The organism is Brevibacillus sp. (assembly GCF_003521185.1).
GTDB classification, from domain to species: Bacteria; Bacillota; Bacilli; order Brevibacillales; family Brevibacillaceae; genus Brevibacillus; species Brevibacillus parabrevis.
This window is the reverse complement of the sequence record NZ_DOTK01000044.1, coordinates 1-90,636: the sequence shown is the minus strand read 5'-3', so window position 1 is coordinate 90,636 and position 90,636 is coordinate 1. Positions and strand designations below refer to the sequence as shown.

The 90,636-nt window shown below is 52.3% G+C and carries 87 protein-coding genes, 6 pseudogenes and 1 CRISPR repeat array; of the genes and pseudogenes, 22 read left to right on the top strand and 71 right to left on the bottom strand.

The window, feature by feature from the left end:
- Nucleotides 1-667: 667 nt before the first annotated feature.
- Nucleotides 668-1,681, bottom strand: a complete 1,014-nt coding sequence (gene adhP, locus DEP07_RS13235) for an alcohol dehydrogenase AdhP (protein ID WP_063229972.1) — start codon at nucleotides 1,679-1,681, stop codon at nucleotides 668-670.
- Between the two features lie 267 nt (nucleotides 1,682-1,948).
- Between adhP and DEP07_RS13230 the strand changes: the two genes are divergently transcribed.
- The 4 genes from DEP07_RS13230 to DEP07_RS13215 are packed head-to-tail and all read left to right on the top strand — an operon-like array spanning nucleotide 1,949 to nucleotide 7,135.
- On the top strand, nucleotides 1,949-3,097 hold the full coding sequence (locus DEP07_RS13230; protein WP_122964648.1) for an iron-containing alcohol dehydrogenase: 1,149 nt from the start codon (nucleotides 1,949-1,951) through the stop codon (nucleotides 3,095-3,097).
- Between the two features lie 9 nt (nucleotides 3,098-3,106).
- Entirely contained in the window at nucleotides 3,107-4,426 is a 1,320-nt protein-coding gene (locus DEP07_RS13225) for a sensor histidine kinase (protein ID WP_287102594.1), read from the top strand.
- A complete protein-coding gene (locus DEP07_RS13220) occupies nucleotides 4,395-5,843 on the top strand; it encodes a sigma-54-dependent transcriptional regulator (RefSeq protein WP_287102593.1) in 1,449 nt (482 codons plus the stop codon). Before DEP07_RS13225 ends, DEP07_RS13220 begins: the two co-directional genes overlap by 32 nt.
- A gap of 44 nt (nucleotides 5,844-5,887) precedes the next feature.
- On the top strand, nucleotides 5,888-7,135 hold the full coding sequence (locus DEP07_RS13215) for a benzoate/H(+) symporter BenE family transporter (RefSeq protein ID WP_122964645.1): 1,248 nt from the start codon (nucleotides 5,888-5,890) through the stop codon (nucleotides 7,133-7,135).
- Nucleotides 7,136-7,272: 137 nt separating this feature from the next.
- On the opposite strand, the pseudogene DEP07_RS13210 reads toward DEP07_RS13215, so the two are convergent.
- Nucleotides 7,273-7,491, bottom strand: a pseudogene (locus DEP07_RS13210) (short-chain dehydrogenase); the annotation flags it as partial.
- 205 nt (nucleotides 7,492-7,696) lie between these two features.
- On the opposite strand from DEP07_RS13210, the gene DEP07_RS13205 reads away from it, so the two are divergent.
- Nucleotides 7,697-8,677 (top strand): helix-turn-helix transcriptional regulator, encoded by a 981-nt coding sequence (locus DEP07_RS13205; protein WP_287102592.1) that lies wholly within the window; start codon nucleotides 7,697-7,699, stop codon nucleotides 8,675-8,677.
- Nucleotides 8,678-8,685: 8 nt separating this feature from the next.
- On the opposite strand, the gene DEP07_RS13200 is transcribed toward DEP07_RS13205, so the two are convergent.
- Nucleotides 8,686-9,867 carry an MFS transporter gene (locus DEP07_RS13200; RefSeq protein ID WP_122964643.1) on the bottom strand — a complete coding sequence of 394 codons (1,182 nt, stop codon included), beginning with the start codon at nucleotides 9,865-9,867 and terminating at the stop codon, nucleotides 8,686-8,688.
- Between the two features lie 267 nt (nucleotides 9,868-10,134).
- Nucleotides 10,135-10,938, bottom strand: coding sequence for a hypothetical protein (locus tag DEP07_RS13195; protein WP_280648529.1), 804 nt, complete (start codon nucleotides 10,936-10,938; stop codon nucleotides 10,135-10,137).
- A 204-nt stretch (nucleotides 10,939-11,142) separates the two neighbouring features.
- On the opposite strand from DEP07_RS13195, the gene DEP07_RS13190 reads away from it, so the two are divergent.
- Nucleotides 11,143-11,493 carry a hypothetical protein gene (locus tag DEP07_RS13190; RefSeq protein WP_173597561.1) on the top strand — a complete coding sequence of 117 codons (351 nt, stop codon included), beginning with the start codon at nucleotides 11,143-11,145 and terminating at the stop codon, nucleotides 11,491-11,493.
- Nucleotides 11,494-11,540: 47 nt separating this feature from the next.
- Here the strand turns inward: DEP07_RS13190 and DEP07_RS13185 are convergent, their stop codons facing one another.
- The 3 genes from DEP07_RS13185 to DEP07_RS13175 form a co-directional block, all read right to left on the bottom strand.
- On the bottom strand, nucleotides 11,541-12,962 hold the full coding sequence (locus DEP07_RS13185) for an MDR family MFS transporter (protein WP_429827474.1): 1,422 nt from the start codon (nucleotides 12,960-12,962) through the stop codon (nucleotides 11,541-11,543).
- A gap of 189 nt (nucleotides 12,963-13,151) precedes the next feature.
- On the bottom strand, nucleotides 13,152-13,931 hold the full coding sequence (locus DEP07_RS13180; protein WP_173597629.1) for a helix-turn-helix domain-containing protein: 780 nt from the start codon (nucleotides 13,929-13,931) through the stop codon (nucleotides 13,152-13,154).
- 151 nt (nucleotides 13,932-14,082) lie between these two features.
- Nucleotides 14,083-14,937 carry a LysR family transcriptional regulator gene (locus DEP07_RS13175; RefSeq protein WP_173597559.1) on the bottom strand — a complete coding sequence of 285 codons (855 nt, stop codon included), beginning with the start codon at nucleotides 14,935-14,937 and terminating at the stop codon, nucleotides 14,083-14,085.
- A 135-nt stretch (nucleotides 14,938-15,072) separates the two neighbouring features.
- Between DEP07_RS13175 and DEP07_RS13170 the strand changes: the two genes are divergently transcribed.
- The gene (locus DEP07_RS13170) at nucleotides 15,073-16,044 is read left to right on the top strand and encodes a DMT family transporter (RefSeq protein ID WP_173599237.1); all 972 of its coding nucleotides are present in this window, start codon (nucleotides 15,073-15,075) and stop codon (nucleotides 16,042-16,044) included.
- Nucleotides 16,045-16,162: 118 nt separating this feature from the next.
- Here DEP07_RS13170 and DEP07_RS13165 read toward each other — a convergent pair whose 3' ends face one another.
- The 7 genes from DEP07_RS13165 to DEP07_RS13135 form a co-directional block, all read right to left on the bottom strand.
- A complete protein-coding gene (locus DEP07_RS13165; RefSeq protein ID WP_287102591.1) occupies nucleotides 16,163-17,509 on the bottom strand; it encodes a penicillin-binding transpeptidase domain-containing protein in 1,347 nt (448 codons plus the stop codon).
- Complete coding sequence (locus DEP07_RS13160) at nucleotides 17,493-18,023, bottom strand: RNA polymerase sigma factor (RefSeq protein WP_122964638.1); 531 nt, start codon at nucleotides 18,021-18,023, stop codon at nucleotides 17,493-17,495. The genes DEP07_RS13165 and DEP07_RS13160 overlap by 17 nt, the downstream gene beginning before the upstream one ends.
- Before the next feature lie 133 nt (nucleotides 18,024-18,156).
- Nucleotides 18,157-18,672 (bottom strand): SRPBCC domain-containing protein, encoded by a 516-nt coding sequence (locus tag DEP07_RS13155; RefSeq protein ID WP_122964637.1) that lies wholly within the window; start codon nucleotides 18,670-18,672, stop codon nucleotides 18,157-18,159.
- Nucleotides 18,673-18,674: 2 nt separating this feature from the next.
- Nucleotides 18,675-19,046: an ArsR/SmtB family transcription factor gene (locus DEP07_RS13150; protein WP_122964636.1), complete on the bottom strand. Its 372-nt coding sequence runs from the start codon at nucleotides 19,044-19,046 to the stop codon at nucleotides 18,675-18,677.
- 223 nt (nucleotides 19,047-19,269) lie between these two features.
- The gene (locus DEP07_RS13145) at nucleotides 19,270-20,217 is read right to left on the bottom strand and encodes an ABC transporter substrate-binding protein (protein WP_122964635.1); all 948 of its coding nucleotides are present in this window, start codon (nucleotides 20,215-20,217) and stop codon (nucleotides 19,270-19,272) included.
- Nucleotides 20,218-20,532: 315 nt separating this feature from the next.
- On the bottom strand, nucleotides 20,533-21,405 hold the full coding sequence (locus DEP07_RS13140) for an aminoglycoside 6-adenylyltransferase (RefSeq protein ID WP_122964752.1): 873 nt from the start codon (nucleotides 21,403-21,405) through the stop codon (nucleotides 20,533-20,535).
- A gap of 180 nt (nucleotides 21,406-21,585) precedes the next feature.
- On the bottom strand, nucleotides 21,586-22,578 hold the full coding sequence (locus DEP07_RS13135; RefSeq protein ID WP_122964634.1) for a lipoate--protein ligase: 993 nt from the start codon (nucleotides 22,576-22,578) through the stop codon (nucleotides 21,586-21,588).
- A gap of 330 nt (nucleotides 22,579-22,908) precedes the next feature.
- Between DEP07_RS13135 and DEP07_RS13130 the strand changes: the two genes are divergently transcribed.
- On the top strand, nucleotides 22,909-24,666 hold the full coding sequence (locus DEP07_RS13130) for a methyl-accepting chemotaxis protein (protein ID WP_287102590.1): 1,758 nt from the start codon (nucleotides 22,909-22,911) through the stop codon (nucleotides 24,664-24,666).
- Between the two features lie 14 nt (nucleotides 24,667-24,680).
- Here DEP07_RS13130 and DEP07_RS13125 read toward each other — a convergent pair whose 3' ends face one another.
- Complete coding sequence (locus DEP07_RS13125) at nucleotides 24,681-26,465, bottom strand: sensor histidine kinase (protein WP_287102589.1); 1,785 nt, start codon at nucleotides 26,463-26,465, stop codon at nucleotides 24,681-24,683.
- Entirely contained in the window at nucleotides 26,455-27,177 is a 723-nt protein-coding gene (locus tag DEP07_RS13120) for a response regulator transcription factor (RefSeq protein WP_242774557.1), read from the bottom strand. The genes DEP07_RS13125 and DEP07_RS13120 overlap by 11 nt, the downstream gene beginning before the upstream one ends.
- A gap of 195 nt (nucleotides 27,178-27,372) precedes the next feature.
- Between DEP07_RS13120 and DEP07_RS13115 the strand changes: the two genes are divergently transcribed.
- Nucleotides 27,373-28,371 (top strand): M23 family metallopeptidase, encoded by a 999-nt coding sequence (locus DEP07_RS13115; RefSeq protein ID WP_287102588.1) that lies wholly within the window; start codon nucleotides 27,373-27,375, stop codon nucleotides 28,369-28,371.
- A 135-nt stretch (nucleotides 28,372-28,506) separates the two neighbouring features.
- Nucleotides 28,507-29,214, top strand: coding sequence for an ArsR/SmtB family transcription factor (locus DEP07_RS13110; RefSeq protein WP_122964629.1), 708 nt, complete (start codon nucleotides 28,507-28,509; stop codon nucleotides 29,212-29,214).
- Here DEP07_RS13110 and DEP07_RS13105 read toward each other — a convergent pair.
- The 11 genes and pseudogenes from DEP07_RS13105 to DEP07_RS13055 all read right to left on the bottom strand — a co-directional run bounded on the left by DEP07_RS13105 (nucleotide 29,211) and on the right by DEP07_RS13055 (nucleotide 40,551).
- A pseudogene (locus tag DEP07_RS13105) lies at nucleotides 29,211-30,094 on the bottom strand (DMT family transporter). The gene DEP07_RS13110 and the pseudogene DEP07_RS13105 overlap by 4 nt on opposite strands.
- A 91-nt stretch (nucleotides 30,095-30,185) precedes the next feature.
- Entirely contained in the window at nucleotides 30,186-31,346 is a 1,161-nt protein-coding gene (locus DEP07_RS13100) for a GNAT family N-acetyltransferase (protein ID WP_274874281.1), read from the bottom strand.
- Nucleotides 31,324-32,670 (bottom strand): F390 synthetase-related protein, encoded by a 1,347-nt coding sequence (locus DEP07_RS13095; RefSeq protein ID WP_287102587.1) that lies wholly within the window; start codon nucleotides 32,668-32,670, stop codon nucleotides 31,324-31,326. Before DEP07_RS13095 ends, DEP07_RS13100 begins: the two co-directional genes overlap by 23 nt.
- Nucleotides 32,658-33,518, bottom strand: a complete 861-nt coding sequence (locus DEP07_RS13090) for an MBL fold metallo-hydrolase (RefSeq protein WP_122964626.1) — start codon at nucleotides 33,516-33,518, stop codon at nucleotides 32,658-32,660. The genes DEP07_RS13095 and DEP07_RS13090 overlap by 13 nt, the downstream gene beginning before the upstream one ends.
- Nucleotides 33,508-34,509 (bottom strand): NAD-dependent epimerase/dehydratase family protein, encoded by a 1,002-nt coding sequence (locus DEP07_RS13085; protein WP_122964625.1) that lies wholly within the window; start codon nucleotides 34,507-34,509, stop codon nucleotides 33,508-33,510. Before DEP07_RS13085 ends, DEP07_RS13090 begins: the two co-directional genes overlap by 11 nt.
- A gap of 33 nt (nucleotides 34,510-34,542) precedes the next feature.
- Nucleotides 34,543-35,715 (bottom strand): ATP-grasp domain-containing protein, encoded by a 1,173-nt coding sequence (locus tag DEP07_RS13080; RefSeq protein ID WP_173597548.1) that lies wholly within the window; start codon nucleotides 35,713-35,715, stop codon nucleotides 34,543-34,545.
- On the bottom strand, nucleotides 35,705-36,823 hold the full coding sequence (locus DEP07_RS13075; RefSeq protein WP_287102586.1) for a beta-ketoacyl-ACP synthase III: 1,119 nt from the start codon (nucleotides 36,821-36,823) through the stop codon (nucleotides 35,705-35,707). The genes DEP07_RS13080 and DEP07_RS13075 overlap by 11 nt, the downstream gene beginning before the upstream one ends.
- A gap of 30 nt (nucleotides 36,824-36,853) precedes the next feature.
- A complete protein-coding gene (locus DEP07_RS13070) occupies nucleotides 36,854-37,354 on the bottom strand; it encodes a hypothetical protein (protein ID WP_173599242.1) in 501 nt (166 codons plus the stop codon).
- 51 nt (nucleotides 37,355-37,405) lie between these two features.
- Complete coding sequence (locus DEP07_RS13065; RefSeq protein WP_287102585.1) at nucleotides 37,406-38,107, bottom strand: response regulator transcription factor; 702 nt, start codon at nucleotides 38,105-38,107, stop codon at nucleotides 37,406-37,408.
- Nucleotides 38,085-39,575: a sensor histidine kinase gene (locus DEP07_RS13060; RefSeq protein WP_287102584.1), complete on the bottom strand. Its 1,491-nt coding sequence runs from the start codon at nucleotides 39,573-39,575 to the stop codon at nucleotides 38,085-38,087. Before DEP07_RS13060 ends, DEP07_RS13065 begins: the two co-directional genes overlap by 23 nt.
- Nucleotides 39,576-39,648: 73 nt before the next feature.
- Complete coding sequence (locus DEP07_RS13055) at nucleotides 39,649-40,551, bottom strand: hypothetical protein (RefSeq protein ID WP_287102583.1); 903 nt, start codon at nucleotides 40,549-40,551, stop codon at nucleotides 39,649-39,651.
- A 216-nt stretch (nucleotides 40,552-40,767) separates the two neighbouring features.
- Here DEP07_RS13055 and DEP07_RS13050 point away from each other — a divergent pair, with 216 nt between their 5' ends.
- Nucleotides 40,768-41,646 carry a proline iminopeptidase-family hydrolase gene (locus DEP07_RS13050; RefSeq protein WP_122964619.1) on the top strand — a complete coding sequence of 293 codons (879 nt, stop codon included), beginning with the start codon at nucleotides 40,768-40,770 and terminating at the stop codon, nucleotides 41,644-41,646.
- A 77-nt stretch (nucleotides 41,647-41,723) separates the two neighbouring features.
- Here DEP07_RS13050 and DEP07_RS13045 read toward each other — a convergent pair.
- From DEP07_RS13045 to DEP07_RS12970, 16 genes and pseudogenes are all read right to left on the bottom strand, one after another.
- A pseudogene (locus DEP07_RS13045) lies at nucleotides 41,724-41,993 on the bottom strand (iron chelate uptake ABC transporter family permease subunit); the annotation flags it as partial.
- A complete protein-coding gene (locus tag DEP07_RS13040) occupies nucleotides 41,879-42,274 on the bottom strand; it encodes a hypothetical protein (RefSeq protein WP_287102582.1) in 396 nt (131 codons plus the stop codon). The gene DEP07_RS13040 and the pseudogene DEP07_RS13045, both read right to left, overlap by 115 nt.
- Complete coding sequence (locus DEP07_RS13035; protein WP_287102581.1) at nucleotides 42,271-42,531, bottom strand: hypothetical protein; 261 nt, start codon at nucleotides 42,529-42,531, stop codon at nucleotides 42,271-42,273. The genes DEP07_RS13040 and DEP07_RS13035 overlap by 4 nt, the downstream gene beginning before the upstream one ends.
- 538 nt (nucleotides 42,532-43,069) lie before the next feature.
- Nucleotides 43,070-43,567 (bottom strand): hypothetical protein, encoded by a 498-nt coding sequence (locus DEP07_RS13030; protein ID WP_122964617.1) that lies wholly within the window; start codon nucleotides 43,565-43,567, stop codon nucleotides 43,070-43,072.
- 23 nt (nucleotides 43,568-43,590) lie between these two features.
- Nucleotides 43,591-43,992, bottom strand: a complete 402-nt coding sequence (locus tag DEP07_RS13025) for a hypothetical protein (protein WP_122964616.1) — start codon at nucleotides 43,990-43,992, stop codon at nucleotides 43,591-43,593.
- 27 nt (nucleotides 43,993-44,019) lie between these two features.
- Entirely contained in the window at nucleotides 44,020-44,451 is a 432-nt protein-coding gene (locus tag DEP07_RS13020) for a hypothetical protein (protein WP_063229941.1), read from the bottom strand.
- Between the two features lie 452 nt (nucleotides 44,452-44,903).
- Nucleotides 44,904-45,532: a CRISPR direct-repeat array (repeat unit 37 nt; unit sequence GTTTCAGTCCCCTAACTTCTCGGGTCTCCAATGTAAC).
- A 450-nt stretch (nucleotides 45,533-45,982) separates the two neighbouring features.
- Entirely contained in the window at nucleotides 45,983-46,168 is a 186-nt protein-coding gene (locus DEP07_RS13015) for a hypothetical protein (protein WP_242774539.1), read from the bottom strand.
- A 125-nt stretch (nucleotides 46,169-46,293) separates the two neighbouring features.
- Entirely contained in the window at nucleotides 46,294-48,354 is a 2,061-nt protein-coding gene (locus DEP07_RS13010; RefSeq protein ID WP_242774537.1) for a penicillin-binding transpeptidase domain-containing protein, read from the bottom strand.
- Between the two features lie 167 nt (nucleotides 48,355-48,521).
- The gene (locus DEP07_RS13005) at nucleotides 48,522-49,214 is read right to left on the bottom strand and encodes an FHA domain-containing protein (RefSeq protein WP_122964613.1); all 693 of its coding nucleotides are present in this window, start codon (nucleotides 49,212-49,214) and stop codon (nucleotides 48,522-48,524) included.
- A 164-nt stretch (nucleotides 49,215-49,378) separates the two neighbouring features.
- On the bottom strand, nucleotides 49,379-49,708 hold the full coding sequence (locus DEP07_RS13000) for a cupin domain-containing protein (RefSeq protein WP_122964612.1): 330 nt from the start codon (nucleotides 49,706-49,708) through the stop codon (nucleotides 49,379-49,381).
- A 116-nt stretch (nucleotides 49,709-49,824) separates the two neighbouring features.
- On the bottom strand, nucleotides 49,825-50,124 hold the full coding sequence (locus tag DEP07_RS12995) for a DUF2277 domain-containing protein (protein WP_173597541.1): 300 nt from the start codon (nucleotides 50,122-50,124) through the stop codon (nucleotides 49,825-49,827).
- A gap of 127 nt (nucleotides 50,125-50,251) precedes the next feature.
- Nucleotides 50,252-51,238 (bottom strand): ABC transporter substrate-binding protein, encoded by a 987-nt coding sequence (locus DEP07_RS12990; RefSeq protein ID WP_287102580.1) that lies wholly within the window; start codon nucleotides 51,236-51,238, stop codon nucleotides 50,252-50,254.
- Between the two features lie 154 nt (nucleotides 51,239-51,392).
- Nucleotides 51,393-52,382 carry a helix-turn-helix transcriptional regulator gene (locus DEP07_RS12985; RefSeq protein ID WP_173599254.1) on the bottom strand — a complete coding sequence of 330 codons (990 nt, stop codon included), beginning with the start codon at nucleotides 52,380-52,382 and terminating at the stop codon, nucleotides 51,393-51,395.
- A 115-nt stretch (nucleotides 52,383-52,497) separates the two neighbouring features.
- The gene (locus DEP07_RS12980; RefSeq protein ID WP_122964609.1) at nucleotides 52,498-53,391 is read right to left on the bottom strand and encodes an AEC family transporter; all 894 of its coding nucleotides are present in this window, start codon (nucleotides 53,389-53,391) and stop codon (nucleotides 52,498-52,500) included.
- A 112-nt stretch (nucleotides 53,392-53,503) separates the two neighbouring features.
- A complete protein-coding gene (locus DEP07_RS12975) occupies nucleotides 53,504-54,469 on the bottom strand; it encodes a carbohydrate kinase family protein (protein ID WP_287102579.1) in 966 nt (321 codons plus the stop codon).
- 51 nt (nucleotides 54,470-54,520) lie between these two features.
- Nucleotides 54,521-55,528 carry a D-cysteine desulfhydrase gene (locus DEP07_RS12970; protein WP_287102578.1) on the bottom strand — a complete coding sequence of 336 codons (1,008 nt, stop codon included), beginning with the start codon at nucleotides 55,526-55,528 and terminating at the stop codon, nucleotides 54,521-54,523.
- A 299-nt stretch (nucleotides 55,529-55,827) separates the two neighbouring features.
- Here DEP07_RS12970 and DEP07_RS12965 point away from each other — a divergent pair, with 299 nt between their 5' ends.
- The 3 genes from DEP07_RS12965 (at nucleotide 55,828) to DEP07_RS12955 (ending at nucleotide 58,275) form a co-directional block, all read left to right on the top strand.
- Complete coding sequence (locus tag DEP07_RS12965; RefSeq protein ID WP_287102577.1) at nucleotides 55,828-56,055, top strand: hypothetical protein; 228 nt, start codon at nucleotides 55,828-55,830, stop codon at nucleotides 56,053-56,055.
- A 96-nt stretch (nucleotides 56,056-56,151) separates the two neighbouring features.
- Entirely contained in the window at nucleotides 56,152-56,517 is a 366-nt protein-coding gene (locus DEP07_RS12960) for an HsmA family protein (protein WP_122964604.1), read from the top strand.
- Nucleotides 56,518-56,700: 183 nt separating this feature from the next.
- On the top strand, nucleotides 56,701-58,275 hold the full coding sequence (locus tag DEP07_RS12955) for a sensor domain-containing diguanylate cyclase (RefSeq protein WP_274874294.1): 1,575 nt from the start codon (nucleotides 56,701-56,703) through the stop codon (nucleotides 58,273-58,275).
- Nucleotides 58,276-58,382: 107 nt separating this feature from the next.
- On the opposite strand, the gene DEP07_RS12950 is transcribed toward DEP07_RS12955, so the two are convergent.
- The 8 genes from DEP07_RS12950 to DEP07_RS12915 all read right to left on the bottom strand — a co-directional run bounded on the left by DEP07_RS12950 (nucleotide 58,383) and on the right by DEP07_RS12915 (nucleotide 67,059).
- Nucleotides 58,383-59,162: an IclR family transcriptional regulator gene (locus DEP07_RS12950; protein WP_122964601.1), complete on the bottom strand. Its 780-nt coding sequence runs from the start codon at nucleotides 59,160-59,162 to the stop codon at nucleotides 58,383-58,385.
- Nucleotides 59,163-59,200: 38 nt separating this feature from the next.
- Entirely contained in the window at nucleotides 59,201-60,469 is a 1,269-nt protein-coding gene (locus tag DEP07_RS12945) for a M20 family metallopeptidase (RefSeq protein ID WP_287102576.1), read from the bottom strand.
- The gene (locus tag DEP07_RS12940) at nucleotides 60,466-61,413 is read right to left on the bottom strand and encodes a DUF1177 domain-containing protein (protein ID WP_217022263.1); all 948 of its coding nucleotides are present in this window, start codon (nucleotides 61,411-61,413) and stop codon (nucleotides 60,466-60,468) included. Before DEP07_RS12940 ends, DEP07_RS12945 begins: the two co-directional genes overlap by 4 nt.
- Nucleotides 61,414-61,432: 19 nt before the next feature.
- On the bottom strand, nucleotides 61,433-62,413 hold the full coding sequence (locus tag DEP07_RS12935; RefSeq protein ID WP_242774525.1) for an ABC transporter ATP-binding protein: 981 nt from the start codon (nucleotides 62,411-62,413) through the stop codon (nucleotides 61,433-61,435).
- Nucleotides 62,410-63,417 (bottom strand): ABC transporter ATP-binding protein, encoded by a 1,008-nt coding sequence (locus DEP07_RS12930; RefSeq protein ID WP_167470306.1) that lies wholly within the window; start codon nucleotides 63,415-63,417, stop codon nucleotides 62,410-62,412. Before DEP07_RS12930 ends, DEP07_RS12935 begins: the two co-directional genes overlap by 4 nt.
- A 37-nt stretch (nucleotides 63,418-63,454) precedes the next feature.
- Nucleotides 63,455-64,363 (bottom strand): ABC transporter permease, encoded by a 909-nt coding sequence (locus DEP07_RS12925; protein ID WP_173597533.1) that lies wholly within the window; start codon nucleotides 64,361-64,363, stop codon nucleotides 63,455-63,457.
- Between the two features lie 6 nt (nucleotides 64,364-64,369).
- Complete coding sequence (locus DEP07_RS12920) at nucleotides 64,370-65,329, bottom strand: ABC transporter permease (RefSeq protein WP_122964595.1); 960 nt, start codon at nucleotides 65,327-65,329, stop codon at nucleotides 64,370-64,372.
- A 113-nt stretch (nucleotides 65,330-65,442) separates the two neighbouring features.
- Complete coding sequence (locus tag DEP07_RS12915) at nucleotides 65,443-67,059, bottom strand: ABC transporter substrate-binding protein (RefSeq protein WP_173597532.1); 1,617 nt, start codon at nucleotides 67,057-67,059, stop codon at nucleotides 65,443-65,445.
- Between the two features lie 199 nt (nucleotides 67,060-67,258).
- Here DEP07_RS12915 and DEP07_RS12910 point away from each other — a divergent pair, with 199 nt between their 5' ends.
- Nucleotides 67,259-68,212 (top strand): aminopeptidase, encoded by a 954-nt coding sequence (locus DEP07_RS12910; protein ID WP_287102575.1) that lies wholly within the window; start codon nucleotides 67,259-67,261, stop codon nucleotides 68,210-68,212.
- A gap of 151 nt (nucleotides 68,213-68,363) precedes the next feature.
- Here DEP07_RS12910 and DEP07_RS12905 read toward each other — a convergent pair whose 3' ends face one another.
- The 9 genes from DEP07_RS12905 to DEP07_RS12865 form a co-directional block, all read right to left on the bottom strand.
- Entirely contained in the window at nucleotides 68,364-68,963 is a 600-nt protein-coding gene (locus DEP07_RS12905) for a hypothetical protein (RefSeq protein WP_122964592.1), read from the bottom strand.
- 153 nt (nucleotides 68,964-69,116) lie between these two features.
- A complete protein-coding gene (locus DEP07_RS12900; RefSeq protein WP_229049740.1) occupies nucleotides 69,117-69,371 on the bottom strand; it encodes a DUF1450 domain-containing protein in 255 nt (84 codons plus the stop codon).
- Between the two features lie 227 nt (nucleotides 69,372-69,598).
- On the bottom strand, nucleotides 69,599-70,534 hold the full coding sequence (locus tag DEP07_RS12895; RefSeq protein WP_122964591.1) for a cation diffusion facilitator family transporter: 936 nt from the start codon (nucleotides 70,532-70,534) through the stop codon (nucleotides 69,599-69,601).
- A 230-nt stretch (nucleotides 70,535-70,764) separates the two neighbouring features.
- Nucleotides 70,765-71,676 (bottom strand): N-acetylmuramic acid 6-phosphate etherase, encoded by a 912-nt coding sequence (murQ, locus tag DEP07_RS12890; protein ID WP_122964590.1) that lies wholly within the window; start codon nucleotides 71,674-71,676, stop codon nucleotides 70,765-70,767.
- Nucleotides 71,677-71,740: 64 nt separating this feature from the next.
- Nucleotides 71,741-73,324: a glycoside hydrolase family 3 protein gene (locus tag DEP07_RS12885; protein ID WP_173599262.1), complete on the bottom strand. Its 1,584-nt coding sequence runs from the start codon at nucleotides 73,322-73,324 to the stop codon at nucleotides 71,741-71,743.
- A 14-nt stretch (nucleotides 73,325-73,338) separates the two neighbouring features.
- The gene (locus DEP07_RS12880) at nucleotides 73,339-74,301 is read right to left on the bottom strand and encodes a GNAT family N-acetyltransferase (protein WP_280648546.1); all 963 of its coding nucleotides are present in this window, start codon (nucleotides 74,299-74,301) and stop codon (nucleotides 73,339-73,341) included.
- Nucleotides 74,302-74,329: 28 nt separating this feature from the next.
- Nucleotides 74,330-75,157 (bottom strand): carbohydrate ABC transporter permease, encoded by an 828-nt coding sequence (locus DEP07_RS12875; protein ID WP_122964587.1) that lies wholly within the window; start codon nucleotides 75,155-75,157, stop codon nucleotides 74,330-74,332.
- Between the two features lie 35 nt (nucleotides 75,158-75,192).
- The gene (locus tag DEP07_RS12870) at nucleotides 75,193-76,143 is read right to left on the bottom strand and encodes a carbohydrate ABC transporter permease (protein WP_122964586.1); all 951 of its coding nucleotides are present in this window, start codon (nucleotides 76,141-76,143) and stop codon (nucleotides 75,193-75,195) included.
- Nucleotides 76,144-76,174: 31 nt separating this feature from the next.
- The gene (locus tag DEP07_RS12865; protein ID WP_122964585.1) at nucleotides 76,175-77,503 is read right to left on the bottom strand and encodes an ABC transporter substrate-binding protein; all 1,329 of its coding nucleotides are present in this window, start codon (nucleotides 77,501-77,503) and stop codon (nucleotides 76,175-76,177) included.
- 395 nt (nucleotides 77,504-77,898) lie between these two features.
- Between DEP07_RS12865 and DEP07_RS12860 the strand changes: the two genes are divergently transcribed.
- Nucleotides 77,899-78,498, top strand: a complete 600-nt coding sequence (locus DEP07_RS12860) for an undecaprenyl-diphosphatase (protein ID WP_122964584.1) — start codon at nucleotides 77,899-77,901, stop codon at nucleotides 78,496-78,498.
- Nucleotides 78,499-78,569: 71 nt separating this feature from the next.
- On the opposite strand, the gene DEP07_RS12855 is transcribed toward DEP07_RS12860, so the two are convergent.
- Nucleotides 78,570-79,076 carry a DUF1648 domain-containing protein gene (locus tag DEP07_RS12855; RefSeq protein WP_122964583.1) on the bottom strand — a complete coding sequence of 169 codons (507 nt, stop codon included), beginning with the start codon at nucleotides 79,074-79,076 and terminating at the stop codon, nucleotides 78,570-78,572.
- 130 nt (nucleotides 79,077-79,206) lie between these two features.
- On the opposite strand from DEP07_RS12855, the gene DEP07_RS12850 reads away from it, so the two are divergent.
- A complete protein-coding gene (locus DEP07_RS12850; RefSeq protein ID WP_287102574.1) occupies nucleotides 79,207-80,541 on the top strand; it encodes an MFS transporter in 1,335 nt (444 codons plus the stop codon).
- Between the two features lie 289 nt (nucleotides 80,542-80,830).
- Here the strand turns inward: DEP07_RS12850 and DEP07_RS12845 are convergent, their stop codons facing one another.
- A complete protein-coding gene (locus DEP07_RS12845; protein WP_122964581.1) occupies nucleotides 80,831-81,292 on the bottom strand; it encodes an OsmC family protein in 462 nt (153 codons plus the stop codon).
- Nucleotides 81,293-81,599: 307 nt separating this feature from the next.
- Here DEP07_RS12845 and DEP07_RS12840 point away from each other — a divergent pair, with 307 nt between their 5' ends.
- Both DEP07_RS12840 and DEP07_RS12835 read left to right on the top strand, forming a co-directional pair.
- Nucleotides 81,600-82,736 (top strand): TolB family protein, encoded by a 1,137-nt coding sequence (locus DEP07_RS12840; protein ID WP_122964580.1) that lies wholly within the window; start codon nucleotides 81,600-81,602, stop codon nucleotides 82,734-82,736.
- A complete protein-coding gene (locus DEP07_RS12835; RefSeq protein WP_141254196.1) occupies nucleotides 82,715-82,933 on the top strand; it encodes a hypothetical protein in 219 nt (72 codons plus the stop codon). The genes DEP07_RS12840 and DEP07_RS12835 overlap by 22 nt, the downstream gene beginning before the upstream one ends.
- Before the next feature lie 76 nt (nucleotides 82,934-83,009).
- On the opposite strand, the gene DEP07_RS12830 is transcribed toward DEP07_RS12835, so the two are convergent.
- Nucleotides 83,010-83,204: an IS3 family transposase gene (locus DEP07_RS12830; protein WP_425592745.1), complete on the bottom strand. Its 195-nt coding sequence runs from the start codon at nucleotides 83,202-83,204 to the stop codon at nucleotides 83,010-83,012.
- 16 nt (nucleotides 83,205-83,220) lie between these two features.
- Between DEP07_RS12830 and DEP07_RS12825 the strand changes: the two are divergent.
- Nucleotides 83,221-84,155 (top strand): annotated as a pseudogene (locus DEP07_RS12825) (IS3 family transposase); the annotation flags it as partial.
- A gap of 343 nt (nucleotides 84,156-84,498) precedes the next feature.
- Here the strand turns inward: DEP07_RS12825 and DEP07_RS12820 are convergent.
- The 7 genes and pseudogenes from DEP07_RS12820 to DEP07_RS12790 all read right to left on the bottom strand — a co-directional run bounded on the left by DEP07_RS12820 (nucleotide 84,499) and on the right by DEP07_RS12790 (nucleotide 88,775).
- Nucleotides 84,499-84,663, bottom strand: coding sequence for a hypothetical protein (locus DEP07_RS12820; RefSeq protein WP_167470303.1), 165 nt, complete (start codon nucleotides 84,661-84,663; stop codon nucleotides 84,499-84,501).
- Nucleotides 84,664-84,683: 20 nt separating this feature from the next.
- A complete protein-coding gene (locus DEP07_RS12815; protein ID WP_167470302.1) occupies nucleotides 84,684-84,839 on the bottom strand; it encodes a hypothetical protein in 156 nt (51 codons plus the stop codon).
- A gap of 107 nt (nucleotides 84,840-84,946) precedes the next feature.
- The gene (locus DEP07_RS12810) at nucleotides 84,947-85,459 is read right to left on the bottom strand and encodes a hypothetical protein (RefSeq protein WP_122964576.1); all 513 of its coding nucleotides are present in this window, start codon (nucleotides 85,457-85,459) and stop codon (nucleotides 84,947-84,949) included.
- Between the two features lie 192 nt (nucleotides 85,460-85,651).
- Nucleotides 85,652-86,116: an SMI1/KNR4 family protein gene (locus DEP07_RS12805; RefSeq protein WP_122964575.1), complete on the bottom strand. Its 465-nt coding sequence runs from the start codon at nucleotides 86,114-86,116 to the stop codon at nucleotides 85,652-85,654.
- 12 nt (nucleotides 86,117-86,128) lie between these two features.
- Entirely contained in the window at nucleotides 86,129-86,329 is a 201-nt protein-coding gene (locus DEP07_RS12800) for a deaminase domain-containing protein (protein WP_255679264.1), read from the bottom strand.
- Nucleotides 86,330-86,639: 310 nt separating this feature from the next.
- A complete protein-coding gene (locus tag DEP07_RS12795) occupies nucleotides 86,640-87,878 on the bottom strand; it encodes an IS110 family transposase (RefSeq protein ID WP_287102573.1) in 1,239 nt (412 codons plus the stop codon).
- 121 nt (nucleotides 87,879-87,999) lie between these two features.
- Nucleotides 88,000-88,775: pseudogene (locus tag DEP07_RS12790) on the bottom strand (recombinase family protein).
- A gap of 159 nt (nucleotides 88,776-88,934) precedes the next feature.
- On the opposite strand from DEP07_RS12790, the gene DEP07_RS12785 reads away from it, so the two are divergent.
- Nucleotides 88,935-89,141: a helix-turn-helix domain-containing protein gene (locus tag DEP07_RS12785; protein WP_122964573.1), complete on the top strand. Its 207-nt coding sequence runs from the start codon at nucleotides 88,935-88,937 to the stop codon at nucleotides 89,139-89,141.
- Here DEP07_RS12785 and DEP07_RS12780 read toward each other — a convergent pair.
- Nucleotides 89,104-89,961 carry a replication initiation factor family protein gene (locus tag DEP07_RS12780; RefSeq protein ID WP_287102572.1) on the bottom strand — a complete coding sequence of 286 codons (858 nt, stop codon included), beginning with the start codon at nucleotides 89,959-89,961 and terminating at the stop codon, nucleotides 89,104-89,106. The two genes, DEP07_RS12785 and DEP07_RS12780, sit on opposite strands and share 38 nt — an antisense overlap.
- Before the next feature lie 448 nt (nucleotides 89,962-90,409).
- On the opposite strand from DEP07_RS12780, the pseudogene DEP07_RS12775 reads away from it, so the two are divergent.
- Nucleotides 90,410-90,636, top strand: a pseudogene (locus DEP07_RS12775) (IS21 family transposase); the annotation flags it as partial.

The window sequence follows — 90,636 nt, the reverse complement described above, 5'->3', positions numbered from 1 at the left end:
GTTGTGGTCGGCGCGAGTTTCAAAGAAAATGCCAATGCCAAAAAGCTTGTTTGAGCTGACGCTTTGTAGTCTGCGTCATCGGTACTTTAGCGGTGGTGATCGGGGTTTCAAAAAAACGCAGAAACATGAGCAAGAGTCTTCTTGAAGACGGTCACTTCATGCAACCCGTTCATGAAAAAACTTACTCAATTTCTGCTCTGGATTTTCCGCCCTTGAGCAACCTCCAAAAAACAATCTCCGACCAATGCTTACCGTTGGCCGAGGAAACAGGAGAAACAAGCGAAAGGGCTTTGGGACTCCTTCCGAGGCGGAGGTGAAAAAGGAAAACACGCCTTTAAGCGGCAACGTGCGTCCGCTTCTTCGATCTCGCTGCTTTTGACGCGGTTTTCCTTTTTCGCCGGAGACGGGCAGTCCACCCTTCCCCGCTAGAGGCCCACGTCCCTACAGCGGTTTCTCCTGTTTCCTCCCTCCCCTACAGCCGCGATCAACAGCCGCACTTGAATTTTTCATCCTTGATCAACTCTCAAAAAATCACGATCCGACCAATGCTTACCGTTGGCCGAGAAAACAGTGACCCCCGCCCATTTCCTCCCCATTCAAAAAAACTGCCACCCAGCAGTCTCCAAGCGACCACCAGGCAGCAGTTGTCTTTTCCCTAAAACGATCATTACTCCATCGTCAACACGACGCGGCCGTTAATTTGGCCTTTTTCCATCCGTTCCAGCACCTCGTTGATTTTATCCAGCGGCTGTGTCTCGATGATCGCGCGAACCTTGCCGCGAGCCGCGAAGTCGAGTGCTTCCTGCATGTCTTTGCGCGTTCCTACGATCGAGCCTTTGACCGTTACACCGTTGAGCACCGTATCGAAAATCGGGATAGGCAGCTCGGCATTCGGCAAGCCAACCACCACGAGCGAGCCGCCGCGGCGAACCGATTTGTACGCCTGCTCAAACGCTTTTTTCGTTACAGCCACACTAATCGCTCCGTGCACGCCACCGACCTGCTCGGTAATCGCCTCCACAGGATCGACCTCGCTGCTGTTGACCGTCACGTCAGCCCCCAATTCTTTTGCCAGTTCGAGCTTCTCGTTGTGAATGTCTACCGCGACGACGTTGTACCCCATTGCTTTCGCATATTGCAGGGCTACGTGGCCCAGTCCGCCGATCCCGAAAATTGCCACCCAGTCGCCCGGCTTCACATTGGCGACCTTCAGCGCTTTGTAAGTAGTCACGCCCGCGCACAAGATCGGAGCAGCCTCCACGTCTCCCAGTTCATCCGGGATACGCGCCACATAAGCCGCTGGCGCCACGCAATACTCCGCGTAAGCTCCGTCTGCGGAATAACCGCCATTCAATTGCTTCTGGCACAAAGTCTCCCAACCCGTGAGGCAATAGTCGCACTCGCCGCACGCGGAGAACAGCCACGGGATGCCTACCCGGTCGCCCAGCTTCAAGGAAGTGACGCCTTCGCCCAGCTTTTCCACGACCCCTACCCCTTCATGGCCCGGAATCAAAGGCAGCTTCGGCTTGACCGGCCAGTCTCCATGCGCTGCATGCAAATCCGTATGGCAAACGCCGCACGTCTTGATTTTGACCAACACTTCCCCGTAACCCACCTCTGGAACCGCTACTTCCTTTACCTCCAGCTTTTGATGGAACTCGTTGACCACTGCTGCTTTCATCTCGACCTTCCTCCTCTTTTCCCCCACGGGCACCTGTTCGTGTGCCGAATGAGCGGTTATGTATTTTCGCTCCTATATATTTGCAAGCAGCATGCCAAATTGTAAGCGCTTTATCTTTCGCGCTTTTTCGCCTTGTCTCACCTTCGGACTGGCCGATTTTTCGGCCTATCAGCCAAAAAAACGGCCCGCGAGCCAAGCTTTTGGCCAAAAAAGGGATTCGACCCTGTCTGCGGTATTAACTACATAGGGAAAAAGGGGGTAAGCAGCATGCAAATATCCAAATTTATGACACCGGAGATCATCTTCGGCAACCAATCCATCGGCCAAGTCGGGGAAAGCCTTCGCCGTCTGGGAGCATCCCGCGTTTTTCTCGTCAGCGATCCCGGTGTCGTAAGCGCAGGCTGGGCCGAGCGAATCATCCACTACTTGCAGCAGCAAAAGCTCGACTATCATTTGTGGACCAACGTGACGGCCAATCCGAAAGATTACGAGATTCACGCCGGAATCGCGGCGTACCGTGCTGCCGAGTGCAACGCGATTCTCGGAGTCGGCGGTGGCAGCGCGATCGACGCAGCCAAAGCCATCGCCCTGCTCGCCACCAACGAAGGAAGCATTGTGCAGTATGAAGGAGTCGATCAGATTCAGCATCCGCTCCCGCCGATGGTCATGGTGCCGACTACGGCTGGCTCCGGCTCCGAAGTCTCGCAGTTTTCGATTATCGTAGACAGCGCGCGCAAAGTAAAAATGGCGATCATCTCCAAATCGCTCATCCCGGATATCGCCATCATCGATCCGCAAACCTTGATGACCAAAGACCGACAACTCACTGCCAATACAGGCATGGATGTCCTGACCCATGCCATCGAGTCGTATATTTCGCTCGCTGCGACGCCGCTTACCGAGGTTCACTCCTTGCAAGCCATGCGCCTGATCGCCGAACATCTGCGTCCATCCGCCGCCAGCCAGTACAACGCCTCCGCCAAGCAAGCGATGGCAATGGCGAGCTTGCAGGCCGGAATCGCTTTTTCCAACGCCATACTCGGAGCCGTCCACGCCATGTCCCATCAACTGGGCGGCTTCCTCGACGCCCCGCACGGGGAAGTAAACGCCATCCTGCTGCCGCACGTTCTCGAATACAACTATATCGCCGCTCCCGAAAAATACAGGCAAATCGCCGAATGTCTGGGCGAAAACACCTCGGGTCTGAGCACGCACGACGCCTCTCGTCTCGCCATGAAAGCCGTGACGAATCTGGCAAAAGACCTGGACGTGCCGCAATCGCTGTCTGCCATCGGGCTGCACCCTGACCAGATCGAACTGCTCAGCTCACTCGCCTTGCTCGATGTGTGCATGACAACCAATCCGCGCGACATGAGCGTCCAAGACGTCGCTTCTCTCTTTCGCCAAGCTCTATAGGAGGCCGCCATGCAAAGCAAACAGGAGATACTCGAAAAGCTCACCGGAATATCTTCCTCGCGAAAAAGCTACTACAGCGAGCTTGTCTATCTCGTCGAAGAAATGAAAAAGAAAAACCGCCAGCTCGCGGTCATCAACCAGCTGACGCACATCCAGATCGACGCAACCTGGCAGCAAACGAGCAGCTACATAGCCCAGCAGCTATCGCAAATTCTCGCCTTCGAGCACTTTACGTTGACGATTGTCAAAGGAGGCACGCCGACGTCGTACTTGTGCATGCGGACAGACACGGACTGGCACTGCCACACGTTGACTCATCCGCACTGCCCTGACACGGCAAACTTTCCCGAGCAGCTTCACCACAAGCTGGCGCAAACGTTGCCGCAGCACTATGCGACTTCGGTGTCGCTGCGCAATCCATTGAACCAGACTTTCGGCTACTTGACGCTTTTGCGAGAGGAACAGCGCCCAGCCGATCCCGAAGAAGCCGAGTTGATCCAGCTCGTTGCCCGGCACGTAGGCGTCATCGTGGAAAACAGCCTGCTGTTTCAGGACGTGAACGAAAAAATCAAGATCGAGGCCCAACTGATCCAGTCGGCAAAAATGGCTGCCATCGGGGAAATGGCCGCTGGAATCGCCCACGAGCTGAACAGTCCGCTGACCGCGATTCTCGGCAATTCGCAACTGCTTTTGCGCGAAACAGCCGATGCTCCGACCGCGCCGCTCATGCGCGACATTTATCAGTGCGGCGTCCGCTGCAAAAAAATTATTCAAAACCTGCTGACCTTCTCCCGGCAAGAAGAGTATTTGTTTGAGACTGTCTCCATTGACGAAGTCGTGGAGGATGTGCTCGGGCTGATCGGCTATCAGCTGTCTGTCTGCGGCCTGACCATAACCCGGGAAATGAACGAGCCGAGCCTGTTGTTTCACGGCAGCCGCCATCAGATCGAGCAAGTCGTCATCAACTTGCTCTTGAACGCCAGGGATGCCTTGTCCGAGCAGGAAGCGCCGCGGATTCTCATCCGTTCCTTTCCCGTCGAAGAAGACGGCGTTCGCTACGCAGGCTTGTCCGTTTACGACAACGGGACGGGCATTCCAGCCGAACAGCTCTCACAAATTTTCCAGCCTTTTTTCTCGACCAAAGAACGGACAAAAGGGACAGGGCTGGGCTTGTCCGTCAGCCTTGGCATCGCCGAAGCGCACGGCGGCAAGCTGTATGCGCAAAGCGAAGAAAATCGCTACAGCGAATTTACGCTGCTTTTGCCACTGCTGATCAAAGAGGAGGAACATCAACATCATGGAGCAGAAACGGATATTGATTGTGGATGATGAGACGGAGGTCACTACGTTTTTCACCTATTTTCTCCGGCGCAAAAATTGCGAGGTAGTCGTCGCCAACACGGGCAAGGACGTCCAATGGCTTTTGCAAAACGATCCCCGCGGCTTTCAGGCTGCTCTCGTCGATCTCAAGCTGCCTGACGCGGACGGGCTGGAGCTGCTGCGCAAGATCAAAGCCGTTTTTCCCGCGTGCGAAGTGTTGATCATGACTGGCTACAGCACCATCAAGTCGGCCGTCACAGCGATGCAGTGGGGGGCCAAAGACTATTTGGAAAAGCCGTTCGACAATCTGGACAGTCTGGAACACATCATTGATTCTGTCCTCTCTGCTTCGGCGAACCAAAAAGATGACCTATCCCAAGAAGCCGCGCAATATGGTATCGTGTATTCAGCAGAAAGCCCGATGAGCAAAATGATCGCCATTGCCAAAAAATTAGCAAAAAAGGCGATCCACATCTTGATAGAAGGAGAGACCGGAACAGGCAAGGAGCTGATGGCCCGTTTTCTCCACGGAGCGAGCAACCGCGCCCAGCAGCCTTTCGTCGCGTTCAACTGCGGTGCCGTCCCGGAATCGTTGCTGGAAAGCGAACTGTTCGGGTACGAAAAAGGCGCGTTTACCGGAGCGATCAAATCGCGAAAAGGGTTGTTTGAGCTTGCTCACAACGGCACGCTGTTTCTCGACGAGATTGGCGAAGCCCCGCTGTCGATCCAGGTCAAGCTGCTGCGCACGCTGGAAACGGGAGAATTTATGCGGGTCGGAGGCGAACAGGTCGGTCAGAGCAATATTCGCTTCATCTCCGCCACGAACCGCAACCTGGAGCACGAGGTCGAGATGAACCGTTTCCGCAGCGACCTGCTGTATCGTCTCGAAGGAATCAAGCTGGCAATTCCTCCCCTGCGGGAGCGTGCTGGCGACATCCCGGCGATTGCGCATTCCTACTTGCAAAAGCGCAGCGGCGCTCCGTGCGAGATCGAGCCTGATGCCATGGAGCTTTTGCAACGCTATGACTGGCCTGGCAATGTCAGACAGCTCCTGAATGTCCTGAATCAAACGATCGCCCTGCACGAATGCGAAAAACTGCGCGCCGAGCACCTGCCTGCCCAGTTGCGGCAAAAGACGCTGCAAACGAAGCTGCCTGGTCAATCCCACCCCGAACCGAGCAGCGTCGAGCAAGCGATTGAGCGGGAGTGCGAGCGGTTTGTAGAATCGCTCACCCGCGTGCTCCCTTCCATCGAAGGCGTCGATTTCGATTACTTGCAAAAAAGAATCAAGCTGTTGGAAGGGGAAGTCGGACGGGCGATCATCGAAAAAGGATTGAGCGAAACAAAGGGAGACAGGCAGCTTCTGAGCAAGAAGCTGAACATCACCAAGCGGACGATCCGCTACATTCTCAACGAAAAGGGGTAATGCCTCGCCTGCGCTGCGCTAATCCCCTGTAGGAGGCAATGATTGTGGTACCCCAAAAACAACAGCACTGGTCGATTTCGCATCTCAAAAGCATTCCTGGCGATTTTTCCATCTCGGCCGTCGTCGTCGGCCTGATCGCCACCATCGTGTCTTATGCCGGCCCGCTCCTGATCGTCTTTCAGGCCGCACAGAGCGCGGGACTCAGCGAAGCAGAGCTTTCCTCCTGGATTTGGGCGATCTCCATCGGCAGCGGCTTGACGGCGATTATTTTAAGCATCTGGTTCAAGACGCCAGTCATTACCGCCTGGTCGACGCCAGGTGCCGTCCTCTTGGTATCCAGCCTGACCACCTATCCTTACAGCGACGCGATTGGCGCGTATCTGTTTTCCGCAGCCGTCATCACGCTGCTCGGCGTCTCCGGCCTGTTTTCCATCCTGATGAAATACGTGCCGCAGTCGATCACGACCGCGATGCTCGCCGGGATTTTGTTGGCTTTTGGCGTCGAAGTGTTCGTCTCGATGCAGCATTTGCCTGCGCTTGCCTTGCCGATGATCTTCTGCTACCTGTTCGCCAAACGGTTGTTTCCGCGCTACGCCGTCGTGCTGACGCTTTTGGTCGGACTTGCCATCGCTTTTGGCATGGGGCGCTTGCAGCTTGATTCTGTGCAAATGACATTGGTGAACCCTGTGTTTACGATGCCAAACTTTTCGCTCGATGCGATTGTCGGGCTGGGGATTCCCCTGTGCATCGTCACGATGGCTTCGCAAAACGCGCCGGGAATCGGCGTGCTGAAAGCAGACGGCTACGACACGCCTGCCAGTCCGCTCGTCGCGACGACCGGGATTGCCTCGCTGCTCCTGGCTCCGTTCGGCTCGCACGGAATTAACCTGGCGGCGATTACCGCAGCCATCTGCACCGGAAAAGAAGCGCACCAGGATCGTTCCAAGCGCTATATCGCCGGAATCGCCTGCGGTGCCTTCTATCTCGTGTTCGGCATGTTTGGCGCCACGATTACGTCTGTCTTTTTCGGCTTGCCCAAGGAACTGATCGCCGTCATCGCTGGCCTGGCCCTGTTCGCTTCGCTTAGCTCCAGCCTCGCCCAAGCGATGAGCGATATGAAGGAACGGGAAGCCGCTCTGGTCACCTTCCTCGTGACGATTTCCGGCATTTCGATCGGCGGAATCGGTGCCGCGTTCTGGGGGCTGATCGCAGGCGTCGTCACCAATCTGATTTTGAACGGAAACGTCCGCAACTGGTTGACTCGCAAAAAAAATACACAGCCGCTCGCTTAGGGAAATCGCTATACGAGATGCAAAAGGGGCTGTCTCCAAAGTCGGTGTTTCGACTCGGAGACGCCCCTTTTTCCTTTCAAAAACGTTGATCAATCAATGCTTTCCGTTGTTGTTTGGCGTCAGCTAAATTGCCCTGTTTGGACAGCAATCCCGACTCCGCCACTTGCCGTTACCAGCTCGGCTGTCTCCTCGATTGTTTCTGGACGAACCATGTCGGATGGCTGTCCGCGCACGCTTCGGCCTGTCACGTAGACGGTCGCCCCGGCTTCCCCAAGCCCGATGGCGATTCCTCGCCCCGCCCCTCTCGTTCCTCCCGCCACGACTGCTACTTTTCCCTGCAATGCTTTCCCTGTCATACATGCGCCTCCTTTTTGTGCGAACCAGCCATTCACGCTGTGCGCTGCGTCAAAAGAGCTAGATCGCTTGCCGTCAGCCAAACGGACATGACTGTTTGGTTTTGGTTGATAGGAACAGTGTAACCTCACCAATATGACACCATCTGTCATATTGGATAAGATAAAATGAAGCTACTACGAAGTCGTTTTTCAGGAGGGATTTTCTATGCGTGCTGATCGGTTGCTCTCGATCTTGCTGCATCTGCAAAACTGCAGGCGGATGACCACCAGACAATTAGCCGAGAAGCTGGAGGTGTCTGAACGGACGATTCATCGGGACATGGAAGCTTTGAGCGCGTCTGGAGTGCCCGTCTACGCGGAACGCGGCTCGGCTGGCGGCTGGGTTCTCGCGGAAGGCTATCGCACCAGTCTGACCGGATTGAAAATCGATGAGCTGCAATCGCTCATGCTTTCCTCACCTTCCCGCGTGCTGAACGACCTCGGTCTGGCCGAAGGGTACGAGCGTGCTTTTTGGAAGCTGCTGTCCGCCTTGCCGCAACCTGTTCAGCAGGATGCCTGGCAAGTACGTGAGCGCCTGCATATCGATGGAGCGGGCTGGCATGAATCAGATGAAACGTTCCCTTTGCTCGCCACCATTCAGGACGCCGTCTGGCTCAGCCGCAAGCTTTGGGTTCGCTACCAGCGCGAAGATGCGCTTGTCGAGCGGACGCTGCTTCCGCTTGGACTTGTCGCCAAAAGGAGCACCTGGTATTTGGTCGCGCAGATCGATGCGGACTTGCGCACATACCGCATCTCCCGGTTCACGGAAGCTCGCGTGCTGGAAGAAGCTTTTGTCCGGCCGGAAAACTTTGACCTCGCCAGCTATTGGGAGGAGTCGACGACACAGTTCAAGGCGAGCCTTCCCCGCTATCCGGCAGTCATCCGCTTTCGCGAAGAGGCGTGGCCCCGGCTCAAACAGGAGCGCTACATGAAAATAGCCTCCACCCATGCCGCCAAAAGCGGTTGGATCGAGGCCGAGGTTGAATTTCATACGCTGGATTCCGCCTGTGCGCTAGTGCTCGGCTACGCCTCGCTCATCGAGGTGCGGGAACCTGCGGAGCTGCGAGCGGAAGTCATCTCCCGCGCTCGCAGTATCCTGCACCTGTACGAAAACGCAACTCGCAGCACACCGGATACAGCCCAGTGAAGCTGTCATCAATTGGCGCGCGCCGCACTTGCTACTCTTGTTTCTTTGCCATAAATCAGCAAAATCGCCGTACCAATGAACAAGACGATTGTAAAAATGCTAAAAATAAACGTGTAGCTGTAATGCAAGGATGAATAATAGCCGACGAGATACGGGGCAATGATGCTGCCGATTCGTCCGATGCCGGAAGCAACGCCTGCGCCTGTGGCGCGAAGCGGCGTCGGGTAGTTTTCCGGGGTGTACGCGTACAGCGCCCCCCACGCTCCCAGGTTGAAGAAGGACAAAAGGGCACCCGTTACCAGCAATTCCGTCGTCCCGCTGCTTTGTCCGAAAGCGAACGCCATGATCGCTGTCATGAACAAAAAGCTGGCCAGCGTCTTTTTGCGGCCCCAATTTTCCACGAGATAGGCGGCGGCAAAATAGCCGGGCAGTTGCGCCAAAGTCATGATCAGGACGTACTGGAAGCTTTTGATCATGGTGAAGCCTTTGTCTACCAGCACAGACGGCATCCACAGGAACATGCCGTAATACGAGAAGGCAATGGCAAACCAGACAGCCCACAAAGCGATCGTCTCCCGCTGATGCGAGGTCAGCAGCTTTTGCACAGGTACTTGCTCCGAGCGTTGCTGGAACTGGGGCGATTCAGGGATCGTGCGTCTCGCGTACCAGGCGTACACGATTGGCAGTGCCCCGATGATGACCGCGACTCTCCAGCCGTAATCCGGGATGATGAAATACGATATGACCGCCGCCGCAATCCAGCCGACCGCCCAAAAGCTTTCCAGCAAAACAACGGTGCTCCCCCGTTTTTCCGCAGGGGCAAACTCGTTGACCAGCGTGGAAGCAACAGGCAGCTCGGCGCCAAGTCCGAGTCCCATCAGGAAGCGGAACAGCAGCATGGTGAAAAAGCCTGTGGCAAACGCACTGGCGAAGCTCGCTGCCCCAAACAGAAGCAGTGTGAGCAGGAAGACGGGCTTTCGTCCGATCCGGTCTGCCATATATCCGCCCACGATCGCTCCGATCGCCATTCCTACCAGATTGCCGGTCCCGAGAAGGCCCGCTTCTTGTGCAGTCAGTCCCCACTCTTGCCTGAGCGCCACCATAATGAATGATAAAAGGGCAACATCCATCGCGTCGAACATCCAGCCAAAGCCGGCTGCCCAAAACACTTTTTTGTAAGGTGCTGACATGTGTGATTCCCTGCTTTCTTGTCATCTGCGTGTAGCACGCCTTGTAATCATTTCGCGTCTCGTCGCATTTTCCTGCCCGGAAATAAAAGTTCGACGATTTGCAGCTAGTTTTTCCTATGGGGAGGAAAGTCATTAGTTTTGTTGTAAAGGGAAGGTTTCTCAAGGATTGAGAAAATTGTCGAGTTTTTTACGAATCTGTTTCTAATTGGAGCACCAAAATAAAAAGACCGTCATAATTTTGGGGAATTAAGACGATCTTCTACTAATTTAATAACTAGTAGTAATTGTGTAATTCAGCAATGAACTGGACTCTCCAGACTCATCCGTTTTATAGGAATAATCAAAGCAACCTGCACATCCAACATCTTTTTGCAACGCTGTCATTTTTATCGAGTGTGAAACGTACGTTCTCCACTCATCATCTCCAAAATCATCATTATAGTAATCAGCCCATCCTGTGTAAGTGATTTCTGAACTATCAGTATTTGCATCTGGTGTGGAATCATCGTAATCATCTACAAACCAATGTGTATCGAATTTACTTGGGTTTGCAGCCCAGGGAGAGATACTATGGCTTGTATCTTCTAACGTCCCATCTTCATACTCTTTCCACTTTAGAGTAAGCTTGGTTGCATTGACCGGAACTCTAACTGGATCAAGTGTTGTTATCTTAAACCAACCAGTATAATAATTAGCAGCAAGAGCTTTTATTCCACCGTTCAAGCTATCAATATCCTTGTTACTCACATTTTGGGATTTTTCATCTACTCGTTTCAATTCATCATCTAATTCTTGTTTGCTTAACTTCTCTGTTTTATACGTTCTTTTAGCTCGATCAATTAATAATCGGTAACCAATCGCTCCATTTCCCGCCTTTGCTTTACCTTTAATCCAAATACTAGAGGCTGAATTCTTTTCATCAACTGTTAGTTCTACATTTTCCAAAATGACATCACTACTTAATTCTGGAGATAAATGATAGGTTTTTTTATCAATTTTTCCTCCAGCAAAAACTACAGAAGTCGATAAGCACAGAAGTAATATCGTAGAAGTAGTTAATATTTTTTTCATAGTGAAATAACCCCTTCACATAGATCTTTACATCCATTTCTTCGTTAAAAATTACAAAGTGCGTATGGTGCTTGTGATATTTGTAATATTTGTAAAATATGGTATTATAATCAATAAATTATCACACCGAAAAAGCAATCTCAATAAATTTATTTGATAAATCTAGACAAGAATTTACAAAGCTCTTTCCAAGGAGGGAAAACTATGAAGACGATTTACAAAAATTTTTATTTGTGGAGTGGCTGCTTGTTAGGGGCTTTAAGCTCTATTCTCAGCATTTACTTGTGGTATGTAGCAACGATCCGTGATGGTTCCATTAAAGGAATGCCGTATATGATGATTTTTTTCATCTTGCTCCCTGCTTGTTTTGCTCTCATCTCCTCTTTGGTAAATCCCCCTGTCATTTTGATCTCATTTGTTTGGGCATCTCCCTTGTCGTTATACATGCTCTTTACCTACTCAAACATCGGTGTGTGGTTTGGGGTAACCTGCATCTGTTATCTGGTGTCCGCTGTTTTAAAATTTCAAGGATTACGCCATGAACAAACTATATAAAAAACAAGCCAGCCCAAACCTGCGTTTGGACTGACCTGCTCCTGCGATCAATGCGCGGATGCGCCCTGACCTTCCCATTCTTCTTTTTTTGGCGGAACCGCCCGCTTGAGGAACATAGATATGATCCAGGCAAGCACGACCAGAGCGAAAGCCAGGAGGAACGCGCTTTTCATTCCTGCCATCATGGCGAGCACCTTTTGGGCTGGGTCGGCTTCTGCTCCCCCGAACTGGGCCAAATACTTGCTCGTGCCGTTCGTCATGATCGTGACGAGCAGCGCCGTCCCGACGGCTCCGGCTACTTGCTGCAACGTACTGATAATCGCTGTGCCGTGCGGATACAGCTTCGGCGGCAGCTCGTTCAAGGCGTTGGTCATGACTGGCATCATCAGCATGGAGATGCCGAGCATCAACAGCGTGTTCCAAACCATGATCGTGAGGTAGGAAGTAGACACGGTAATAAAGGCAAATTGCCATAGCGTATTGCCGACCAACCCAAGTCCGATGAGCGCCAGCCACTTGGCCCCGAAGCGGTCAAAGAGCCGTCCTGTAATCGGCGACATGATCCCCATGACGATCCCGCCCGGCAACATGATCAGCCCCGCATGAAACGGGCTGTAGCCCAAAGCGTTCTGGAGGAAAATCGGCAGCAGCATCATTGCCGAAAACATCGCCATCATGACGATCATCATAATAATCGTGGACATCCGAAAAACTTTGTACGTAAAAGCGCGCAAATCGAGCAGCGGCTCATCCAGACGCAGCTGCCGCCAGATGAACAGGATCAGGGAGATCACCCCGATCGTAATCGGAACGAGCACTTCATTGCTGCCCCAGCCTCCATGCCCTTCTCCGGCGCTGCTGAAACCAAACACAATCCCGCCGAACCCACAGGTGGACAAAAGCAGGGAAAGCACATCTACTCGCGGACGGGATGTTTCTGTTACGTTTTTCAAGCGGAAATAGGCGAAAGCGATGACAAACAAGGCAATCGGCAGCACTCCGTAAAAGAGGGCGCGCCAGCTGAAATGCTCGACGATAATGCCGGACAGCGTCGGCCCAATGGCTGGGGCAAAGGTGATCACGATTCCGATCGTGCCCATGGCCGATCCCCTTTTTTCAATCGCAACGACAGACAAGACGACATTGGTCAGCAGCGGGAACAACAGCCCCGTTCCCGAAGCTTGCAGCACCCTGCCGATCAGGAGCAGCTCGAAGCCCGGCGCAAGCGCTGCTGCCAGCGTTCCCAAAGTAAACAGCCCCATCGCTGACAAAAACAAGGCTCTCGTTGTAAACCGCTGAATGAGAAAGGCCGTCACCGGAATCAAGACGCCAATGACGAGCAAATAGCCAGTCGCCAGCCATTGGGCTGTGCTTGGAGAGATTCCGATATCATCCATGATTTTTGACAAGGCAACGTTCAGCAGCGTCTCATTGAGAATCGCAACAAAAACCCCCAGGATCATCACCATGACCACGAGAAAGTTGCTTTTGCTCCCGAAAGTGCCTTCATTATGCTTTTCCTCTTGCTGATTTTTCACTTGGTTTCTCCTTTCATAATCCAGCTGTAAAGTTCCCACTCCATCTCTTTACGTTAATCAGTAAGCTATCCTAGCCTACCACGAATCATAGGTTATGATTTCTTTTCGATTGCTATGATGTTACTTCGCCACCCGGTTGATGAAATGATCCATCAAGAGCGGCAAGGAAATCAAAATAGGCGGGTCGTCGGGATGAGGCTCGTAGAGGGTAACTTGCTGATGTGGAACGGTATTGTTCGGTGTGACGATGATCGGTTTTTTCGATCGGGTGCGCAACGTGGAATGCGGCAAAAGAAAATCGATCGCCTGCGTGCCCCAATCGACAGAAGTAGCCATCAAATAATACGTGCCAGGCGCGACGCCCGTAAAACAAAAATCGCCAAGGGACGGCAGAAGTGTCCCGTACAAGGGCAGCCCTTCCGGAATCGGCTTGGCAAACAAGCCAATCAAAATGACGCCGTGAAAAGGAGCCGCAGCCGTAACAGTCCCGCTGATCCGCAATTTCGTCTCCGCAAACGACCTCGCCATGCTCCAGTCGGAAAGCAGCTGCAAAGTGCGCAGTTGGTCGTCTGCCCGATGCGCTGACTCGCGGAACTCGCTTGGCGATATGCCCACTTTTTCCGTAAACCGGGTAGAAAACGTCCCGAGGCTTTGCTGCCCGATTTCCAGGCCGATATCGCGGACGCTCATGTTGGTGCGCAACAAAAGATCCTTAGCCTTTTGCAAACGCATCGAGGATACGTAGTACAGCGGTGACAAGCCGATTCTTTCCTTGAAAATGCGCGCAAAATGATACTGGCTGTAGGCGACATGACTGGCCAAACGGGAAAGTGGCAGAGGCTCATCGAGATGTCGATGAATATAAGAAATGACCTCGTCAATTTCGGTGTATCGGTCAATCACAGAAGCTCCACCTTCCTTCCACCTGTCATCGTTTACGAATCGAAACAGAACGCTTGTTCGCTATATAAATTTACCACAATTTTCTCTTATAGAAAAGGACGAATTTCAAAATTTTACATAAAATTATCAGTTTAATCCATAGGTCTCGTTACCCGCTATGTCGTCCGATTTCAGCCAAAAACGATTGCAGCGTGCTGGTCATGGCCGCATCTTTTCGGCGTATGAACATCGTCGTCACATCCCGGTATGGCTTTGGCACCGGATGCATATGGATTTGCCCGCTTTCCGCGAGCTGCCGTACCGCCGACTTGGGCAAGATCGTCATGCCGATGCCTGCTGTGACACCTCCGATGATCGTCTCATACGTCCCGAACTCCATCACTTTTCTGGGAATAACCCCTTCCAGCTTCATCCAGCCCTCCAGCCTCTCGCGAAACCCGCAACCTTTGTTGTATAAAAGCAGCGCCTTCCCTGGCATGTCATCCATGGTGAAGGAGCTTCCTTTGCTGACCAGCACCAGCTCTTCGCTAAACACCTGCCTCTGCTCGATCAACGGATGGCTGATCGGACCTGTGACGAACGCCCCGTCCAGCTCCACATCCAGAACCATCCGCAGCAAATGCTCGGTCACGCCTGCCGTAAGCGACAAGTCCACTTGCGGAAAGCGGCTGCAATAGGCAGACAAAAGCTCAGGCAGCCGATTGATTGTCTCCACCATCCCGATGGACAGCACACCGGAAGGCTCCGAGCTTTGATGAAAAAATCGGTGCATGTCATCCAGCTTCGTCAAAATATCGCGCGAATATTCCAGCAATCTTCGTCCTTCTGTATTTAATGTCATTCCCCGCTTGTGCCGGTAAAACAGCGGCGTTCCCAGCTCTTTTTCCAACAGCTTGATTCTGGCCGTCACATTGGACTGCACATAGCTCAACTCCGCTGCGGCCTTGCTCACGCTGCCCAGTGTCGCTACCATGTGAAAAATTTTTAAATCGTTCAGCTCCACCCTTGCTCTCTCCCCATCTGTTTCCCGTATCCATCATTGAAAATGATATATCCCTTGATTATCAATCATTATACTAACAGATTTTCATCCCGTATGATGTGGAAGATGCTTCAGATGGAAAGGAAGAGTTTTCACATGAACAACAAGTCACTCCTTGCAGGAACCGTGTTATGCGCACTTGCCAGCGCGTCGTGGGGAGCGATGTTTCCCGTCGCCCATATCGCCCTGCAAAAAATCGATCCGGTTACGTTCGCGTTTTTGCGCTATTTATTGGTCAGTGTTCTGTTATGCGGCTTGCTTTTGGCAAAAGAAGGACGGTCCGCCTTTCGTCTGGAGGGGCGCGGCGGCGCGTTGACCTTCTTCGGCACGATGGCTTTTACGGTGTACAACATGGGTGTTTTTATGGGGCAAAAGCTGATGGGAGAGACGGGAACGATTGCGGCGGCGATCATGGAAGTGCTGATGCCGATGATCTCCATCGTCCTGATCTCGCTCAAGACGAAAAAGCTGCCGCCTGCTTACAGCGTCACCAGCATCGCGATTGCTCTCGCCGGAGCGCTTTTGGTCATCACAAACGGAAGCCTCGCATTTTTCATCACGGCAAGCGAGCAAATTTTCCCGCTGCTGCTCATCTTCGCAGGCGTTGTCGGGTGGGTCGTCTACTCTATGGGCGGCGCACGCTTCGTTGGCTGGTCGACGCTGCGCTACTCGACCTTGACGTGTCTCTTGGGTACGTGCGTTTCTTTTGGCGTGATTGCGGCCGCCATTTTGTTGCAGTGGATGCCCGCGCCGAGCTGGGAAAGCGTGGTTGCGATCAAATATGAGATGGCCTTTATGGTGCTTTTGCCGGGACTGGTTGCCCTGTTAAGCTGGAACGAAGGAATCAAACGGCTTACTCCGCTCAATGGAATCTTGTTCATCAATCTCGTCCCGATCACAACGTTCGCCTTGATGGCGATGCAAGGCTATGAAATCAGCATGTTCGAGTTTTACGGCACTTTGCTCGTCATTTTTGCCCTGATCCGCAACAACCATTTTCAGCGCAAACAGCTCGGATATCGGAAAAAACAGCAAAAGGCGAACCGTGCCAGGGTGCCGAGTGTCTGATTGCCGTTTCCAGCCTCAAACGAACTTGCCGGAAACAAAAAAGGATTCGCGGGAGCATGCCGTGTTCCTCACGAATCCTTTTTTCAGACTGCACCCGCTGGCTAGTCATTGTCGCTGTTCATCGCTTTTGCAATTGCTGCACATGCTGCAAGCTGTTGCTCAACACCTCCTGAAAGGGCGGAGCTACGACTTTTTTCCAGCCAACTACAGGTAACTCGCTTTGCGGTTCATCGATTTCGACATACACCAAAACTTTTGGCTGGTCACTCGGCGCGAATCCGATCACCGAAACGGTATATTTCCCGTCAAGTGCCTTCCCTTTCGGATCGGTTTTCTCGACTACACTGTGCTTCGCTGCCACCGTAACATTTGGCAAGCCAAGTCCGATTCCTGAGCCACGCGCGCTTGTGACCACCGATTCCAGCATGTCGCGTACCTTCCGGGCGGTTTCTTCCGAGACAACCTGCCGAACCATGTACCGATTGTGTTCGTCCGTACCTGCCTGCTTGTACAGATGCGGCTGCATCAGCTTTCCGCCATTGGCGATGGCTCCCACAGCCGCCATCTGTTGAAGCGGAGTTGCCGCACCGCCCAGCCCCGTTGCCGCCAATGCCGCCTGCCTCGGTTCGTCCATATTCGGCAGCTTCCCCGCCTCTTCATTCGCTGCCTCCATCCCTGTTTCGCGTCCGAAACCGAACCGTTCGAAGTATTCTCGCAACGTATCCCCGTGCAAACGTTCGTGGACGAGCTTGGCAAATGCTACGTTGGATGAGCGCAGAAATCCTTCCAGAAACGTGATCTTCCCCCAGCCGATGCCGTTGTTGAAATCTTTGATCGGTTCGCCGGGAATCCCTTTGTATGTACCGGACTCGTATATCTCCCGAGGGTCGAACTTCCCCTCTTGAATCGCTGCCGCCAGTGTCACGATCTGATAGGCTGCACCAGGATTAGGCTGCGCTTTTCCTGCGGCGGCAAAACGTTCCGCATCGTCCGTCGCTCCGTTTTTGCTTCGGCTGCCGATCGCCAAAATCTCGCCTGTGCCCGGATCGGAGACAATCACCGTCATTCGCTCCGGATGAACAGCTTCAAATGTCTTCGCGATTGTTTGCTCTATCGAAGTCTGGATTTGCGCATCAATCGTCAGCACAGCAGCTTCTTTCCCTGCTTCTGCTGGCTGCCCGTTGACGTCTGCCCTTGCTGCCTGCGTGCTCTGGCCGCCTGAATGAGCAGGCGCCAGGGAGGATGGGGATGGCAAAAACGGCGAAGCGAACCACAGCATGCCCAATAATGCGGCTACGCCTCCGATGACGTAGCGATACGCAGCACGCCCCCTCCGCTTTTTGAGCAGCTCTTTTTCACGTCGCAGCTGCTGGATCACCTCGCGTTGCTTTTCCTCCTCCATCCTGAGCGTCGGAAAAGATTGCAGCAGACTGCTAACCTGTTTTTCTTCAAAAGATGGCGTCATGCAGATGAACCTCCTTGCCGCTATTGGACATGCGTTTTTGCAGGGCTTTGACTGCCCGGTGCAGCGTGGTGCTGACTTTTGCTTCGCTCCATCCCAAAATTTCGGCTGTCTCTTCCGTCGATATGCCTTCGATCAGGCGCAAGATCAAAACTTCCCGATACGTTCTTTTGAGCTGGTTCATCGTGTGGTAAACCTCTTGCAACTGCTCTTTCAGCACTAAGGCATTTTCGGGCGAGCGCTCTTTGGAGCGGAGAAATCCAAGGACCGTCTCCGGGAACCAGTCGATCATTTTTTGTTTGCGGCTATGGTCAATCGCTGCGTGACGCGCGATGGACAGCAGCCACGTCCGCGGTTGCGCCCTGCCTTCGTAACCGGATAAAGCCTTGAGCGCCTTCGTGAACACTTCCTGAACCAAATCTTCCACATCTCTTCTTCCCGTAAAATACGCCAAATACTGGTACACGTCGTTGCCGTATCGGAGAAACCATTGCTCGATTCTGTCATCCGGCTCCATTGCTTCGCTCCTTTGTTACAGCGTTGTATTGGATTAGACGAAAAAATCCGATTTGCTTACAGTTTTTGTCCAAAAAATGTTCGGGAATAAAAAAACAGGCCGCCAGCTTCGCAGCCAGGCGACCTTTGTGTGCTTATTTTAGCTCGTTCAGGCGCTCTTCCAGGCGATCCCACGTTTCGGTGATGCCTTGCAGCATGCCCATGTCCATAACGGTTTTGAGCGCCTCTGCCGACACGTACTCGGCGCGGTTGACCAGCTTCGTCCGCCCTTCCTGGTCAATAAATTCCAGCGTGACTCTGGTCGATGGCATCTCCGCATTCGCATTTCCTTCGGCGTCCGAGAAATAGTCGGTGTACACAATCCGGTTCGGCTCGTCGATTTCCTCGTACACGCCTTTGCCCCACGATTCCATGCCGTAAAACTCGCCCTGATTTTGGTCGACACATTTCATGCAGTAGTGCCACACGCCTTCCGGACGAAAATCGATATGACAAACCGGAACTTCCCAGCCTCTTGGCCCCCACCAGCGTTTCAGGTGCTCTGGCTCTTTAAACATTTGGAACACAAGCTCGCGCGGCGCGTCGAAAATACGCTCCAGCACCAGGACACGCTCACCCTCAACTCGCGAAACGATTGCATTTCTGGACATGGTTATTCCTCCTTGTTTTCGTGCATTTGTTCAGGACGATTTTGGCCCTGCAATTCCCGCAAGTAATCCTCTAGGTTGTCGTACCTTTCCTCCATGACTCGCTGGAACGATTTCACCCAGGCATCAAGCGCTTGAAATGGCTCTGGCCGGAGTCTGTAGATTCGACGGTTGGCTTCGGCCTTTACTTCCACGATGCCGTTTTCGCTGAGTACCTTCAGATGCTTGGAAGCCTGGGGCTGACGCAACCCGAGCCGCTCGGCGATTTCGCCTACAGTTAGCGGACCTTCGCGCAAAAGCTCCACGATATTCAGTCGATTCGGCTCAGCCAAAGCGCCAAGCGTCGTCATGCCCATGTCCGGAATGTCCCCTGACATGTTGTTCACCTCATTACGTGATGACCTCCAGATTGCCGTCTCCTATCTCATCATTGTGGTCATCTTTCTGTTATCCTAAATATACACGAAAAGGAATATTCCTTCAAGAGAATGTTTTAAAAAAAGAAAAAGACCGGAAAAAAATTCGTTTTTCTCCGGCCTTGCTTGCTGTCACGCTTGCGTTCCCGACAGCCCGATCCTTTTTCCAGCTCAGCTTGTACGCTTATTGCTTTTTCAGCAACATGCCGCCAATCTCGTCGAGCAGCATTTCCTTGCCGAGCGGGCCAAACGCTTTTGTATTGAATGTTTCGTTCGTTACTTCATAGAGATGGTTTTGTTGAACGGCCTTGTTGCTTTTCCACACCGGACTCTTTTTCAGCTCCGCGTAAACTTCATCCGCCTTGCCGCCAAAATTGACGAGGAACAGATGGTCAGGCTGGAACTTCGTCAAACCTTCCAGCTCGATCATTTCCATCGTTTTATCGGCAGGTGTGCCTTCTGCCGGCTTCAGTCCGAGATCGGTGAACAAAATATCGGCATATCCGTAGTTGCCGTACACGCGGAACAGCTTCGGCGTTACAGCCAGGAACATAAAGGACTGATCGCCGTAAGCTTGCTTGAGCTGCTCACGCATTCCTTTCGTCTTCTCGTCGTAGCCAGCCAGCCATTTGTTCACGTCTTCTTCTTGTCCGAACAAGCGACCGATTTCCTTGAACTTGTCGCGCCATTTGTCCATGTCGGTTTCCAGCACGACGGTCGGCGCGATTTTCGCCATTTGCTCGTACAGCTTTTGCTGACGGTTGTTCATGATGATCAAGTCTGGCTTCGCTTCGATCACTGCCTCCATATTGATCGAGTCATCCCACATCCAGCCGACAGGTTTGACGTCTGGCAGCTTGTCCGTCAGGTGGGACATGACTTTTGTTTTGTATGTATTGGCCGTAGCAATCGGCTTGTGCCCCAAAATCAGCAGCTCCTCGGCTGCTCCCGATACGTCGGCAATCCGTTTTGGCTCTGCCGGAATCGTCACTTCCCCCATCAGATGCTTGACTACGCGCGTCGCAGGCTTCTTGTCCGCCTCCGGTGCCGTTTGGTTGCTTCCACAACCGGCAAAAACAGCTGTGACTGCTGCAATCAAGCAGGCCAGTACGATTCGTGTTCCTTTTTTCATACGCTCTTTTCTCCTTGCCACTTGGTGTTTTGTGTGAAACAGTTTTCTGATAATAATTCTCATTATCAGCGACAGAGTAGATAATCACATATTCGAACGCTTATGTCAATGGTTTTTATTTATGTCGTGAATATAAAAAGGCTGTCCCATTGTCTTTCGACTTTGGGAACAGCCTCTTTTTCCTTTCAAAAAGCCACTCTATGCGGTACGAGCTTGCGCTTTTCGCCCTGGCTCAGCGCACGTTTTGCGGTCAAACCTGGACAGCACCTGTCAGGCGTTTCGCCGTCTTTTCATGCGTGGCGATGGTGATCGCGGTCAAAAAATTTGTTTGGCATCAGGAGCAAGCTGTGAAACACGATGCAAGTAGCTCGTCACGCGCTCGTCATCGTCGTGCGGGTACTCGTAGCCGAAAGCGTCTGCTACCTCCCCCGCGACTTCGCGGAACAGCTCGCCCATCGCGAACAGTGCCGTCCAGACGCCTTCGTAGCTGCCGCCCGGATAAGTGGACAAAAGCTTTTGCCACCGCTCGGCAGACAAGTGTGCTTCCAAATATTTGCCGCTCTTCCCGATGCTCACGGAAAAATCGGTTTGAATGCCCACCCGCCACTCGATCATTTTCAGCAGCATCGGTCGCACGTACCGATCCAGATGCTCGATGGCAAACAAAATTTCTTTTCGCCACAAGCCTTTTGCCACATACGTCGACACCCACCAAAACTCGTTGCAGCAGTCGCGGAAGAATGCGGCAGAAGGGCGTTTCACCCAGTAGTCTTCATCCGTCGGCGCAGGTACGTGCGGCAAGCATTGGTCCTTGTCGAGCAGCACGACCAATAGCTTGTCCTCCTGGCAATAGGCGTCCTTTTCCTCAAGCGGGATCAAGGTCAAGTCGATCCGGTTCCCGTCGGCAAACAGCATCAGGTAGGAAAAGCGCTCGCCCAGCTCTGGCGGAAACATGCTCATCGCTTCCGGGGTTTGCAAAATGATTCTCTCGCCGAATCGATCAATCCATGTCGGCTCGTCGAGAAACGACTGCATATCGGTGACGAGAAAGCTGATGTCGTAATCTTGAAACATGTCCTTGGGAGCGCGCGGATTGGTCCGCGAGCCTTCCAGTGTCACCGCGCGAATCCGTTCGTCTGCCCGCGCAAAATCGAGTACCAGCGCCATCATTTCACGTTCTGTTCTCATCGTCTGCAACCACCCTTTTTGCGTGACAACTGCCTCGCCATTTTCCTCCATGCGGATGCGAATACAGCCGCTTGCGGTCGGTCGGCGAAACTGTCACGTCCGATTTGTTTTTTGACTTGCCTTCCGCAAAAAACAAAGTCTGGCGGGCGGGCCGCGAATCTGAGTGAGACGATGAGCGTGTTACACGATCAACAGCGACACGAACGACTCCCGGTCGAGATTGCCGAAAAACTCCTGCAAGTTGACCAGAGCGATCCGCTCGGTGACAGATGGACGGTCGTACGGCGTGTCGCGCAGCAGCGCTTCCAGCTCCGCCACGTCTCTCACGCCGAAGAAATCGCCGTATATTTTGGCGTCCTTGATTTTTCCTTTTTCGATATCCAGTTGTACTTCGATGCTGCCGACGTTTTCGAATCGCTTGGATTGGCGATAGTTGCTCTTCGGCGATTTGCCGTAGTTCCAGTCCCAGCTTTGGTAGCGGGCTTTGGACAGCTCGTGAATCTTGTCCCAGTCTTCGGCGGTCAGCTTGTACTCTTCCACTTCTCCCTCTCCGAAAATCGAGTGGAGAATCGCCAGGCGAAACTCTGCAATCGTCATGCTTTCCGGCAAAAATTCCGAGATATTCGCAACCCGGCTGCGGATCGATTTGATCCCTTTGGACTGGATTTTCTCGGCGTTTACTTTCAATGCCGAGACGACGTTTTCCATTTCCGAATCAAACAAGAGAGTACCGTGGCTGAACATCCGGCCTTTGGTCGAATACTGCGCATTGCCAGAAATTTTCCGCTCTCCGACCTGGATGTCGTTGCGCCCGGTCAGTTCGGCTTCGACGCCGAGCTTTTTCAGCGCCTGCACAACCGGCTCGGTAAATTTGCGGAAGTTGTGAAACGATTGGCCGTCATCGTTCGTGATGAAGCTGAAGTTCAGGTTGCCGAGGTCGTGGTAGACGGCCCCGCCGCCAGACAGCCTGCGAACGACGTGGATATGGTTCTCCTCCACATAGGCAGAGTTGATCTCTTCAATCGTATTCTGGTTTTTTCCGATGATGATCGATGGTTCGTTTATGTAAAACAGCAAATAGTCGTCACTTGCAGGCAAATTTTTCAATGCGTATTCCTCAATAGCCAGATTCATGCGAGGGTCCGTAATTCCCTGGTTATCTATGAATTTCATCACGCTGCCTCCATCCCGATTGGATTTACATCCTTTCTATCATACCATGAGTCGCTGGCAAACACCGCAGTTGCTTTCCCTATCATTTCCAGAAGCTGCAATCCTTTCAACGCCAGACCCAAAACGTTCCAAAAACTTTTGGAAAATACGCCAGAACAGACTAAAACAGTGCTTTACTTCTGTCGATAAAAGTCATAAGCATCGTAGTAAAACTCCAGATGGATCGGTTTCCCCTGCTGTGAATCCACAACAAAAAAGCGTCAGCCTGTGGTGATCATCTTGGTGTTTCCTTCATGTCCGAAATCTTTTGAAGCAGCGAGGTGTTCATTTATGAAAGCAGCCAAGCAAGCCAAGTTCGTTTCCTTGCGCACGAAGCTCGTGATGATGTGTTTGCTGTTACTGGCAATCCCCAGCTTAGTCATCGGTTTTCAAGGCTACAATTCCGCCAGCGCCGGAATGAGCGACTTGGGTTCGCGCATCCTGAAAAACAACGTGCATTTGACGATCGAAATGATCGACGCCCTGCAAAAACAGGTCGATGCCGGCAAACTCAGCAAAGAAGATGCGCAAGAGCAAGTAAAGGAGCATATTCTTGGCCCCAGGCAAGCGGACGGCAAACGCCCCATCAACCCCAATATTGATTCCGGTGCAAGCGGCTACATGTTCGTAGTCGATCAACAAGGAATCATGCTCGCCTCTCCTTCCATCGAAGGGCAAAACCAATGGGACAAAAAAGGTCCTGACGGCGTGTACTTTACCCAGGAAATAATCAAGCAGGGCTTGAATGGCGGCGGGTTTACATACTACCAGTGGACCAAGCCAAACGAACCTGATGTGATGTATCCGAAAGTAGCCTACTCCAAAGCTGATCCGCACTGGGGCTGGATCGTAAGCGCGAGCAGCTACATGGAAGACTTTGACGGTCCCGCCAACAAAGTATTGTACGATCTTTTGATTACCCTCGGCATTTTCCTGCTAATCGGCTTCGCAGTTTCCTGGATTTATTCCGGTCATATTTCCAAACCGATTGTGCAAATGGCAACGCGAGCAAAACAAGTAGCAGAAGGCGACCTTACCGGAGAAAAAATCGAGATCAAAAACCGGGATGAACTCGGTCAGTTGGCCGATGACTTCGCACTCATGACCGACAATTTGCGCCAGTTGATTTCGCGTGTGCGCCTCGGCTCGGAGCAAGTCGCTTCCACCTCTGAACAGTTGACCGCAAGCGCGGAGCAGACGAGCAGAGCCACCGAGCAAATCGCCGTCACCATGCAGGATATGGCGGTAGGAACAGAAGACCAGGCGAAAACGGTCGATGCCACATCCGAAACGATCAATGAAATGTCGGCTCGGATGCAAGACATTGTAGACAATACCGGGCTGGCGACGCGCACTGTAGAGACAGCCGCCAAAACCGTAACCAGCGGAAACCAGGCGATTGAGACTGCCATCGCGCAGATGAACTCGATCAGCACCACCGTAAGCGGCTTGGCCGAATCGATCAAGCTGCTCGGCGACCGTTCAGCCGAGATCAGCAAAATCGTCGAAGTGATCACTTCCATCGCGGAGCAAACCAACCTGCTCGCATTGAATGCGGCTATTGAGGCTGCGCGTGCGGGTGAACACGGACGCGGCTTTGCCGTCGTCGCCAATGAAGTGCGGATTCTCGCGGAGCAGTCTGCCAAGTCGACCCAGCAGATCAAAGATTTGATCGCTGCCATTCAGATCGACACGAACAGCGCCGTTCTGGCGATGGAATCGACGACTTCCGAAGTGTCGGCCGGAATCGAAGTGGTGAATGACGCAGGCAAAGCGTTCCACGGCATTTTGTCCGGTACGCAAGAAGTCGCCAGTCAAATCCAGGAAGTGTCCAACGCGACCCATCTCATGTCGGAAGGCTCTGCGCAAGTCGTGTATGCCATCGAAACCATCGCCAAAACAGCAGAATCGACCGCGTTTGGCACGCAAAACGTTTCCGCCGCTGCCGAAGAACAGCTTGCCTCGATGGAAGAAATCTCTTCCTCTGCTGCTGCCCTGTCCGAGATGGCGGAAGAATTGCAGGATTTGGTCAAACAGTTCAAAGTTTAGTTTTATGCTTACGTTCAGCCGCCAGCTTGTTTTTCCAGGCTTGGCGGTTGCGTTGTTTTCCAGGTGATAGCAATGACAGTTCCTTGCCCTTTGGCAGTCTCGACCTCAATCGAGCCGCCCAACGCTTCCACCAACGCTTTCGTGACGGCCATGCCGAGGCCCGAGCCCTCTCCACGGGTTTCGGTATCCGTACCGCGGAAGTACCTCTCGAACAAGCGCTCCGCCGTTTCCTCGTCCATTCCTTTTCCATTGTCGGCAAAAGTCAGCTGAACCGTGGACGATCCGCTTTTACGAAACCCGATTGTGACAGTCGTGCCCGCTTCGTTATGCAGCAAGGCGTTGGCGACCAGATTTTCCACAATTCGCTGAAACCAAGGCTTGTACACATAGATGTATATCGCCGTCTGATCCGCTGCATTAAAACGGATCGCGCCCGCCGCGTACGCAGGATGGTTCGCTACTTCCCTGACTACCTCTCCCGTGTAGCTGTTCAACTCCACAAGCTCGACAGCCGGAGCTTCTTGTCCGTTTCGCAATCGATACGTAAGCGTCAAGTCATTGATCAACTCATCGAGGTAAGCGGACTTGTCCAAAATGATTTCCGCAAACGAACGCGTCTCCTCTGCACTCCAGCTATACGCCTCATTTCCCAGCAAGTGCGCGTACCCTTTGATCGAGGACAGCGGCGTTTTCAAATCGTGGGATACTCCGGCGATCCATTCGTCGCGAATGCGCTCGGTTTCCTCCCTCAGCTTCTCGTTGCGGTGCAGCGATTGCGACAAGGAATCCAGCGAATCCATGACGTCCTGATACACGCGGTAGTTGCGCTTTCGCCGTCCGCGCTTGTCCATGCTTCGCGCCATTCCGTTTGCGCCCGCAGGCTCGGCATAGCGCCCCCTGCGCAGGTGGGTCAGCCATTTCATCATGTGGACGATCGGGGCGCCAAAGCGTTGTCCCAGCCAGTACGCCACAACCAGAATGACCAGCATCGAGCCAGCCAAAAGCGAGCCTAAGCCAACGAGCAAAACTTGAATCTCCGGTTCCAGCAGCGGCTTTTGCCCAGGCTTCATGCCTGCAAGCGGGGTGCTCAACACCCACGTTTGCCGCTTTTCCTTGTCGTAGTAGGAAACGAGCTTCGTTCCGTACCGATCCGGATACACGGAGCGCAAAGCCAACTCTTGCAGCGAAAAGTCGTGAATCGCTTCCGGCGGCTTGTTGAAAGAAGCCAGCTCGGTGCCTTTTTCATCGAGCAATTGCAGCCAGGCGCCCTCGCTTCTCACTCTGTCCGCCAAGTCGGCATCAACTGCAATCTCGGCGCCTGTAACCGTAGAACTGTCGATGAGCAGCTTTAAAAACTGTTCCTGCTTTTTGCCTACTCCGTACACCAGCGTGTGCCGGACGCCATCTTTCTCCTGTATCCACAAAAACAACTGGTACGGAAACGGACTTTTTCCCAGCCAATAAGCGGTAAGCTCTCCCGGCCCATACGCGTGCGGCACGTCATCGGGCGTGAAAAACGAATCGGTGACTTTTCCCGATTCATCCAGGCGTTGCAGCCAGCCCCCGCTCTCGCGAATCAGCTCCAGCAGTTGCGGATCAAAGTAAAGCTGCCCGTCGCGTGATTCAAGCGTTTGAATCAACTGGTACAGCCCGGCATTTTCAAACTGGCGGTTCGCTTCAATCTGCGTCATGCGATCGATGATCCAGAAAAGCGCCACGCCACCCAGGATCGATAGCAACAACCCGACAATCACCAGCCAGGAGATCAGCCGGATCGCCAGCCGATTTTTAAAGTTCATGCGGCAGCCCTTTCTTCATCAGCTTGTAGCCCAGCCCGCGCACGTTCACCAAATATTCCGGTTGCGCCGGATCAGGCTCGATTCGCTCGCGAATCCGATGAATGTGCACCATGATCGTATTGTCGTCGCGAATGCTGTGTTCTCCCCACACCCGCTCATACAGCTCGCTTTTGGCAAAAATGCGATTCGGATTTTTGCACAGAAACAACAGCAACTGAAACACGAGCGATGGGCACGCGATCAGCTTGCCTTCCACATACAGCTCTCCGGCGATTTCGTGCACCTGGAAGCGTCCGAAATCAAAAACGCCGTTGACCGCGCTGGCATCCACAGGCTGCAATTTGCGCGAACGGCGCAGCAACGCCCGAATGCGGGCGACAATTTCCATCGGATTAAACGGCTTCGTCACATAATCGTCTCCGCCCACGGCAAAGCCCGTCAGCTTGTCGAAGTCCGTATTTCTCGCACTCAAAAACAAGATCGGCGCTTCCGTCAGTCTGCGGATGAACGGACATGCGTCGATTCCGCTCATCTGCGGGAGCGTCACGTCAAGGACGATCAGGTCGTAGGCTTTTTTCTCGCAAGCAGCCAGTGCCTCTTCCGCTGTTTTGGCCTTGTCGATCGTTTCGAATCCTTCTTTGCGCAGCACCGTCTCCAGCAACTGGAGGATCGCCTGCTCGTCGTCCACAAGAAGAATAGCGGCATCCTTCACCTTGCATCTGCTCCTTTTTCTAGCTTCATCCCTCATTTTACCATGTCCCTTGCGCCCGCAGCTTTTCAAGCTACCTTAACGGAATCATAATTTTGCCTGTCCGATTTAAGTCGGGCGTAAGTTTCCGTTTCTTTGTGGATAAGAGTAGCTTTTTATAATGGAGGCAACCAAGACGCGAGAGGATGGAAACAGAACATGAAGAAAGTCTCACTGCTGTTAGGAGCGTACGCCATGCTGTTGGTCGGTTGCGGAACCGCTACGCAATACCTCGGGAAGCCGCCCACTCAAGCTGGAACAGCGCAGGGCGCGGCAGAACAATCGGCGGCAAAGCCAATCAAAGCTGAACAGCTCGGGCAAGCTCTCCTTGCCGGAAAAGCCGCTGCCGTCTACGATCAGACCAGCGCCGATTTCAAGCAAAGCATCTCCAAAACCGATTTTGAAAACACGTTTCAACAGTTGAACGCGACGATAAAAGAATGGAAGCACCATTCGCAGCTTCGTTTGAACGGCGACAACTTTTACGACACCTGGCTGGATCAGGACGGGAAGTTCGCCCTTACCGCTGTTACGGACTCAAAAGGGACGATTACCACCCTGCTGGTCAAGCCGCTGGAAACTTTCCCGGCTACGGACAACACCTTGACGAAGCTTTCCTATCAGGCGCCGTTCAAGGGCGACTGGTACGTGTTCTGGGGCGGACAGGATGTGCTGTCGAACTACCATTACGCGATACCGAGCCAGCGCTATGCCTACGACATCATCAAAATCAAGGACGGCTACTCCTACTCGGGAGATGCCACGAAAAACGAAAGCTACTACGCCTTCGGGCAAGAAATTCTCGCGCCGCAGGACGGAACAGTCGTGCATGTCGTGAGCGATATTCCCGACAACGTTCCCGTCGGCATCATGAACGACAAGCAGCCTGCCGGAAACGTGGTCGTCATCGATCATGGAAACGGCGAGTTCAGCTATCTCGCCCACCTGAAGCAAGGCTCGGCAAAAGTGAAGGTCGGTGATCGGGTGAAAAAAGGCGATTTGCTCGGCTTGTGCGGCAACTCCGGCAATTCCAGCGAGCCGCATCTGCACTACCAGGTTTCCGACGGCAAAGATTTGTTCTTGAGCAAGTCGATCCGCGTGCGATGGGAGGGCGGGCTGAACCCGCGTCAGGGCGAAACCGTAAAAGCTGGCAACTAGCGCCCCCGAACGAAAGCACCTAATGAAAAAGTCCGCCCTTGGCCTTGTCCCGGCTCAAGTGACGGACTTTTTCTTGTCTTCACACATACATTTCGTTTATGATCGAATTATCAATGTGAAAGCAGGTGGATCGAGATGAGTACCAGTCCGAATATCGCCGAGCTTGCCTCCCTGATCGGCGAGCCATCCCGTGTGATGATGCTGGTCAGCCTGCTCGGAGGAAAAGCGCTCCCTGCGAGCGAGCTGGCGCAAAGCGCCAAAGTGACGCCGCAAACAGCCAGCACGCATCTGGGAAAGCTCGTCGAAGGCGGACTTTTGACCAGCGAATCGCATGGCAGACATCGCTACTATCGGTTGGCGAGCCCCGAGGTGGCCCATGCGCTGGAGGCGCTTTTGACCATTTCTGCTCCCCAGCCCGTTCGCTCCTTGCGCGAGTCCGATCAGATGCGGGCGATCCGCTATGCGCGTACGTGCTACGATCACCTCGCCGGAGAAGTCGGCGTCGCCTTGACGCAAAAGCTGATCGCGCTCGGCATGATCGAGGCATCCGGACAAGATTTTGTCCTGAACGAAGCCGGAAAAAGCAAGCTGCGGTCACTCGGCGTCGAGGTCGAGAGCAGCCCGAAAAGCAGACGGCGGTTTGCCCGTCAATGCCTGGACTGGAGCGAGCGTCGCCACCATCTCGCTGGCAGCCTGGGGGCTTCGCTCACCAACCGCTTGTTTGAACTGGGCTGGATCGAACGAATCCCCGGCGGACGTGCCGTGCGCGTCACACCAAAAGGCACAAGCGGGTTCATCGCGGAGTTCGGCCTTGACGTCACAGGCGAAAAAGAACGCGTCTAGGCGAGCTTTCCCGACTCTTCGCGCTGCTTCCGGGGCGCAAACGTCCAGTTGACGAGAAAAATTCCGGCAAAAATCAGGCAACCTCCGGCGTATACGTTCCACAACACAACCTCCCCGAGCAACAGCCAGCCGGACAGCACGCCAAAAAACGGGGCGAGAAACAAAAAAGCGCTGGTGCGTCCAGGATCACCGTGGCTGAGCAAGTAAAACCAGGTGGCAAACTGCACGATGGACGCCATGATCGCCAGCCAGAGCACGATGAAGATCGACTCCGGCGCAATGATCAGCTTGGGCGTCTCCAGCGTCACGCCCATGATCAGGAGCAAAATTCCGCCGCACAGCATCTGGTAGGCCGTCAGCACCCAGACATGAAACTGCACGCCCCAGCGCTTGACCAAAATCGTCGCGATCGACCAAGCGAGGGCCGAGCCGATTCCGAACAGCGTTCCCGTCTCCCATTGCAGATGCGAGCCAAGTGTCAAAAATACGCCGGCAAGGCCGATCAGCACCCCGAGCCACTGGGAAAAACGGTAGGCCACTCCCAGAAACAACGTTCCCCAGATGACGACCAGAAGCGGATTCATGAAGGTCAAAATCGACGATTCCCCGGCAGTAATCGTTCGCAAGCTCAAAAAATACAGCCCATGACCGCCGCCGTCTGCAAAAATCCGATCAGGCCGATCTTCGCCCACTCCGTTCCCGAGCGGGGCAGCGGCTTTTTCCACACCCACAGAGCCATGAGCAGCCCGGCGAGTGTGAAGCGCAAACCGACAAGCAGCAGCGGCGAAAAGTAAGCCAAGCCGATTTTTCCCACCGCAAACGATGAACCCATGAGTGAAGTCGTGACTACGACCAATGTTCCGAACAAGAGCCGATTCATGTAATCCTTCCCCCTTCAAGCAAATGCTTCGCTGCTTTTCAGTGTATAGGGAAGAAGTTACGATCCGCGTCGAAGTGTGTATGAAAAGGCACTACAACTCGTATTTTTCCACCAATTTGATCCCGATTCGCTCAAGCAATACGGCAAGCGTCTGCCAAATCCACCGCCGATAAACAGGCAGGTGCTTGACGTACACAGCCGTGTATTCCGTCTCCCCGACGGCCCCCCTGTCTGCCTTGAACGCCCCGACTCCCGCGCTCTGGTGCAGCAAAAGGCTTCGCCGCTGTGCCTCCTGCACCAAAAGACTCGACAGCATCCGGTACAACCCCGTCTCTTTCGGCAGTCTGGTATCGTAGCCAAACAAAGGAGTCGTCATCACGCCGTTGCGGACGAAATAACCGAGTATGCCGTCCAGCCGCCCGTCCTTTTCCAGTCCGATCAGCGTGAGTGTCCGCTTGCGCATCGCAAGCCTGATAAAGTCCTCCGTAAACTGAGGGTTCAGCCGGGAGTATTTGTCCAGGTACAGAGCGTTGTACAGCTCGACGATCCGCCCTGCCTGCCCTGCTTCCAGCTCATCGTGCCAAAGCACCCGGTAGCCGGACTTCTCCAGCATTTTCCGATCGCGGGACAGCGTATTGCGCACCCGCCACGTCCCTTTGCCTGGCCATTCCGGGTGAAACAAGTACACGTAGCGGCTCGGGACCATCAGGCAGCCTGCATCCTTCAGCCCTTTGTACAGCTCGGGACTCAGCTTCTGGCAAACGGAGCGGAACGCGATGATGTGCCGCGGCAGCTTTTTCGCGCAAAAGTGTGTGATTTCCCGCGCTTCCTGCACCGTCCAGTCGTGGTACAAATTCGTGGACAACAGCCAGTTGTTCACAATCGCGATCCGGTTGCAGCGGCTTGCCTTCATCCATAAGCCAAGCGCGGCCAGCACAGGCGCGAGCAGCCTTTTCCACAGCATGGAATCGAGCATGTCCAGCTCTTCGCGGGCGTAAGTGACAAAATGGGTGTACGGTGAACAAACATACGAATTGGTGTACTCCTGCTCATTCACCGTCACGGGCACGAGACGCCCTCCTGCGCGCAGGCCCAGCAGCTTTGTTTGCACGTTTTGAATGTGGCGCTCAGGAGAATCTGTCGCGAGTGTCGTCAAATAGTCGCGGGCGTAGTCGCCATCTGCAAGCTGCGTCCAGTCCAGCGCCAAAAGCTCGTCAGGCTCATACAGCCTAATCTCGTCCTTTTTGCTCATCGAAAGCAAACACCCTCTCTACGCGCCGCAATTTTTTAGCGCCCGAATGAGGCTGGTACGGCGCAAAATGGATCGCGGGCACGACAGCGCCGTAAGAGCGAATGACAGCCGCGAGACTTTGCCGCACCTCTTCCTGCACCTCTTGCTCGGAGTGCTGCCCGTTTACCAACAGCGCGACTTCCACCTGCTCTGCACCAAGCTGGCGAACCGTGTATTCCTCGATCTTCGCGGATGCCACCATCACAGCCCGCCGGATGAAATCCGGGAAGATGGAAATCCAGCGATCCTCGTGTTCATGCCCATGCCGGAACCAAAACAGATCGTCCGAGCGCCCTTCTATCGCTTCCAGTGCCATGAACACGGAGCCGCATGGACACGGCGTGTGCCGCTCCGTCAAAATGTCGTTCAGGCGGTAGCGGATAATCGGCTGCGTCTCGCGGGAAAAGTCGGTCAAAATCGGGAAAAACCGCTCCTTCTGCTCATCGAGATACTCTTTTTCCATCACGACGATATCTTCGTTTACGTGCAAAGTGCCGTGCTCGCACGTGACAGCCAGAAGCCCTTCCGTGCACTGGTACACTTGATGAACGGGCTGAGCGAAGCTGTCCTGAATGTACGCCTGATCAAGCGGGTCGAGCACTTCCGCGACCGAAATGACTTTGATCGGCGATACCCGCAGTGCTCCTTGCCGCTTGGCTGTTGCCAGCATGCGCAGCATCGATGCCGGGGCGACCAGCACAGTCGGCTGATAACGATTCAGCCGCTCGACATGCTCTGCTAACGAATTTTGCAGATCAAAAAAAGCAAACTGAATACGCCGTCTGTCTACGGCTGTGTACAAATTGCTGTTCGCCCGCAGGAAAAAGGCGATCCGTTGCTCAGACCAGAGCGGCCCGGGCAGCATTTTGGCCATAATCGTCCCGGCCCATTTGGCCTGCTCTTTTGGCCCGACGAGAAACAGCCCGCGATTGCCGGAGGTGCCGGACGACAAGCCGACCGTGACTCCTTTGAGCTGTGGCGTAAAATCGCGCGTGTTCTCCGCCTGCAGCGCCAGACGGAACGCCTCTTCTTTGGCGATGCGCCGCGTATTCAGCTCGTCAAAATGCTCCATCATCAGCTTTTTGTCAATCGGCGCGAGCTTTCTCCACTCTGCCTTGGACAAAGCGCCCATTCTTTTCAAGTAAAACGGCGACACAGGCAGTATCCGGTTCAGCAGCGCCTTGACCTGGCGATCTTGCCATTTTTCCAGCTGTTCTCGCGTGGAAAAGCGCCGGGCGAGCCACTTCGTCCGCACGTACTGCGCAAGCAGCGTCATGATCTCCATGAAAAATCCCCGCCCTCTTTCGTCGTCTCCCACACTTCGCTGCAATGCGTCGGCATGATCCGCAAGTCGTCTGCTCGATTGCGCGACAGGACATGCAGCTTGTGCAGCTCGTCGCGGTATGCCTTGCGGTCGGACATGATCAGCCTGGCAAGCGGATGCGGCAGCAAAAAGCGGCGGTACGCCTCGCTCGACCAGGCGGCATCCGCGCACAAAAACAGTTCGCCGTGATCGCGGTCACGCACAAACACGCCAAACTGGCCTTGTGCATGCCCGGGCAGATCGACCACCCAAGCGCTCTGGTCGCCAAACAGATCGTATCCTTTTGCATACGGCGCGTACCGCGCTGGCAGCTCAACCGGGGCCAGCCGATCCACAAATGTCACGCGTTCGGCAAAATCGGCAGGCATTAAATCAGGCAAGTACGCCTCGCGCACAGCAGCCAGCCCTGTCTTGTCCTTGATATGCAGATAGGCGCTCTCGTAGCAGTACAGACGCGCTTTGGGAAAATCGCGCAATCCGCCGATGTGATCCGCATGAAAATGGGAGAGCAAAATGCCTTTTACCTCATCTGCCGCGATCCCCCGCTGGTTGAGCTGGGCCAGCACGCTTTGCTCAGGCGCTGTCACGACAGGCGTCAAGCTGGCGTAAAGCGAGTACGGAAACGATTGGGTCGCCTGGAAAAACCGCGGCGAGTAGCCTGTATCAAACAGCCAAATGCCGTGCTGCGGGTGCTCGATCAGCCCGGCAAGCGCGTGAAAGCGAATCATTTTCACCCTGCCGCCTTTGCGCGAGAACAGTTCCAGCTGTCGGCAGTAGCCAGTGTCCAGCCACGTCAATTTAACGTCCATGTTCTGCCCTCCACCATGCCGTAAAAGTTTCAATCCCTTGCGCTATGCTCACGCGCGGCTCGTACCCAAGCTCCTGCCGCGCTTTCGTAATATCGAGCGTCTGCGACTTGGCGAGTACCCCGACGGAATAACGGGTCAGGATCGGCTCGCGGTAGCCGAGCACGGTGCGGGACAACAGCTCCAGCACCCAGGCCGCTCCGTACGCTTGCCAGTACGGCACCTCTTTCGCTCGCAGCGGCATGTCCAGTCGCCGGAACACATCCGTCAGTACGTCGATCAGCGTGACAGCCTCCCCGTTTGTAATGTTGTAGGCTCGGCCGAATGTGCTTGCAGGTGAATCCATGCACAGCACGAGCGCATCCACGACATTGTCCACGTAAGTCAAATCGATGAGCGCTTTTCCGCCCCCAATCAGCGGCACGTATTTTTGTTCGTTGGCGCGAATCAGTCTGGGCAAAATCGCATTGTCGCCCGGCCCGAACAAGGCGCGCGGGCGCAGCGTAATCGTCGGCAGCCCCTGCCGATGCGCCTTGTCCACTTCCAGTTCGGCCAAATGCTTCGTTTGCGCATACACGTTGGCAAAACGTTCTGGCAGCGGCGCATCTTCCCGGATGCCATACGCATCGGCAAACGCAAAGTAAATGCTCGGACTCGACACGTGCACCAGCCGCTCAATCCCGTGCTTGTCGCATCCAGCAATGACATGGACGGTTCCGCTCACGTTCGTCTCGTACATGTCGCGAAACCTTCCCCACGGCGAGGAAAACGCGGCAACGTGATAGACGATCTCCTGACTGCGGCATGCGTCTGCTACCGCCTCCCTGTCTCTAATATCTGTACGGACAAAACGGATGCCCTGCTCTCGCAGCTGCCGCCCGATGCCCTCATCCCGTCCCAGCGCAGTCACCTCGTGGCCTTGCTCATGCAGCCGCTGCACCAGCTTTTGTCCGAGAAAACCCGTTCCTCCTGTGACGAGCACACGTTTTTTCATGTGCCTTCTCCCATCCTTTCCAAAGAAACCCGCTCAGCGCGGCACTTCCCCGTTCCATTCGATATCGCTCGTACTGCATGCGAGCATGCTTGTTCTCGTGCTCACGCTTTGCCAGGCCAGATCGCCGAGCATGGCAAACTGGTCAAAAAACGGGCGCAGATCGTCCAGGCGAAAGAGCACATCCCGCGCGCCGGACAGGTCGCGCGCCCACCTTTTCCAACCCGACCAGCCCTTGACATTTGCCAGTCCGTAGCTCAGCATGGCAAGGCCAAGCATATAGGATCGTCCTGTCTCTGGCACGAGCACCTCTTTTCCACCTGCAAAAAAGGCATCCGCCACCTGTTGCTCCGCAAACAGATGAATCCCGCTCGTCAGCCGCGGATTGCATTCGAGCACATACAGTTCGCCTGCATCGCTCTCGATCAGGTCAAAAGCGATCTGCCCGTTGAACTTGTGCCTGCGGACAAACCGCGTGACAAAATCGTATACTCCGCCATGTCCGGCAGAGGCAAAATGAATCGTCGCCCCTTGCCCGGCCGTGTGCACCGTCTCATAGTCCGCATACAGCGCAAGCTCTCCTTCATGGGCGACCGCGTAGCTGCACAGCTGGCGTCCTGCGATGAACTGCTGGACGAGCCACGGCTGAGCGGCAGACGGGACAGGAAGCCTGGACAACTCCACCCTGGACAGATCGCGGATGATCTGGACATGGGCGGCGAAGCGGGAGTAGACAGGCTTCAGCACGATCGGGCCACTCGCTTGGCGAATCGCTTCATCCCGTTCGTGCGCAGATTCCACCCGAATCGTATGCGGAACTTTCGCCCCTGCTGCCTGTGCCCGTTCCTGAAACAGCCATTTGTCATGCAAAGCGCGCAGCACAGGAAGCGGCTCCACCAGCACGGCGCCATATGCCCGCAACCGCTCGCGGCCGTGCGCGACGTAAAAAATTTCCTCGCAAGTCGGAACGAGCAGGTCGACGCGCTCCTTTTGCATGATCTGGCACAGCTCGGCGATATAGGCATCCGTCTTCGTCCGGGGTGGCGGAACGCGATAGGAGCGGGCTACATAGCGCGAATGAGCGCACAGGTGCCGCCCCGCGCTTTCCGCTACAACGACGCGGTGTCCGCCCGCGTGAAACAGCCGGGCCAGCTCCAGCGTGGCAGGTGCCCTCCCTCCTGTCAAAAGGACCGTCCGCTCAGTATTCAAGCACAATCCCTCCGAGCGACAACCCGGCGGAAGTACCGAGCAAAAGCAGGCAATCTCCCCTCGCTACCCGCTTCTGGCTGATCGCCTCGTGCAAAGCCATCGGGATCGAAGCGGCAATGACGTTGCCGTGGTCTGCCATGATATCGACCATTTGCTGCTCCATAAAGCCGAGCTTCGTTCTCATGATGCGCAGCGCCATCCCGCTCGCCTGGTGGGGAATGACGGCCTGCAGCTGCTTTTTGCTCACGGACGCTTTCGCGAGCAAGCTGTCGACAAAGCCGGTAATCAACTGCGAGGTCAAACGAAAAATTTTGCGTCCGTCCATGTCAAAAGCGAAGTCATCCTCGTGTCCGTTCGCATAGTGGCGCGGGTGCACCATCGTTCCGCCGCCGCGAATTTCCGAATAGTGCGCCCCTTCGCTGTAGGTTTGCATCGCTGAGCTTATCATGCGGGACGACTCGCCTTCCGGTGTCTGCCCCACGACGACCGCTGCCGCGCCATCGCCAAACAGCACGCAGCTTTCTTTTTGCTTCCAGTTCAGTCCCATCGAAGCGATCTCCGTCGAGACGATCAGCACGCGCTTGTATACACCCGCAGCCATCGCGCAAGACATGACGTCGAGCGCAGTCACGAAGCTCAGGCAAGTCGAATTGATATCAAAGCAAGGAATCCCGGTACGGGAAAGCCCCAGCTCTTCCTGGATCAAGGCCGCTGTGCACGGAATTTCTTGCTGCGCCGTTCCGCTCGCACAGACGATGCAGTCAAGCTCCTGCAACGAGACTCCTGCCGCTTCCGCCGCTCGTTTGGCGGCAATCGCCCCCATCTGCGCGGCTGTTTCCGTTGTAACATAATGGCGAATCCGAACCCCGGATTTTTTTTCGGTCCATCCTGTAGCCAGCCCGAGCTGTTCATCCAGCTCTGCCGCTGTCACGACTCGCGCGGGCAAGTATTTTCCCGTGCCCAGCAATTTTACTCTTCTCTCCATGGTCTGGTTCTCCCTCGATTGTCTGTCTCTCACACTGTATGCTGTCACTGACACCCATTTTACGCAAAAGAATGGCAGCTTGTGGAGGGCATACGCAAAAAAGACTACCTTTCGCCTACGCAAAAGATAGTCTACTGTTACAAAGACGGTTTTTCAGCTTTTTCGTTTCCCCCACGGCTTGAACACCGACAAAAGAAACAACAGAATCAGCGAAAGCAGCTGCAAGACAATCCCGATCCAGAGCTTTTCGCTGTTGACGATAAAAGCGGGATTGCCCATCGCTTCCAACCCTTGCGCCCAGGCCAGGCTGACCGCTGGCAACGTCCAGACGTACATGGCGACGGGGCCGAGCAGGATCGTGACGAGCGTCAGCACTTCTTTGGCGATGATCCAGTAATAGCGAAACAGTCCCCAATGCGTCCAGACGGAGAGCAGCACGCCTGTGACGATCGTGCCGATGGTCGACGCGCGCACACTTGTTTTCGCCAAGGTGTGCATCGCGGTGTAACAGGCGGCAAATATCCCGGCATCGTCCGTATTCGCCGCCACGATGCTCAAAACGAGAAACAGAACCGCTCCGCCCAGCATAATCGCTGAAAAGAGCAAATGCAGGAGCAGCAGCCACTTCTTCCCTTTCATGCCCAGCTTGTACATGCTTTCACCTCTTTTGAGCCTCTGTGAGCCGCCGCAGCTACATAGCTACACCTACAGTTGAAAACGGTACCCGACTCCCCAAACCGTTTCGATATACTGCGGCTTCGTCGGGTCGATCTCGATTTTTTCGCGCAGCTTGCTGATGTGCACGGTCACGGTAGCAATATCGCCAAGGGAATCCAGTCCCCAAATTTTCTCGAACAAATCGTTTTTGCTGAACACCCAGTTCGGATGCGTCGCCAAAAACAGCAGCAGCTCATATTCTTTCGACGTAAAGGCAACTTCTTGTCCACGGACGTACACCTTGCGGGCGAGCTTGTCGATCCGCAAGCCACGCATGCGAATTTCGTCCTGCGGCGCTCGCTGGCTCTGGGAACCATCGGAAACGAGGCGGTCGTAGCGGGCCAGGTGCGCTTTTACTCTCGCCACCAGTTCGCCCAGGCTGAACGGTTTGCTAATATGATCATCCGCGCCAAGCCCCAAGCCGCGGATCTTGTCGATGTCCTCTTTTTTGGCGGAGACGAGCAGGATCGGGATGTTTTTCGCTTCACGCACCTCGCGCAAAATGGCAAAGCCGTCTACCACAGGCAGCATCAAGTCGAGGATGATCAGATCGTATGGCTCTGTCAGCGCTTTTTGCAAGCCGACCTCTCCCGAATGGGCGAGCTCGACTGTATAGCCGTTTGCTTCCAGGTAGTCTTTTTCCACCTCTGCGATTACCGTGTCGTCCTCAACGATCAATATGTGCTTCATCCGCTCCACCTTCCGTCCCTTTTTGCAGCGGCAAGGAAAAACAGATGTCCGTTCCGCTGCCGACCTCGCTGCGCGCCCAGACGCGTCCTCCGTGCCCTTCTACCAATTGCTTGACGATCGCAAGTCCCAGTCCGCTGCCGCCCGTTGTCGTGTTGCGCGCAGGGTCCGCCCGGTAAAAGCGGTCAAAAATGTGCGGCATCGCTTCCTCCGCAATACCCGCTCCATTGTCGGCAATCGTCACAATAACTTCGTCTGCTGTCCGCTCCACTCGCACGTCGATTTGTTTCAGTGGTTTGTCCATGTATTTCATGCTGTTGTCGATCATGTTCATCAGCACCCGATGCAGCTTTTCCCGATCTGCCATGACGGCAAGCGGGCCGCCGTCTGTTCCCGCCACGTTCAGCCGTACGTCAGACATACCAGGCTCCAGACGCAGCGCCTGCACCCAATCGGTCAGGTAGGCCCGAATATTGACCGGCTCCAGATGAAAAGGCAGACGGTTCAAGTCCAGCCGCGAGTACAAAAGCAGCTCGTCGATGAGCCGATCCATTTGCGCGGATTTGCTGGCGATCATCCGCATGTATTTCTCCCGTTTCGGCTGCGTATCGGCAATTCCGTCCAGCACAGCCTCCACGCACGCCTTGATTCCGGTAATCGGCGTCTTCAAATCGTGCGAGATGCTCGCAATCAGCTCTTTGCGGCTTTCCTCGTATTGTAGCTGCATGCGAATCGAGTCGTACAACCGGACGCGCATCTCCTCAAAAGCCTCGCCCAGCTCGCCCAGCTCATCTTTTCGCCCGAGTTGCACAGGCCGCTCCAGATGGCCCTCCTTGATCTCGTGAGCCGCCTGTTTGAGCGCGTACAGCGGACGGATGATGCTCTTGGACACCAAATACGTCAAAATCCCGTTCGTCAGCCCGATAATGACGAGGAAGCTGACGATCATGAGCGCAAAGAAAGAGATTCCTGACGAAAACAAGGAGCTGTCGTCAGCCAGAAAATAAAGAGTGCCCTGACTCTTGTCGGCGAAGGAAAACGCATACGTCCTGGCGACATGCCTGTCGCTTTCCCATGGCGGCCACTGGCGCGGGCGTTCTTCAACCGCAGCGGACTGCATGTATTTCGGCAAATCGGCCTGAGCCAGGGAAGAAGAAGCGAACAGCACCGCTCCCTCTTTCGCCAATATGAATGCTCCGCCAAACGGGCGTAGTTGCTCATCCGTTTCGGTCAACAGCTCATTGTCCAGCAACCGCTCCGCATCGTGCTGCGCCAAAAACGCCACTCCTGCAAACAGCTCGTCTCGTCTGTCCATGTTTTGCCGAAACAGCGGTTTCCCCGGTGCTTTTTCGCGCGGGAATGACTCTCCCCAAAAAACCGCCACCAGAGTCGAGGCTACCAGTCCAAAACAGACCACCGGAACGACGATCATGGCGATATAAGACAACCAAAGCCTCGTTTTGATTGACATGGTTCCTCTCCTCCGATGCGCATAATTGCTGTCATTATACTACAGCGCCTGGCAAAAGACGCACGCCCCTGCCTTAGTGCCGCCAGCCGCCTTTTGCCCAGTGGCTGCGCATCTCTTCGCGAGTCACTTTCTCCACTTGTTTCCCCGTCAAATCCACGCGCTCGGGAGTGGTCGCTGCCAAATCCGACAAGCGGACGTCCACAGTCAGTTGCAACGTATGCACGACGCCGGAAGCGTCCGTCCCGACCAGCTCCACCTTGGCGGTTTGCTGCTCGATCTGGTTTTGCTCGTTGATCGTCGCGTTCAGCACGACTTGCTCCAGATGCACGTCTTCCTGCAAAGCGGGCAGCTCCAGCGCGAGTTCTTTTTCGGCTTCACCCGCCCTCGCTTCCTGGCTGCGTTCAACGATTTTCGCGTACATGATCGGGCCTAGCATTTTGGCGAACACAGGCATTTGCTCCTCGTCGAGCTTCAAGGATACTCGTTTCCCGCCATCCGGCAAGTTTTCCATCGTCGTCCATTTCTCCATGCTTCCGAACAATGTTTTGTGCACCTGCTCCATCATGGCGCTGCTCATAGCGTGCTGATCCTGCTCAGGCTGTTGTTGTTGCCAATCCATTGCCTCCATGACGCGATACAGATCGCGATCCCCTTTTTTAAAAACCATTTGAGTCGGCTCGCGAAATGCTTGAAAGCTTCCTTCGCCGTTCGCATCGACATACGTGCCATCCACGCTGCCCAGCTTCTGCTCATGATCGACTTTGGCCACCCCGTCGACTGCAAAAAGCTTCGTCTGGTTGTCTGTCAACTCCAGGTGAGCGTGCGCAGTCAAGCTCCCTGCTTCTTTCGTCTGCTTTAACGCCGATTTGTACGACTCCAGTGCGCCGTTGTCCGCTTGCGCCGAAACGCTCATCCCCCACGTCGCTACCCCGCCGATTCCGACCGCCAATGCCACCGCCAGCCATGTTTTTCGCACCAGTCATCCCTCCAGTTTCATGTAGAAAGCAGCCTCACTTTCTCTACTAGCGATGATAAAGCGGAAGCCTAAACGCGTTCTAAACGAAATCTAAAAAAAGTGTAAAATCATGCGCTTGGCGCACGCACACAGCTACTCACGCAAAAATCTTCTAAAAATGGTATATTGGTAAAAAGAATTGGATCAACAAGAGTGACAAGTGGAGGATGAAAAACGATGAACAAGCAGGAAGGCTACATCGAAGTTCCTGGCGGAAAAGTATGGTACAACCGCGTCGGCACAGGCAATCACACTCCGCTGATCGTGTTGCACGGCGGGCCTGGCAACACGCACGACCCGCTCCAGTCTGCATTGCACGTGCTTGGCGACGAGCGTCCCGTTATTTTTTACGACCAGCTCGGCTCGGGCAACTCGGACAGACCGACCGACTCCTCGCTGTGGAAAACGGAGCGCTTTGTAGAAGAGCTGGCCTGCATTCGACAGGCGCTTGATTTGACCGAGGTTCATATTCTCGGCCATTCGTGGGGAACGATGCTGGCTGCGGCTTATTTGATTGACGCTAAGCCTGCGGGCGTTGCGAGCGTGATTTTCTCCAGTCCTTGCCTCCGTGCCCAGCTCTGGAAAGAAGACGCTGATCGGCTGATCGCCCAACTGCCGGAAGACGTCCAGCAGACGATTGCCCGGCACGAACAGCAAGGAACGACGGATTCCAAAGAGTATCAGGACGCGATGAAACAATACTACGCGCGCCACGTTTGCCGCATGGAGCCGTTGCCAGAAGTCATGACGCAAAGCCGTGCGAAAGCCAACAAAGACGTGTACATGACGATGTGGGGGCCGTCCGAGTTTTGCCCGACAGGCAATCTCAAGACGTTTGATTACACGCCGAAGCTGCATGAAATCGCGATTCCTGCCCTGTTTGTGTGCGGTCGCTACGACGAGGCGACCCCGGAAGCAACAAGCTACTACCAGTCGCTCGTGCCAAACGCCGGGCTGCATGTGTTGGAGCACAGCTCCCATCTCGGCTATTTGGAAGAAACAGACGAATACGTACAGACCGTCCGCGCGTTTTTGCGCCAAGCGGACAAGCGATAATCCCGGTTGACTCGATATGGAAAACACAAGAAGCCCCGTCTCGCAGCAGTGTGCAAGACAGGGCTTTTTGTGTTTGTTTACCAGCTTCTGCTTTTTTCTTTGCCGATCAAGTAAAGGAAGTACGGCGCACCGATTACAGCCGTCACGATGCCCACCGGAACCTCAAGCGGAGGTAACAGCCATCTGCCCAGTCCGTCCGCTGCAACCAGCAAAATGGCCCCGAGCAGGGCAGCTACAGGAAGTAGCCAAATGCGCTTGCCCCCGACCAGCCTGCCAGCCATGTGCGGAGCAAGCAAGCCGACAAACCCGATCGAACCGACAACCGCGACACAAGCTCCGGCCAGCGCTTTGCGCCACTTCCCGCAAGCGGCTGGCTGGCAACTCTAGCAGCACCTTTGCCCGGTCGATCCGCAAACGGGTTATGTAGCCGGAAAAGCTCACACCTTTGAGCGTCTTGAACATGCGCGAATGCATCCAGACTTTTGTGCAGTTCCTCCATCAAATGCAAAACCTGCGAATGGCTGCGCACGTGAAACGACTTTTCCAGCGGGAAATCGGCTGTTCCCTGGAGAAAAGTCCGCTCCGTCCCGGACGATGCTGCCTCCGTCCAAAAAGCAAACTCGATCAAAAAGACCTCCATTTGCCCGCTTGCGCGCAAATGGAGGTGTCCGTCCACGGCCTGAGAAAAACGACATCGCCCGCCTCCACAGCCTGCTCGGTCGCATTGCTTGTCAGCGTACCTTTGTGACTTTTGACAAACCCGATGCGCTGGCAGGAAGAAGCCGGAAGCGAATGCGGCTCCTGGTGAGCACATGTGACAAGCGATACGCTCTGCACGGAAAAAATCATCTGCCGGAACTGTCGATAAACCTCGTCAGCATGCAACGTTGGCCCCTCCTCTCCTGTATCCCTTTTAGCTATCCACTATTATAGCTCGTCTGCCGTGCCTCCGCGCATCAGGGAACGGGGATGGAAAACAAAGGAGGCCGTAAAAAGCGTAAAGGCTCTCTCGACGGGTCGAAGGGTTAAACTGATTGATTGACTGATTGATTGTCTGCGATTTCCGGATTTTCGGTCGTACTTTTTATTTGCTGTATGGATGGTTTTTTAGGGGTGACATAGTTTGACCTGTTTGTTGCTGTTTCAGGGATGCTTCATGATTCAATGGTATGTCTGTCTTTTCTCTCTATGCAGCCGCACGGATTCTAGCATGAACTTGTCAGGTTAGCTCCTAAAGGCTGGGCTTTTTTTCAACAAAAATACACCCCTTAGGTTGCATCGGATCTACCAGGAGGTTTAATCCAATGTCTATTTTAGGAGGTGCACTTCATTGACCGATAGTAGGTCAGCGTTTTTGGTTTAGCCGCTTTTTTGTATTTATTTTGCAAAAGGACAAGAATGGTATTGCGGGTTTTAATTGCTCTTATTTTACCTCTTCGAAGTCTATGATTTTTCCCTCACTTTTTTCCGTGCTAATTTCATTCCAGCCCTCTTTATCTGTGCCTATATTTTTTGCGCCAACAGTTCGTTGAGTATCAGAGCCTTCATTATTCTTGCTATACTTATGCAAGATATTTGTACCATCCGCTTGTTTTTCCAAAATGTACATCTCATTGTTCTCTTCATCCATATAAATACTTGGCACTACATCACCGTTTGCTTGCTCAAGCATGATATTCATTACTATTTTAGCAATCCCCTTATACTCTTCACTTTTTAAAACCTCTTTGTGATCCAGCTTTTTCAAGTCGTCCAGATTAATGTCAAAGCTGCTTGCAATGTCATTGTCAACCTTTTCTTTAAACTCTGCAATTCTTTGTTTTACAATCACCATGTCATCTTGCTTGCTTGCATTTGCATAACCGATAACGGAAAACGCTAAAGCTAATGCAATTCCACTAAATAAAACCGATTTTTTCATGGTAATATCTCCTTTTCACTATATTAAGGCATCCAAATCGCATCATCGTATGAGTGATTTTCTTCTGTCAATTTATCTTCCTTTTTTGCATACTCTTCATGAAAGCTGCTTATTTCCCAATACCCTTTCTTCGTAGGATTAACTACTTTCCTTTCTCCTGTTTGTTTGACCTTATATGAATTATAATTGGTTGCTCTTTCTGTCTCACCTTGCTTCTTTGCATTGAAATAGATAGTAGACTGCACCGTAATTTTTGCACACTTGACATCAGATTCAGTGATAGCGGTAAATCCCGCCGTATGTTTTGTAGATGTTTCAGACGCTATATAAACGTCCGATGAAAATTCTGTCATTTCAGCATAAACTGTAGCTGCTGAGAACACAGTAAATGCCAGCAATCCTATAGATAGAATACTTTTAACCATACTCTCCCCCATAGCTATGCATCATCTTTACTTTACGTTAAATTCCTGTTCTTCATAATTAATACCGCTATCTGTTGTCCCATCGGTATAGTAAACATCCCCGCTGGCGGCTACCTCCCATATCGCTTTTCCATATTCCTCCTGATTACTAATCTTTGCTTTCAAAGATTTAACATAGGAATCTTCTGTTGTTTTTGAGGAAACTTTCTTCCCGTTTCTAGTAATAATGGCAAAGGAAATGATTTGCTTAATATCACTAGATTTTACTCTAGAGGAGATATCACGCGTAATACCATACGAAGATATTACATAATGTTTTTCTCCCCCTGCCGTAGACAGATTTCCACTGATTGACGCTTCTGATTGTGCTATCCCCATCGGAGTAGCTGCGAATGCAGTAGTGATTGTCGCCAGAACAACGCAAGAAGTAATAAAACTTGCTACAAGCTTTCTATTCAACAATACCCCTCCCTAAAAATATTTTGAAATCTTTTACATATTAATCTTTAATTTTTCTATTTTCAACATTTTTTTCCATTTATGTTTAAGGCTTCATTAGTAAGACGATGTAGCTTGTATTTTGTTACAATCCCCACAAAAAAACTGCACACAACCGTCCATATTGAAAACGGTTTATGTGCAGCAAGTCTCTCGTGCAGCTTTTTTCGCGTCTTTTATAAGTTTTTCCATCTTTTCCATCAAATCTACTTTCTCTAGCATCTTTTGTTGTCGGAGCATCGCGAGCAGGCAAGGCCAGCTTAGTTACAGTCTTCTGTTTTTTCGGATTTGTAATATAACGAGATAACCAAATACGAACAAAAATGCAAGAGCCTTAGTTTCAATTCCGCTTGCTTTTCGGGTCTTCGATGTAACGTCGCGCCGCTGAATTTTGTCGGCGGGTGGAAGGCATGGTTTCAGTCCCCTAGCTTCTCGGGTCTCCAATGTAACGTAACTCCCCATTTGACCGTCAACAATCACCACGTAGTTTCAGTCCCCTAACTTCTCGGGTCTCCAATGTAACCATAAAAGGACATCATGCCAGTTACACGATCACCTTCGGTTTCAGTCCCCTAACTTCTCGGGTCTCCAATGTAACAGCAAATGGTAAATGTGATAAAGGCGCGGTTTTCAAGTTTCAGTCCCCTAACTTCTCGGGTCTCCAATGTAACCGTTCCTTAGAAAATGCTTCAGCCATCTGCTCAGTTGTTTCAGTCCCCTAACTTCTCGGGTCTCCAATGTAACAGCGGGTAGGTTCAAAACTGGGGATCGACACCAACAAATGTTTCAGTCCCCTAACTTCTCGGGTCTCCAATGTAACTTGGGAGCTCCATGCCCCACTGCGTTCTTATTGCCTCGGTTTCAGTCCCCTAACTTCTCGGGTCTCCAATGTAACGCTGCGGATTGTTCACAACCCGAACGCGATTCTATAGGTTTCAGTCCCCTAACTTCTCGGGTCTCCAATGTAACTTCCATACATCTTTTTGAGTGTTAGCCTGCATGATTGTTTCAGTCCCCTAACTTCTCGGGTCTCCAATGTAACCGACTTTGACTACCATGCTTAACCTCAATAACGCCAAGGCTTTCCCCATACTCACTGCCAACAAGAACCCGCTCTTTTTTCGAGGATTCACTTCTCGTCAAAAATCACGCCCTATCCTCGAAAATAGGCTGTACGTGTACGCATCTTGTTCATTTCTTTTTCCTCGCTACAGGGTAACCATTCGCCCTCATACTTATAATAAAACATTATCCCCCATCTCATCTATCCATTTCTTTACACGATCCAGCACCCAAACAACTTTTCATCCACAAACGCAAATATCTTTCAACCGCCACTTCCTTCATCCAACTCCCCAAACAAATCACTCTCCTTTAATACGGCAAGTCCGCTCCCGTACAAATCCCCCCTGCGTGAACAGACCACTTCATTTCATTCCGCTACAATCCCACAAAAAAACTGCACACAACCGTCCATACTGATGAAAACGGCTCATGTGCAGCAAGTCCCTCGCTCAGTTGCACTCGCGTTCCCTACGAGTTTCTCCAGCTTTTCCACCAGCTCCACGCTTGCGGCTTTCTCCAGCGTCTTTTGCTGTCGGAACACCGCGAGCGAGGCAAACAAAAACCCGCTTTCTGCACGGACGGCTCCGTGACGATTCCCCAAGCAGCCGTACACGCAGCCAATCTCATCTGCTTTTCACCCTCTACTCGCCTGCTCATTGCTCCCACCGCTCCTCTGTCCTTTTCTCTCTGCTTCTATCCTAGCGAAACTAGCGAAACGAAACGCTTGCTCTATGCTGCTTACGCCCCCACGCCCTGCAACAGCTTGGAAAAAATCCGCTTGATTCGCGCATCGAGCACATGGCTGCCGCCGCGGCCTCTGACGTCCTCGACCATCATCGTGACCAGCAGGCGCGGATCATCCACATTGAACACCGCGTACCAACCGTTTTCCTGTCCTTGCTCGCCCTTTTTTTGCTTCAATTCTGCGGTGCCGGTCTTGCCCGCCATGCGGATGCCCGGCACGCGCGCTCCCCGGCCTGTGCCGCGGGGGTCTTCCATCACCTGCACAAGATCGTCCCTGACGATGGCTGCCACTTGGGGCGGAATCGCTTCACGCTTCCAATACCGCTCTTTTTGCTCGCCCTGAAGCAGCGACGGGTACACGATGTTTCCCTCGTTGACAAAAGCGCTGTACACGAGCGCCAAGTGAAGCGGCGTCATTGTCACCTCGCCCTGCCCATAGCCCGAGTCTGCCAACTGGATCTCGTTTCTCATGCCGTTGTTGGCAAGCCGGGACGGATCGAGCGGATACGGGATCGGCACCGCCTCGTCAAAGCCAAGCTGCTTTCCCTGTGCCACGAACGGCTCCTCCCCGATGGACAGCGCCGCCTTGGCAAAATAAATATTGTCCGAGTAGACGAGTGCTTTTTTCAGGTCGACGGGCGCTCCGTAGTCACTCACCCGTGTCACTTCGTATGCGCCCCAGGAGGCGTCCTTTTGCCAATGCAGTCCTTTGACCGAAACAGTATCGGCTGGCGTAATCGCTCCAGTCGCAAGTCCCATTGCCGCGGTAAGCGGCTTGAAGGTAGACCCTGGCGCAAAGCCGCGGGCAAAGCGATTCAGCAAAGGCTTGCCCGGATCGTCATTGAGCTTTTTCCACTCTTCTGTCGACATGCCGAGCACAAATGCGTTTGGATCATACGAAGGCGAGCTGACCAGCGCCAAAACTTCTCCCGTCGCGGGCGAAATCGCTGCGGCTGTCCCAGCATCCTGCTTGAACTCGCTGTAAATCGTTTGCTGAACAGTAGCGTCGATCGTCAGGGCGAGTGGCTGCCCGTTTTTGGCGGGTTGCTCCGCCACGATTTTTTTCACCGTCCCGTCTGCACCGACAATCGCGATCCGGCCGCCGGATTCCCCGCGCAATTGCTGTTCAAAAAGCTGTTCCAGCCCCGCCTTGCCGATGATATCCGAGGCGCGGTAGCCCATGTCTTTGCGCTTTTCGTACTCCTCCTGGCTAATCGCACCCGTGTAGCCGACCAAATGAGCCGCCGCAGCCTGATACGGGTAGTACCTGACCTGCTTTTTCTGCAAAACGATGCTCGCGGTTTGTTGCAAAGTTTGCAGGCGTGCATCATCCTCCGGCAAAGTTGCGATGCGGACAAACGAGCCAGACTTCCCCGCATTGGCACTCACCACACTCATCAGGTTTGCCAGCGGTATTTGCAACAGCTTGCTGACTTGTGTCCTCCCGGCTGGAGGCGTTTTGCTCCATTCATCTGGACGAATCCCGACATCGACCACGATCCGGCTCGTAGCCAGCCTGCGTCCGGCCCGGTCCAATATTTCTCCCCGCTTCGGATACAGCGTGTTGGCGCGCACCTTATCCCCCTCCTGCATGCCGGGAAATAAAAAGGAAGGATTCCAATGGATGTACCAATCTTTTTTGTCGTTTTGCGTCTCTTTGATCAAGGTTGCTTTTCCTGTAAACGAAATCGGTTCGACGAATGTGTCCAGCTTGATCTGGTAATGGAAGTTGATTTTCCCATCCTCAGTCGGGACGACATCTCCGTTGTAAAGCGGCTCGACGAGGATCGGTTTGGCTTCGATCCCGCCGTAAATGTTCTCGTATCGTGAAACGAACTCGTCTTTTGTCACCTTTGCCTTTGTATCCAGTGAAAGCTGTTCGTACATATGTGCAAACTGCTGATTTTTCCAATTCGTCGTATAAGCGGTAAACGCCGCCTTCGCCATTTCCCCGTCCGTTTTCGGCCCTTCCTTCCAATAGTCCCAAAAAAGGAAGACAAATCCCGAAAGAATTACGAGAAAGACACTCCAAAAACATATCCAAGCCTTTTTCACCAGTTCCTCACCTTCCCTTTCCCACGATAAACCAGCCGGATTAGAGAATAAATGGAAGAAAACTGATGAAATCATCAGATCACACTCACAAACAAATGATAAGTGTCAGACAATTCAACAGGAAAAAGCGCATGGAAAAAAGGAGACCACTGGCTCGTCTCCCTTGTTCAATCTTCCCACATATAGCCGAAGCGAGGAATCGTGGTGACCTTTTCCCCGTACTTGCCCAGCCGTTTGCGCAAACGGTACACGAGCGCATTGATTTCGGCGCGTCCCACATCCGGCACGCTATTGTCTGTGTAAATCATTCTTTCCGGCCAGATCGACACCATGATTTCCTCATAGCTGACTGCCTGATTGGCCCGTTGATACAAAAGCATCAGCAAATCCATATCTTTTCCTGTCAAATGAATCCTCGCACCATCCAGGCGAATCTCGCGCCGCTCCAGGTTGATGACCAATCCTGTCGTGGAAACAGTCGAAACCATCGATTGCACCAGCGGAAAAGAAAATTCCCTGGTCACGTCCAACTCACTGCCCTCCGCAAAAAAGACCAGCTCGACGACTCCTTTGGCAAGGCTGATCAGATCGCCGTGAAATAACGGCTGCGGCGCTTGGCGGACGCTCTGCCCGTTGACTTCTGTTCCATGCTTGCTGTCCAGATCGGAAATCGTATAGCGATTGCCGATCTTGCGGATCACGGCATGCCGTCTCGACACGTATGGGCTGGAAAAAGCGATGTCAGGCGCAAGTTGGCTCCCTCTCCGTCCAATGGTGTACTCATCCTGACGAAGAAACTGGCGTTTTTGCACAAGCTCCGGATCGCCTTTTTTGATCAGGACATAGACGCCGTCTTCCAACGTTCATCACCTCAAAAAAGAGTTGCAGCTATCCGTATTAATTACATACCAAAATACCGGAAAGTCAACCCTTTTTTCGCCTATAGTACAAAGCCGCCGCTTGGTCCCGACAATGACAGCTATCTCGTTCACGCCATCTATCTTTCATGCTTGCTTGCAATCTATCACGAACAACGCTTGAGCGCCGCCAGCTGTTTCGGCTCGATCACCAACAGATGGCAAACTCCGTTGGGCACGAACCATTTGTACGCCGTTCCTTTTGGTATGACGAGCAATTCGCCAGCCTCGATCCAAATATTGCGCTCATGGGACATCAATAGCAATCTTCCGTTTACGACGAGAATCATTTCGTCCTTGTGGTCGTGCTGCTGCCAGGGATATTCTCCCGAAAGCTGCTCCAGCTTGATCGCCGAATCGTTCAGCTCCCCTACGACCGTTGAACGTAAAGACTGTTGTATCCACGAAAATTGTTCTGTCAGATTTATCTTCTCCATGATGGATCTCTCCCCTTTGTCCCCAAGATAATACAAAAGACGGGGCGGGAAAATAGAAGCGATCTGATAGAGTTATGATAAACAAAATCACAAAACGATGATAAGCGGCGAAAAATTCAATCAACAGAGTCAGCCGGTTGGGATTGGGGCGTGCCGAATCGTTTGGCATTTCTTGCGCGGGCGCGTTCGATTTCCGTCTCGCGGTTGCGCGGCTCGGCGTTTGTCACCAATGAATCGAGCAAAGTCTGGGCGACTGCTGTTACCTCTTTGACCGCCCGCTGAAACGCCTCTTCGTTTGCTTTGGAGGGCGTGTTGAAGCCCGAGAGCTTTCTCACAAACTGCAGCGCGGCTGCCTGAACCTCATCTTCGGTAGCGGGAGGGGAGAAATTGAACAAGGTTTTAATATTTCGGCACATGGCGATCTCCTTTGGCAGAATGTCTTTTTCGCTCATCATACAACATACACAGTGAAGTCGGTCAAGCGCCGCCTATGAAAAAACGGACGCCTGAAAAGCATCCGTTTTTTGCTCGTGCCCGCTTTTGCTATTTTTGGTTCTTTTGCAAAATATCTGCCGCTACCTGCTCGATCATCGCCTTTTTCCCGAGGGCAAAAAACGCTTCGTTGTAGCTCTGTTTTGTAGTGACGCGGTACACCTTGCCGTTTTTCTTCGCCTTCATATTGTTCCAGATCGCGGTATCTTCCAGCACATTGTGCTCGGAATCGGCGAGCAGCACGATATGGTCGGGATTGAGCGTCGACAGTCCCTCCAGGTCCGTCTCCTTGCCTCCCCACGGATCTGGCTCCGGTATCCCCGCCGCTTTCGGCAGCTTCAAGTCGGAGAAAATCATGTCAGCCAGCCCGGTTTTCGCGTAGAGGCGAATCCCTTTTTGCGTCGCTTCGATCACTGCGAACGATTCCTCTTTGGTAGTTGCCACAATCTGATCGTGCAGCTGCTTCGCGCGGTCATCGTACGCTTTCAGCCATTCATCCATCTGCTGCTTTTTCCCGAGCGTATTCGCCACAAAGTCGAACCGCTCGCGAAACGCGTTGAAACCGTAAGGCACGCGCACGGTCGGGGCAATTTTGTTCAACTGCTCGTAAATTTTTTCCTGGGCCGGACCCACGAGAATCAGATCGGGATTGGCTGCGGCGATCGCCTCGACACTTACCTCATTTTGAAACCAGCCCGCCACGGTCACGTCTTTTCCCAGCTCTTTTTGCAAAATCGGCGTCAAATCCATCGGGCTTTCATACTGGCTGTTCGCGGTCAGCACGGGACGAATGCCAAGCGCCAACAGCTCCTCAGTCGATCCAGATACGTCCGCGATTCTTTGCGGATTGGCCGGGATGGTTACTTCGCCTGCTGCATCCTTGACTGTCCGCGTTTCTGCTGTTTGCGCAGCCGGCTTGTCTGCTGGCGCTTGTCCGCCTTGTCCGCCTGCACTGTTGTCAGCAGCTTGGCTGCATCCCCCTACAAGTAACGCCAAACCGAGCAATCCCGCGATCCAGCCGTGCTTTCTTTTTGCCATACCTTCCGTCAGCCTCCATCATCTGTGATAATAATTCTCAACAACTACGCTTGATCGTACCTTTGCCAGCTGTTTGCAACTACCGGACGAGGGCGAAAACTACGGTTGGCGGGATAATAGAAAAAAGCGAGAGACATCGCTCCCGCTTTTTTCGCTACAAAATATACCTGCCCCGCTTCACATCGGACGGATTCATTCCGTACTGTTTGCGGAACGCTTCGGAAAAGTGACTGAAGTTGGAAAAGCCGACCGACAACGCTACCTGGCTGACATTCATCTCGCCCAAGCGCAGCAGTTCCAGCGCTTTTTCCAGGCGCTTTTCCCGCAAGTACGCGAAGACGCTCGTGCCAAACTCCTCTTTGAAGCCGATTTTCAGCTTGTATTCGTTCAACTGCGCCATGCGTGCCAGCTCGATCAAGGAAGGCGGCGCCTCCATATTCGCCAGCAAAATTTCTCTGGCGCTATGAATTTTTTCCCGATCGCTGCGGGACAAAAAGGGTCGGGTGACTTCCGCCTCTCGCTCAAACAGCAGCATGTCGAAGGCGTGCGCAGCGATTTCCAGCGTCTTGCCTTCCGCATGAAGCCGCCGCAATCTGGGCTGAGACGCAGGCGGCGCGATCAGTTGCTGGAGCCGCATCATCAAATCTGGCCGAAGCGGCATGCGGAACATGCGAAAAGGACGGTTGCCCAACAAGCTTTCAAACGTATACGGCGTTCCTTCGTCGATTTGCGCAAGCCATTCGTTGAACAGCTCGACGGAAATCCCGATCGCTACCGAACGAAACGGCGCTTGGGCCATATAGCAAAAGTCGGCTTGAAAATCCCGCATCAATTGCAGCGAGCAGCTGTCCGGAACGAGATCGTGCTGGGAACCGCCCGAAACCGCTACCTCCCCCGTTCCTTGCAAGCAAAAGCTCAGCTCCACCATGGCGGCTTCCGAGCGAAAACGCATGGCGTGATCATCCTGAAAACGATGGAAGGAATCGACAATCTCCAGTCCAGGACGAGGCATCATTCTGTTGATGTATCCGTTCCAACCGGACAAGTCATCCCCCGCCATCTCCGTCCCGATGTCATCAAGCCGAATGTTCGGCAGCGCGTCAATATAACTGTCGTAGATGGAATGAATGGATGTGGCATGCATGGCAATCTCCCGGTTTTGATTTTGTTGAAAACGATTCTTGTTCTCATCATATAGAAAAAAGCAATGCCTTGGCAACCTTTTCGGTGTGGCGCGATTGCCTCGGCAGTAGAATCGGCTAGTGCAGCAGATTCAGCAAGATCGTCAGCGTCCCTACACTGAACACGGTCGTGACCAGGACACTGCTGGAAACAAATTGCGGACGCATGTTGAACTGGATCGCGTAAATCGCTGTCGTCGCAGCAGACGGCATCGCTGCGAGTATGACCAGCACTTTTTGCAGCAAAGGATCAATCGGGAAAAACAGACAGATCACGTAAGCGAGCACAGGCGAAGCGATCAGCCGAATGACACTGGCGGCGCTCAATCCTTGCCACTCCAAAGCTTTGGACGATACGTTGGCAAGCTGCATCCCGAGAATCAGCATGACGACCGGAATCGCTGCCTGCGCCACGAGATCAATCGCCTGATAGTAGCCCGCTGGAATCACGACATTGCCTTGTTGCAGCAAAATCGCCAGCACAACCGCGTAGTTGGAAGGCTGCTTGAAAATCGCCCGAATCGCCGTGCCCGCGCCACCCCCGCCCCGCGAAGCGAAGTAGACGCCGAATACCCCCATGATGATCGAATGAAAAACCATGATTTGGACCGCATACGTAAACCCGGCCTCCCCGTAAGCAAACAAAATGATCGGAGTCCCGTAGTTCCCGCTGTTCATGAAGGCGGTGGAAAGCATCAGGGCGCTCTCCTGCGATTTGTCGTAGCGAAACAGGCGAGCCGTAAGCTGGGTGAGCACGATCAGCGCTCCGAGCAGCAACAGCGAGATGACGACGATGTAAAACAATTGCAGATCAAGCTCGGTCTTGTAAAACGTGCGAAAGACAAGCGCCGTGGTCAACACGTAGATCGCCAGCGACGAAATCGGCTTCAAATCCATTCGGAACTTGCGCTGAAGAATGTAGCCCGACAAAAAGATCAGCAAGACAGGCAAGATCACTTCGAGAAAAATCATGGTTCATACCCACTTCTTCCATAGAAATGCGAAATTACGAATAGTATATCAAATCGCTCGCCAAAAAAGCCGATTCCCCTTTATTTTCTGACAGAGAATCGGCTGAACCGTGCTATATGCGATTTTCTGCCACAAACCGCTCGACATCAGCCAGCGCTGGCAGCGCCGGAATCGCGCCCGTCCGCGTGGTGGTGAGCGCTCCTGCCGCATTGGCGAAGCGAACCATACGTGTCAGCGTGTCATTGTCCATGGAGCGAAGCGACTGCTTGGCTTCCAGCACCTGATAAAGCAAGCCCCCCAAAAACGCGTCTCCTGCCCCGGTCGTATCGACAGCATCGACCGCGTAGCCTGGAACCATCCCCTGCTCTTTTTCCGTTCGGAAGTAACAGCCCGCTTTGCCGCGAGTGACGAAGATCGCCTGATTGCGGCAAGTTTCCATCAGCCACTCTGTCGCCTCTGCCAAACCGCTTGCCGGAGCGAGCAGCTCCAGCTCCTCTTCCGACAGCTTGACGATGTCCGCTTGTCTGATCCCGTGCAGCGCCATTGCCTTCGCCTGTTCCATGTCCGGCCACAAGCTTTCGCGAATGTTTGGATCAAACGATACGAGCAGCTTGTGTCTTTTCGCTATATCTACAGCCTTCCAGGTTGCGCTGCGCGCTGGTTCATGGGTCAAAGACAAGGAGCCGAAATGAAACAGCCTTGCTTGCGCGATCATTTCCTCATCTATGTCCGCCTCGCGAAGCTGCGTATCTGCTCCGGGGTTGCGGGCAAACGAAAACGAGCGCTCGCCATTCGCGTCGATGTGTACAAAGGCGAGCGTGGTCAAGGCAGCATCCGTCAGGACAAGCCCGTCAGTCCCGATCTCCAGGTCCATCAGCGTCTGCTTCAGAAAGCGGCCGAACGCATCGTTTCCGACTGCGCCGAGAAAAGCTGTCTTTTTATGAAACCGCGACAAAGCCGCAAGCACATTTGCCACCGCTCCGCCCGGATTTTGTTCATACGCCATTTTCCCCGGTTCGGGATGGGGCATCGGCGTGAAATCAATCAAAAGCTCGCCGCAGGCAACAACATCAAGCATTTGTCTGTCTCCTTTTCGTCTCTCGTCTCGCAAGCAGCTTCAAGTACACCGTCATCCCTGCTTGGGCAAAAACAGCTCGGACGCCGTGTAAAGTGCCGGAGCGCCACCCGTGTGCAGAAAAAGCACATGGTCATCCTGCGAAAAGCGCCCCTCGCGAATCAGCCCGATCAACCCCGCCATCGCTTTGCCCGTGTAAACCGGGTCGAGCAAAATTCCTTCTGTGCGGGCGACGAGCTGCACGGCTTCGACCATTTCCTCTGTCGGAATCGCATAGCCTGGCCCGACAAAGCGATCTTCGCACTGCACCACATCTGCCTGGATCGTCGCTTGCAGACCGACCTCGGCGGCGGTGCGCGCAAGCAGCTCCTGTACTTTCGCTTCCTGAGCGGCGCGGTCGCGGCTGACATTGATGCCAATCACTTTGGCAGACGATTGTCTCGCCAAAAACCCGGCGATCAGACCCGCCTGTGTCCCGCCACTGCCTGTTGCCGTCACCACGTAATCAAACGGAGTGCGGCTCTCCCACGCTTGCTGCTCGATTTCCTCTGCGCACGCCATGTAGCCAAGCGAGCCGATCTCGTTGGAGCCGCCAACCGGAATCAGGTACGGCTTCCTGCCTGCTTGCCGCAGACTGTCCGCCAGCTTTTCCATCGCCGCAAGCATATCGCCGTCTGCGGGAATGACCTCGATCTGTTCGGCGCCAAGCAAATGAAACAACAGATGGTTCCCGCCCGCCTGCGGATTGTAGTCGCCTGTCTCGGGCGCCGACAAAACGAGCTGGCAACGCAGCCCTTCGCGAACCGCCGCAGCCAGTGTCAGACGGCAATGATTCGATTGGACAGCGCCGCACGTAATCAGTGTATCTGCGCCTTGCCGGATCGCGTCGGCAACCAAATACTCCAGCTTTCGCGTCTTGTTGCCACCAGCCGTCAAGCCGAGCAAGTCGTCGCGCTTGATGGAAATGTGCGGGCCGCCCAGCACCTGCGACAGCCTCTCCAGACGCTCGATCGGCGTCGGACCTTGCGTATATTTTCTGCGTTCATAGCGAATCGGCTTCATTTTATTGCCTCCTTCAAGCCTGTTTGGGTATGAATACGATCTGGCTACCGCCGATTCCTCCCTTGCCTGGCGAGTTTCCCGATTCCCGGTTGCTTTTTCCATTGACGAAGAAGGCGCGATCCATTACCATGATCTAGTCATTTTTATGAAATTCATCCAATTTTAGCGAAGATGTTTTTCGATGCACGCAACGGCATTTTTTCCATGATCCGGATAACGCACTTCCGCCTGTCCAAACGGGTGAAAAACACGTTTGTTCGCTAGACGCAATCGAACAAACCGGAAAGGAGGGCTTCCTTTTGCCAAAATGGCTGTTTCTGCTTTTTGCCAGCTACCTGTTTTACAGTCTGCCTGCCATGCTCGGCTTCGGCGTAGCCATCCAATTCGCGCCGGGAGCCACTCCGCTTGAAATGGCATCAGCCTACGTCTACGACGGAATTGTCGCTGACTTTTGGCCAAAGCTGTGGAAGGCGGCTCTTACCACCCTGATTATATGGCTGCTCCTGCGAAAAAAGCGCCATTCGTAAATCGGCATAATCCCCTCGTTGTTCATCTTCCGTTCATCTTCTTTTCCTACACTCAACCGTGTAGACAATCAAGAAGCGAATGGGAGATGATTTTTTATGCTAGTATGGGCTGTCATTTTCATCAATTTGGCGCTCGCCTCGTATACAATCGGAGTCTGGTCGGAGCACCGTGCCAAGGAGCTTGCCTGGAAGCACTTCGTCTTTTTTGGCCTGGGGCTTGTCTTCGATACAGTCGGAACGGCTTTCATGAAGCTGCTCGCCGACGGCAATTCGCTGAATTTGCACGGGATTACCGGGCTGGTCGCGTTAATCCTGATGTTTTTGCACACCGCCTGGGCCGGCTTCGTCCTCTGGAAAAAGCAAGACCGCCAACGCAAGCAGTTCCACAAATTCAGCCTGTTTGTATGGGTGCTCTGGCTGGTCCCTTATTCCATCGGTGTCGCTTTAAGCTTTACACGCTAACCAATCAAATACTTGCCAAACAGGTTGTCTTCGGATAACCTGTTTTTGTTTTCCGAAAATCTCTCCCCCATCGCCACACGCTCCCTACAGGCTGTCTTTTTGCCGTCCGAGAGATTAGACTTCGCGAATTGCGGGTAAAGATTTACAGCAAGAGCTTTCAGAAACAGAAAAAAGGAGTTTGGCATGGGGAAAAGAAGAACCTATACGCTTCGCTTTATTATGGAAATGCTCGTTGTGTTTTCTGTCCTCGCGACAATTTTGATTGAGGTCATTTCTTCTCTTCATGTCAATCGCACCTCGCTCTCCACCAACTACCTGGAAAACAACTACCAGTACGCGAAGAAGCTGGCGAGAAACACAGCAGACATATTGACCGTCCTGCAAAACAACGTCGACACGATTGCCAGACAGGCTGGCGAGAAGCCGCTCGTAGAGAAAGACTTGGACGACTGGTATGCGGCCAACAGACAAAATTTTCATTCCCTGTTCATCACAGACGCTGAAGGTCACATCCAGAAAGTCAGCCCGCTGAAATCCGGCGTTGCCCTCGGAACGTTGCTGACCTCGCATGCTGTGAGACTGGCGTTGATCCAAAAGAAACCGCTGGTCTCCGAGCCTTACCGTGCGGTGTCCGGCCGGCTGATTTTGATGATTTCTTCGCCGATTTTTGACAAACAGGGAGTGTACCAAGGCTTTGCGGGCGGAACGATTTATTTGGAAGAATCGAATGTGCTCAACCGGACCTTGAAGGAACACTTTTATGGGGACGGTTCCTACGTATATGTGGTCGATCAGCAAGGGAGGCTCATTTTCCACCCCGAAACAAAGCGCCTCGGAGAAACCGTGCTATTGAATCCCGCCATCCAGCAAGCTCTCGCGGGCAAAAGCGGCTACCAGCAAATCGTCAACAGCAAGGGCAAATCGTATTTTGCCGGATATACGACCGAAAGCGTCAGCGGCTGGATTATCGTCTCCCAGACGCCGACCTCTGTCATTGACGAGTCGAATCACAAGCTGCTCCACAATCTGTTGATGACTTCCTTGCCTTTTTTGCTGCTCACGCTTGGTATCGTCTGGTTGATTGCCAAAAACATCAATACCGCGCTGTCCAAATTAACCCACATTTCCGATGAGTCTGGCGGAATGGACTGTCCTGCCGAGCTTACGACCACCTCCAAAATTTACGAGGTGCAAAAGCTGTACCAAAGCACGCGGCTGGCACTTCGCCAGATGAACCGCAAGCTGCGGCAGCTGCAATCCGAAGTGGAGAAGGACGGATTGACCGGACTTGCCAATCGCAAAACGTTCGATGCCTGCTTGCAAGATGCTTTGCGCAGCGAAATTCCGTTTTCCCTCATTCTGCTCGACGTCGATCGGTTCAAAAGGATTAATGATGCTTTCGGCCATGTCACAGGTGACGAGGTTTTGAAACAAGTCGCCCAAACGATGCTGGATACGACGCGCGAAGACGACTTCTGCTTCCGCTACGGAGGGGAAGAGTTCGGCATTTTGCTGCAAGGAGATCGGCATCTGTTTGCCTATCAAATCGCCGAGCGGCTGCGGCAAATGATTGAAGCGCTCGACAATCCGACGGGACATCCGGTGACGATCTCCCTAGGAATTGCCAGCTATCCGCTGCACGGTACGGAAGCGCTCGACATCATCACCTGCGCGGATCAGGCGCTGTATCAATCCAAAGCGGCCGGGCGAAATCGGACGACGAGCTTTCGGCTCGGCATCGAATCGCTTCAACCGTAGACGCGAACGAGCAGCACGGTCACATCCCATTTCATGAAAAACGTACGTCTCGACGTTTTTCACAGCAAAAAAGCTGCCGACAGATTTTGCTCTGCGGCAGCTTTTTTCTAACCAAACAAGTAATAGCGGGATAAATCCACGCGGTAGTTTTGAATAATCTCATCGACTTCCCGTTTGCCCCGCATCAGGATTTCCAGGCACTCTGCCTTCTTCTCCTCGCTCATCCGGTAAATCGGGCCGGATATGGTCAACGAGCCCATCACATGTCCGTCGTAGTGGAACAGCGGGCACGCGATCGCCAGAACATCCGGCGTATACTCGCCCGTGCTCATCGCCCATCCGGCTTCGCGAATATGCACAAGCTCCTCGCGCAATTTGTCCGGATCGGCAATCGTATTTTTCGTGTACTGCCGCAAGCCTTGCAAAATGATGTGCTCGATTTTCTCTTGCGGCAAGTAGGCCATGATCGAACGGTACGATGCGCCTACAAACAAAGGGGCACGACTGCCTACCGACACGGAGTATTTCACCACATTGTCCGGCTCCAGCGCATCGAGCGTAAGCGCTTCGTCTTCGTCCAGGCAGGTCAGGAAGATCGACTCGCCCGACTCCTCCATCATCCGCTGCAACACAGGCCGAATCAGTCGTGATACATGGAACGACTCTCTCATTGTCAATCCAAGCTCCCACAGGCGAATGCCCAATGAGTATTTTTTCGTCTTGGGATCTTTCTCCAGAAAGCGATTGGCTTCAAACGTAGACAATACGCGGAATACATTTGCGTGATTCAAACCGACTTCCTTGGCGAGTTCCCTTGCTCCCCATTCCGGTTTCTCCTTCGTGAACAGCTGTAACAATTTGAGTGATTGATCCAACGTTTTTAGCACGACGACTCCCCTTATTCACGATTACTTTTCAAACCCGTTTATTGCTCGTACAAAAAGTCAATGGCTGCCGCCACGTACACCTTCGCGCAGCGGACGACGTCTTCGACCAGCACTTTTTCATTGAAATTGTGGATGCTCGGCAAGTACGCAGGCCCGTATTGCAAGACCGGAATGTCGTACGCGCGGAAATGTCTGGCATCGCTGCTTGCCCACTGCTGAACGCCAAAAGCGTGCTCGCCTGTCACGTACGTGATGTTGTCGACGATCGCCCGGCAGACCGGATCATCCGGCGATGTGTAGTTCGCATGGCTTTGCGTTCCCATCGGCACAATTTCGTAATCAATATCCAGCTCGTCCAACTGGCTGGTGATGTAGCCCATGACTTCTGCTCTCGTCACGCCAAACGGCAGGCGGCAATCCACTTCCACGGTGCAAGTGTCAGGGACCACATTTGCTTTCGTTCCGCCCTCAATCGTACCGATGTTGCAAGAGACGCGCTCCAGCACATCCTGGTACGGTTCCCGCTCGGTGCCGAGCATGTATGCTTTGGATACCTTCACGAGTTCCTTGACTTCATCCGGAATCACGACCGGATAATCCCATACGGTGCGAATCCGCTCGATGGCGCGAATCGCATCCATAATCGCATTTTTGCCGGCGATCGGCCCGAGGCTGCCGTGAGCTGGCTTGCCTTTGACCGTGAGCTGGAACCAGCAGGAACCTTTTTGTCCCAAAGTCGGATTATGCGGCGAGGACGGCTCGGCGATCAGGCATCCGTCTCCCTCGACCAGCTTGCGCTCCAAAATCCACGGAACGCCCATCGCTCCGCCTGTTTCCTCGTCCGGCACGATCGCCAGAATCAATTGTCCCGGCAGTTCGACTCCCAGCCGCTGCAAAATCGTCGCGGCAAAAATCAGTCCAGCCAAGCCGCCCTTCATGTCAGAAGCGCCGCGGCCCAAAATCCAGCCGTCTTTTACTTCGCCGCTGAACGGAGCAAATTCCCACTTGGACAAGTCCCCGGCAGGCACGACATCCGTATGGCCGCAGTAAATCAGCTTTTTGCCCGATTGCAGATTGCCGATCCGGGACACGAGGTTGTACATGTTTGGCCCTGCTTCATGCCAGTCTGTGGCGATGTCAAAACGCTCCAGATATTCCGTAATAAAGCGGCTGATCGGCCCGGAATCGCCAGGCGGGTTTTCGCTCGGGAACTGGATCAGCTTGCAGCACAGCTCGATCAATTCGTCCTTGTTTTGTTCGACGGCGGCGATGACCTGGTCTTTTAACGCTTTCAGTTGATCGCTCATGACACGCTCACCTTGCCGTCCAGTGTGAGCAGATGCTTCATGGAGCCGTACAGCGATGTCATCCGCGCAAACTCTTCCTCGTCGTAGAACGCGCACTTGCCTGTTCCAAACAGCTTGGCTACCTCGATCACGAAGCGCACGACTTGTTCGACGTGCACGAGATGAGTCGCACCTGTGGCGCAGCCTGCTACTGGCACCTGGGTCGTCAAGGCAATCCCGACAACCGGGCTGTCTGTTACGACACACGGCTGCATGATGCTGTTGATGTGGTGCAAATTGTTGCCGTACGGCGTGATGTCTTGTACCGTAATCGGCAATGTCACTGGCATGTTGCCGGACGTTTGCTTCACCAGTTCAAGCAAATCGTTGCTGATGCGCAAGATGTACCCTTCCTTGACCGTCGGGGTGATCGCATAGCCTGTATGATTGAGAATCATGTTTCCTTTTGTGGTGTCGATGGACAAAATCGCGTCCATCTCGGACGATACTTCATTCGCATTCATGATCTGCATGTCCACCGGAGAGTTCATGAACGGCACGGGATCATGCGGAAGAGTCGGCGCATCCGGGCAGATGTGCGTAGTCAGGAGGATGTCTCCTTCCAACACGTCGCCGCGCTGCTGCATGTCGGCAAGCTTCGCTGCTGCTGCCATGCACGCCAGAGCGCCGTCGCCATCAGATACGAAGCCGACTTGCTCGGGACGGGCGCCAATCCCGCCCAAACGGCCAATGACGCCAAGTGTCGGCGCCGTTCCGCCGCTGCTTTTTCCGTTCTTTCCTTTTATTAATACTTTGACGAAATCGGTCTTTCCTTTTTGTCCAGTAACGGTAGATACTTCTACATCGCGAAAGCCGCTTTGTTCAAAATATCGTTTCAGGTCATCCCCTGTAACGTAAGCGCTGTCCATAAGATCGTACATTTCGATTACATGCTTGAAAGACATAAAAAAGTCTCCTTTTCCATTATGATAGATTTCCTAAAAGATGACAAGAAACCTTGTGCTGCCCTTCATACAACGTGAGCGCAGGCGCTTCTGTCTTGCAACGGTCGGTCGCATACGGGCACCGCTTGTGGAAATGGCAGCCGGATGGCGGATTCATCGGACTCGGCACATCACCCGTCAGGATGACCCGCTCCTTTTTGATCAGCGGACTTTCCTTCGGCACTGCCGACAGCAGCGCTCGCGTATACGGGTGCTGCGCATTGTGGTAAATCTCCTCGTACGTTCCCATCTCCACGACACGGCCCAAATACATGACGGCAATCCGGTCGCTGATGTAGCGCACGACGTTCAAATCGTGGGAAATGAAAATGTAGGTCAGGTTGAAGCTCGCCTGCAAATCCTTCAGCAAGTTGATCACTTGCGCCTGAATCGACACGTCCAAAGCCGAAACGGACTCGTCGCAAATTACAACTTCCGGATTGAGCGCAAGCGCCCTGGCGATGTTGATTCGCTGCCGCTGTCCGCCGGAAAACTCATGCGGGTAACGGGTGGCGTGATAATCGGAAAGCCCGACGACTTCCAAAAGCTCCTTCACCCTTTTTACCCGTTCCTGGTGAGTTCCGACCTGGTGAATGACCAGCGGCTCCACGATCAGCTGCTCGACTGTTTTGCGCGGATCGAGCGACGCATACGGATTTTGGAAAATCATCTGGATCGATTTGCGCGCCCGCTTCATTTCCTTGTCGGACAGCTTGGCCAAATCCTGGCCCCCCATGATGACGGAGCCTTCCGTCGGACGAATCAGCTGCATGATCAGGCGAGCCAATGTCGACTTGCCGCACCCGGACTCGCCCACGATCCCGATCGTCTCCCCTCTTTTCACCTCAAAGCTGACGTCATCGACTGCCTTGACGACTTTCGAGGATTTGCCGAACAAAGACTGATCCTTTACGGGAAAATGCTTTTTCAGCTGATTGATTTGGATGATCGACTCACTCATGCCTGGCTTCCCCCTTTCCGTTCAAGACGGTGGTCGCTCGTCTGGAAGTGGCAGGCTACCAGATGGTTGGGAGCCACTTCGACGAGCGGCGGTTTTTCGCTGAAGCACTTGTCTTTGGCATATGGACAGCGGGGAGCGAAGTAGCAGCCCGCAATATCTTCGCGCAGGTCAGGAGGATTGCCCGGGATCGACGGCAGCTTGCCCGTTGTGTCTGATTTGATCTGGGAATCGAGCAATCCCCACGTATAAGGATGAAGCGGCTTTTCGTACAGCTCTTCTACCGTTGCGTATTCCACCGTGTTTCCGGCATACATGACGAGAACTTTTTGACAGCTCTCCCAAACGACACCCAGGTCATGGGTAATCATGATGATCGATGTTTGCAAATCGTCTTGCAGCTTTTTCATCAAGTCCAAAATTTGCGCTTGTACCGTTACGTCCAAAGCGGTTGTCGGTTCGTCCGCAATCAGCAGCTTCGGATTGCAAGCGAGGGCAATCGCGATCATGACGCGTTGGCGCATCCCGCCGGAAAATTCGTGCGGATATTGCTCCAGCCGTTTTTCCGGCTCCGGAATCCCGACCAGCTTCAACATCTCAATCGCCCGCTGGCGAGCCGCTTTTTTGTCCAGCTGCTGGTGCAGGCGGATTACTTCGATAATTTGATTCCCCACGGTAAAAACCGGATTGAGGGAGGTCATCGGGTCTTGAAAAATCATCGAGATTTCGTTTCCCCGAATCTTGCGCATCTGTGCCTGGGAAAGCTTCGTCAAATCTTTTCCTTCAAACAAAATGCTGCCTCGCTCGATTTTTCCAGGGGGAGACGGAATCAGCCCGAGAATGGCGGTGGAGGTCACGCTTTTGCCCGAGCCTGATTCTCCGACAATCCCGATCGTCTCCCCCTGCTTCAGATCAAAGCTCACGCCGTTTACCGCCTTCACGACTCCGGACGAATAAAAATAAACGGCCAAATCTTGCACGCTGAGTAGTACATCTGACTTTGCCAATTCCCCTTCACCCCAATCTATGTCTCACTTTTGTCGCTTACACTTTCATTTTCGGATCGAGTGCATCGCGCAAGCCGTCACCGAACAGGTTGAAGCCGAGTACCGAGAGCAAAATCGCCAGCCCGGAGAACGTTGCCATGTGCGGCGACAAGACGAGGAAGTCTTTTCCGTCCTTCAGGATGCTGCCCCATGAAGCGGTCGGCGGCTGCACGCCCAGACCGAGGAAGCTCAGCGCCGCTTCGGAAATGATCGCTCCGGCTACGTGCATCGTTGCGTAAACAATAATCGGCGCCATACAGTTTGGCAGGATATGGTGAAAAATAATGCGGGAATCGTTGGCCCCAAGCGATCGCGTCACCTCGATATACTCTTCCTCCTTGACCGCCAGCACCTGGCCGCGGACAATTCGGGCGAAGCCGGGAATATTGGCAATCCCGATGGCGAGAATGACGTTGAACAATCCGGCTCCAAGCACGGTCATCAGCGAGATGGACAACAGGATGAACGGGAATGCAAACAATCCGTCCATGAGGCGCATGATGATCGCATCCCATTTGCCTCCGTAGTAGCCTGCCAAAAGACCGAGCAGCGTGCCGATCATGCCGCCGAGTCCGATCGCAAAAATACCGACGATCAAGGAAATGCGCGTGCCGTAGACGATCCGGCTGAACAAATCGCGTCCGTAGTTGTCAGTTCCGAGCAAATGACCGTCGATGCCAGGCTCGGACAGCGAATTGGCCAAGTCCATGTCATTCGGCCCGTGCGTCGCAATCAATGGCGCGAACAGGGCGAAAATGACCATGAGCGCGATGATGACCATGCCGACCATCGCCAGCTTGTTTTTCAAAAGCCGGCTCCATACACTGTTTTCCTTGCTTTTTTTCTTGGGTGCGTTAGGTGCGAGCGTCGCGGGAGCTGGCGATAATGGTTGCGCGTGGTTGCTCATATCGGATCAGCCCTCCCCTTTATTCGTTAGTTTCACGCGCGGATTGACCACGGTGTACAAAATGTCGACGAGCAAATTGATCAACACGAAAATAACGGCGATGAACAGGACGGTTCCTTGCACGACGACAAAGTCCCGATTTTCAATCGCGTCCACCACGAGACGCCCCATCCCCGGCCAGCTGAAGATCGTCTCCGTCAGGACAGCCCCGCCGAGCATGGAGGAAATTTGCATCCCCATGACCGTAAGCAATGGAGTCATCGCATTTTTCAAGGCGTGCTTCCAGACGACGAAAAATTCGCGCAGCCCTTTCGCCCGAGCCGTCTTGATGTAGTCCTGGCGGATTACTTCAAGCATGCTGGAGCGCGTAATCCGGGCAAAAGTAGCCATCGGAATCGTGGACAAGGCGATGCTCGGCAAAATCAGGTGCGTGACTACGCTGCCGAAGCCTTCGGACAACGAGCCCATCCCGGTAGCCGGAAGCCAGCCAAGATGTACGCTGAAGTAAAGAACGAGCATGACCCCGAGCCAAAAGATCGGCATCGATACGCCAACGAGCGAGAGAATCATGACGGTGTAATCCCAGAACGAATACTGTTTGGTTGCAGAAATGATGCCTGCCGGAATCCCGATGAGCAGCGAGAGAGCGAGCGCACAGGCGGACAGCAAAAGCGTGTTCGGGAAGCGCTCCATGATCAAAGACATGACCGGCTGATTGTAGCCGAGCGAGGTTCCCAAATCTCCCTGCAGCAAGCTGCCGAGGAAGTCGACGTATTGGAGGTACAACGGCTGATTCAGCCCGAGTGTTTCCCGCATTTTGGCGATTTCATCAGGGGAAGCTTGCGGCCCAAGCAGCACTGCCGCCGGGTCGCCGGGAATCAACCGCGTGATGATGAAAACGGTCGTGGCAACGACAAACAGCGTAGGGATTAAATCGAATAACCGTTTGAAAATCAGTTTGAGCAAGCCACTCTCCTCCTTCCCACTATTCGTTTAAAGCTTGGCCTGGTAAGAAATGCCCGAAGAGAGGACTTTGTCGCGGCCTCTCTTCGAAGCGTGGAAGCTTTTAGGCGTGTGTATTACTTGTTCAGCCAAACGTTCGTCTCGCTGTTGACCAGGAAGATCGAGCTGTCCGCACGCACTTGGTAATCTTGCACGTATTTCTTCATTCCGGTCGCAACATCGAGCAGGCCCAGTTCGACGTGAACGACGTCATCGTTGATTTGTTTCATCGCCTGGCTGTACAGCTCTTTGCGCTTCGCTTCGTCCGTCGTCTCTGCCGTTGCGCGTTCCAGAAGCTTGTCTACTTCCGGATTGCTGTAGGCGTAGCCGTTGCCGAGCGAACCGATTTGCTTGCTGTGGAACATTTGATAGAGGAAGAAGTCAGGGTCCGGGTACCAGGACCAGCCCATGATGTAGAGCGGAGCTTTTCCTTTGGCTACGATGTCGCTGAACGTTCCCCACTCAACGGTTTTGATCTCTGCGTCGATGTTCAGGTTGTCTTTCAGCTGTTGCGCTGCGATGGTCGCTTGCGGCACGCGGGAAGCGATTACATAAAGCTCGGTTTTGAATCCGTCCGGATAGCCTGCTTCAGCCAGAAGCTGTTTGGCTTTTTGCGGGTCAAAAGCAGGAACGGCTGCTTCGAGAGACGAGTCATAGCCCCACGATGCTTTTGGCAGCGGCAGGAACGATTTTTCCGCTCCGCCCCATTTGAATACCCCTTTGACCAAACCTTCCACGTCTACAGCGAGACGGATTGCTTCACGCACTTTTTTGTCCTTCGTCGGGCCTTCGATCTGGTTCAGACCCATGTACTCAATGGACAAACCTGGCTTCGTTTGCAAGTTCAAGTTTTGATCCTTCTCGATGATCGCACGGTTTTGCCCTTTGACATCGGTCACCATGTCGATGTCGCCGGAGCGCAGGGCGTTGGTCATCATGTTCGCATCGGTGATGAATTTGAACTCTACGCCATCCAGGTGAGGCTTCGGACCCCAGTATTTATCAGAACGCTTCAAATTTACAGAATCGTCTTGGTTGAATTTATCGATCATGAACGGCCCTGTTCCCACGAGGTGAGTGCCGAACTGATCTTTCCAGCCTTCTACCTCTTCGCGCGGAACGATGATGTTGCCGCCGTCTGTCAGCATGGCAAGCAAAGCGGCGTTTGGCGCGTCCAGGTGAATCGCTACTTCGTTTTCGCTGATGACTTCTACTTTTTCCACGCCGCGCAGACGCTTGAGTGCGGATTGCTTCGCAGAACGTTCCAGACTGTACTTCACGTCCTCGGCTGTCATTTTCCGTCCATCCTGGTATTTGCCAGGCTGGAAGTACACATTGTCCTGGAGCTTGAACGTATACACCTTCATGTCATCCGACACTTTCCACTCTGTTGCGAGGCTCGGTTCAATTTTGGACAAGTCATTCGTGTAACGAACGAGCGTGTCGCCAATACTGCGGATGATGTTGGATTCATAAGCACCCGTGTAAGCAATTGGGTCCAGTGTTTTTGCCGTAGAAGACAAGCCGATTTTCAGCACGCCGCCATCTTTTGGCTGTCCAGCCGCCTGCTGCTGGTCGCCGCCCTTTGCATCTTGAGCAGGAGCGCTTCCTTGTCCACCACATGCAGCGAGTGCCAGCATGGATACGACCATGACAGAAGAAAACAACGCTTTGGCTTTCAACATTTTCCTCACTACGATTCCCCCAGACATTTTTGTGTGTATCAAATAATGAAACACATGTTCAATATGTGTTACGTTTTGGATTATAGCAAATGCTTTTTTTAGTGTAAATAGTCAAAAAACAAAAAAATTAAGCCTTGATTAACCGCTTTTTCTTTCAGTACAATCTCTTCAAGATTTACATTTACTAAAAATCAGGAGTGAGCGACCGATGAGCCAACTCGTGGAAATCAGCCGCAATTTGCTGGCGACTTGTTTAGGCGTAAAGGAAAAGGAAGAATTGGTCATTGTTACCGATGAAGATAAGCGTCCTTTGGCAGAAGCTCTCTATGAAGCTGGAAAGCTGCTCGGTGCGGAAACCGTGCTGTTAGTCATGCAGGAGCGCGAAAAATCCGGCCAGGAGCCGCCGCAGGCGATTGCCAAAGCGATGGAGCAAGCGGACGTAGCCGTGTGCATCACGAAACATTCGCTTACGCACACACAAGCGCGAAAAGTGGCCGCTGCCAACGGAACGCGCGTCGCCACCATGCCGGGCATTACCCGCGACATGTTTACCGCTGGAGCGATTTCTGCCGATTATCAGGAGGTCAAACGGCTGACCGAAGAGGTGACAGACATCCTGACCCGCGGCAAACAAGTACGAATTGAAAAAGCCGGCTACGCGCTGGAATTTTCCATTGAAACACGCAACGGCGTTCCCAGCACTGGCATGTATCTGGAAAAAGGACAATCGGGCAATCTCCCGTCTGGCGAGGCGTACATCGCCCCCATCGAAGGCTCGGCCAACGGACAAATTTTGGTCGACGGCTCCATCGGCGGAATCGGCATGATTGACGAGCCTTTGCTGCTTACGATCAAGGATGGTCGGCTGATCAGCGCAGAGGGGCCGACGGGTTCGCGACTGCTTGCCACGCTCGGGGATGGCGATGGCCGCATGCTGGCGGAATTTGGGATTGGAACCAATCACAAGGCGAGAATTATCGGGGTTGTGCTGGAAGACGAGAAAGCATTCGGAACGATCCACGTTGCGTTCGGCAGCAACGCGACTTTTGGGGGTACCATCCAGGCTGGTGTGCACATTGATTTAATCGTAAACGAACCGGATGTGTTCATTGATGGGCAACAACTCCAGGAAAAAGGGCGCTTTCTGTTTGGGGACGAGTAGCTTGAAAAAGCAAAAGCAGAGGCGGATTAAGTCGCCTCTGCTTTTTGCTTTTCGATCCGCATGCGCGGGAAGGGAATTATCTTTCTCTCGTAGGTTTGATGTATTCGTGGGTCGTTGCTTCGAATACATCGTCGGAATAACCAATCGACATTTATACATTCTCTTGCAGGAACTCATCTACTTGAGTGATGAAATCTGCTAAATCACTCGCTCCCTTATCGTATGTAGAATCAGAAAGCAGAACGCAGCTTACATTATATCCATATTTTTCAAGGCTATATTGATAGGCATTTATGGATGGATACACATTTGCGTAATAGGCTTTGAAATCATTGTCCGGCGAATTGTATCTGGCGTTGCTATAATAAATGCTGTTTTGCCATTGTTCTTGCTCGGCGCCAACTCTTTTGCTTATGCTCATGAGAATTACGGTTCCGTTTGTTTGGTTTTTAAATATGTAGTTTTTCTGCCTGCCAAAGATTGACGTTTGCAATTCTTGTTGCTGTGGCCCCAAAATCATATCCGGGGTTGTTAACATGTTTACATCCCCTTGCAATAACTCTTCATAGCCTTCTGGTTTGAACTTTTCATCGATTTTTTTGGTGACATGTACAAACTTATCCCGATCGCTTTCAGACAAATACCCACTTTGCTTGTCTTCGGGCTGAAAAATGACATGATAGGCATATCCGCCGAGCACAAAGACAACGAAATAACTCACCACCAAAAACATCTGCTTCGCTTTTCTCACCCATATCCCCCTTCTATGTTACGGATAGAAACGATTCAATTATTTTCCAACATCAAAAATATACTATATTTTACATAAATTATAAATTTCAGTGTTTGCGAATTGTTCGTGTCAATGTTTTCTTCGTATACACCCACAAAAAAACGCAGAAGGTCACGCCCCTTCTGCGTCCTGGTATACCGCGGTTGTCGCCGCCCATTTTTCTTTCAGTCGCTCCAGCAGTTCTTGCCCGTCGTTGCCCACCACGTTTTTGCCGTTGAACAGGGCAAACGCTTTTTCCAGGCATTGACCGCAATAGTTGACACAGCGCTCATCGATTACTTGCACGTCGGGAAGCTGCCTGACCTCGTCCCTCACCCATTTCAGACTGCCTTCCAGATTGCACGGACAAAACTTGATTGTTTTCACCAGCGTATCCTCCACTCGAATTTTGGTATGCGATTATACCGGAATTTTACAGTCTATTCAGAATACACAGCAAGAGCATGCGTAAAACCACAAACGCTTTAAAGCAGCAAGGAAAAACAAAGCCGGGCTGGTTGCCAGAACCTGTACAGCAAAACCTGCACATGATCTGGAACCGCCCGGCCTTGTTCATTCAGCTTGAATGGGCCGCACACGCCACAGCATTCCGCTTACGTCTGCGGCAGCAAAAATTGTTTCCCGTACTCCCCGTGATCGAGGATCATCGGGTGCTCGATCTGAATCGTCGAATGCTCGATGCCGTACTTTGTTTTCAACAGATGATTGATGCCGAGAATCACGCAATACGGTTGAATATCTTCACGCACGAACACATGCGCCGTCAGCGAATAGTGCTCCGTCGATACCGCCCACAGATGCAGCTCATGCACATCGTAGACTCCTTCCACGCTGGCGAGGTCTGCCCGGATTTGATCCAGGTCAAACTGCTCCGGCACAGACTCCATCAACACAGCGAGAGATTCGCGGATGATTTTAAAGCCGCCCATAAAAATGATGGCCCCGATCACCATACTGATCAACGGGTCGAACAAGTAGTAGCCTGTGAAGTAAATGAGAATAGCCGAAGCGATTACCCCGACAGAGCTGAGCAAATCGCCGATGAAGTGCCACAGCGCGCTTTTTACGTTCAGATTGTTTTCTTCCTTCGTGCTTCTGGAGAGAACGACGGTCAGGACGATATTCACAATCAGCCCGATCGAGGCGATCGTCAACATCAGTCCCAAGTCGACGTCTTGCGGATGAATCATCCGGTTGATCCCTTCGATCGCAATCCCGATGGCAATGACGGCAAGAGCCAGACCGTTCAGAAACGAGGCAATGATTTCAAAGCGCAGAAAGCCAAACGTATACTTTTTGTTCGGCTTGCGCGTCGCCATGTAAATCGCGGTCATGCTCAGGCCGAGGGCGATCACGTCCGAGATCATATGCGCCGAGTCGGACAGGAGCGCGAGCGAGTTGGACAGCAAGCCGCCCACAATTTCGACAATCGTAAAAAACAAAGTCAAGATCAGTGTAATCCACAGCGTTTTCTTCGACTTTTGCTGTTCCTTCACGTGATCGAGATGATGATAGTCAGCATGATTCATAAGAAGCACCCCCATAATCAATATAGAACAATTACAATATAATAATTAATTTAATTATAGAGTGTTCCAGTGATTTCATCAAATGAACATTTTATGGATCATACTACTGATTTTCATTCCCATCCCGGCCATTCTCAATGCTTTGCGCCCCCAAAAGGCAAAAAGGCTTCGCCAGTCGCCGTCGCCTGGCAAAGCCTTCGTTACACCGTCTGAATCAGCTATGTCCTCCTCTACCTGGACACATGCCCTTCCATGATCGGTCGAATATTCCCTTTGTATTGTTCCAGCAAGCGCACAGACTCTTCCCGCGCCAACGCTGTTTTTTTCATGACAATCGCCAGCTTGGCGTCTCCATTCGCTTGCGCCAAAAGCTGCTCCGCTTCTTCCGGCGGCACTTGCGCGGCCTCTGCTACGATCTGCTTGGCTCGCTCCTTCAGCTTTTCATTTGTGATTTGCACGTTCACCATCAAGTTTTTGTACACCTTGCCCAAGCGCACCATGCATGTCGTCGTAATCATGTTCAATACCATTTTTTGCGCAGTCGCCGCCTTCAGCCGCGTAGAGCCTGTTACGACCTCCGGGCCGACCACCACGTTGATCGAGGCGTCCACGCCCTCATTGATTTCGGCAGCAGGGTTGCACGACAAGGAAATGATTTTCGCCTTCAATCGTCCCGCTTCCTCCAGCGCCCCTTTTACATAGGGAGTCCGTCCGCTCGCGGCAATGCCCACTACCGCATCGCCTTCGCGCACGCCATGCGCCACAACATCTTCCTGCCCCAAATGGGCGAGATCCTCTGCGCCCTCGATTGCTTTCACGACCGCTTCCACTCCGCCAGCGATCACGCCTTGCACCAATGCAGGGTCTGTGCCAAAAGTCGGCGGGCACTCCGCAGCATCCAGTAGTCCAAGACGTCCGCTGGTGCCTGCGCCAAAATAAAACAGCCTTCCGCCGTTTTGCAGGCATTCCGCGATCATATCGATTGCCCGAGCAATGGCAGGCAGTTCTTTTTCCACGCAATAAGCGACTTTTTTATCCTCTTCGTTCATGAGTCTGACGATATCGAATGTCGAGAGCAAATCCAAATCTTCGGATTGCTTGTTCTTTGTTTCCGTGGTCAAGCCGCTCAGTTGATTTCTCATGCGCTACCTCCCCGTCAGTTTTGTTTTGTCACTTGTTTTTGCGTCCAAAGTTTCCATGCTGCTCCTACATCCTGACAGGTAATCGACCAGTTGGTTTTTGCTTGCCAAACAATACATCCGCTACGGCTTCGATCGCCAGCTTGCGATGATCGTACACCGCGAGACAAGCATCGACTTCGGGAAATACGCCCAGGTCGTACGGGTTTCGCAGCGCTACCGCGATCACTTTTTTGCCTTGACCGGACAGTTGCTTGACCAACTGCGCTTGCCCTTCGTAAAGATGGGCGTTGTACGTAAAGACAATGACCGTTTCAAAAGGCGCCATCGCGGCAAAAGCTTGCTCTACGTCTTCCCCCGTCGGTTGCAGCGAACGCAGAAAATGGCATTGTACCGGACTATACGCTTGCAAAGACGCTGCCAAAAGTTCCGCTTCCGCCTGCTGATCCTCATCCTCGGCCAACGTCACTCGCCCGACTCGCGGCATGATCACGCCAAGCGTCGCTGCCTGCTTCGGAATGGGGACGATCCCGCGCTCATTTTTCAGCACCGTGACAGCCTGCGCCAGCACTTCCTTCGCCAAATGCTCGTGCCCGGCCCGGTCAAAAGCAGGAGGCGTCGTCGCAGCATACGTCTCCCAGGAAAGAAAACGCCGCTTCAAAGCCAAAACCCGATTGACTGCTTCGTCTACGCGGGCTGGGGAAATCTCGCCGTTTTCAATCGCCTCGACCAGTCGGTCATACGTCTGCCGCTGAACCTCATGCGTATGGGAGACGAGCACCATATCCACGCCAGCGTTGAGCGAAAGCACCGCCGCTTCCGGCACGCCAGTGGAGTTGGCAATCGCCGCCATTTCCAGGCAGTCGGTAATCGCGACTCCGGAAAACCCAAGTTCCCTTCGCAAAATGTCCGTCACGAGCTGCTGCGAGATCGAAGCAGGCAGTCCGCTGGCATCGATGGTCGGCAAGCTGACATGACCAATCATGACCACCGGAGTGCCTGCCTCGATGCAGTGCCGAAACGGAGCCAGCTCGACCTGCGTAAGCCTTTGCCAATCGTGCGGCAAAACCGGAATCGCTTCATGCGAGTCTGTATGCGTGTCTCCATGTCCGGGAAAATGCTTTACTGCCGGAATGACGCCGCTCGCCAGCAAACCGTGCATGGCTGCTTCGCCAAATTGCCCGACTGCCGCTGGGTCAGCCCCAAATGAACGAACGCCGATCACCGGATTTTGCGGGTTGTTGTTCACGTCGATGACAGGAGCAAAATTGACGCCAATTCCCGCCGCTCGCAGCTCCGCGCCTGTCGCTGCGTATATTTGCCGCGCCAAGTCTGGATTTCCCGTCGCTCCGAGCGCCATCGCCCCGGGGAATGCTGTCGCTTCGTGCAGTCTCGACACCACCCCGTTTTCCTGATCCGTCCCGATCAATAGCGGGCAGCAGTGCCCGGCCTCCTTTGCCCAGCCTTGCATCGTGCGCACGCGCTCAAATGTTTCCGCGTGCGCACCGATGTTGCGGCTGAACAAAATGACGTTGCCAATCTGCCGCTCCTTGATCCATTTTTCCATCTCTTGTGGCAGATCGAGCGTCTGGTACCCGATCATCAGCAACTGCCCAACTTTTTGCTCCACACTCATCTGCTCTGCGCGCATGGAGATCCCCCTTCTCACAGCTCCTTGCTGTATTTGGCGTACTGCTTCCAGCTTGAATAGCCGAGCTTGGCGTAAAAGTTCATGAGCGCAGTCCAGTCGATGACAATTTGCCGCACGCCGCGCTTGCGCAGCATGGCAATCCCTGCCTGGACAATCGCCAGTCCCAAACCGCTTCCCCGATGCGCCGGGTCGATGCCAAGCGGCCCGATCCCGCCCAATTCCTGCTCAAACAGCGGCGACCAGTACACGTTTTGGGCAATGAACGGCGAGTTGGCATCGTTAATCCGGCAAAAGCCGACGATTTCTTTTTGCCGCTCCAAAACAACGAACTCGCGCCCGGTTCCCCCGCGCTGAAAATAGTGGATCGCCTCGTACTCCCAGCGCCCCGGAAAGCAGCGGTGCAAAAAGGCCAGAAAAGCTTCCTTGTCTGCTTGCGTCAACAACCGGAAGCAACCGTCGGAAACTTGCGGCAGCGGCGATGCTTCCTCCTCTGCGGCATAGCGGCAGAGCAGATCGTTTTCCAGCGGCTCCAGCAGACTGTATCCTCGCGCGGCAAACCAGTCTTTGACCGCCGTCGATTCATCAGGGATGCCAGGAAAGTAATGATACGGATCGCGCCCCAGCCAAATTTTTTGCACCCCTCGCTGCTGCAAAGCCCGCTCCGCCCGCGTCAGCAGCTCCCCGCCGATTCCTTGCCCGCGAAACTCGTGATCCACCAGCAACACTTGAATCCAGCCGACACCTTTTCCCAGCTGGACATCGAGTTTTTCCTGCCAGCATTTCGCCACAGCGAACCCTGCCGGACGGCGCGTGGCAGAATCGATGGCAATCCAGGAGCCGGCTTGCAGCACGTTTTTGTCTGCGAAGCTGTTTTGCTGAAAAAGCTCGGGCCGCATCGGGAAGCGCTCGCCAAGCTCCTGGTTCCACAGCTCGCACAAAGCATCCAGATACAGCTCGTCTAATGGTACATAAAACATGCGTTTCATCCGCCTCCTATTGCCTCGCCTACTTTAGCCCGGAAGTTTTGGAGCCTTCCACGAAATATTTTTCCGCAAACAAAAAGACGATCAAAATCGGAATCAAACTGATCAACGCCCCGGCGACCAGCAGCTGGTCATCGGTCTTGTACTGTCCGCGCAGCGACAAAATTCCGATCGGCAGCGTAAAATGCTCTTCGGATAGCAAATAAATCACAGGCGCGAGAATCTCGTTCCATTTGCCCATGAACGTAAATACGGCCAGTGTCGCCAGCGCCGGCTTGCACATCGGCAAAAATACCCGCCAGTAAATCTGGAACGGATTGCAGCCATCCAGCTTGGCCGCTTCCTCGTAGTCTTTTGGAATGCTCAAAAATGCTTGCCTCATCAGAAAAATCGCGAACGGCTGTCCCAACCACTCCAAAATCCACAGCGGCGTGAGCGAGTCGAGCATGCCCAAATTTTTGAAGATGATGAACTGCGGGATGATCGTCACAATCCCCGGAATCATCATCGTTCCGAGCACGATCATGAACAGCGTGTCGCGAAACGGAAACTTCAAGCGAGCGAAAGCAAACGCGATCATCGAGCTGGACAACAGCGTACCGACTACGGAAAGAACGGCGACAATCACACTGTTCACCGTATAGCTGCTGAAATTCGCCTGTTCCCACACCTGCGAGTAGTTGCTCCACTTCACAGGGTCAGGCAGCCACTCCGGCGGAAATTGCATGTATTGCTTGTACGTTTTCAACGAGTTGAAGACAGTCGTCAAAAACGGCACAACCATGATCAAAGTGCTGGCGAGAACAAACAGGTATCCGAATAGTTTATTGAGCGGAAAACGCTTTTGCATGGCTACCCCCTTTTCCTCTGCACATCCAGTCAAGTTTAGTCATAGTGAACCCATTTCTTTTGCAATTTGAATTGCACCAAAGTAATCGCCAGCAGGATGAGGAACAACACCCAGGCAATCGCGGAGGCATAGCCCATCTTGTAAAAGCTGAAGCCTTGTCTGAACATGAGCAGCATCAGGACGAGGCTCGCATTGTTGGCGCCGCCCGTCGATCCTGCTTCGGTTGACCCGCCCGTCATGACAAAGATTTGCTCGAAATTTTGAAAAGAGTAGATCGTGTTCAAAATAATGACGAGAAACGTCGTACCGGAAATCATCGGCACAGTCACCCGCCAAAACTTTTGCCAGGCGTTGGCGCCATCAATCGAAGCCGCCTCGTACATGTCATTGGAAATCCCTTGAAGTCCCGCCAAAAAAATAATCATCATGTAGCCGACCGACTTCCAGATCGCGATGAGCACGAGCACCGGAATGACCCACACTTCGTCGATCAGCCAGCTTTGCGGCGCAATCCCGAAGTGGGCGAGAATGGCATTGGCAAAACCGATCCGCTGGTTGAACACCGCATCCGCCACATAGGCAATTACCGTCCAGGAAGAGATCACTGGCAAAAAGTGCGCCATGCGGAACAGCTTTAGCCCTTTCAGCTTTTGGTTCAGCGCGACTGCCAGCAAAAGGGCCAAAAACGTCTTGGCCGGAACGTACAAAAGCGTGAAGTAGACCGTGTTCCACAGCGCCTGGTAAAACAGCGGGTCCGCGAACAGCTTTTCATAGTTGTCCAGGCCAGTCCACTTGGGCGGATTCAAAATATCGTAGTCGGAAAAGCTGAAATACAGGGAAGCAAGGGAAGTTCCTACGACAAACACGAGAAAATGGATCAGGTAGGGGGAGACGAGAAGCAATCCCCATCTCCCCTCGCTGTCCAGCCATTTCCGCTTCTTTTTCACATCAGGCTGTGCCTGTAGCTTGTTCGGTATCTCCAGCATCGCTCGCTACACTTCCTCCCCTGATGGTTTGCTATTGCTTCTTGAAGAAGTCATCCAAAACTTTTTGTACCCCTTGATCGGTTTTCGAGATGTAATCGTCCACACTCATCTTGTCCATGAACAGCTCGGCCAAATTGTCTGTGACGACTTTCAGCCATTCGGCAAAGACGGCATTCGTATCGATCGTTCCGGCGAAGTCCAGGCTATCCAGGAACACTTTTTTGTTGTCGGGCTTGATGCTCGGATTCAGGAACATCTCGGAGTTGGCGACCGATTTTTTCACCGGGATCGCTTCGCCCACCTCTGCCCATTCTTTTTGCGCCTCGTCCGATGTCGTCCAATACGTGATCCATTCCTGGGCTGCTTTGACTTTTTGCTCCTCGGCTTTTTTGTTGATGACCCACGAGTTGGCGATGACAGGCGCAAAACGTTTGCCGTCCGGGCCTTTAGGCATCGGCGCGACATCGTAGTTCAAGCCTGCTCCGTTCATCGAGGTCGTCGCCGCGTAAATGTCGATCTGCATCGCCGTGGCCCCGCTCAAAAACACCTTGAAATTGCTTTGGAACGCTTTCAGCTCTGCCGGGTTGGGGAACAGCTTGCGCTTCATGCCGTCCGCCATCCACTCCACCGCTTTTTTGTTTTCCGGCGAGTCGATGATCGATTGCGTCATCGTCGGATCGAGAACGCCGCCGCCGTACGCTTTCATAATGTTGAACGCACCGCGCGAGCTTCCGAAGAACGTAAATCCGTACTGCTTCACCGCGTTTTTGTCAAAAGCAGGGTCGTCCGCATTTTTCCCGCTCGCATCAAGCGTCAGCTTGGCGGCAGCCGCCTTCAAATCATCCCAGGTCCAGTCAGCCGTCGGATAAGCGACTCCAGCCTTGTCGAACAAATCTTTGTTGTAGAAAAGCGCCCCGACCTGGATGCCCTGCGGCACGCCCCAATATTTGCCGGAAGCGTCTTTGTTGAACTCCACGCCAAGCACTTCGTCTTTGTTGACTTCCTTCGTGACGTAATCGGTAATATCGCGAATCGCTCCGCGCTGGGCAAAGCCGAATACTTTCGTCCCGTCGCTTTGCCAGATGTCAGGCGCATTTCCTGCGGCGATTTGCGTCGTCAGCTTCTGGTAAAAGTCTTCGTAGGGCGCTGTCACTGTCTTGATTTTGATATGCGGGTGAGACTGTTCGAATTTTGCAATAATTTCTTCCATCTTTTTCTTCGTCGGCGGGTCAGAAGTATACCCCATGTACAGCTCCACCTTGTCTCCCTGCTGCGTCGACGATTGGCTACATCCTCCCACGAGCAATGCCGCTGCCAGACTGGCGATCCCTACTACGGATAAAAACTTGCTTTTTTTCATGGAAAGCCTCCCCTTTTCAAAAAATGTCCTTCTCTCTAGCAAAAGAAAAATGATTGCTTTGCCAGCCGTTCGATTCGTCCCGCTGTACCGTGGCTAATGAGCGTCAACCAAAAACTCCCCCTTCGCCTTCTGCTTGCAGCGCCTCTATTGCGAGAATTTACTGGCAATTTGTTACATACCTGTATTATAGACTCTTGAAACAAAATATCAAGATATCTTCTTAATCATAAAATAAAATTTCAAAATTTCTTTTTCGACACCCGCTGTTCGCTTTTCTCGTTCCGTGTCGAGAGCCAACCTTACACCATTGTAATTTTATGTAATCTAAATCGATTTCTTCTCTGCTGCCCGTTGGTTAGTATTTTCCTATTGTCAAAGAAAGGGGCTGGCTATTTTTGAATTTGATGGAACTCAATGTGCAGTGCTTCCGGGCGATCAACGACCTGGGAAAGCAGTATCCAGAACTGAATCCGGCGTTTTACGCCATCGCGGAATATACGGTCTACGCGCTGGCTCTGTGCGCCCTGCTCTACTGGTTCACGCGAGACTCGCAAAATCGCATGATGGTAATCTGTGCGACAGCCACGTTTGTCATGGCGGAGGTGCTCGGAAAACTGGCTGGGACTCTGCATACTAACAACCAGCCATTCGCCGAGCTTGCCAATGTGAATCAGCTGGTGCAAAAAGCCGTAGACAATTCGTTTCCGAGCGACCATACGATCTTGTTTTTCTCTTTCTGTGTCAGCTTTTGGCTGTTCCAAAGAAAAACGGGCATTCTCTGGATGCTGCTCGCTGTGTGCGTAGGTTTGTCCCGCATTTGGGTAGGCGTACACTATCCGGCCGACGTCCTCGTAGGCGCTCTGATCAGCATCGGCTCGGCATTGACCGTCTTCCTGCTGTTGCCGCGCTTCGCTTTTGTACATAGCTTGCTTTCCTTCTATGAAAAAATGGAAAGCGCTATTTTGCCCGTCAAGCCACGCTCCAAAGGATTGTAAAGCAGCACAAAAAAGCCCGAAGCGCGCTCCTTTTGCTCAAAGGAGTGGATGCTTTGGGCTTTTTTGCGATCTCAGCGAATTTTGTTCAAGTTGCTGAAGCCGTAAACGAGTTGAATGACGATCCCGGCTGCCACGACAGGCAAAAACCATTTGCCGAATCCGCCTCCCCACCCCATGGCGATCGAAACCGATTCCAGCAAAATCGCAGAAAACACGATCAGACACATATTTTTTAACTGATTCACTATTTTTCGACTCTGCAAATAAAATTGCTCCGCGTTGGACTCATTGAATCGCTTCGGGTAGTTGTACACTTCCGGATGCTTTTCCAAAAGCTGCATCAAGCCAAAGATGAATGCCCCGATCCCGGGCAAGATGAGCAGCTCCCACTTGGACCCCCAGCGATCCACTTCTCCCACCGCGTCAAAATGGGCTGGAACCTTGTCCGGCAGTTCCCCCCAAACGAACAGCAAAAAGACGATTCCACCGATATAAAAGAAGGCCCCAAGAATGTCCCATATCCATTCGCTTTTCGACTTGGCGATTTCGATTTTTGGGCGTCCCCACCAATCGGACATAGAGATACTCCCTTCTGTTTGTCAAACTGGTTTGACTTTTCTAGAAATTGGAGATAAGATTCATCCAGTTCCGTTTCCCATGAAACCATTTTGCTACATACAAACAGCTACAATAGAAGGAGAGAAAGCCATGGTGCGTCATTCTAATCATAATTTGCAGCCTTTGCAAAATCAACAGGCCCATTTTCGATGTTTTATCGATTCATCCCATGAGCGACAACGGCTTTACAAGCGGACACTCTTGATCGTCGTCATCTCGCAAATTTTTGGCGGCGCCGGACTCGCCGCTGGCGTCACGGTCGGTGCCCTGCTCGCCCAGGACATGCTGGGAACCGAAAGTCTCGCTGGCATTCCCGCTGCCTTGCTTACGCTTGGCTCCGCGCTGGCCGCTCTGTTGGTCGGCAAAATTTCGCAACGCCATGGTCGCCGCTTCGGTCTGGCAGCCGGCTTCCTCGCGGGCGGAATCGGCGCCATCGGGGTGATCCTCGCTGCCATGACGCAAAATATCGTCTTGCTGTTTGCCTCGCTGCTCGTTTACGGCGCCGGGACAGCCACCAACCTGCAAGCCCGCTATGCCGGAACCGATCTGGCCCAGCCGCAGCAGCGCGCGACCGCTGTCAGTACCGCACTCGTTTCTACCACCTTTGGCGCAGTGGCTGGCCCGAATCTGGTGGAAACGATGGGCCGTTTTGCCACTTCCATCGGCGTGCCGCCGCTGGCTGGTCCCTTTATTTTAGGGGCTGCGGCTTTTCTTTGCGCCGGACTGGTCTTTTTGTTCCTGCTTCGCCCAGACCCGCTGCTGGTTGCCCAAGCGATTGCCGATGCCCAGGCCCGCGAAGAGAAACATCCCGAACATCTGGCGGATAGCCAGTCTGTCGCCAACAGCCGCGGCATCATCGTCGGTGCAACGATCATGATTTTGACCCAAATCGTCATGGTTGCGATCATGACGATGACTCCCATCCATATGAAACATCACGGCCATGGCTTGAGCGAAGTCGGTCTCGTCATCAGCGTGCATATTGGCGCCATGTACTTGCCTTCGCTTATGACTGGCATACTCGTGGACAAAATCGGACGCTCTGCCATGGCGCTTGCTGCTGGCATCACGCTGCTCGCGGCAGGAGTGCTCGCTGCTTTGGCCCCTGCTGATTCCATGCTGCTGCTCGTCCTCGCTCTGGCTCTGCTCGGACTCGGCTGGAATTTTGGCCTGATCAGCGGTACGGCCCTGATCGTCGACGCGACTCCGCTCGCTACACGAGCGAAAACCCAAGGAACAGTCGACGTCCTGATCGCCCTTGCCGGAGCATCTGGCGGAGCTTTGTCCGGCATGGTCGTCTCCGGTGCCAGCTACGCCACGCTGTCGCTCGCTGGCGGCTTCCTTTCCCTGTTGCTGATCCCTGTTTTGATCTGGTCGAAAAAGAAGCAAGCGGCAACGCATTCTGAAAACGCACCGCTGGGGTAAGGCAGGCAGCGTTGGACAATTCCCGCAGAAAGAGGCGAAGCTTTTCGCCTCTTTTTGTCATTTTTGCTGCGCTCTCGCCGCTATGCGCGCAGCTCCCCACGCACACATCATGTCGTTTTGTAGAGTTGAAAACTGAATTTTTCGGGCGGCCTTCGTGTTGCCCTACTTCTCTCAGCTCCCTCTCATCAAACCGTACGTGAGGTTTTCCCACATACCGCTTTCCGGGCACGCTTCACACAGAAAAAGAGGCAGAATCTCCCGCCTCTTTTCTTTTGCTCATCAGCAAAAATTAGCCCAGCTTGCTTGCAGCATTCCCGATGACAATTCCGTTTAGCTTGAGCGTGACCGGATTGGCAATCGTGTCGCCGACAGGGCATGTCTTCTCCAAAAACTGAATGAATGCTTCCACTTGCTCTCGGGATGCGTCCGTCTTGATATGAAAGGTGTAGCGAATCTCGGAGTAACCGCGACGCACATCGGATTTGTTCATGAAGCCATCTGTATCGAGGTCGCCTTCTACCTCCACCCAAAAGTCGTCTAGCTGCACACCAAACTTTTTCGCATACGCACGCGCTACAATCGATTGGCACGCGCCAAGGGCGGACAGCACCAATTCGACAGGATTCATCGCTGTATCCGTTCCGCCAAGGCTTCTCGGCTCGTCGACCGTTACCTCGAAGTTTCTGGAATGCGCCTTGACGACCATTCCCTCCTGAAGATGCGCGGTTGCTTTAAATGTTTCAACTGGCATGATCCCACTCCCTTTCCTATCTTTCACATCCTATTGCAAATCTTAACACATTTATCCGATTGTTTTAATATGAATTATTGCAAAATCTTGAAAAGATAAAAAAGATAGCAAGTCGAGATGTTTTGTCGCGAAAACTTTTTATCTATTTGGATTTCCTGTGACCCGATGTACTCTTCTTACGGCTAAGCCAATGGCGGAAACTGCCCTTCATTTCGCACCTCTTCCCGCATGCTGGCATACCATTTCTTTCTTTTTTTGTAACTTTTCAACCTTTCGGGCGTCTTCTTATTGCAGAAAGGATGATTCGATGAAAATAACCCGTATGATTGCTCTAACAACATTGTTTCTTGCTGTCTCACTGTTCCCGTCCCTGGCATTGCCGACAGCAAGCGCAGCAACTGCATCGGCAACAGCCACTCCAACAGACCCGCCAAGCAAAATATACCGGATCGGTCTGGATGGCAAAAAGCAGACGCTCGTCGCTCAATTGCCTGCCGTACACCGCGCGAGCATGTCGCCGAGCGGACGTTTTGTGTACGCCGAAAAGCAAGGATTCACAAACAACGCACCGACCATTCCTTATTTGTACGACACCAAAACCAAGCAGTTCAGCCAGTTGAACGGCTTCGCCAAATGGGCTTCTGGCAAAGATGAGCTGTTAATGGTCGAGCAAGCCAGCTTGTACCGCTACAACCCGCTCACCAAGCAAAAAACGTTGCTTGCCAACGGCACGGCCGACACGCCAATCCTCGATTATGCGATGGCACCAGACGGCCATTACCTCGTCTTTGTGCAAGCCAATCTCAAAGAGCCGGATGCCACCAAACGCTACAAACTGTACTTGCAAGACATGAACTCACTGAAAATGAAGGTAAATGACCAATTTTCGCTCAGTGACGACCAACTCAAAAGCTACATGGTACCAGACTTGTTTTATTGGGTGCCGACATCCAAAAAAGTGCTGTACAAGGCAAACGGAGCGATAAAAGAACTCGATTTGCCAACCGGACTCAAGTACACGTATTCTTTTAAAAACTTCCCCTCGTATTCCAACGATATGAAGCTGCGGTTTGAAGACAAGCAAGGACACGGTTTCATCACCGACCTGCAAACCGGAAAGAGTGTATCGACCCAAAATAATTACACTGCGGACCCAAACGATTTGGAGCGTCAATTGACGAGAATCTACTGGTCGCCGACTGGCCATAACTATGTCGCGGACAAATACTGGCACCCCTCGAACGGTCAAGATTTTTATGCCCAGCTTGTGATCAAAACAACAACCAAATCGTTTGTGTATCCATTCGATAATAGCTTTTACATGAACTCGAGCGACAATATCCAGTTTTTAGGGTGGGCAACTGACGGCAAGTCATTTTTTGTCGGCGATTTGGACTCCGTACACATGAGCCGTTTTGACAAGTGGGAGTATCGGGAGAGATAATCACATACTTCCTCTTCTACGATTCTGATGAATGGGCCTCCACTTTAGCTTATGATCCGGATGGCAACCTCCGCGATGACTTGCTTTCTCTTGAGGAAATTTACGCTATTTTGGATAGCCCTGATGTCAAACCATACAAATCAGAGCTGGAAGATTATAAAAAAGCCAAGCGTGGTCCATATAGTTATGATATGTAGGACAAGAAATCGTGTGCGCATTTATCTGTTGATGGAACGCCGCGGGAAATGATAGCGTTGGATTGTCAACAGTAAATCAGACAACTATTTTAAGGGCTTCTTGGCGATACTGAGCAGGCGTCACATAGCCTAATGTCCCATGAATGCGATGCTTGTTGAACCATTTAACGTAATCGTACAATTCCAGTACCAGATGACGCAGACTCTGGAAGTTCATCTGGTTCACGTTCACGAACTCTGTTTTTATGATTTTGTAGGTGGCTTCAGCCACAGCGTTATCGTCGTCAGAAGAAAATGAGCTGATCGCTTTGCGAAAAGAGAACCAGCGTCTGAAAATGGAGAACGATATTTTAAAGCAAGCCGCGCTGATCATGGGACGAAAGTAGCTATCATCCAGAACAACCGTGATAAATACTCAGTATCAGCAATGTGCGACGTCCTGCAAATCGCAAGAAGTACGTTTTACTATGAAGCGAACGAACAACCAAACGAAGACGATATAACCGAATTGATTGTAGAGATTTTCCACAAAAATCGAAAAGCGTACGGCACACGAAAGATCAAAGTCAAGCTCTAGGAACGCAGATTCGTCGTCTCCAGACGTAGAATTGGTCGTATTATGAAAGAGCAAGGACTCGTTTCCACCTACACCGTGTCTCAATATAAGCCCCATCAAACCGCTTGTAATGAAGCAACGACGGGGAATGTTCTGAACCGAGAGTTCGAGCAGGAGGAAGCCAAACACTTCGTCGTCAGCGCTCTGACGTATGGAAAGGTCCAGAACCGATGGCATTACATTTGTGTGCTGGTTGATTTGTTCAATCGAGAGATCATTGGGCATAGTGCGGGTCCAAACAAGGACGCTGCTCTGATTTCCCGCGCTTTTGCGACGGTACATGGAGATTTACGCTAGATTCAGTGGTTTCATACCGACCGTGGTAGCGAGTTCAAAAATCAAAAGATGGACGAGCTTTTGGAGACGCTTGAAATCGCCCGATCGCTAAGTATGAAGGGCTGTCCGTACGACAACGCTGTGGCTGAAGCCACCTACAAGATCATGAAAACAGAGTTTGTGAACCAGATGAACTTCCAGAGTCTTCGTCATCTGGAGCTGAAATTATACGATTACGTGAACGGGTTTAACAAGCATCGCATTCATGGGACATTAGGCTATATGACGCCTGTTCAGTATCGCCAAGAAGCCCTTAAAAAAGTTGTCTGATTCACTGTTGACAATCCATATTCTGGTTCATTCATAGAGCAGGATTCTCCTAATGCTTTCCTCCCACTATCTTCCCTCTGTTTCTTATGCAACTGAAATGCCTCAAGCTGTTCTGTTTTAGCAATGAACGTAAAGCAATCAAATACAGTCGTGTTAGTTCTGCTTTCATTTCGCTCTCGTGAAGCACCAGTTCCCATAAGAATTCTTCATGTTTTGTCATTGTGCTATTACCTCCTGTGACTTTCGTATTTGGTTGCTCTCGTGGTTTCGTGTCTGTTGTGGTAAAATGTCCTTGGTCGTACATTTGAATGGGTGCGTCACCTAAGAGCGTTGGGCTGCAATGCTATGCCTTGGATTGCTGTACCTTTCGTTCCCAGTATCTGCGCTCGTACTCCTTCGCTTTCAGGCGATTCTCCGGCTTCTGCCGCCATCTGCGCCGATACTCTCGCTCATACTGTCTTCTATATTCCCGACGTGCTTCCAATGCTTCCGGACTTAGGTTCAACATCTCTCTATTCCTCCCTCTGGTTACGTTCTGCCTATAGCGTTGCTGATTGTTTCACGTACTGCGTCTTGAACAGCCGCTCTCAATTCATCTGTAGTGCCTACTCCATTAACTTCAATGACTTCACTATCATCCACGATCTCAATGACGAAGTTGCTGTTATCTTTGCTCGCCTGCATTGCATAGGCTCCCTTCTCTGTAATCAGTTCAATTCATTTGCCTGTTCCCTTGTACCGCTGCAACAGAGCATTCATCATGTCCTGATCCGTTTGTGGTATACGGTTCCTCATCTGCCTGACCCCTCCAGTTCTGCAAGCTGAGTTACTTTTTCAGCCAGTACCTGCCGTGTTTGTTTCAGGCGTTCCTCTGCGTCCTGAACCATTTTTGCCGCCGCTGCCTTTGCATCTTCAAGTTCCTGCTGCTGCCGCGTCAGGACGGTCTGGTTATACTGTACAAGCTGCTTGCAATCTGATGCTTCTTGCTCTAGTCTGTCTATGAGTTCTAGTGCTTGCTGGCGTGGCAGTCCATACTTCTGATCTGCCACCGCATCCAAATGCTTTGCATGTTTCAACAACTGCTGAATCTCTTCGCTAACGTGAAAATCGGTACGTCCTGATCTTTGCAACTCTTCCGCCTGTTCACGCAATTGCCTTGCTTGCTGACAGTAACTGCGAATTTCATTCATAAGCTGCTCGTATGCTGCGCGAGCCTGGGCAATAGACCTCACTTCTTTTTCTACTTCCTGTGCTAGTTGCTCGTTCTTCAACTCTTCTGCCCCTACCTGTTCACGTTTTGCCATTCGTTTCATCCTCCTTTGATTTTGGGCATGCAAAAAAGCTCATTCCTACTCATGGTTCAAGTGGGAAAGAGCTTTTGAAGTTTATCAAGTGTTTGAATTATTTAGTGTTTGGTTTGTTGGTTGTATTGTACGATCTTGTTGTTGGGGTTGTAAATGGGCTTACACAAAAATGTTGACAACCCTTTACTTCTCCTAATCTTTCTTTTGAAAAACATACTTATCTCTCAAATACCTGCGCTGTAAAAATTCTGTAAAAGTATCTGTAATCTTATAGAAACCTTCTTTCTTCTTACCTTCTGAATAAAAATAGACAGGGGGATTCTCACCCTCATCTAATTTAAAGAAACAAAACATACACCCTTGACTCATCCAAAATACAAAATCGTTAGAGGTAAGCTTCAAAGGAACATTATTTTCTTCTAATAATTCCGCTCCCCATTCATTCAATTCAAGCAACTCGTCAATAAAACATGATTCTCCACGTAAAAAAGTATGCTCTGTTCCGCCTCCCATTACTTCAAGAAACTCAATGTATGCTTCAGGAAGTTTATTAGTTCCTATCAACTTCTTCACTTCATTTAATTCTTCCATTGTGCACGGAATCATAGGAATTTTATCATTTTGAAGTTGGATAACAAGTTCATTTAAATATCTCATCGTTATTCTCCTTTATTTTGGAATTACTTCAACACGAACTACCTCGATATTTGGAAATTCTTTCTGGAATTGATCAACCAAATCAATACAATTATCACAATACGGTCTTTCAGAAATAATTTCAATTTTCCCCTTAACATCAGGCTTTTCTTTGTACTTGAGCCTTAAATATTCTACAATTTTTTGTTCAGTATGACTTGTGAATTCGCTAATTGGTCCCTGATAATGATAATCCTCTGGTTGTGGGGGCTTAAAATTGCCCTTATTAAAGTAGTCATTGTCTGTAAACTCTCCACTAACGCTTTCTAAATCTATCTCATCACCATCTATTTTTCCTTTTGCCGCCGCAACGTTCCTTTTCTTCCCAGCAGTATATTTTTTTCTTAGGGATTCGACAAGTTCTCTATCTGCTTGTGTTGTTTCTCTAAAATATCTTCTAACAGGTTCACCCGTCCCCTAAGTTGTAATCTTAAACTTGGGAATAAAGAAGGTGGCAACTGTTTTACCAATCACCACCATTATATCAACTTGCCTGACGCTCTATTAGATTAGCCGCCCGATACTCGGTCTTGTGCTTCATCATGCTGTAAATGATGTTTACGAGCCTTCTCATGACGCATATCAGGGCTTGCTTCTTGGTTTTGCCTTCTGCTAGCTTTCGATGATAGTAGTCGTAGAAGAGGGGATTTCGTTGCTTCTTGTTGTCGCCTTTCGCTACTTGGATTTGTTGAACGGCTAGATTGTGGAATATAGCGTTCAATACCCGATTTCCTTGTCCACTTGCTTGGTCTTTGCCTTTGCCGCCCGAACTAAAGCGAACGGGAGCAATTCCTGCAAAACGTGCTAGCTTGTCAGCGTTGGAGAATCGGCGGATGTCTCCGATTTCGGCAATCAGTTCCGCCGCTGTAACGGTGCTGATTCCATCCATCGACTCTAGCTTGTAGTCCGTCTCAGACAAGACCTGACGAAGCTGTTCTTCTGTCTGCTTAATCAGTTCTCTGCTCCGTTTCATGTCCTGAACCATATTGACAATATTAAAGTCTCTGGACGTTTGAAACTTTCGCTTCGTCTCCCCGTCCTTCTTCACCAGTTCCAATATTTCCTCTGCCTTACGGATAGAACAGGTGTTATGGCTTGCCTTGCGTAGATAGGTTGCCAGTTCATCCGCCCCAACCGATTCCAAGTGATGGGGAGCAGGGTACTTCTCCCAGAAAGCAAGGGCGGCTTTTCCATCTACATCACAGAAGAACTTCTTGTAGGACGGATAGTGGTAGCTTAATTGTTGGTGCAGTTGATTCTTTAATGAACTGGCGTGTTTGACCAGTGCGTTGCGTCTTGCCACCAGTTGCCCGATTGTCCAGTAAATGTCCTGTGGATTCGCATCTGGTAGTTCATCTAACCTTGCAAGCAATACTTTGGCGATGCAATACGCATCCCAACTGTCGCACTTTTGGGTGGTTGCATAACTCTTACGCTCATTATAGGACAGGGCAGAATTGACTTCTTTGACAATTTGCTTCTTCTCAACAAGGTGAACGGCTAGTGCTCTGCCGTTGCCGCCCGTGTCTTCCAATCCATAGACAGGAGTCATTCCTTTTTTGCAATGCTTCTTGACCATCTTCATCAAGTCATCGAAACTGCTTGGCTTGTTGTCGATTTGGATTTCATCCAGTTTCGTATTCCAACAGTCGATGATAACGGCTGTATGGTGGGCTTTGTGTAAATCAAGCCCGACATAAATGTGTTTTTGCTTGTAGTGCATAAAAGAAATCACCCCTGTATACGGATTCTTTGATGATTAGGAGTAAGAATGGGAGCAACCTCAGTTCGAGCGTTAACCTTACGGTTCGCAATGGGACGCAAGCTTCTCCATTCATTTCCTGTTACAGGATGGCTTCATGCAAGCCATCTGCTTGTATATCTCCATAGCGGTATGTGCCGCTATAAAAATCACGTTTGTCCAAAATTCGTTTCACTTGCACTTTGGTAAACAATCTGCCTTGCCCAGTTGTATAGCCTTCTTGGTTCAGTGTTTCGGCTATCTGGGTCAATGACCATGTGGGATACTGTTCCTTGATTTCAAATACTCTACGGACGGTCTGGGCGTGTCTTTCATCTACTTGGATACTTTTCTGACCTTTGTTGCTTTGTATCCGAAGGTAGCCCTTCCACCTGCATAGCCGCCCTGTTGGGCTTTCTTGCTCCGCCCTCTGCTTAGCTTCATGGCGATTTCAAGACGTTGGTATGCGTCTAGCAACTCCATCAAGCCATTTATGAGGAAGTCATTCGGGTCTTTCTTGTAAATGCTGTAGGTGGGCTGTTCAATGCTCCGAACGTCCACCCCATACTTCTTGAACTCTCTGTGAACCAGAACTTTTACGATGTCAGACCGCCATAAACGGCTTGTATGGAGGACAACAACTGCATCAATGGTTTTACTGGCTAGTGCGGCTAACATGCTCTGGAAGCCGATTCTGTCTACCTCAAGAGCATCCTCATTTACCTTCGCCCCACTGATTCCTTCGTCAACATATATGTTCATCAAGTTCCATCCTTGCTCCTGACAATAAGAGCGGATTTCATCTTGTTGGTACGCTAAACTGTAGCCGTCTTTGGCTTGTCCTTGTGTTGATACTCTTACGTAACCGATGACATTCATGGTGTTTCCTCCCCACCGTTACAGAAATCTGAATTATTGTAACGCTTAGTAGATACAACGTAATTATATATCGACTAAGCGTTACAATCAATCATTTCCATAAAGAGTGAGGAAATCGTATAATAAAGTGATAAAGTCTGTTCGGAAGTTGGTGTCAATTTGCCAGTAGTCGTAAAACTGAAAGAGATTCTAGCCCAACGTAATATGTCTCAGCGTGAATTAGCAAGGCTTACTGGGCTACGACCGAATACCATAAGTCATCTATGTTCTAACGAAGTTGACAGAGTACATCTCAGCACCTTTGACATTATCTGCAAGACCTTAAACATTAGCCTGCATGAACTTCTTGTACTGGAAGATGACTAACTCTACCGCAAACTAGAGCACATGTCAGGGTCATTAAATCCTCCCAATGTTGAGCGGCGAGAGCATCAAAGTCTACAAGTTGCTGTGAAGACATGATTTCTTTTATTGATGCTCTATGATGCTTGCTCAATTCATCGGGTGTCATTAAACCGTGTTGCAACGCTAATATCATGGCTCTCTTCTCCGCCCGAACTGTTTGCAACTCTGTGATGACGCTACAAGTGTAGTAATCATTAAATTTGGGCGGATATTGAATGATGCTCTCCAAAGGTATTTTCTCATCGGGTCTGTAAACTAGTTCCACTCTCGTTCGCTCTCCCTCTTCTAGAATCCCCTTCGCTATCTGCTCTGCCTTTTTATCATAATTACGACAAAAGGCATGGGCTTTACTTTCGTCTTTCCGCCCAAAATATCGAGTTCCCTCGTAAATGTTCATGTTCCGCCCTGTATTCGATGCGATGAATACATTGCTCATCGGATAAGGAAAATCAAAAGCCAATTCGCAACGACTAAAATAGACCTTCTGCGTGTGCCTGTACAAAGCTGAAAGCAACTTTTGAAAACGAACCAAGTAGTCAGGATGAGTTTCAATTTGCAAGGTGTATTTTAATGATTTCTTTTGCCGCCACGGTTGGTATCGCAAATAAAGATATGCGTCATCCAAAGCTAAATTCCAATGGTATACATACCCTTTGTGACGTATGGCAGGTTTAATATCAAACCAATCTCGAAACGATAGTGCAAGCTGATTGTAAAAGCTGACCGTCACTCCTTGATACTCAATGGAAACCTTATCAATGGAAAGTTGTACGTTGTTCATGCGTTACCCCCACAGGCAAAACTTTTGACGGATTTGCCGCTTGTATTATATAGATGAGGGAGTCGGTGGCTAGCCTTTCACACGTGACCTTCCCGTTGCAATTATCATTTGATTCCTGACACTCTCTATGGTCGCTATACCATACTCAAAAGTTGCACTGTGTTTCTTTCACCCTATCAATCGTTCTATGTACGTACATCGTTGCAAACATATTTGAAAAAACCGCAAGAAAACGAAGATAACAAAAAACAGGTCTTTTATGGTGGTATCTGACCATAATTGACCTGTTCAATGTAACGATATTACGTTAAATAGGGATACTTTTTGTGAATGCTAATCTAATTCTTGACCACCCAGTGGTACATCGCTCATAAAAAAGTTGACCACCTGAGCACCTATTTCCTGTATCTTGAAGTTGCTGAGACATCAAGGTATAGGAGGAAAGGACATGCTTCAGATGGCTAATTATGAGTTTATCAGGAAACAACACATTCTGCTAGGGAAGCCGATTCGCCAAATTTCTCGAGAAACTGGCTATTCCCGTCAAGTCATACGAAAAGCCTTGAAATCAACGGAGATCCCTGTGTACCAGCTTTCGAAACCGAAACCAGTCATTGATTCCGTGCAGTCCATCATCCTAGAATGGCTGCATCAAGATGAACAGGCTCCTCCCAA

Bases quoted from the DNA above. Each gene is read 5' to 3' on its own strand.
- DEP07_RS13230 (WP_122964648.1), top strand. From the start codon at position 1,949: ATGCAAATATCCAAATTTATGACACCGGAGATCATCTTCGGCAACCAA.
- DEP07_RS13145 (WP_122964635.1), bottom strand. From the start codon at position 20,217: ATGAAAAAAGGAACACGAATCGTACTGGCCTGCTTGATTGCAGCAGTC.
- DEP07_RS13225 (WP_287102594.1), top strand. From the start codon at position 3,107: ATGCAAAGCAAACAGGAGATACTCGAAAAGCTCACCGGAATATCTTCC.
- DEP07_RS13060 (WP_287102584.1), bottom strand. From the start codon at position 39,575: ATGTCAATCAAAACGAGGCTTTGGTTGTCTTATATCGCCATGATCGTC.
- DEP07_RS12810 (WP_122964576.1), bottom strand. From the start codon at position 85,459: ATGGCAAAACGTGAACAGGTAGGGGCAGAAGAGTTGAAGAACGAGCAA.
- DEP07_RS13085 (WP_122964625.1), bottom strand. From the start codon at position 34,509: ATGAAAAAACGTGTGCTCGTCACAGGAGGAACGGGTTTTCTCGGACAA.
- DEP07_RS13220 (WP_287102593.1), top strand. From the start codon at position 4,395: ATGGAGCAGAAACGGATATTGATTGTGGATGATGAGACGGAGGTCACT.
- DEP07_RS12960 (WP_122964604.1), top strand. From the start codon at position 56,152: ATGCTAGTATGGGCTGTCATTTTCATCAATTTGGCGCTCGCCTCGTAT.
- DEP07_RS13095 (WP_287102587.1), bottom strand. From the start codon at position 32,670: ATGGAGATCATGACGCTGCTTGCGCAGTACGTGCGGACGAAGTGGCTC.
- DEP07_RS12880 (WP_280648546.1), bottom strand. From the start codon at position 74,301: ATGTTTTATGTACCATTAGACGAGCTGTATCTGGATGCTTTGTGCGAG.
- DEP07_RS13125 (WP_287102589.1), bottom strand. From the start codon at position 26,465: ATGAACTTTAAAAATCGGCTGGCGATCCGGCTGATCTCCTGGCTGGTG.
- DEP07_RS12945 (WP_287102576.1), bottom strand. From the start codon at position 60,469: ATGAGCGATCAACTGAAAGCGTTAAAAGACCAGGTCATCGCCGCCGTC.
- DEP07_RS12970 (WP_287102578.1), bottom strand. From the start codon at position 55,528: ATGAAGCCGATTCGCTATGAACGCAGAAAATATACGCAAGGTCCGACG.
- DEP07_RS13185 (WP_429827474.1), bottom strand. From the start codon at position 12,962: ATGGTGATGATCCTGGGGGTTTTTGTTGCGATTCTCAATGAGACGCTG.
- DEP07_RS13070 (WP_173599242.1), bottom strand. From the start codon at position 37,354: ATGTACAAGCTGGGCATGAAAGGGAAGAAGTGGCTGCTGCTCCTGCAT.
- DEP07_RS12940 (WP_217022263.1), bottom strand. From the start codon at position 61,413: ATGTCTTTCAAGCATGTAATCGAAATGTACGATCTTATGGACAGCGCT.
- DEP07_RS12870 (WP_122964586.1), bottom strand. From the start codon at position 76,143: ATGCTGGAGATACCGAACAAGCTACAGGCACAGCCTGATGTGAAAAAG.
- DEP07_RS13115 (WP_287102588.1), top strand. From the start codon at position 27,373: ATGAAGAAAGTCTCACTGCTGTTAGGAGCGTACGCCATGCTGTTGGTC.
- DEP07_RS12985 (WP_173599254.1), bottom strand. From the start codon at position 52,382: ATGCATGCCACATCCATTCATTCCATCTACGACAGTTATATTGACGCG.
- DEP07_RS13155 (WP_122964637.1), bottom strand. From the start codon at position 18,672: ATGTCCAGAAATGCAATCGTTTCGCGAGTTGAGGGTGAGCGTGTCCTG.
- DEP07_RS13205 (WP_287102592.1), top strand. From the start codon at position 7,697: ATGCGTGCTGATCGGTTGCTCTCGATCTTGCTGCATCTGCAAAACTGC.
- DEP07_RS12885 (WP_173599262.1), bottom strand. From the start codon at position 73,324: ATGCGCGCAGAGCAGATGAGTGTGGAGCAAAAAGTTGGGCAGTTGCTG.
- DEP07_RS12850 (WP_287102574.1), top strand. From the start codon at position 79,207: ATGGTGCGTCATTCTAATCATAATTTGCAGCCTTTGCAAAATCAACAG.
- DEP07_RS12925 (WP_173597533.1), bottom strand. From the start codon at position 64,363: ATGAGCAACCACGCGCAACCATTATCGCCAGCTCCCGCGACGCTCGCA.
- DEP07_RS12780 (WP_287102572.1), bottom strand. From the start codon at position 89,961: ATGAACAACGTACAACTTTCCATTGATAAGGTTTCCATTGAGTATCAA.
- DEP07_RS13050 (WP_122964619.1), top strand. From the start codon at position 40,768: ATGAACAAGCAGGAAGGCTACATCGAAGTTCCTGGCGGAAAAGTATGG.
- murQ (WP_122964590.1), bottom strand. From the start codon at position 71,676: ATGAGAAATCAACTGAGCGGCTTGACCACGGAAACAAAGAACAAGCAA.
- DEP07_RS13200 (WP_122964643.1), bottom strand. From the start codon at position 9,867: ATGTCAGCACCTTACAAAAAAGTGTTTTGGGCAGCCGGCTTTGGCTGG.
- DEP07_RS13025 (WP_122964616.1), bottom strand. From the start codon at position 43,992: ATGGTTAAAAGTATTCTATCTATAGGATTGCTGGCATTTACTGTGTTC.
- DEP07_RS12975 (WP_287102579.1), bottom strand. From the start codon at position 54,469: ATGCTTGATGTTGTTGCCTGCGGCGAGCTTTTGATTGATTTCACGCCG.
- DEP07_RS13130 (WP_287102590.1), top strand. From the start codon at position 22,909: ATGAAAGCAGCCAAGCAAGCCAAGTTCGTTTCCTTGCGCACGAAGCTC.
- DEP07_RS12815 (WP_167470302.1), bottom strand. From the start codon at position 84,839: ATGCAGGCGAGCAAAGATAACAGCAACTTCGTCATTGAGATCGTGGAT.
- DEP07_RS12955 (WP_274874294.1), top strand. From the start codon at position 56,701: ATGGGGAAAAGAAGAACCTATACGCTTCGCTTTATTATGGAAATGCTC.
- DEP07_RS12855 (WP_122964583.1), bottom strand. From the start codon at position 79,076: ATGTCCGATTGGTGGGGACGCCCAAAAATCGAAATCGCCAAGTCGAAA.
- DEP07_RS13190 (WP_173597561.1), top strand. From the start codon at position 11,143: ATGAAGACGATTTACAAAAATTTTTATTTGTGGAGTGGCTGCTTGTTA.
- DEP07_RS12910 (WP_287102575.1), top strand. From the start codon at position 67,259: ATGAGCCAACTCGTGGAAATCAGCCGCAATTTGCTGGCGACTTGTTTA.
- DEP07_RS13030 (WP_122964617.1), bottom strand. From the start codon at position 43,567: ATGAAAAAATCGGTTTTATTTAGTGGAATTGCATTAGCTTTAGCGTTT.
- DEP07_RS13100 (WP_274874281.1), bottom strand. From the start codon at position 31,346: ATGAGCAAAAAGGACGAGATTAGGCTGTATGAGCCTGACGAGCTTTTG.
- DEP07_RS13170 (WP_173599237.1), top strand. From the start codon at position 15,073: ATGAACAACAAGTCACTCCTTGCAGGAACCGTGTTATGCGCACTTGCC.
- DEP07_RS12995 (WP_173597541.1), bottom strand. From the start codon at position 50,124: ATGTGCCGAAATATTAAAACCTTGTTCAATTTCTCCCCTCCCGCTACC.
- DEP07_RS12820 (WP_167470303.1), bottom strand. From the start codon at position 84,663: ATGTTGAACCTAAGTCCGGAAGCATTGGAAGCACGTCGGGAATATAGA.
- DEP07_RS13140 (WP_122964752.1), bottom strand. From the start codon at position 21,405: ATGAGAACAGAACGTGAAATGATGGCGCTGGTACTCGATTTTGCGCGG.
- DEP07_RS13065 (WP_287102585.1), bottom strand. From the start codon at position 38,107: ATGAAGCACATATTGATCGTTGAGGACGACACGGTAATCGCAGAGGTG.
- DEP07_RS12845 (WP_122964581.1), bottom strand. From the start codon at position 81,292: ATGCCAGTTGAAACATTTAAAGCAACCGCGCATCTTCAGGAGGGAATG.
- DEP07_RS12980 (WP_122964609.1), bottom strand. From the start codon at position 53,391: ATGATTTTTCTCGAAGTGATCTTGCCTGTCTTGCTGATCTTTTTGTCG.
- DEP07_RS12990 (WP_287102580.1), bottom strand. From the start codon at position 51,238: ATGGCAAAAAGAAAGCACGGCTGGATCGCGGGATTGCTCGGTTTGGCG.
- DEP07_RS12865 (WP_122964585.1), bottom strand. From the start codon at position 77,503: ATGAAAAAAAGCAAGTTTTTATCCGTAGTAGGGATCGCCAGTCTGGCA.
- DEP07_RS12840 (WP_122964580.1), top strand. From the start codon at position 81,600: ATGAAAATAACCCGTATGATTGCTCTAACAACATTGTTTCTTGCTGTC.
- DEP07_RS13090 (WP_122964626.1), bottom strand. From the start codon at position 33,518: ATGGACGTTAAATTGACGTGGCTGGACACTGGCTACTGCCGACAGCTG.
- DEP07_RS12895 (WP_122964591.1), bottom strand. From the start codon at position 70,534: ATGAATCATGCTGACTATCATCATCTCGATCACGTGAAGGAACAGCAA.
- adhP (WP_063229972.1), bottom strand. From the start codon at position 1,681: ATGAAAGCAGCAGTGGTCAACGAGTTCCATCAAAAGCTGGAGGTAAAG.
- DEP07_RS13135 (WP_122964634.1), bottom strand. From the start codon at position 22,578: ATGAAATTCATAGATAACCAGGGAATTACGGACCCTCGCATGAATCTG.
- DEP07_RS13110 (WP_122964629.1), top strand. From the start codon at position 28,507: ATGAGTACCAGTCCGAATATCGCCGAGCTTGCCTCCCTGATCGGCGAG.
- DEP07_RS13000 (WP_122964612.1), bottom strand. From the start codon at position 49,708: ATGGAGAAGATAAATCTGACAGAACAATTTTCGTGGATACAACAGTCT.
- DEP07_RS12795 (WP_287102573.1), bottom strand. From the start codon at position 87,878: ATGCACTACAAGCAAAAACACATTTATGTCGGGCTTGATTTACACAAA.
- DEP07_RS13195 (WP_280648529.1), bottom strand. From the start codon at position 10,938: ATGAAAAAAATATTAACTACTTCTACGATATTACTTCTGTGCTTATCG.
- DEP07_RS13150 (WP_122964636.1), bottom strand. From the start codon at position 19,046: ATGTCAGGGGACATTCCGGACATGGGCATGACGACGCTTGGCGCTTTG.
- DEP07_RS13160 (WP_122964638.1), bottom strand. From the start codon at position 18,023: ATGGAGCCGGATGACAGAATCGAGCAATGGTTTCTCCGATACGGCAAC.
- DEP07_RS12805 (WP_122964575.1), bottom strand. From the start codon at position 86,116: ATGAGATATTTAAATGAACTTGTTATCCAACTTCAAAATGATAAAATT.
- DEP07_RS12875 (WP_122964587.1), bottom strand. From the start codon at position 75,157: ATGCAAAAGCGTTTTCCGCTCAATAAACTATTCGGATACCTGTTTGTT.
- DEP07_RS13165 (WP_287102591.1), bottom strand. From the start codon at position 17,509: ATGACGCCATCTTTTGAAGAAAAACAGGTTAGCAGTCTGCTGCAATCT.
- DEP07_RS12935 (WP_242774525.1), bottom strand. From the start codon at position 62,413: ATGAGTGAGTCGATCATCCAAATCAATCAGCTGAAAAAGCATTTTCCC.